Annotated in this window: 83 protein-coding genes, 1 tRNA gene and 2 riboswitches; of the genes, 51 read left to right on the plus strand and 33 right to left on the minus strand. The window is 61.1% G+C overall.

The features are described from left to right. A partial coding sequence (locus B5G42_RS08095; protein ID WP_140399826.1) for an AbrB/MazE/SpoVT family DNA-binding domain-containing protein occupies window positions 1-113 on the minus strand: 113 nt, incomplete at its 3' end. A 152-nt stretch (window positions 114-265) separates the two neighbouring features. After that, window positions 266-1,702 (minus strand): 4Fe-4S dicluster domain-containing protein, encoded by a 1,437-nt coding sequence (locus tag B5G42_RS08100; protein ID WP_087268870.1) that lies wholly within the window; start codon window positions 1,700-1,702, stop codon window positions 266-268. Between the two features lie 204 nt (window positions 1,703-1,906). Between B5G42_RS08100 and selA the strand changes: the two genes are divergently transcribed. The 4 genes from selA to B5G42_RS08120 all read left to right on the plus strand — a co-directional run bounded on the left by selA (window position 1,907) and on the right by B5G42_RS08120 (window position 5,198). Beyond that, window positions 1,907-3,256 carry an L-seryl-tRNA(Sec) selenium transferase gene (selA, locus tag B5G42_RS08105; protein ID WP_242959466.1) on the plus strand — a complete coding sequence of 450 codons (1,350 nt, stop codon included), beginning with the start codon at window positions 1,907-1,909 and terminating at the stop codon, window positions 3,254-3,256. Beyond that, window positions 3,253-4,788 (plus strand): selenocysteine-specific translation elongation factor, encoded by a 1,536-nt coding sequence (gene selB, locus B5G42_RS08110; protein WP_087268873.1) that lies wholly within the window; start codon window positions 3,253-3,255, stop codon window positions 4,786-4,788. Before selA ends, selB begins: the two co-directional genes overlap by 4 nt. 13 nt (window positions 4,789-4,801) lie before the next feature. Continuing rightward, window positions 4,802-4,897, plus strand: a tRNA-Sec gene (locus B5G42_RS08115). A 25-nt stretch (window positions 4,898-4,922) separates the two neighbouring features. Then, window positions 4,923-5,198, plus strand: coding sequence for a GNAT family N-acetyltransferase (locus tag B5G42_RS08120; protein ID WP_087268876.1), 276 nt, complete (start codon window positions 4,923-4,925; stop codon window positions 5,196-5,198). An 82-nt stretch (window positions 5,199-5,280) separates the two neighbouring features. On the opposite strand, the gene B5G42_RS08125 is transcribed toward B5G42_RS08120, so the two are convergent. The 6 genes from B5G42_RS08125 to B5G42_RS18660 form a co-directional block, all read right to left on the minus strand. Continuing rightward, entirely contained in the window at window positions 5,281-5,580 is a 300-nt protein-coding gene (locus B5G42_RS08125; protein ID WP_087189376.1) for an AtuA-related protein, read from the minus strand. Window positions 5,581-5,607: 27 nt separating this feature from the next. After that, on the minus strand, window positions 5,608-6,954 hold the full coding sequence (locus B5G42_RS08130; protein WP_087268879.1) for an acyclic terpene utilization AtuA family protein: 1,347 nt from the start codon (window positions 6,952-6,954) through the stop codon (window positions 5,608-5,610). 46 nt (window positions 6,955-7,000) lie between these two features. Next, on the minus strand, window positions 7,001-8,395 hold the full coding sequence (locus B5G42_RS08135) for a CitMHS family transporter (RefSeq protein WP_087189378.1): 1,395 nt from the start codon (window positions 8,393-8,395) through the stop codon (window positions 7,001-7,003). Window positions 8,396-8,668: 273 nt separating this feature from the next. Beyond that, entirely contained in the window at window positions 8,669-10,012 is a 1,344-nt protein-coding gene (locus B5G42_RS08140; protein WP_087268882.1) for a sigma-54 interaction domain-containing protein, read from the minus strand. A 113-nt stretch (window positions 10,013-10,125) separates the two neighbouring features. Further along, window positions 10,126-14,046, minus strand: coding sequence for an S-layer homology domain-containing protein (locus B5G42_RS08145; protein WP_162611065.1), 3,921 nt, complete (start codon window positions 14,044-14,046; stop codon window positions 10,126-10,128). Between the two features lie 295 nt (window positions 14,047-14,341). After that, window positions 14,342-14,695: an S-layer homology domain-containing protein gene (locus tag B5G42_RS18660; RefSeq protein ID WP_087268888.1), complete on the minus strand. Its 354-nt coding sequence runs from the start codon at window positions 14,693-14,695 to the stop codon at window positions 14,342-14,344. Between the two features lie 89 nt (window positions 14,696-14,784). On the opposite strand from B5G42_RS18660, the gene B5G42_RS08155 reads away from it, so the two are divergent. The 14 genes from B5G42_RS08155 (at window position 14,785) to B5G42_RS08220 (ending at window position 30,230) form a co-directional block, all read left to right on the plus strand. Further along, window positions 14,785-15,570, plus strand: a complete 786-nt coding sequence (locus B5G42_RS08155; RefSeq protein WP_087268890.1) for an ABC transporter permease — start codon at window positions 14,785-14,787, stop codon at window positions 15,568-15,570. Continuing rightward, a complete protein-coding gene (locus B5G42_RS08160; RefSeq protein WP_087189381.1) occupies window positions 15,546-16,337 on the plus strand; it encodes an ABC transporter ATP-binding protein in 792 nt (263 codons plus the stop codon). The genes B5G42_RS08155 and B5G42_RS08160 overlap by 25 nt, the downstream gene beginning before the upstream one ends. A 72-nt stretch (window positions 16,338-16,409) precedes the next feature. Then, window positions 16,410-17,459: an ABC transporter substrate-binding protein gene (locus B5G42_RS08165; RefSeq protein WP_087269055.1), complete on the plus strand. Its 1,050-nt coding sequence runs from the start codon at window positions 16,410-16,412 to the stop codon at window positions 17,457-17,459. 126 nt (window positions 17,460-17,585) lie between these two features. Then, the gene (locus B5G42_RS08170) at window positions 17,586-19,133 is read left to right on the plus strand and encodes a sensor histidine kinase (protein ID WP_087268893.1); all 1,548 of its coding nucleotides are present in this window, start codon (window positions 17,586-17,588) and stop codon (window positions 19,131-19,133) included. Further along, on the plus strand, window positions 19,102-19,767 hold the full coding sequence (locus B5G42_RS08175; protein WP_087268896.1) for a response regulator transcription factor: 666 nt from the start codon (window positions 19,102-19,104) through the stop codon (window positions 19,765-19,767). Before B5G42_RS08170 ends, B5G42_RS08175 begins: the two co-directional genes overlap by 32 nt. 34 nt (window positions 19,768-19,801) lie before the next feature. Further along, window positions 19,802-20,617 (plus strand): glucosamine-6-phosphate isomerase, encoded by an 816-nt coding sequence (locus B5G42_RS08180; protein WP_206406172.1) that lies wholly within the window; start codon window positions 19,802-19,804, stop codon window positions 20,615-20,617. An 8-nt stretch (window positions 20,618-20,625) separates the two neighbouring features. After that, a complete protein-coding gene (nagA, locus tag B5G42_RS08185) occupies window positions 20,626-21,768 on the plus strand; it encodes an N-acetylglucosamine-6-phosphate deacetylase (protein WP_087268902.1) in 1,143 nt (380 codons plus the stop codon). 13 nt (window positions 21,769-21,781) lie between these two features. Beyond that, complete coding sequence (locus tag B5G42_RS08190) at window positions 21,782-22,930, plus strand: class II fructose-bisphosphate aldolase (RefSeq protein ID WP_087268905.1); 1,149 nt, start codon at window positions 21,782-21,784, stop codon at window positions 22,928-22,930. Window positions 22,931-22,989: 59 nt separating this feature from the next. After that, the gene (locus B5G42_RS08195) at window positions 22,990-23,826 is read left to right on the plus strand and encodes a triose-phosphate isomerase (protein WP_087268911.1); all 837 of its coding nucleotides are present in this window, start codon (window positions 22,990-22,992) and stop codon (window positions 23,824-23,826) included. Window positions 23,827-23,837: 11 nt separating this feature from the next. Next, window positions 23,838-25,298, plus strand: coding sequence for a lactate racemase domain-containing protein (locus B5G42_RS08200; RefSeq protein ID WP_087268914.1), 1,461 nt, complete (start codon window positions 23,838-23,840; stop codon window positions 25,296-25,298). A 13-nt stretch (window positions 25,299-25,311) separates the two neighbouring features. After that, window positions 25,312-26,475, plus strand: coding sequence for a 6-phosphofructokinase (locus B5G42_RS08205; protein WP_242961171.1), 1,164 nt, complete (start codon window positions 25,312-25,314; stop codon window positions 26,473-26,475). A 6-nt stretch (window positions 26,476-26,481) separates the two neighbouring features. After that, window positions 26,482-27,261 carry a sulfite exporter TauE/SafE family protein gene (locus tag B5G42_RS08210; RefSeq protein ID WP_087268916.1) on the plus strand — a complete coding sequence of 260 codons (780 nt, stop codon included), beginning with the start codon at window positions 26,482-26,484 and terminating at the stop codon, window positions 27,259-27,261. Between the two features lie 212 nt (window positions 27,262-27,473). Beyond that, complete coding sequence (locus B5G42_RS08215) at window positions 27,474-29,858, plus strand: S-layer homology domain-containing protein (protein WP_162611066.1); 2,385 nt, start codon at window positions 27,474-27,476, stop codon at window positions 29,856-29,858. Between the two features lie 51 nt (window positions 29,859-29,909). Continuing rightward, window positions 29,910-30,230, plus strand: coding sequence for a hypothetical protein (locus B5G42_RS08220; protein WP_087268921.1), 321 nt, complete (start codon window positions 29,910-29,912; stop codon window positions 30,228-30,230). A 45-nt stretch (window positions 30,231-30,275) separates the two neighbouring features. Here B5G42_RS08220 and B5G42_RS08225 read toward each other — a convergent pair whose 3' ends face one another. Genes B5G42_RS08225 through B5G42_RS08235 form a run of 3 tightly spaced genes read right to left on the minus strand, consistent with a single transcriptional unit; the run spans window position 30,276 to window position 32,341 of the window. Beyond that, window positions 30,276-30,695, minus strand: a complete 420-nt coding sequence (locus B5G42_RS08225) for a PaaI family thioesterase (protein WP_087268924.1) — start codon at window positions 30,693-30,695, stop codon at window positions 30,276-30,278. Further along, complete coding sequence (locus B5G42_RS08230) at window positions 30,679-31,602, minus strand: SufB/SufD family protein (RefSeq protein WP_087268927.1); 924 nt, start codon at window positions 31,600-31,602, stop codon at window positions 30,679-30,681. Before B5G42_RS08230 ends, B5G42_RS08225 begins: the two co-directional genes overlap by 17 nt. 1 nt (window position 31,603) lies before the next feature. Beyond that, the gene (locus tag B5G42_RS08235) at window positions 31,604-32,341 is read right to left on the minus strand and encodes an ABC transporter ATP-binding protein (protein ID WP_087268930.1); all 738 of its coding nucleotides are present in this window, start codon (window positions 32,339-32,341) and stop codon (window positions 31,604-31,606) included. Window positions 32,342-32,485: 144 nt separating this feature from the next. On the opposite strand from B5G42_RS08235, the gene B5G42_RS08240 reads away from it, so the two are divergent. Then, a complete protein-coding gene (locus tag B5G42_RS08240; RefSeq protein ID WP_087268932.1) occupies window positions 32,486-33,079 on the plus strand; it encodes a rubrerythrin in 594 nt (197 codons plus the stop codon). A 3-nt stretch (window positions 33,080-33,082) separates the two neighbouring features. On the opposite strand, the gene B5G42_RS08245 is transcribed toward B5G42_RS08240, so the two are convergent. Beyond that, complete coding sequence (locus B5G42_RS08245; protein WP_242961172.1) at window positions 33,083-33,901, minus strand: putative RNA methyltransferase; 819 nt, start codon at window positions 33,899-33,901, stop codon at window positions 33,083-33,085. 102 nt (window positions 33,902-34,003) lie between these two features. Then, window positions 34,004-34,450 carry a hypothetical protein gene (locus B5G42_RS08250; RefSeq protein ID WP_087268939.1) on the minus strand — a complete coding sequence of 149 codons (447 nt, stop codon included), beginning with the start codon at window positions 34,448-34,450 and terminating at the stop codon, window positions 34,004-34,006. Window positions 34,451-34,623: 173 nt separating this feature from the next. Between B5G42_RS08250 and B5G42_RS08255 the strand changes: the two genes are divergently transcribed. Beyond that, window positions 34,624-35,004 (plus strand): helix-turn-helix domain-containing protein, encoded by a 381-nt coding sequence (locus tag B5G42_RS08255; RefSeq protein ID WP_242961173.1) that lies wholly within the window; start codon window positions 34,624-34,626, stop codon window positions 35,002-35,004. A 48-nt stretch (window positions 35,005-35,052) separates the two neighbouring features. Here the strand turns inward: B5G42_RS08255 and B5G42_RS08260 are convergent, their stop codons facing one another. Continuing rightward, window positions 35,053-37,218 carry a bifunctional metallophosphatase/5'-nucleotidase gene (locus B5G42_RS08260; protein ID WP_087268942.1) on the minus strand — a complete coding sequence of 722 codons (2,166 nt, stop codon included), beginning with the start codon at window positions 37,216-37,218 and terminating at the stop codon, window positions 35,053-35,055. Window positions 37,219-37,451: 233 nt separating this feature from the next. Here B5G42_RS08260 and B5G42_RS08265 point away from each other — a divergent pair, with 233 nt between their 5' ends. Beyond that, entirely contained in the window at window positions 37,452-39,050 is a 1,599-nt protein-coding gene (locus B5G42_RS08265) for an ABC-F family ATP-binding cassette domain-containing protein (protein ID WP_087268945.1), read from the plus strand. Window positions 39,051-39,088: 38 nt separating this feature from the next. Here the strand turns inward: B5G42_RS08265 and B5G42_RS08270 are convergent, their stop codons facing one another. Continuing rightward, entirely contained in the window at window positions 39,089-40,426 is a 1,338-nt protein-coding gene (locus B5G42_RS08270) for an MATE family efflux transporter (protein ID WP_087269061.1), read from the minus strand. 178 nt (window positions 40,427-40,604) lie between these two features. On the opposite strand from B5G42_RS08270, the gene B5G42_RS08275 reads away from it, so the two are divergent. The 3 genes from B5G42_RS08275 to B5G42_RS08285 all read left to right on the plus strand — a co-directional run bounded on the left by B5G42_RS08275 (window position 40,605) and on the right by B5G42_RS08285 (window position 43,981). Next, a complete protein-coding gene (locus tag B5G42_RS08275; protein ID WP_087268948.1) occupies window positions 40,605-41,423 on the plus strand; it encodes a hypothetical protein in 819 nt (272 codons plus the stop codon). Then, complete coding sequence (metG, locus tag B5G42_RS08280) at window positions 41,416-43,458, plus strand: methionine--tRNA ligase (protein WP_087268951.1); 2,043 nt, start codon at window positions 41,416-41,418, stop codon at window positions 43,456-43,458. Before B5G42_RS08275 ends, metG begins: the two co-directional genes overlap by 8 nt. 166 nt (window positions 43,459-43,624) lie before the next feature. Next, window positions 43,625-43,981 (plus strand): hypothetical protein, encoded by a 357-nt coding sequence (locus B5G42_RS08285; protein WP_087268954.1) that lies wholly within the window; start codon window positions 43,625-43,627, stop codon window positions 43,979-43,981. Between the two features lie 63 nt (window positions 43,982-44,044). On the opposite strand, the gene B5G42_RS08290 is transcribed toward B5G42_RS08285, so the two are convergent. Beyond that, on the minus strand, window positions 44,045-45,412 hold the full coding sequence (locus tag B5G42_RS08290) for a citrate/2-methylcitrate synthase (protein WP_087268957.1): 1,368 nt from the start codon (window positions 45,410-45,412) through the stop codon (window positions 44,045-44,047). Window positions 45,413-45,551: 139 nt separating this feature from the next. Here B5G42_RS08290 and spoIID point away from each other — a divergent pair, with 139 nt between their 5' ends. Then, the gene (gene spoIID, locus B5G42_RS08295) at window positions 45,552-46,559 is read left to right on the plus strand and encodes a stage II sporulation protein D (protein ID WP_087268961.1); all 1,008 of its coding nucleotides are present in this window, start codon (window positions 45,552-45,554) and stop codon (window positions 46,557-46,559) included. A 21-nt stretch (window positions 46,560-46,580) separates the two neighbouring features. Here the strand turns inward: spoIID and B5G42_RS08300 are convergent, their stop codons facing one another. After that, on the minus strand, window positions 46,581-48,752 hold the full coding sequence (locus B5G42_RS08300; protein WP_087268964.1) for a M56 family metallopeptidase: 2,172 nt from the start codon (window positions 48,750-48,752) through the stop codon (window positions 46,581-46,583). Then, the gene (locus B5G42_RS08305) at window positions 48,749-49,123 is read right to left on the minus strand and encodes a BlaI/MecI/CopY family transcriptional regulator (protein ID WP_087268967.1); all 375 of its coding nucleotides are present in this window, start codon (window positions 49,121-49,123) and stop codon (window positions 48,749-48,751) included. Before B5G42_RS08305 ends, B5G42_RS08300 begins: the two co-directional genes overlap by 4 nt. A gap of 229 nt (window positions 49,124-49,352) precedes the next feature. Here B5G42_RS08305 and B5G42_RS08310 point away from each other — a divergent pair, with 229 nt between their 5' ends. Both B5G42_RS08310 and B5G42_RS18125 read left to right on the plus strand, forming a co-directional pair. Next, complete coding sequence (locus tag B5G42_RS08310) at window positions 49,353-50,747, plus strand: NAD(P)/FAD-dependent oxidoreductase (protein WP_087268971.1); 1,395 nt, start codon at window positions 49,353-49,355, stop codon at window positions 50,745-50,747. A gap of 20 nt (window positions 50,748-50,767) precedes the next feature. Next, entirely contained in the window at window positions 50,768-50,941 is a 174-nt protein-coding gene (locus B5G42_RS18125; protein WP_158094696.1) for a hypothetical protein, read from the plus strand. Window positions 50,942-50,993: 52 nt separating this feature from the next. Here the strand turns inward: B5G42_RS18125 and B5G42_RS08315 are convergent, their stop codons facing one another. Continuing rightward, window positions 50,994-51,674, minus strand: a complete 681-nt coding sequence (locus B5G42_RS08315; RefSeq protein WP_087189004.1) for a YczE/YyaS/YitT family protein — start codon at window positions 51,672-51,674, stop codon at window positions 50,994-50,996. A gap of 182 nt (window positions 51,675-51,856) precedes the next feature. Continuing rightward, window positions 51,857-53,218: a hemolysin family protein gene (locus B5G42_RS08320; RefSeq protein ID WP_242961174.1), complete on the minus strand. Its 1,362-nt coding sequence runs from the start codon at window positions 53,216-53,218 to the stop codon at window positions 51,857-51,859. A 193-nt stretch (window positions 53,219-53,411) separates the two neighbouring features. Here B5G42_RS08320 and B5G42_RS08325 point away from each other — a divergent pair, with 193 nt between their 5' ends. The 7 genes from B5G42_RS08325 to pyk all read left to right on the plus strand — a co-directional run bounded on the left by B5G42_RS08325 (window position 53,412) and on the right by pyk (window position 61,711). Next, a complete protein-coding gene (locus B5G42_RS08325) occupies window positions 53,412-54,710 on the plus strand; it encodes a chloride channel protein (RefSeq protein WP_087268978.1) in 1,299 nt (432 codons plus the stop codon). Window positions 54,711-54,740: 30 nt separating this feature from the next. Further along, entirely contained in the window at window positions 54,741-55,109 is a 369-nt protein-coding gene (locus tag B5G42_RS08330) for a VOC family protein (RefSeq protein ID WP_087268981.1), read from the plus strand. Window positions 55,110-55,113: 4 nt separating this feature from the next. Further along, the gene (locus tag B5G42_RS08335; protein WP_087268984.1) at window positions 55,114-56,178 is read left to right on the plus strand and encodes an acyltransferase; all 1,065 of its coding nucleotides are present in this window, start codon (window positions 55,114-55,116) and stop codon (window positions 56,176-56,178) included. Window positions 56,179-56,191: 13 nt separating this feature from the next. Then, a complete protein-coding gene (locus tag B5G42_RS08340) occupies window positions 56,192-57,598 on the plus strand; it encodes an MBOAT family O-acyltransferase (RefSeq protein WP_087268987.1) in 1,407 nt (468 codons plus the stop codon). Window positions 57,599-57,612: 14 nt separating this feature from the next. Then, window positions 57,613-58,821 (plus strand): DHHW family protein, encoded by a 1,209-nt coding sequence (locus B5G42_RS08345; protein ID WP_087268990.1) that lies wholly within the window; start codon window positions 57,613-57,615, stop codon window positions 58,819-58,821. A gap of 5 nt (window positions 58,822-58,826) precedes the next feature. Then, window positions 58,827-60,044: an MFS transporter gene (locus B5G42_RS08350; RefSeq protein WP_242961175.1), complete on the plus strand. Its 1,218-nt coding sequence runs from the start codon at window positions 58,827-58,829 to the stop codon at window positions 60,042-60,044. Between the two features lie 233 nt (window positions 60,045-60,277). Then, a complete protein-coding gene (gene pyk, locus B5G42_RS08355) occupies window positions 60,278-61,711 on the plus strand; it encodes a pyruvate kinase (protein ID WP_087268994.1) in 1,434 nt (477 codons plus the stop codon). Window positions 61,712-61,785: 74 nt separating this feature from the next. On the opposite strand, the gene B5G42_RS08360 is transcribed toward pyk, so the two are convergent. After that, entirely contained in the window at window positions 61,786-63,252 is a 1,467-nt protein-coding gene (locus B5G42_RS08360) for a M15 family metallopeptidase (protein ID WP_242961176.1), read from the minus strand. A gap of 345 nt (window positions 63,253-63,597) precedes the next feature. On the opposite strand from B5G42_RS08360, the gene B5G42_RS08365 reads away from it, so the two are divergent. The 4 genes from B5G42_RS08365 (at window position 63,598) to hydF (ending at window position 67,635) form a co-directional block, all read left to right on the plus strand. Further along, entirely contained in the window at window positions 63,598-63,855 is a 258-nt protein-coding gene (locus B5G42_RS08365) for a TM1266 family iron-only hydrogenase system putative regulator (protein ID WP_087268997.1), read from the plus strand. Further along, window positions 63,848-64,885, plus strand: coding sequence for a [FeFe] hydrogenase H-cluster radical SAM maturase HydE (gene hydE / locus B5G42_RS08370; protein WP_087269000.1), 1,038 nt, complete (start codon window positions 63,848-63,850; stop codon window positions 64,883-64,885). The genes B5G42_RS08365 and hydE overlap by 8 nt, the downstream gene beginning before the upstream one ends. Before the next feature lie 61 nt (window positions 64,886-64,946). Beyond that, window positions 64,947-66,365, plus strand: coding sequence for a [FeFe] hydrogenase H-cluster radical SAM maturase HydG (gene hydG / locus B5G42_RS08375; RefSeq protein ID WP_087269004.1), 1,419 nt, complete (start codon window positions 64,947-64,949; stop codon window positions 66,363-66,365). Window positions 66,366-66,441: 76 nt separating this feature from the next. Continuing rightward, window positions 66,442-67,635, plus strand: a complete 1,194-nt coding sequence (gene hydF, locus B5G42_RS08380; protein WP_087269007.1) for a [FeFe] hydrogenase H-cluster maturation GTPase HydF — start codon at window positions 66,442-66,444, stop codon at window positions 67,633-67,635. A 40-nt stretch (window positions 67,636-67,675) separates the two neighbouring features. On the opposite strand, the gene B5G42_RS08385 is transcribed toward hydF, so the two are convergent. The 7 genes from B5G42_RS08385 to B5G42_RS08415 form a co-directional block, all read right to left on the minus strand. Then, complete coding sequence (locus B5G42_RS08385) at window positions 67,676-70,060, minus strand: homocysteine S-methyltransferase family protein (RefSeq protein ID WP_087269010.1); 2,385 nt, start codon at window positions 70,058-70,060, stop codon at window positions 67,676-67,678. A 4-nt stretch (window positions 70,061-70,064) separates the two neighbouring features. Beyond that, window positions 70,065-70,700, minus strand: a complete 636-nt coding sequence (locus tag B5G42_RS08390; protein WP_087269013.1) for a hypothetical protein — start codon at window positions 70,698-70,700, stop codon at window positions 70,065-70,067. Next, window positions 70,697-71,557, minus strand: coding sequence for a methylenetetrahydrofolate reductase [NAD(P)H] (gene metF, locus B5G42_RS08395; protein WP_087269016.1), 861 nt, complete (start codon window positions 71,555-71,557; stop codon window positions 70,697-70,699). The genes B5G42_RS08390 and metF overlap by 4 nt, the downstream gene beginning before the upstream one ends. Before the next feature lie 117 nt (window positions 71,558-71,674). Beyond that, window positions 71,675-71,980, minus strand: a complete 306-nt coding sequence (locus B5G42_RS08400) for a cysteine-rich small domain-containing protein (RefSeq protein WP_087269020.1) — start codon at window positions 71,978-71,980, stop codon at window positions 71,675-71,677. Between the two features lie 69 nt (window positions 71,981-72,049). After that, complete coding sequence (locus tag B5G42_RS08405; protein WP_242961177.1) at window positions 72,050-74,335, minus strand: xanthine dehydrogenase family protein molybdopterin-binding subunit; 2,286 nt, start codon at window positions 74,333-74,335, stop codon at window positions 72,050-72,052. Window positions 74,336-74,340: 5 nt separating this feature from the next. Then, window positions 74,341-74,814 (minus strand): (2Fe-2S)-binding protein, encoded by a 474-nt coding sequence (locus B5G42_RS08410; protein ID WP_087269024.1) that lies wholly within the window; start codon window positions 74,812-74,814, stop codon window positions 74,341-74,343. 18 nt (window positions 74,815-74,832) lie between these two features. Continuing rightward, window positions 74,833-75,693 (minus strand): FAD binding domain-containing protein, encoded by an 861-nt coding sequence (locus B5G42_RS08415; RefSeq protein WP_087269027.1) that lies wholly within the window; start codon window positions 75,691-75,693, stop codon window positions 74,833-74,835. A gap of 270 nt (window positions 75,694-75,963) precedes the next feature. Between B5G42_RS08415 and B5G42_RS08420 the strand changes: the two genes are divergently transcribed. Further along, window positions 75,964-76,365: a winged helix-turn-helix domain-containing protein gene (locus tag B5G42_RS08420; protein WP_087269030.1), complete on the plus strand. Its 402-nt coding sequence runs from the start codon at window positions 75,964-75,966 to the stop codon at window positions 76,363-76,365. Between the two features lie 67 nt (window positions 76,366-76,432). Here B5G42_RS08420 and B5G42_RS08425 read toward each other — a convergent pair whose 3' ends face one another. The 4 genes from B5G42_RS08425 to B5G42_RS08440 all read right to left on the minus strand — a co-directional run bounded on the left by B5G42_RS08425 (window position 76,433) and on the right by B5G42_RS08440 (window position 81,433). Continuing rightward, window positions 76,433-77,098, minus strand: a complete 666-nt coding sequence (locus B5G42_RS08425; protein WP_087269070.1) for a UDP-N-acetylglucosamine pyrophosphorylase — start codon at window positions 77,096-77,098, stop codon at window positions 76,433-76,435. A 167-nt stretch (window positions 77,099-77,265) separates the two neighbouring features. Beyond that, window positions 77,266-78,726, minus strand: coding sequence for a lactate racemase domain-containing protein (locus tag B5G42_RS08430; RefSeq protein WP_087269033.1), 1,461 nt, complete (start codon window positions 78,724-78,726; stop codon window positions 77,266-77,268). Between the two features lie 34 nt (window positions 78,727-78,760). Next, on the minus strand, window positions 78,761-80,605 hold the full coding sequence (locus tag B5G42_RS08435; RefSeq protein WP_242961178.1) for a dihydroxy-acid dehydratase domain-containing protein: 1,845 nt from the start codon (window positions 80,603-80,605) through the stop codon (window positions 78,761-78,763). Between the two features lie 18 nt (window positions 80,606-80,623). Next, the gene (locus tag B5G42_RS08440) at window positions 80,624-81,433 is read right to left on the minus strand and encodes an IclR family transcriptional regulator (protein WP_087189354.1); all 810 of its coding nucleotides are present in this window, start codon (window positions 81,431-81,433) and stop codon (window positions 80,624-80,626) included. Window positions 81,434-81,850: 417 nt separating this feature from the next. On the opposite strand from B5G42_RS08440, the gene B5G42_RS08445 reads away from it, so the two are divergent. From B5G42_RS08445 to B5G42_RS08465, 5 genes are all read left to right on the plus strand, one after another. Continuing rightward, the gene (locus tag B5G42_RS08445) at window positions 81,851-82,429 is read left to right on the plus strand and encodes a polysaccharide deacetylase family protein (RefSeq protein WP_140399827.1); all 579 of its coding nucleotides are present in this window, start codon (window positions 81,851-81,853) and stop codon (window positions 82,427-82,429) included. Window positions 82,430-82,630: 201 nt separating this feature from the next. Continuing rightward, a complete protein-coding gene (locus B5G42_RS08450) occupies window positions 82,631-83,893 on the plus strand; it encodes a RecQ family ATP-dependent DNA helicase (RefSeq protein WP_087269036.1) in 1,263 nt (420 codons plus the stop codon). A gap of 1 nt (window position 83,894) precedes the next feature. Further along, the gene (locus tag B5G42_RS08455; RefSeq protein WP_087269037.1) at window positions 83,895-85,046 is read left to right on the plus strand and encodes a hypothetical protein; all 1,152 of its coding nucleotides are present in this window, start codon (window positions 83,895-83,897) and stop codon (window positions 85,044-85,046) included. A gap of 100 nt (window positions 85,047-85,146) precedes the next feature. Beyond that, complete coding sequence (locus B5G42_RS08460) at window positions 85,147-85,398, plus strand: MerR family transcriptional regulator (RefSeq protein ID WP_087269040.1); 252 nt, start codon at window positions 85,147-85,149, stop codon at window positions 85,396-85,398. Then, complete coding sequence (locus tag B5G42_RS08465) at window positions 85,395-85,559, plus strand: helix-turn-helix domain-containing protein (RefSeq protein ID WP_087188942.1); 165 nt, start codon at window positions 85,395-85,397, stop codon at window positions 85,557-85,559. Before B5G42_RS08460 ends, B5G42_RS08465 begins: the two co-directional genes overlap by 4 nt. Window positions 85,560-85,573: 14 nt before the next feature. Here B5G42_RS08465 and B5G42_RS08470 read toward each other — a convergent pair whose 3' ends face one another. Then, complete coding sequence (locus B5G42_RS08470; protein WP_087269043.1) at window positions 85,574-85,873, minus strand: helix-turn-helix domain-containing protein; 300 nt, start codon at window positions 85,871-85,873, stop codon at window positions 85,574-85,576. 129 nt (window positions 85,874-86,002) lie between these two features. Between B5G42_RS08470 and B5G42_RS08475 the strand changes: the two genes are divergently transcribed. The 7 genes from B5G42_RS08475 to B5G42_RS08500 form a co-directional block, all read left to right on the plus strand. Then, window positions 86,003-86,911, plus strand: coding sequence for a zinc-ribbon domain-containing protein (locus B5G42_RS08475; RefSeq protein WP_087269046.1), 909 nt, complete (start codon window positions 86,003-86,005; stop codon window positions 86,909-86,911). Window positions 86,912-86,955: 44 nt separating this feature from the next. Further along, complete coding sequence (locus B5G42_RS18130; RefSeq protein ID WP_162611067.1) at window positions 86,956-87,093, plus strand: hypothetical protein; 138 nt, start codon at window positions 86,956-86,958, stop codon at window positions 87,091-87,093. Window positions 87,094-87,158: 65 nt separating this feature from the next. Continuing rightward, a riboswitch (cobalamin riboswitch) is annotated at window positions 87,159-87,391 on the plus strand. A gap of 149 nt (window positions 87,392-87,540) precedes the next feature. Next, window positions 87,541-87,677, plus strand: a riboswitch (cobalamin riboswitch). A 194-nt stretch (window positions 87,678-87,871) separates the two neighbouring features. Continuing rightward, window positions 87,872-88,756, plus strand: a complete 885-nt coding sequence (locus tag B5G42_RS18860; protein ID WP_275532439.1) for an ATP-binding cassette domain-containing protein — start codon at window positions 87,872-87,874, stop codon at window positions 88,754-88,756. Next, window positions 88,753-90,237, plus strand: coding sequence for an ECF transporter S component (locus B5G42_RS18865; protein WP_343286695.1), 1,485 nt, complete (start codon window positions 88,753-88,755; stop codon window positions 90,235-90,237). The genes B5G42_RS18860 and B5G42_RS18865 overlap by 4 nt, the downstream gene beginning before the upstream one ends. 101 nt (window positions 90,238-90,338) lie before the next feature. Next, window positions 90,339-90,671: a DUF3846 domain-containing protein gene (locus B5G42_RS08490; RefSeq protein WP_204706181.1), complete on the plus strand. Its 333-nt coding sequence runs from the start codon at window positions 90,339-90,341 to the stop codon at window positions 90,669-90,671. Then, entirely contained in the window at window positions 90,668-90,925 is a 258-nt protein-coding gene (locus B5G42_RS08495; protein WP_087189371.1) for a hypothetical protein, read from the plus strand. Before B5G42_RS08490 ends, B5G42_RS08495 begins: the two co-directional genes overlap by 4 nt. Before the next feature lie 72 nt (window positions 90,926-90,997). Further along, on the plus strand, window positions 90,998-92,088 hold a 1,091-nt coding region (locus B5G42_RS08500), incomplete at its 3' end, for an amidoligase family protein (protein ID WP_087269048.1).

The following is a 92,088-nucleotide window of genomic DNA, read 5'->3' on the forward strand; positions in this document are numbered from 1 at the left end:
GTGTAGATCTCCAGGGGGTCGCCCTCCCGGATCCGCATGGTGCGGCGGATCTCCTTGGGGATCACGATGCGCCCCAGATCGTCGATCCGGCGCACGATACCAGTCGCTTTCATGTCGATTCTCCTCCTGCGGTTGTGGTTACGCCTCTTAGTATCCGCAGGTTTCTTTTGCCTATGCAGGCCGGAGGATGGTTTCATTTGGAATCCATAGAAAAAACCGTCAGACAGGTTTTCCTGTCTGACGGTTTGATGAGACTGAAAGAGGATCAATCCTGAGATTCTGGCTGCTTTTCCGCCTCGGCCACGGCGCCCTCGATGGTGCGGCCCTCGGCCTGCTTGGCGTGACGGTCCACATCGCCCTGGTTCTTGGGGGAGCGGATGAGCTGCGCGGGGCCCTGGACACAGCCGCCCTCGCAGGCCATGCCCTCGATGAAGTTGAAATCGCCGATGCCCTTGGCGGCCTTCAGGAAGGCCAGCCTGCAGGCCTCAAAGCCGCTGCAGGGCAGGGGCTTGGCCTGGAAGGAGCTGTTCCGCTCCTTCAGGGCCTGGGCCACGGCGGCGGCCACGCCGCCGCTGTGGGCAAAGGAGCGGCCAAATCCGCTGGCCTGATCCAGTTCGGTATACTCCAGCTTGGACACGTCGATGTTTTGGGATTCAAACATGGCGTACAGCTCTTCAAAGGTGAGGGCGATGTCCACCGCACCCATGGTCTTGCCCAGTTTGATCTCCATCTTCTTGGCCACGCAGGGTCCGATGAAGATGACCTTGGAGGAGGGGTCCTTCCGCTTGATGTACCGGGCGGCCATAATCATGGGAGAGGGGGTCTCGGAGATCAGATGGGCCTGGTCGGGGAAGTTCTTCTCCACGTAGTCCACAAAGGCGGGGCAGCAGGAGGAGGCCAGCATCCCCTTCTCCTCCAGTTCACCGGCCTCGGTCTTGGCGGTCATATCGGCGCCCAGGGCCACCTCCACCACGTCGTGGAAGCCCAGCATCTTCAGGCCGGTGACCACCTGGCCCAGGTCGGCGGGGGCAAACTGGCCGGCGATGGAGGGCGCCACGGCGGCATAGACATGGAAGCCCCACTTTTCCGCGCCCTGAAGGGTCTGGATGGCATCCACGATAAAGGACTTGTCCATGATGGCGCCGAAGGGGCACTGGTAGATGCAGGCGCCGCAGGAGGTACACTTGGCGGGATCAATGAAGGCCTTCTTGTCCTCTCCCATGGAGATGGCTCCCGCCTTGCAGCCCCGCTCACAGGGACGGGTCTTCTTTTCGATGGCGCCGTAGGGGCAGGCGGTGATACACTTGCCGCAGGTAATGCACTTCTTGTGATCGATCTGGGCCTTGTGGTCCACCACAGTGATGGCGTCCTTGGGGCAGGTGTGGACGCATCGGGTGGCGATACAGCCCCGGCAGGAGGGGCCCACGGTGATCTCGGTGACGGGGCACTCGTCACAGGCGATGTCCAGCACCTCCACCAGGTTGGGGTTGGTCTTGTCGCCGCCCATGGCCAGCTTCACCCGCTGAGAGATGATGGCTCGCTCCTTATAAATACAACAGCGCATCTTGGCCTCGGGACCGGGGATGATCTCCTCGGGAATATCCAGAATACCGGTCTGGAGATCGTCGTTCCAGGCCAGCCGGGCCACGGAACGCAGCACCTCATGCTTAAGTTCCTGTACGCTGGTTTCAAATACGCGCATTGGTCAACACTCCTTCCAATCATCATTCCTCTTCCAATTTCACTAACAGCATGATAACCGCAGGGTAAGTAACCTGTCAATTAGAATGTTCCCTTGTCTTACACATATTTTTGCCCCTGTTTCTGAAAACCAAAAAGTTTATATGCCTGAACGGGGAAAACTGTGGTATACTGCAAACAAATGTCATGGTAGGGAGGTGACGTTGTGGGCAAATCAGACCTGTCAGTATTGCCCCGGATGGACGCATTGCTGGCCAGTCCGGCCCTGGTGGACAGCGGCCTGCCCCGCTCCGCCCAGAAGGCGGGGGCCAACCGGGTGCTGGACCAGCTGCGCCAGGCCATCCGGGCGGGGGAAACCCAGGTGCCCGAACTGCACATCCTGGCCCAGCGGGCCCGGCAGGCGGCAGAAGAACTGGCCCGGCCCGGCCTGCGCCGGGTGGTCAACGCCACCGGCGTTGCCCTCCACACCAATCTGGGCCGGGCCCCGCTCAGCCGAAGGGCGGCGGAGGCGGTGGCCCAGGCGGCGGAGGGCTACTCCAACCTAGAGTACGACCTGACCGCAGGCAAGCGGGGCAGCCGCACCGGCCGGGTAGAGGAGCTGCTAAAGGAGCTCACCGGGGCGGAGGAGGCCTTTGCGGTGAACAATAACGCCGCGGCGGTGCTGCTCGTGCTGTCCGCCCTGACCCCCGGCATGGGAGTGGCCATCTCCCGGGGAGAGCTGGTGGAGATCGGCGGCTCCTTCCGGGTGCCCGACGTGATGGCCCGCAGCGGCGCCAAGCTGGTGGAGGTGGGTGCCACCAACAAGACCCGTCTGTCCGACTACCAGCGGGTGTTGGAGAGCGGGGAGGCCCAGGCCCTGCTGAAGGTCCACCCCAGCAACTTCAAGGTGGTGGGCTTCACCCAGAGCGTGGAGGTGGAGGAGCTGGCCGCCCTGGCGGCCCGCTACCAGGTCCCCCTGCTGTGCGATTTGGGCAGCGGAGCGTTGGGCCCCGGCCCCTGGCCTCAGGACTACCCTACGGTGGAGAAGTGGGCGGCGGCTGCCGACGTGGTGTGCTTCTCCGGGGACAAGCTGTTGGGCGGACCCCAGGCGGGTATCCTGGTGGGCAAGGAGGAGGCCGTCAGACGGCTGAAAACCGACCCGCTGGCCCGTGCCCTGCGGCTGGACAAGCTGTCCCTGGCGGCTCTGGAGGCCACTCTATTGGACTGGCGGGACGGGGTGTCCGTCCCTACCCGGGCCATGCTGGAGACCCGGCCCCGGGACTTGCGGCAAAAGGCTGAGAGATTGGCCGCTCTGCTTACGCCCTTCTGCCCCTGTGAGGCGGTGGAGACCGCCGGGGAGGCGGGGGGCGGCACCCTGCCTGGGGAGAAACTGCCCTCCTGGGCGGCAGCGCTGGACCCGGCGGAGGAACTGGAGGTCTTCCTCCGGGGGTGGTCCACCCCCATTCTGGGCCGGATCCATAAAGGGAAACTGCTGCTGGACGTGCGTACCCTGCTGCCGGGGGAGGAGGACATCATCCGGGATGCCCTGGGGGCGTGGAAAGGAGAACGGCCATGATCCTGGGCACCGCGGGCCATGTGGACCACGGCAAGACCGCCCTGGTGAAGGCCCTCACCGGGGTGGATACTGACCGGCTGGCGGAGGAGCGCCGCCGGGGCCTCACCATCGAGCTGGGCTTTGCCCCCCTGATCCTGCCGGGTGGGCGGATGGTGAGTATTGTGGATGTGCCCGGCCATGAGAAATTTGTGCCCACCATGCTCTCCGGCTGTGCCGGTATGGACCTGGTGGTGCTGGCGATAGCCGCCGACCAGGGGCCCATGCCCCAGACCCGGGAGCATTTGGCCATCCTGTCCCTGCTGGGCCTGAAAGGGGGCGTGATCGCCCTCACCCGGGCCGATCTGGGCATCAAACCGGGGGTGGAGGAGCAGGTGCGCGCCCTGGTGAAGGGCACCTTTCTGGAGGACGCCCTCATCATCCCCACCTCGGTGGTGACAGGGGAGGGGCTGGATGAACTGAAGAGAGCCCTGGCTGAGCTGGTCCAAAAGACGCCGGAGCGGTCGAACCGAGGAGACTATCGCCTCCATGTGGACCGGGTGTTTTCGGTGGCGGGCAGCGGCACGGTGGTCACCGGCACCCTCACCGGCGGTTCCCTTCGCCGGGGGGACAGGGTGCGCCTGTGGCCGGGGGATAAAATTGCCCGGGTGCGGGGTCTCCAGAGCCACGGTACCGACCAGGAGGAGCTGGCCCCCGGCAGCCGGGCGGCGGTGAATCTGGCGGGGGTGGACCGTGGGGAGGTGTCCCGTGGGGACACCCTGGCCCCGGCGGAGGGGCTTACTCTCACCCAGCGGCTGGATATGGCCCTGAAGGTGCTGCCTCAGGCCCCCTATGCCGTCAAAAACAATTCCACCCTCCATCTCCACCACGGCGGGCGGGCGCTGATGTGCCGGTGTATCCTGCTGGGCCGGGACAGGCTGGAGCCGGGAGAGGAGGGCTTTGCCCAGCTGCGGCTGGACCAGCCTCTGGCGGCGCTGCGGGGGGATCGGTTTGTAGTTCGCTTCTTCTCTCCGGTAGTCACCGTAGGGGGTGGGGTAATTCTGGACCTGGAGCCCCCCGCCAAAGGGCGGATGGACCCGGCCCGGCTGACCCGGCTGGCCGCCCTGGCGGCGGGGAAGGAGCCGCCCCGCCCTACAGCCCCGGCCAAAGAAGCGCCGCCGCCCCCAGCGCCGGAAACCGGCCCGGAGCTGGAGGAGAAACTATGTGAGATCTACCGGGCTGCTGGACTGGAGCCCCCCGCCAACGAGGAGATAGAGCGGGCTTTCCCTGGTGGGGCCGCAGCCTGCCGCCGGGCAGGCAGAGCCCTGGCCGACCGGGGGGTGCTGACCCCACTGTCCCCCAAGGTGCGGGCCTGGGGGGAGAGCTGCCTGGAGGCTCAGAGCAGAATGAAGGCCCAGTTTGGCACAGAAATGTTCACTCTGGCCCAGGCCAGGGACCAGTTGGGAGTTTCCCGCAAGTACGCCCTGCTGCTGCTGGAATACTGGGACCGGGTACGGATCACCCAAAAAATCGGGGAGGGGCGGAGATTTCTGTGACTCCCCGCCATATGGGGGCGGAAGGGTATCTGGTGAGCCCCGCGGTCTTCAAAACCGTTGGGGACGGCGTTCCCGTCCTGGTGTGTTCGATTCGCACCCGCCCTCGCCATTTTTAAAATAAAGGAGGAAGCCCCATGGAATTTCAGAGTAAGCCCGGCCGGCTGTGGGCCGAGAATGAGGAGGGAAAGCTGATTGCCGAGATCACCTTCCCGGAGGACCGGCCCGGCGTGGCCAACATTGACCACACCTTTGTGGATGGCTCCCTTCGGGGCCAGGGGGTGGCGGGCCAGTTGGTGCAGGGGGCCGTGGACCAGATCCGTGGCCGGGATATGAAGGCGGTGGCTACCTGCTCCTATGCCGTCAAGTGGTTTGAGAGCCACCCGGACCAGCGGGACCTGCTGGCGGAATAACGAAGCAAGAAAGCGCTGGGCGCGGCCAAACGGCCGCGCCCAGCGCTTTTTATGAGGGAAAATAGGGAGAAACAGGGAGAGATCAGATCTCCATGTCCAGCAGGTAGGAGGACAGGCCCTTGCCGTGCATATCCACGGACAGGGAGCGGGTGACGCCGCCGCCCAGAGCGGCGTACATCACGAAGTTGAGGGCGTGGATGTTGGGCAGCTCATAGCGAACCACCTCGCCCTTGACCATGCCCTTGAAGTGCTCCTTCACCTTCTCGGGGGTGACCTTCTCCTTGAGCAGGTCGTAGTCCTTGGGGTCGTAGGCGATGAGGGAGATGTTGGAGATGTTGCCCTTGTCGCCGGTACGGGAGTGTGCAATATCCCAGAGTTTCATAGCAAATGCTTCCTTTCTGTCCCAGTATCAGACGGTGAAGATCTCGGCCTCGGGCTTGACGTCGTAGCGGCTCACCAGAATGGAGGCCACGGACACGATGTCCCGGGTGCGCTTGACGGCGCCGCAGCCGCCGGCGGGGCCGTTGGTGTACAGGGCCTCCACCTCGTTGCCGATGAGATCGGCTTCGGCCTTGGTCTTGGCCCGTCCGGCCACCCGCACCCGCACCTCGCTGGGCTCCTGGTTGTACTGGTAGTCGGGGTTCCAGTACAGGCTGTTGCAGCCGATGAGGTCGAACTTCAGCTCCTCAAACACGTTGGGGGCCACCAGCTCCAGCCGCTCCTTCAGGATCTCCAGGGCCAGCTTGCCCCGGGCCACGCAGCCGGGACCGCCATAGCTGATCTCGCCGTCGCCGATGAAGCAGTCCTTGTAGCCGATGGAGCACTTGAAGGTCTCGGTCTTGGGCTTGCCGGTGATGCCGGTGACCGCCACCTTGTCCTTCTCCACCTGGGTGAAGGTGATGTTCTTGCAGTTTGCCACCACGTCGGGGGTCAGATAGTTTTCGGGATCGTGGATCTCATAGCAGATCTGCTCGGAGCAGGTCTCCACGGTGACCATACCGCCGGCCTCAGGCACCTTGGTGACGAAGAAGGAGCCGTCCTCGGACACCTCAATGATGGGGAAGCCCAGGTGGCCCAGGCCGGGAACGTCCTTCTTGCCGGGCTCGGCGAAGTAGCCGCCGGTGACCTGGCCGCCGCACTCCAGCAGGTGGCCCATAATGGTGCCCTTGCCCAGCTTGTCCCAGTCCTCCAGGGACCAGCCGAACTCATGGATCATGGGGGCCATGAAGATGGCGGGGTCGGCCACCCGGCCGGTGATCACCACATCGGCCCCCCTGTCCAGGGCCTTCAGGATGCCCTCCACACCCATGTAGGCGTTGGCGGAGACGATCTCGCCGGGGAGCTCCTTCAGGGGCTTGTGGTTTTCCCACACCTCGGTATCCATGTACTTGTCGATGACGGGCAGCAGGTCGTCGCCGGTGACGCAGGCGATCTTCATGCCGGTGAGGCCGTGCTTGCGGGCGATCTCCACGCACTTCTGAGCGGCGGCCTGGGGGTTGGCCGCGCCCATATTGGTGATGAGCTTGACCTTGTGCTTCCAGCACAGGGGGAGGGCCTTCTCCATGCGGTGCTCCAGCAGGCCGTTGTAGCCCTTGGTGGGGTCCTTCAGCTTGGCCTGCTGGCCGATGGCGATGGTGCGCTCGGCCAGACATTCATAGCTGATATAGTCCAGATTGCCCTTCTCGATCAGCTCCAGAGAGGGCTCCAGCCGGTCGCCGGCATAGCCGGCGCCGCTGCCAATGCGGATGGTTTTCATAGAATGACTTCCTTTCTACGCAAACAGATGAATGGATGAGGAAAGATTACAGGGCGATGGCGCCGGTGATGAAGGCCACAGCCACCATCACCAGGGAGACCAGCCAGGCCAGGGGAATGGTCTTCTTCTGATGCTCGCCCAGATCTACGCCGGACAGACCCACCAGCAGGAAGGTGGAGGCGGTGAGGGGAGAGATGGGGAAGCCCACGGTCATCTGGCCCAGAATGGCAGCGCGGCCCACATCGGCGCCCACAATGCCGAAGCCCTGAGCGGTGGTGGCCAGTACGGGCAGCACGCCATAGTAGAAGGAGTCGGGGTCAAAGAGCAGGGAAGCGGGCATGGCGATGATGCCGATGATGAGGGGGAAGAACTGACCCATGGAGTCGGGGATGATGGCCACCAGGGCGGTAGACATCTCGGAGATCATGCCGGTGCCCTGCATGATGCCGGTAAAGCAGCCGGCGGCAAAGAGCACGGAGCACATCATGAGGGCTTCCTTGGCGTGGGCGTCCACACGGGCCTTGGAGTCCTTCACGCGGGGGTAGTTGATGACGGTGGCCAGCACGTAGAACACCATGAACACCACAGCGGGAGCAAAGCCGGAGAACAGCAGGGAGATGATGGCAGCGATGATGAGGACGATGTTCACCCAGAACAGGTGGGGCCGCAGCAGGGCCTTCTGCTCGTCGGTGAGCTCCTGCTCGGTATGACCCACAGCCTGGAGAGCCACGGCGCCGATGCGCTTCTTTTCGCGGCTGCCCAGGAAGGCGGCGATGAGCAGCACACACACCATACCGGCCAGCACGGCGGGGAGAACAGGCATGAAGAACTCAGTGACGGTAGCCTCGGTGCCCTCCATGGTGGCCAGGGCGGTGTGAGCCCGGATGGTGGGGCCGCCCCAGGGCAGGATGTTCATGGTGCCGGCGGACAGGGCCACGATGGTGGCCAGGGTGGTGCGGCGCATACCCAGCGCGTCATACAGGGGGAGCAGGGCGGGCACGCAGATCAGGAAGGTGACGGCGCCGGAGCCGTCCAGGTGCACGATGGCGGCCAGCACAGCGGTGCCGATGCCGATCTTGATGGGATCGGTGCCCACCAGGTTCAGGATGCCCTTGATGATGGGACGGAAGGTGCCGGCATCGGTGAGAATGCCGAAGAACAGGATGGAGAAGATGAACATAACGCCGGTGGCGGCCACCGAGCCGATGCCCTTGGAGCCGGTGATCATACCGCCCAGGGACTTGAAGTTGGCCACAAAGTCAACGACGCCCTGTGTGCCCTCCGGGGCGCCCTCGGGAACCACGGCCATAAAGAAACAGGCGATGATGCCGGTGACCACAGGAACCACAATCAGGGCCACCAGGGGGGATGCCTTCTTGGTCATGATGAGCACCAGCATGATCACAACCGTCAGGAATCCCAGGATTGCTAAAGGTGACATGAACGATACCTCCTCTTGATTTCGACGGCCCTCTCTCCGACCGCCGTTGCCTCTGGATAAAGCAAGACATGTGCCAAATGCGGAATAAAGGCGAAAAAAGGGGGAAGCCCTTGCGGCACAGTGCCTTTCTTGCTTTGCTGCGCCAGAGGAAGGGAGATGGGAATTCTAATATTCTGGAAATCAGGAGGGGATGGCGGAGAGAGAAGGGACGCTCAGAGGAGACCGCTCAACGCATTCTAATATTCTGGAACAACATTCCAGTATTTTAGAATTCTACTTGCCGAGCTTATTGTAGAGGCTGGCCAGGGAGATGCCCAGCTGGGCGGCAGTGCGCTTTTTTCCCTCCAGAGAGGTGCCGTTTTTCTCCAGCAGGTTGAGAATGACCCGCTTTTCAAAGGCGCGGGTCCGCTGGGCCAGGGTGAGACCCACGTCCTCCTGCTGGTGGACCAGGTCGCTGGGAAGGGCCTCCTGATTGATCACCCCGGAGGGGGTGAGGTAGGCGGAGAACTCCAGCACATTGCGCAGCTCCCGCACGTTGCCCGGCCAGCTGTGGGCCTGGAGGCAGGCTACCGCGTCCTCGGTAAGCCGGAAGGGGCGGCGCAGCTTGTGGGAGAAATCCTCCAGAATGGCCTGGGCCAGGGCGGGGATGTCCCCCGGCCGCTCCCGCAGAGGGGGAATATGGAGGGGGAAGGTGCTCAGCCGGTAGTACAGGTCCTTGCGGAACTTGCCGGCGGCCACATAGGCGGGCAGGTCGGCGTTGCAGGCGGCGATGACCCGCACGTCCACCGCCACCTCTTTCAGGCCGCCCACGGGGCGGATGGTGTGCTCCTGAAGGACCCGCAGCAGCTTGGCCTGGAGCCCCACGTCCATCTCGGAGATCTCGTCCAGAAAGAGGGTGCCGCCGGAGGCCGCCTCGAAGAGGCCCATCTTGCCCCCCCGCTTGGCCCCGGTAAAGGCCCCCTCGGTGTAGCCGAAGAGTTCCGACTCCAGCATATTGGCGTTGAAGTTGGAGCAGTTGATGGCTACAAAGACCCCGTCCCGGCGGGAGCTGGCGTTGTGGATGGCCTGGGCGTACAGCTCCTTGCCGGTGCCGCTCTCGCTCTCCAGCAGCACGGTGGCGTCGGTGACGGCAATGCGCTGGGCCAGATCCTTCACCCGGGCTACCGCCGGGGTCACCGCCACGATGTCGTCAAAGGTGTACCGGGCGCCGTTGGCCTTGCTGATGCTGTGGAGCACCTGGCGGCTGCGGGCCTCCACCGCCTCCAGCTCCTCTCTGGTCTGGTAGGCGTCCTCCAGAAAGGTGACTACGCTGAGCCCCCCCACCAGGGTGTCCCCCTCATAGATGGGGTAGAGGTTGACGAAGTAGAAGTCCTTGATCTCCTGACGGGTGATGTGGAGGATGGGCTTGCCCGCCTCCAGCACATCGGGCAGCCGGGCGCCCGGGCGCAGATCCCGCAGACGGCGGCCTTCAATGGGACCTACGTCCCCGCCCGCGTCTTTTTTCAGAAATTCCTGGTAAGCCTTGTTGCCGAAGACGATGCAGCCCTTGGTATCGATGATGGTGATGCCCTCCCGCATGGCGTCGAAGGCGGCTCGGGCGGCGGCGTTGAGTTCCATAGCTGTACCTCCCAGGTTTTGTTACTGTAAATTATACCCGGTTTGTCAATCGGGGGGAAGAAAAAGAGGGGACGCTCCAAGTTGGAGCGCCCCCCGGAAGGGAAAGGACGTAATCAGGAGAGATCGGCGGCGGAGAAATTCATCAGGATCTGCGCCACCTCGGCACGGGTAGCGGAACCCTGGGGATTGAGGGCGTTGCCGCCCACGCCGTTGATGATGCCCTTCATGGTGCACCAGCACATCGCTTCGTAGGCCCAGTCGGACACCTGATCGGCATCGGTATAGTCCAGAGGGAAGGCCCAGGCGCCCTGGGACCCGCCGCCGGTGTACTGCACATAGCGGTACAGGATGGTGGCAAGCTGCTCACGGGTCATGGTGTCGTCGGGAGCAAAGGCACTGTCGCTGTAGCCGGTGACAATGCCGTTTTCGCTGGCCCAGGCCACGGCGTCGGTGTACCAGCTGTCGGCGGTCACATCGGAGAAGGACGGGGCGGCCTCAGGCTCCGGGGAACCGGCCAGCCGCCACAGGATGGTGACCACCATGGCCCGGTTGGAGGTCATGAGGGGGGAGAAGGCGGTCCCGGCGGTGCCGTCCATCAGGCCGTTGTCATAGACGTACGCCACCGCGTCGTAGAACCAGTCGTCGGCCTTCACGTCGGTGAAGGGCAGGCCGGTCTCCACGGGGGTGTCGTCCTGGGTGAAGGAGGCCTCCACGGTGACGGCGGAGGAAGGCATGGCGAAGGTGTACTTGCCGTTGCCCTTGTCGGTGAGCTTGATCTCGTTGCCGTTCTTGCCGATAACGGTGAGGGTATCCAGCTTGTAGCCCTCGTCAGGCTTCACGGTCAGGGTAACGGTAAAGCCCTTGGAAGCGCGGGTACGGCTGGAAGTCACAGTGCCGTTGTCAGCCTTGTCCACGGTGATGGCGTAGGAGGTGGAGACAACGATGCTTCCGGCATCTTCCAGCGCCAGCTTGGCGGCGTACAGGTCCTTGGCGGCCTGATCGATGACCGCCTGAGCGGCCAGGGCGGTTTCCTCGGTGTCAAAGCTCTGGCTGCCCGCGTTGGCCACGGTCTGGGCGGCGGTCAGGGCGTTCTGCAGGATGGCCCAGCTATAGGAGGTGTAGTCCTCCTCCTTAAGTCCGGACAGGTCGGCAATCAGAGCCTCCAGACCGGTGACGGAGGTGGCGTAGGTGTAACCCGCCTCGGTGATGACCTGGCGGTAGAACTGGAAGGGGACAGCCTCGGTGCTGACATAGTGCTGTGTGGTGCTGTTTTCATGAGCCAGGTAGAGGGCCTGATCGTTTACCACACGGCTGACGGTGTAGGAACCAGCGGAACCGTCTACTGGGGTGATGGTCATGGGCTGTTTTTCGGCGGTGACAGGAACTCTGCTGCCCGGGCTGGTGGCAGCGTTCAGGTTGAGGTAGTTGCTGTCGTCGCAGCTCTGGATGGTATAACCAGTTTCAGCATTGCCGGTGACCGTCCAGGTCTGGACCTGTACAGTGTATTTCGGTACGTCCAGCTTCAGCAGGCCGTTGGAGGCGGAACCGGTCACATGATCGCTGTTGGCGTTGCCGCTGGCGTGGTACAGGATTCGGCTGCTGCCGGTGTGGAAGATGGCGTACACCGCGCCGGAGTCAATGCCGTCGGTGTCCAGCTCATAGGTGGTGGCAGTCTCGTGATAGATCTCCTCCACCTGGTCGGTATACCGGTCGGGCAGGACCACCTCGTCCTCCCCCTGAACCGCCACGTCGGCGGAGGCGGTGCTGGTGTAGCCGGCGGAGGTGACCGAGACAGTGATGGTGGCGGTACCGGAAGCCACGGCGGTGACTACGCCGCCGTCCACAGTAACCACGTCGGGGTTGCTGGAGGTCCAGCTCACCTCCCCGTCAGCGGGGGTATAGGTGGCGGTAAGGGTGGCGGTTTCGCCCACCTTCAGATCCACCACGGTCTGCTCCAGGGAGATGGAGGGCAGATCGTCCACGCTGCCAACCAGGTGCCAGCCGTCGCCCAGCAGGTCGGTGACGGTGAGGGTGGTATAGCCGATGGTGTTGGTATCGGGGGCGTACTCGTAGAGTAGGCCAAAGACGTCCAGCTCAGACAGTTGGGTCACGCAGGAGTAGGCGTAGGTGCCGTTGCCGGTATAGCGGGTCTCGTCGTCGTTAAGCCACTGGACGGTGTTGCTCTCGTCCACATAGCCGATGCGCACCACGCCCTGGGAGCGCTGGACCACCGGGTAGGAGGCCAGGATCAGATGATTGTAGAGGGTGTTGTCCGGCCCCACCAGGATGCCGTCCAGGTTGATGAAGGAGACCATGCAGCCGTTGCCCGGGTTCTGGCTGTATAGATCCATGTCCTTCTGGCAGGTGCCCCAGGTGACGCCGCCGTCGGTGGAGTCGGCATAGCTGATGTAGTTGACGGTGTTGCGGGAGTACATCCGCAGGGTGCCGTCGGGCAGCAGAACCACCTGGGACTCGCTGGTCTTGCCCACGCCGTTCAGGTCGCCGTTGTGCTGGCCACGGGTCCAGGTCTTACCGCCGTCGTCGGAGTAGATGACGCTGGCAAGCTCGTTGCCGGTGGCGTTGTCGTACAGGGGGAACACCAGCCGCTCTTTGCCCTCATACTGGAAGGACAGACCGCGGCCGGGGCACACGCCGGTAAAGGCCTCATTTTCAGCCAGCTTGATGTCCAGGAACTGGGGATCACCCCACTCCAGGCCGGTTTCGGTAACGGTGGCGGAGCGGTGCATGATGTAGAACACAGGATAGGCCTTCCACTCCGAGTTGCGGTAGAACAGGTTGCTCTGCACCGCGCTGGAACTCTGGAGCTGGAGGCACAGGTCGGGGGTGATGACGCCGTCCTCTTCCACATATACGTTCAGCCAGGCATCCACCCAGACGCCGCTCTGGCTGTTGTCCTCAGCCTCGCAGATGGGATAGAGGGTGATGGTCTCGCCATTGACAGACCGCTTCACGCCGGCCTCAGCGTTGTTGATGTCGGCATAATAAGTGTAATCGGCCACAGCAGTGGAGGCATCCCCGCCGGCGGTACCGTAGGTCACCAACAGGCGGCCCTTATCGTCAAAGCCGGAGCTGTTCCAGCCCATCTTGTTGCCGCCCATCAGGCCCACATAGGAGGGGCAGGCGTCCACCACCATATGGACGGTGCCGTCCTCAGCCTGGAGGATGGAAGGGTCAATGAAGGAGGCGCTGGCCTGGCCGGTAGCGTTGTCAGCCATGTCGTCATAGTAGTTGACCACTTCCCAGTCCCAGGTCTGGCCGCCATCCTTGGAGACGCTGACGATGGTGTCCAGATTCTGAGGGGAGTCGCCGGAGGTGCGCCAGCGGATGTCAGAGGCCGCCACAATCCAGCCGTTATCCAGGGTAATGAGGGCGGGGATGCGGAAGTGCTGGCTGTCGGTGTCCTCCTTCACAAAGGGCTGGCCACTGCTGGTACCGGAGTCGGCACCGGGGGCCATGTCGGGCTCCACCTCGGTCTGCTTGAAGAAGCGCAGACCGTAGCCGGTGCTGCTGGTCAGGAAGGCGCCGTTATTGGAGGCGTCAAAGAAGAGGTGGTTTTCGCCAGAGGACATGGTGTACAGCCCGGTCTCCCCGTTAAAGTTGATGGTCAAAACCACCGCCTCAGTGGAGGTGGCGAAGTTGGAAGTGCTGGCCTGGGATAGATCCAGATAGTAGCCGCTGTCTACGCTCTGGACGGTGTAACCGCCCTCCACGGCGGTGATGGTCCACAGCTGGCGGGAGGCGTCAAAGCCGCCGTTGAGAGCCAGCTCATCGCCAGAGACCGAAGCGGTGACCTTGTCGGTCTTACCGGTGCCGGTGTGGTAGAGGATGCGGTTGCTGTTGCTGGTGTCAGCCTCATTGGTGTAAATAGCGTACACCGCGCCCGAGTCCACTCCGTCGGTGTCTTGGACATAGGCGGTGGCAGTGGGCAGGGCAGCCAGAGCCGCCGGCATGAGCCCTGCCAGCAGGCAGAGACTCACAAACAGCGACAACAGGCGTTTCCAGGTGTGTTTCATTTTGATCCTTCCTTTCATTTCATCTTGTCAAATGGCATGGAGCGGCAGTTGACGCCCGACAGACGTCAAAGGTTGGAAATATTATACCATGGAGGAAAATATTTTTCATTGCACGGAAATGTAAAAAAATTTTTTTAAATATTGGCTAAAATGTATAGGGAGTTTTTGGAGAGGTGGAAAAAATACAGCTATTTTGATGAATAAGGGAAGTTGAAACAGAAGCATACAGCGGAAAAAACCCACGCCCCCGACTCGGCAGATGCCGAGTCGGGGGCGTGGGTTCAAATGAGACGGATCACTGGGCCAGGGTCTGGCAGAAGCGGGCCAGAATCACAGCGGCCTGGGCCCGGGTGGCGGAACCGGCGGGAGAGAGGGTGGTCCCGCTGGTACCGGTGATAAGGCCGGAGCCCACCGCCCACTCCATGGCGCCGTCGGTGGAGGAGATGGTGCCCAGGGTGAGAGCGCCGCCGTCGGGGAAGCTGAGCCACAGAGTCTGGCTGGTCAGGCGCTTGCTGTCAGCGCTATTGGGATCGTCGGCGCGGCAGAAGCTGGCCCGGATCTCCAGGGGGAGGAGCAGACTGGACGCGCCCTGTATGGTGCGGGAAAATAAGGGGAGGGATGATGAAATTTCATACTTTTCTTTTTCCAAAAAGATTTTATACTAGAGTTATCCTAACCGCGGGGCTGCTTGTGCCAACCTTGCGTACGTCGGATCAATCGTAAGAAGGAGCGAAGAGAATGGAACAGAAGAAAAAGTCCCTTGCCAGCCGGATTCCATCAAAGGTCTGGCTGCTCATCTCTTTTGCGGTGGCCATGCTGGTTTGGTACATCATGTCCATCATTCCCCAGACGTCCCGCGCTTTCCCCAACGTGGTGGTGACCATTCAGGGTCTCATGACCATGGTGGAGCGCGGCGTGTTCTGGCAGGACCTGAGCAGCAGCTTGATCTCCGTGGCAATGGGTTACGCCATTGGCTTTGTCATCGCCCTGCCCGTGGCCATCCTGATGGCCTGGTATGTGCCGGTGCGCAACATCCTGGAGCCCTGGATCCAGTTTATCCGTAACATCCCCCCTCTGGCCTATGTGCCTCTGATCGTGATCTGTGCCGGCGTGGGCCGGCTGCCTCAGGTGATCGTGATCACCATCGCCTGCTTCCTCATCATGTGTGTGACCATCTATCAGGGCGTGATCAACGTGGATGAGACCCTCATCAAGGCCGCCCGGGTTCTGGGCGCCACCGACAAGGACATCTTCGTTCGGGTCATTACCCCCGCCACCCTGCCCTTCATCCTCACCGCTGTCCGGCTGGGTGCTTCCGTCGCTCTGACCACCCTGATCGCAGCCGAATCCACCGGCGCTATGGCCGGCCTGGGTATGCGTATCCGGTCTCTGAACAACAGCTTTGACGCGGCCCCCATGCTGGCCTACGTCATCATCATCGGCATCATCGGTATTACTCTTGAAAAAATTATCAAATTCTTGGAAAGGAAGCTGACGGGATGGCAGGAGAAGAGAGAAATCTGATCGTCAAGATCGATAACGTCCGCAAGGTATACAATACCCGCAACGGCGAGATGGTAGCCCTGAACGGGGTGGACCTGGACATCTATGAGAACGAATTTATCTGCGTGGTAGGCCCCTCCGGCTGCGGTAAGTCTACCCTGCTCAACATCATCGCCGGCCTCCACGAGGCCACTTCCGGCGCTGTCTACTGCAAAGGCAAGAAGGTCACCGGCACCGGCACCGAGCGCGGCGTGGTCTTCCAGCAGTACGCCCTGTTCCCCTGGCTCACCGTGAAGAAGAACGTCATGTTCGCTCTGGAGATGAAGGGCATCAAGGGCAAAGAGGCCGAGGATCTGGCCATGAAGTACCTGGAGAAGGTGGATCTGACCAAGTTTGCCGACCACTATCCCAAGGAGCTGTCCGGCGGCATGAAGCAGCGCGTGGCCATCGCCCGCGCCTACGCCGCTGACCCCGAGGTGCTGCTGATGGACGAGCCCTTCGGCGCCCTGGACGCCCAGACCCGTACCCAGCTGCAGACCGAGCTGCTGGAGACCTGGGAGAAGGACCGCAAGACCTGCTTCTTCATCACCCACGATGTAGAGGAGGCCATCATCCTGGCCCAGAAGGTCATCATCATGTCCGCCCGTCCCGGCCGCATCAAGTCCATCATCGACATCGACATCCCCTATCCCCGTACTCAGGAGACCAAGATGACTCCTCGCTTCCTGGAGCTGAAGAACGAGATCTGGAGCCAGGTGTACCAGGAGTATCTGGAGGTCCGCAAGTAATCAGGTTGGAACGGCACTGGCCGTTGCAATAGAGGAAAAGAACCCCAAACTATTAAATAGGAGGAAATGAACGTGAAGAAGTTTCTTGCCATGCTCCTGGCCGTGGCCATGCTGGGCGGCGCTCTGGCTGCCTGCGGCGGCGGCGAAACCACCAGCACCCCCTCCGGCAACACCGGCACTCCCGCCGGAAACTCCGAGACCCCCACTGTTGAGACTGTTGATATCAATGTGGGCTATATGCCCAACTACGGCGGCCTGTGGAGCCTGATGACCGCCAAGGAGAAGGGCTTCTTTGAGGAAGAGGGCCTGAACGTCACCATGACCCAGTTCGAGGACGGCCCCACCATCATCGCCGCCATGGAGAACGGCTCCGTGAACTTCGGCTACATCGGCCAGGGCGCTCATAAGCTGTGCGTCCAGGGCAACGCCACCATCATCGCTCTGTCCCACATCTCCAACGGCGATGCCCTCATCGGCGGCCCTGGCATCAGCACTGTTGAGGACCTGAAGGGTAAGGTCGTGGCCTACTCCTCCGGCACCTCCAGCGAGGATATCCTGCGCAACGCTCTGGCTGCTCACAACATGACCATGGATGACATCCAGGCCATGGACATGGACGCTCCCTCCATCGTGACTGCTATGATGTCCGGCGGCGTGGACGCCTGCGCCACCTGGTCCCCCAACAGCCTGACCATCCTGGAGGGCATGGAGGGCACCACCAAGCTGGCTGACAACATGACCTTCTCCGACACCACCGTGTCCCTGGCCAGCTGGATCGCCACCCCCAAGTACCTGGAAGAGAACCGCGACGTGACCGTTCGCTTTGTCCGCGCTCTGATGAAGGCTATGGATTACGCTGCTGACGGCAACTACGAAGAGGTTGCTCAGTGGTGTGCCACTCAGGCCGCTCTGGACTATGACACCATGTACAATCAGCGCGGCGACGCCGACTGGCTCACCGGCAAGGAAGTGGTGGACGGCGTGGCCGACGGCACCGTCAAGGGCTACTACGAGCTGCAGCAGAAGAACCTGCTGGACGGCGGCTCCATCACCGAAGAGGATGTGTGCCCCGTCGAAGATTACGTGGACTTCGATCTGATGACCGAGGCCGGCAACTACTAATATGACCCCAGGAGGGGCGGCGGCGGAATACCGCCGCCGCCCCTTTCCCGCGTAAACAGATTCTTTACAAAGCCGGAGTGAGCGGATACAATAGCACCGGAAACCACAACTGGAGGAGGACAAGCTATGCTTCTGTTGTTGGCCGTGGGGCTGCTCATCGGCTCCATTCTGGTGCTGTGCGTCAAAAAGAATCTGGAGTCCCTGCTGCTGGTAGGACTGTGCCTGAGCCTTACGGTCTATTTCGTGGGGCTGATGGTCTTTATCGCCAAGAAGGGCGGCCTGTCCCAGGAGGTCATGAACTTCCTGTTTTTCAACCAGAAGATTCGCATCTGGGTGCAGTACCGCTTTATTACCCTGGGACAGCTGGGCTACATTGTGGCCCTGGGCCGCTATCTGTTCCCGCTGTTCCTGCTGGAGATGGCCTTCCAGTATTCCATGCTTTCCGCCCTGCGGAAGGCGCCGCTGGTCCGGAAACTGGTGCTGGTGCTGCCTGCCGTTTCCCTGGTGCTCTATTACCCCAGTGTGTACCGGAGCCTGGTGATCAGGTTCCCGGTGTTCAAGGATATCCTGGTCCAGTTCTCTTATATCTGGGTCATGTGCTATGTGGCGCTGGCGGTAGGCCTGCTGGTTGTGGAATATTGCTCCACCACCATGCATTTTTCCCGGCGGAAGTTTCTGCCCATCGTCATCTCTCTGGTGGCGCTGGCCACTCTGTATGTGATATACTGCGGTCAGGACCCGGGGCAGATCTACCGGTTCTACAGCTACGACTATACCTGGATCAAGGGTGTGGGCTATCTGCAATTCGCCCTCAGCATAGGCGGTTATATGGTCCTGGTGGCGGTTAACCTGGTGTGCGGTATCCTGGGTCTGGGCAGTATGTTGCGTTACACTCAGACAAGCTTTGCGTCCGACCGGGACGAGGTGGTGCTGGAGCGTAAGTTCGATGTGGCCCGCACCGGCGCCTCGGTCTTTGTCCACAGCATCAAGAACCAGTTGCTGGCCAACCGGGTGCTCTACAAGCGCATCCGTGCTGAACTGCAGAAGGAGGAGCCCGACCTGGACAAGGTGCGGGGCTACGCCGACAGCCTGTGCGACAACAACGAGCTGCTCATCGGCCGCTCGGAGGAACTCTACCGCACGGTCAAGGCCAAATCAGTACGCCTGGTGCCGGTGTCCTTAGGCCGCCTGGAGGAGATCACCCTGGACCGGTTCCGCAAGAAATATCCCGATGGCCGGGTCAGGGCGCTGATGGACCGGGAGGTCCAGGTGCTGGCCGATGAGAACTACCTCAGTGAGGCCCTGTACAACCTGCTCACCAACGCCTGGGAGGCCACCATCGGATATGAGGAGACCAGGCCGGTGGAGCTGGTGAGCCACCAGGAGCGGCTGTATACGGTTCTGGAGGTCAAGGACCACGGTCCCGGTATTAAGACGGGAGAATTCAAACACATCTTTGAGCCCTTCTATTCCAGCAAGAACAGCAATTTCAACTGGGGCATGGGTCTGTACCATGTCCGTACCATCGTGCGCAGCCACCTGGGTTCCCTGCGGGTGGAGAACCGGCCGGAGGGAGGAGCTTCCTTCTTCATTCTGCTGCCCCGCTATGGTACCGTCCAGCCGAGGCAGGGAGGAAAAAAGCATGATACGCATTTTGGTCGCAGAGGACTTTGAGCTGATCCGGGAGGATCTGTGCGATGTCCTCAACCAACAGGAAGATATGACCGTGGTGGGCAGCGCCGCCAGCGGAAAGGAGATCGAGGCCCTGGCCCTGGAGACCGACTTCGATCTCGTTCTTATGGATATTGAGATGGAGACCACTACCGCCGGCATCCAGGCCACCGAGCACATCCTGGAGAAAAAGCCGGAGGCCAAGGTCCTCTTCCTCACCGCCCACGAGACCGACAACATGATCCTCACCTCCATGGGCGCGGGGGCGGTGGATTACATCGTCAAGGGCTGCGAGGACGCCGAGCTGCTCCAGCACATCCGCAGCGCCTATGCCGGCCAGGCCATGCTGGACGGCAAGATCCAGAACCTGCTGCTCAAGGAGTATTCCCGCCTGCGTACCTCGGAGCGGTCCCTGCTCTTTTTCATCAGCACAGTCTCCCAGCTCACCGCCGCCGAGCGGGATCTGGTTCGGCTGCTGCTGGAGGACAAGAAGATCAAGGAGATCGCCGCGGAGCGGTGCGTGGAGGTCGTCACCGTCAAGACTCAGATCAAGAGCCTGCTGCGGAAGTTCGGCTGCACCCGGACCAAGGAGATCGTGGATACCATCCGGGAATTGAACGTAACCCATCTGTTTTAAGCATTGACATACCGTCATAGAAAGGAAGATCCACATGGACTATTATCACATTTCCGCCCAGGACCTGGGCAAGAATGCCAAGATTCCCGTCGTTAAGCTGGGGGACTCCGGCGAGGTGTTCTATGAGATCGCCATGGAGATGATCAACACCATCAAGGCTCACAACGAGAAGGGCGAAAAGACCGTCTTTATCTGCCCCGTGGGTCCTGTGGGCCAGTATCCCATCTTTGTTCGCCTGGTGAACCGGGACCGGATCAGCCTGAAGAACTGCTGGTTCATCAACATGGACGAGTATCTCAATGACGACGACACCTACATCGACAAGGAGAGCCCCCTGTCCTTCCGTGGCTTCATGGAGCGCACCGTGTACACCAAGATCGACGAGGAGCTGCTCATGCCCCCCGAGCAGCGGGTGTTCCCCAACCCCGCCGACCCCGGCTATGTGGATCGCCTGATCGAGGAGCTGGGCGGCGTGGATATCGCCTTCGGCGGCATCGGCATCAACGGCCATCTGGCCTTCAACGAGTCCCGTGAGGACATGACCGCCGAGGAGTTTGCCGCTCAGGGCACCCGGGCCCTGTCCCTGAATCCCGAGACCCGCACCGCCAACGCCATCGGCGATCGCTGCGGCGCCATCGATGCCATGCCCCACCGTGCCGTCACCATCGGCATCAAGCAGATCCTGGGCGCCCGCAAGGTCCGTCTGGGCGTGTTCCGCGAGTGGCACCGCTCCGTGGTCCGTCAGGCCGCTTACGGCGAGGTGACCGCTCACTTCCCCGCCAGCCTGCTGCAGAACCACCCCGACGCCATCATCTTCACCAATGCCCTGGCCGCCGGCCAGCCCTTCTGAGGTATCTTATGAAACGAACCCTCTTTACCAATGGCAAGGTCTATGTAGACGGCCAGTTCCAGGACACCGACCTGCTGGTGCAGGACGGCCGGGTAGCCGGTTTCTCCGGCAAGGCCGATGAGGTGGTGGACCTGGGCGGCAAGCTGCTGGTCCCCGGTTTCCTGGACCTGCACACCCACGGCGGCGACGGCGTGGACGTGAATGCCGCCACCGCCCAGGACCTGGCTAAGATCGGTAAGTTCTTCGCCAAGAACGGCACCACCGGTTGGCTGTGCTCCATCCTCACCGATACCCCGGAGCAGACCCTGTGGTGCATCGACCAGGCCAAGGCCGCCATGAAGACCCCTATCACCGGGGCCCAGCTCATGGGCATCCACCTGGAAGGTCCCTTCCTGTCGGTGGAGTACAAGGGCGCCATGCCTGAGCGCCTGCTGCAGAAGGGCAACGCGGATCTCTTCCGCAAGTACCAGCAGGCCGCTGACGGCGCGGTGCGCTACATCACCGTCTCTCCCGAGGTGGAGGGCGTGGTGGATATGATCGCTGAGATCGCCGGCCACACCACCGTGGCCATCGGCCACTCGGGGGCCGACTACGAGACCTCCTGTGCCGCCATTGACGCGGGAGCCGCCTGCTGCACCCACACCTTCAACGCCATGGGCCTGTTCCACCAGCACCGTCCCGGCATTATGGGCGCGGTCCTGGAGCGCCCCGTGTGCTGCGAGGCCATCTGCGACGGCCGCCACCTGCATCCCGGCTCTGTCCGGATGCTCTTGGCCTGCAAGGGCTGGGACAAGGTGGTAGCGGTCACCGACTCCATTCAGGCCGCCGGTCTGCCCGACGGACACTATAAGCTGGGCGTCAACGACGTGGTGGTGGAGGATGGCGACGCCAAGCTGGCCTCTAACGGCGTCCGGGCCGGTTCTACCCTGACTACCGGTCAGGCCCTGAAGAACCTGGTGAAGTTCACCGGGGAGAGCGTGGAAAAGGTGCTCCCCCTGCTGACTGCAAATCCTGCCCGCCTCATCGGTATGGACCACCGGAAGGGCTCCATCGCCCCCGGCAAGGACGCCGATCTGGTGGTTCTGGACCAAGATCTGAATGTAACTGCAACCTATGTGGCCGGCGTCAACGTATACGCCGGAGAGAATTAAGGAGGAACTTATTATGCCTTTGGTACCCCTGAGACCTTTGATGGAAGCCGCTGAGCAGCACAACTACGCCCAGGGCGCTTTTAACGTGAATGCCGTGGCCCAGGCCAAGGCCGTCATCGAGATGCACGAGACCTTCCGCTCCCCCGCCATCCTGCAGGGCGCCGACCTGGCCAACGCCTTCATGGGCGGCCGGGTGGACTTTGCCAACGGCACCCTGGAGGACAAGAAGAAGGGCGCCCGCAACATCGCCAACGCCGTGAAGAAGTACGGCGAGAACTCCCCCATCCCCGTGGTGCTCCACCTGGACCACGGCAAGGACTTCGACTCCTGCGTGGCCGCCATCGAGGGCGGTTATACCTCCGTCATGATCGACGGCTCCTCTCTGCCCCTGGAGCAGAACATCGAGCTGACCCGCGAGGTGGTCAAGTATGCCCACGCCCGCGGCGTGTCCGTTGAGGGCGAGCTGGGTGTGCTGGGCGGCCAGGAGGACCACGTGTTCGCCGCCACCTCCACCTACACCAACCCCCTGGACGCTGTGGAGTTCATCCAGAAGACCGGCGTGGACGCCCTGGCCATCTCCTACGGCACCCAGCACGGCGCCAACAAGGGCAAGGACGCCAAGCTCCGCAAGGAGATCCCCATCGCCATTAAGGAGTGCATCAACCGTCTGGGCATCTTCTGCGCCCTGGTGTCCCACGGCTCCTCCACCGTGCCCCAGTACATCGTCAAGGAGATCAACGACCTGGGCGGCGATATCCAGAACGCCTACGGCATCCAGGTTGAGCGGCTGATGGAGGCCATTCCCTGCGGCATCCGCAAGATCAACGTGGATACCGACATCCGTCTGGCCGTGACCCGCAACATGAAGGAACTCTTCGCTCAGAAACCCGAACTGCAGAAGAGCCCCTCCATCGGCGGCGTGTACGCCCTGCTGGAAGAGAAGAAGTCCGCCTTTGATCCCCGCGTGTTCTTCCCCCCCATCATGGACACCGTGCTCACCGGCAATGTGCCCGACGAGGACGTGGCCCTGCTGATGAGCCGCGTGGAGGCGGGCGTGAAGGAGGCTGTGGGCTCCCTGATCGTCAACTTCGGCTCCTATGGCCGCGCTCCCCTGGTGGAGCAGAAGTCCCTGGAGGACATGATCGCCTTCTATAAGAAATAAGAACGGCAAGGGCGGGCGGGGGCCGGTCTCCCGCCCCGCCGGAGAGAAGGAGCAACTACATGAAGCATCTGTATCTGAATCTGAAGCGGTTCGACGTGCCGGTGGAGTTCGGCGGCGTCAACCGCATCGCCCCTGTGGCTGACTGGGGCAAGTATATCGTGGAGCACACCCAGGAGGGCCTGAAGCACTACGATCCCACCGAGGTGGAGTTCGTCCAGTACTTCCCCGAGGCCCACATCCTGGGCGCTGTGGCTGCCCAGTGTGAGAACAGCCCCGTGCAGGTGGGCTCCCAGAGCGTCTACCGCATGAACACCGCTGTGGGCGGCAACTTCGGCGCCTTCACCACCAACCGTCCCGCTTCCATCGTGAAGGCCATGGGGTGTACCTCTACCATCGTCGGCCACTGCGAGGAGCGCAATGACAAGATGGGCGTGCTGGCCGAGGCCGGCGTCACCGACACCGCCGCCGTCAACCGCCTGCTCAACCAGGAGATCAAGCTGGCCATCGAGCAGGGCCTGACCGTGCTCTACTGCATCGGCGAGAAGAGCGAGGAGCAGGAGCGGTGGCAGCAGGTGCTGGGCGATCAGCTGAAGATCGGCCTGGACGGCGTGGACACCTCCAAGGTGGTCATCGCCTACGAGCCTATCTGGTCCATCGGCCCCGGCAAGACCCCCGCTGGCAAGGAGTATATCACCAAGATCGCCAAGTTTGTCAAGGAGCAGACCGGCGGTCTGGACGTGGTGTACGGCGGCGGCCTGAAGGTGGACAACGCCGAGATGCTGGCCTCCATCGACGAGATTGACGGCGGCCTCATCGCCCTGACCCGGTTCCAGGGTGAGATCGGCTTCTACCCCGACGAGTATCTGGAGATCATCAAGACCTATCTTGGGAAATAAGGAGAGCACACATGAAGCTTGATTTTGAATACGGCCACGGCCTGATGAGCGCTGAACTGCCCGACAACACCGATGTGTTTATCCCCGGTACCACCGTGCCCGATCCTCCGTGCCTGCCCCAGGACTGGGACAGCCTGTACAACGCCACCCTGGAGTCCATCCGCAACCCCATGGGTATGCCTTCTCTGAAGGAGCTGGCCGGCCCCGGCAAGACCGTGGTCTTTGTTATCCCTGACATCGTGAAGGGCGGCAACCAGCCCACCTCCCACCGGAAGGTGTCCATCCGGGCCTGCCTGGACGAGCTGTACGCCGCCGGCGTGGAGAAGAAGGACATTCTGTTCATGTTCTCCAACGGCCTGCATCCCCGTGCCACTGTGTCCGAGATGAAGCAGATCCTGGGCGAGGAGCTGTTCAACGAGTTCTACTGGACCAACCAGATCACCAGCCACGACTCCGAGGACTACGAGCACATGGTGGACCTGGGCGCCACCAAGCGGGGCGATCCCGTGCTGATGAACAAGTATGTCTTTGAGTGCGACATTCCCATCCTCATCGGCCATACCCAGGGCAACCCCTACGGCGGCTACTCCGGCGGCTACAAGCACTGCGCCACCGGCATCACCCACTGGCGCTCCATCGCCAGCCACCACGTGCCCAAGGTCATGCACCGGGACGACTTCACCCCCGTGTCCGGCCACTCCCTGATGCGCACCAAGTTCGACGAGATCGGTATGCACATGGAGGAGAAGATGGGCCATCCCTTCTTCTGCTGCGACGCCGTGCTGGACACCTACTCCCGCCAGATCGCCATCTACTCCGGCTACGCCAAGGTGATGCAGCCCGAGTCCTGGAAGCTGGCCAACAAGCGCACCTACGTGCCCTTCGCTGAGAAGAAGTACGACGTGATGGTGTTTGGTATGCCCCAGAACTTCCACTACGGCAACGGCATGGGCACCAACCCCATCCAGATGATGCAGGCTCTGTCCGCCCAGGTCATCCGCCACAAGCGCGTCATGAAGGACAACTGCGTCATCATCTGCTCCTCCATCTGCAACGGCTACTTCCACGACGAGCGGTGGCCCTACCTGCGGGAGCTGTATGAGATGTTCCAGCACGACTATATGAACATCCTGCCCGATATGGACCGGTACGGCGAGTACTTCGCCACCAATCAGGAGTATATCCGCAAGTACCGCTTCTGCAATGCCTTCCATCCCTTCCACGGCTTCTCCATGATGAGCTGCGGCCACATTGCCGAGATGAACACCAGCGCCATCTACATCGTGGGCGCTCAGGAGCCCGGCATTGCCCGCGGCATGGGCCTCAAGACCCGGGCCACCTTTGAGGAGGCCCTGGAGGACGCCAAGAAAAAGTTTGTGGGCCCCAACCCCAACATCCTGGCTCTGCCCCAGACCTTCAAGCTGAGCGCCGTCCATCTGTGCATGAAGGACGACGATCTGAGCAACGTGTAAGGAGGGCATTGTCATGCTGAAAGGAAATATGCTCATCGCCCACGGCGGCGGCCCCACCCCGGTGATCAACAGCTCCCTGCTGGGGGCTGTCCGGGAGGCCAAGCTCCACGGCGAGATCGAGACCATCTACGGCGCCCGCTTCGGCGCTGAGGGCATCCTGGCCGGGGACCTGATCGACCTGGGCAAGTTTGCCGACGAGGATCTGGCCCTGCTGGCCAAGACCCCCGCTTCCGCTCTGGGCTCCTGCCGCCGCAAGCTCACCGACGCCGACTATCCTGCCGTGCTGGAGTGCTTCAAGAAGTTTAACATCCGCTACTTCTTCTACAACGGCGGCAACGACTCCATGGACACCTGCAACAAGATCTATAACCTGTCTGTGGAGACCGGTTATGAGCTGCGGGTCATCGGTATCCCCAAGACCATCGACAACGATCTGGATGTCACCGACCACTGCCCCGGCTTCGGCTCCGCGGCCAAGTACGCCGCAGTCTCCGCTCTGGAGCTGGCTCAGGACGTGTCCGCCCTGCCCATCCATGTGGTGGTGATGGAGATGATGGGCCGCAACGCCGGCTGGATCACCGCCGCTTCCGCCCTGTACGCCGACCTGATGCCCTGCGAGCATCTGGTGTACCTGCCCGAGGTGGCCTTCGACAAGGAGAAATTCCTTGCCGCTGTCAAGGAGAAGTGGGCCAAGGGCCGCGGCCTGCTGGTGACCATCTCCGAGGGTATCCACTATGCCGACGGCTCCCCCGTGGCCGACTCCGGCGTGGTGGACGGCTTCGGCCACAAGGTGCCCGGCGGCGCCGCCCAGGCGCTCAGCGACATGATCATGCAGGAGACCGGCCTGAAGTCCCGGTCCGAGAAGCCCGGCCTGCTGGGCCGTGTGAGCGTGAGCCTCATGTCCGAGATCGACCAGAAGGAGGCCGAGGAGGCCGGCGCCTGCGCCGTCCGCTCCGCCGTGGAGGGCAAGACCGGCTTCATGGTGGGCTTTGAGACCACCCGGAACCCCTACTCCTCCAAGACCTGCCTGATCCCCCTGGAGAAGGTGGCCAACGCCGAGAAGAAGTTCCCCCTGGAATGGATCGGCGAGGACGGCGCCAGCATCAAGCCCGAATTCAAGGCCTATTGCGAGCCCCTGCTGGGCGCTTACGACAGCCGGTTTATCTCCCTGCGGTAAGCCGCCATGCAGATCCTCTTTAACTTCCTGGTCTGTATCCTGGCAACTACCATTGGAGGCATCAGCGGGGTAGGAGGCGGCGTCATCATCAAGCCGGTGCTGGACGCTGTGTCCGGCCTGCCGGTGGCTACCATCAGCTTTCTGTCCGGCTGCACCGTGCTGGCCATGACCATCACCTCCATGCTGCGCAGCATCGGCGGCGAGGTGAAGGTGGAGCCCCGCCGGGGTACCCTGCTGGCCATCGGCGCCGCCGTAGGCGGCATTGTGGGCAAGCAGCTCTTCGACATCGTGAAGGACGCCGGCGGCTCCGCCGTCTCGGTGGCCCAGCAGGTGCTGATGATTCTCCTTACCCTGGGCGTGCTGGCCTACACCCTGAACCGGCCCCGCATCCGCACCCTGGATGTGAAGAACGGGGCGGCCTGCGTCCTCATCGGCCTGGCCCTGGGCGTGCTGTCCTCCTTTTTGGGCATCGGCGGCGGCCCCATCAACCTGGCGGTGCTCTACTACTTCTTCTCCATGGACTCCAAGACCGCCGCCCTCAACTCCCTGTACGTCATCCTGTTCTCTCAGGGCGCCAGCTTCCTCAACACCGTGATCGGTCAGAGCGTGCCCGTCTTTGAGTGGCCCGTCCTCATCGCCATGGTGGTGGGCGGCGTGGTGGGCGGCACCGTGGGCCGCAGCTTCAGCCGCCGTATGGACAACAAGGCCGTGGACAAGCTGTTCTTCTGGCTGCTGCTGGTCATCACCGGCATCAGCGTATACAACCTGATCCGCTGCTTTGTGTGACTTCACGTTCTTCTCCTCTTTTCCTCAGGACCCGTTCCGGCAGTGATGCCGGGATGGGTCCCCTTTTTATGCCTGTATGGGTGGAAACATTTGGCCTGCCCCAATTCCTTGACACTGGAGCATGACATGGTATAATACCAAACCAGTATGGAATTTTTGCAGAGCAAATGCGCCATATTTTATCAATAACTGCAACTTGGAGGAATTTACCCATGCAAGCAAAGAAACCGCTGGCCCTGCTGCTGTCCCTGTCCATGGGGCTGTCCATGGGCACCCCCGCCCTGGCTGCCGCCAGAGAGACCAGCCTGCCCGACGTGGGCCAGAGCTGGGCGGCCGACTCCATTCACCGCTGGCTGGAGGCCGGCCTGGTGGAGGGAGACGACCAGGGCCTGTTCCGGCCCGCCGCCAACCTGACCCGGGGCGAGCTGGCCACCATTTTTGTGCGGCTGCTGGGCCTGAGTGAGAAGGCGCCCAACCGCTACGCCGATCTGAAGGGGGACGAGTGGTACGCCGACGCCATTCTGAAGTGCACCGCCGCCGGCATTCTGGAGGGTGACGGGACCAACTGCAACGCCACCCAGACCATCACCCGGCAGGAGACCATGGTGATGTTTGCCCGGGCCATGGGTATCCGTGAGGAGAAGGAACCCGACCTGGGCCAGTTTGTGGACGGCACCGACGCCGCCGGCTGGGCCGCCGGGTATCTGGCCCCTCTGGCCCAGCTGGGCATTCTGTCCGGCGTGGAGGACGGTTCCCACCTGGCGCCCATGGCCAACATTGACCGCGCGTCCACCATGGCGCTGCTGGACAAGGCCGTCAGCGATTACATCACCGGCTCCGCCCAGGTGGAGGCGGAGGACGAGGGCCGCTTTGTGGTGATCAACACCGGTTCCGCTGCCCGCAGCGGCGCCCAGGTTGAGGTGTCCGGCCAGGCCGCCGGTCTGGTGGTGGCTCCCGGCAGCGCCGGGGCCAAGATCACCGCCCAGGACCTGACCGCCGCCACCGTGAAGGTGGACGCTCCGGTGGAGCTGACCCTCTCCGGCAGCACTTCCGCCGACTACCTGAGCGTCAACGCCGAGGCCCAGCTGGCGGTGGAGAAGGATGCCTCCGTGGAGGAACTGTCCCTCAACGCCGCCGCCCAGGTGGACAACCAGGGCACCATCGGCAAGGCCGCCGTCAACGCCGACGGCGTGGTGCTGGACGGCAAGCTGCCCGGCAGCCTGGAGGTGACCGACGGCGTGGATCAGCCCACCGACAGCGAAGGCAACCAGGTGGGCGGCGACAATAACAACGGCGGCAGCAATGGCGGCGGCTCCGGCTCCGGCGGCTCCGGTGGTTCCGGCGGTGGCAACGGCGGCGGTTCCGGCGGCTCTGACGGTGACGGCGATGGTGACGGCGACGGCGGCCAGGTGCCTCCTGTCCAGGCCGGTCCTGCCGTGACTCAGGTGTCCGAGGAGGAGGGTAAGGTCACCATTCAGTTTGACCAGGCCCTGTACACCATGGAGGAGGACGTGCTGACCAAGATCGGCAGCTCCTCCACTCCCGAGGGTGACGTGGTGAACAACGAGGCCCTCCAGGCCGCGGGCTACGCCATCTCCGGCGACGTCCAGATCACCAACCTGTATGTGGACAACGAGACCGGGTTTGTCTGGACCTTCGACTTCAACAGCGCCAAGCTGGGCGACGGTATGCGCTACAACAAGGCCATCTACGACGCCGAGGGCAACAGCGCCGGCTACCTCACCGCCCGCCGCCATGTGGCCCTGAAGGACGACGAGGGCCGCACCCCCTACTACGTCTGGACCGTGGCCTTTGAGCAGGAGGCCGAGGCCGACATCACCGCCCCCGTGCTGGAGAAGGAGAGCGTCACCCTGCTGGGCGACGACGACACCCTGACCCTCACCGTACCCGTATCCGACCAGGGCGAGCTGGCCTATCTGGAGATCGACCACAGCCTGGAGGCCAGCTTCCCCGAGTTCACCGTGGAGGCCAAGAGCTATGACTTCCTGGACGAGGAGAGCGGCCTGGGCTACACCAGCGTGTACACCGACACCCAGGGCGAGCAGAAGTGGGAGATCACGCTGAATCCCGTGGCCACCGCCCTGCTGCGTCAGGCCGCCGACGGCAGCCCCATGACCTTTTACTTCTCCGTGAAGGACAAGGCGGGCAACCAGTTTGGTTCCATGTACTTTGTGGACGAGGAGATGACCGTCTCCGACGTGTCTGTGCCTCTGGACACCACCGCCCCCACCGTGGTGAGCTTTGCCATTGACGATCAGGTGGTGGAGGACGGCGATACCGTCAACTTTGACGAGGGCCAGGAGTTCACCAGCCTCACCGTCACCCTCAGCGAGGCGGTGGTTGCCGGGGATCAGACCCAGCACATCACCATTGACGGCCATGAGTTCGGCACCTTCGTCATTGACGAGGCCGATCCCACCAAGCTCCACATCACCGTTACCAACCACAACGGCAACAAGTATGTGGAGGGTACCTTCCAGTTCGATCTGGCCGCCGGCGCTCTGAAGGACGCCTCCGGCAACGAGAACGAGGAGCTGTCCTACACCATCCACTTTACCCAGAATCCCGGCGTGTAAGCGTCACAAAGCCCCCCTTTTACCGATAAACTGGTGAGAGGGGGGCTTTTTATGCAAAGTAAGGCGTTACAGGAACAGATCAAAACGGCTGACAAATCTCTGCTTTTTCTCAGTACCCTGCTGGGGTCCATCTGTCTGTCCTGGCTGGCCCTGGACAAACGGCGGCGGGGGCTGTGCTGCAACGGAAAGGCTCCCGATGTGACGGGGCTGCGGCAGGTCAGCTCTGTGTTGGTGGTGCTGGCACTGGGGTACTTCTTCTGCCTGGGTGTGAAGGGCAGGGAAGAGCAGGGAGGCCAGGTCAACTTCTGGGCCTCCCTGCTGGTGCTGCTGGCCGCCCTGCTGCGACTGGGGGAGCTGCTGAAGGATGGGTAAAGAAAAGCGGTGGTGCTGCCACAGGCAGCACCACCGCTTGGCGCGTTAAAAGGGGGCGTCCTCCACCCGGGTTTCCTTGGCGAAAAAGGTGTAGGTGCCGGTAGCCACTGTCTGGCCCTGGTCGTTGGTCAGAACGGCGTCGTAGACCAGAATGGTCTTGCCCAGCTTTTTGGGGGTGGCCAGGCAGTGGATCTGGCTGCCGGTACCGGGGGCCAGGTACTGCATGGTGCAGTCCAGGGTGACGCACACCTTGCCGCAGGTAAAGGCGGCACAGCCCGCCACCGTGTCCGCCAGGGCCACCAGGGCGCCGCCGTGGACGATGCCCATGGGGTTCAGGCTCTCGGGGCGGACCTCCAGAGTGCCCTCCGCCTCCCGGCCCTCGATGCGGGTGACGGTAATATGGTTGTAGGGAGCGAAGTGGCCCTCGCCGTTGACCACCCGCTGAATATCACTGAAGGAAGCCATCCAGAATCTTCTCCTCCGCTTCCTGCTCGGTCAGACCCAGGGTCATCAATTTCAGGATCTGGTCTCCGGCGATGCGCCCGATAGCGGCCTCGTGGATGAGCTGAGCGTCCACATGGTTGGCCACAATGGCGGGGATGGAGGAGATCTTGGCGTTGCCCATAATGATGGAGTCGCACTGAACATGGCCGAAGCACTTGGTATTGCCGGTCATTTTGGGGTAGAACACCTGGACCGAGTTGTCCTGGGCCACGGACCGGGAGATGACCCGTCCGGTGGCGTCCTCGCCGTCCAGAATGATTTCCATGTCGCTCTCGGCGGTCTGCTGACCGTGGGTGAGCAGCTTCTCGGTGATGACGGCCTCGGCGCCCTTGCCCACCACAATGCGGGTCTCCCGCTTGGTGGAGTCCACGCCCCGGATCTGGGTGGACTCCATGTTGATGGAGGCCCCCTCGTCCAGATAGACGATGGTCTGGGGATTCATAATCCGCTGGCCGGTGCCCTCGCCGTCGCCGTAGTGGCGCTCCACATAGCGGACCTTGGAGTTTTTGCCGATGTGGAAGGTGTGGACGCCGTCGTGCTGGCTGGTCTCGCAGCCGGTGTTGTGGATGCCGCAGCCGGCCACGATGTCCACGTCGCAGTCGTCGCCGATGAAGAAGTCGTTGTACACCATTTCACTCAGGCCGGTCTGGCTGATGATAACGGGGATGTGGACCGACTCGTGCTGGGTGCCGCTCTTGACGGTGATGTTGATGCCTGACTTGCCCGGCTCCTCCTTGGTGGTGATCTCAATATTGGCGGTGTTGTTCCGGGAATCCAGCTGTCCGTTGCGCCGGATGTTGTAGGCCCCCTGGGGGGTCTTCTCCAGGTCCGCGATCTCCTTGAGGAGCTTCCATTCCGCTTGATCCATCTTACTTCGCTCCTTCCGACAGATAACTGCAAGAGGTCCTGGTGTTGGCCAGGATCTGGGGGAAGATCTCATCCTTGGGGCCCTGCTTCTGCACCTTGCCATCGGCGATCATGACGATCTCATCGGCCAGGTCGATGATGCGCTCCTGGTGGGAGATGACGATAAGGGTGGCCTCCCGCTTCTGGTGGATGAGCTTGAAGGTCTCGGTGAGCTTGGCAAAGGACCACAGGTCGATGCCGGCCTCCGGCTCGTCAAAGATCATCAGGCCGGTCTTGCGGGCCAGGATGGTGGCGATCTCAATGCGCTTGACCTCGCCGCCGGACAGGGAGGCGTCCACCTCACGGTCGATATAGTCCCCGGCGCACAGGCCCACTTTGGTCAGGTACTGGCAGCCCTCTTCCCGGGTCAGCTTCTCGCTGCCGGCGGCCAGGGCCAGCAGGTCCTTCACCTTCAGACCCTTGAAGCGGGGGGGCTGCTGAAAGCCGTAGCTGATGCCCAGACGGGCACGGCCGGTGATGTCCAGATCGGTGATATCGGTGCCGTTCCAGCGGATGGAGCCGCCGGTGGGCTTGACCAGGCCCATGATGGCCTTGGCAAGGGTGGTCTTGCCGCCGCCGTTGGGGCCGGTGATGACCACAAACTGGTGGTCCTTGACAGAGAGGGAGACGTCGTTGAGGATGCCCAGCTCCTGGCCTTCCTCTCCCTCCACCTGATAGCTGAGATGGCTGATCTCCAGCATAATCGGTCTCTCCTTTGTAAATGGTTCATTCCATGAGCAATTATTTTATCACGAAAGGCAGGAAAATACAACCCTGAGCGGGGCAAATCTTGCCAGGACGGCATAGGATGGTGGGAATCTACACAGAATGGGGAGGCAATGCGTATGGAACAGGAGTTGCTGCCCGGCTGCGACCGGGAGGTTTTCGAGCGGGTATGGAAGCGGGTCATGCCCAACGAGCGGGGGGACTGCCCCTTTGAGGTGGTGGAGGCGGCGGCCCAACGGCCTCTGCCGGCGGTGGTGGTACACGACACGCCGGCGGCGGAAGAGGAGGAGACGGTCACCTGCCTTGGACCCGCCTCGGCAGTCCACGGACCTCAGCTGCAACAGTACATAGACCAGGAGCTGGCCGCCCACCGGTGCTGCCAGGCGCTGGCCCGGCGGGTGCCGGGGGCCGGGGGTAGGATGCTCTCCAACCTGGCCGCCGAAAAGCGGCGGCGGGCCAAGCGGCTGAGCACCGCCTATTTCCTCATCTCCGGGGTGCGCTACTGGCCCGCCGGCCGGGGGAGCGCTCCCGCTCTCCAGCCGGTGCAGGCCGCCCTGCGGGAGCAGTTTCAGGCCCAGCAGCGGGGGGCGGCCTGCTACCGGGCAGCCGCCGCCGGTACCGCCGATCCCTGCCTGGAGGCCCTCTTCCATGAGTCGGCTGACGAGGCGGAGGCCCATGCCTGGATCATCCGCAGCGTGCTGGAGCAGATGTAACGCTCAGTCCCGGCGGAATACATGGATGCGGAAGGCGGCCTGTACCTTCAGTCCGTCCAGCGCCGCCAGCCGGGCGGCTCCCTCCTTGGGGGTCTTCCAGTAGTAGGGGGTCATCTGGAACAGGTGGGGCAGGTCCTCGCCTGCCACCTCCATGGTGGTATCCACCGGAACCACGCTGACATAGGAGAAGCCCTCGTAGGGGATGTCCTGCTCCTGGTTGGGGTAGGGCTTGTCATAGAGCACCTGCTTGAGCTCCCACAGGTGGTTGGCGGCGGGCACTACATAGAGAAATATCCCGCCGGGTCGGAGCACCCGGCGAAACTCCTCCAGGGCCAGGGGGGAGAAGCAGTTGAGGAGCAGATCCACGCTCTGGTCGGCCACCGGCAGGTGGTAGGCCGAGGCCACGGCGAATTCCCCTTGGGGTACGCGCTTGGCGGCCAGCCGCACCGAGGGCTTGGACAGGTCGATGCCCGCCAGGGCCACCGGCCTGCCCGCCCCGGTGAGGGCGGCGTGGATGCCGGCGGTGTAGTAGCCCTCTCCGCAGCCTGAGTCCAGCACCGATACCTGCCCGCCGGTGTGCTCCAGCGCCAGGGCGCACAGGGCATCCCGGAGGGGGGCGTAGTAGTCCCTGGACAGGAACTGATTGCGGGCGGTCACCATACCCTTGTCGTCCCCGGGGGACTTGGAGTGCTTCTGGTTGGCGGGGAGCAGGTGGACATAGCCCTCTTTGGCAATGTCAAAGCAGTGACCGTTGGGGCAGGTATAGGAGCGCTCCTCCCGGTTCAGGGAAGAGGCGCAGTGGGGACAGCGAAACAGGCTCAAAGGGGCCATCTCCTTCCAAAGTATCTGAGGGTATCATACCAGTTCGGAGAATATAACACAAGGGCCGCGCCTATGGCGCGGCCCTTGTGTTGTCCAGGTGCATTATTTGATTTTTTCAAAAACGGTATAGCTGCCGCCATCATAATTGAATGTAATGGTGTCATCATCAACCATTCCAGTCCAAGGGCTACCGGGAAAGGAGATGGTGATTTCGTTGCCTTTCATTTCCCATGTGCCGGAACCGCTCTCAGTTCCCAACGAGTAAATGCGATTTGCGGTGGCGAGATCTTGTGCGGACATTTGTTTTTCAGCTTCAGGGCTTATTGTCCTGGTAAACGTAAGCGTTGCGCTTCCGTCAGATTTTATTTCCAGTGCATTAGAAATTTCAAAAAAGCCGTTTTGTTCGGCATCATCCATACTATATTCCCCGCTGGAATCACCCATCTTCGTAGCCTCATAGGTGCCCACAGGGTCAACTGTTCCTGAGCAGGCGGCCAGTGCGGCCATCATAGCAACGGCCAGAGCCAGTGACAGAATTGCTTTTCTCATAAAAATCTTCCTCTCTTGTCTTTTCAGTTGATAAAGCGGCCAGGGTGTAGGTTAAAACGAGATGTCCACTATTAGTATAACATGAGTATGCGCATATGTCTACTAATAGGGCAATATAAGTACACCAAAACAGGACGATTTTTTTATACACTGTGCCAAAGAGGTGATTTGGTGTGAATGCCGTCAGCGAAAGGATCAAGGAACTGCGAAAGGCCAGAAGGATGACGCAGAATGAGTTTGCAGAACGGATCAATGTGACAAAATCAACGGTTTCGGCATATGAAAATGGGAGCAGGCTGCCTTCTTACGACGTGCTGATCAGAATCGCCCGATTATTTAAAGTAAGTACGGATCATCTGCTTGGATACAGCGAAAAAACGGAAATCGATGTTACGGGTCTGACCAGAAAACAGATCAATGTGATCCAGGATATGATTGCAACTTATCAACGCCATAACCGTTTTTATCAAGCTATACAGGAGGATAACTGCATCAAGGACAGGCTGATTGCCGCAGGATTGCTCCATGAAGATGATGGAGAGTGGATGAAATAGACATGAAAAGGGCCGCGCCAATGGCGCGGCCCTTTGCTGCGGCGGGATTTACTTGGTGGTGATGTTGAGGGTGCCGTCGGTGACGGTGCAGGTGATGCCCAGGGCCTCCAGAGCGGAGGAGGCCACATAGTAGTTGCCGTTGGAGAGGACCGCGCTCATGCTCTGAGCGGCGCCGTCCACCTTTACGGTCAGGGTCTCGGCGGTAAGACCGGCGGGAGCCTGGGTGGGCATAGTCAGAGCGGGATCGGCATAGGTGGCGCCGGTGGTGATCTCCACGCCGGCGTTCCACAGCACATTGAACTGCTTGCCGGTGCCATTGAGAGCGGCGGCCAGGTCACGCAGGCGGTAGTAGGTGTTGCCGGCGGCGTCGGTGGCGGTGGACACCACCTTGGGAGTACCGTCCACCAGCACGGCGGCGTTGGCCTTGGCCTGGGCCACCAGGGCGTCATAGTCGGCCAGGTTGTAGCTCTCGGCGTAGGGGGTGGGCAGCAGGCCGTCGTTGATGTAGCCGATGAGCTCGGCACGGCGGGCATCGTCCTCATTCAGGTCCACGCCCACGATCTTCCAGTTGTTGTCCACCTCGGGGGCCACGGGGGAGTGCTCGGCGAAGTAGGCCACGATCATGTCCCGGATGGAGTTGGAGGACTCCCATTCCTTGGTGCCGGAGATCAGGTTCTGGCCCTTCAGGGCGGAGGAGTAGCGGTAGTTGTTCACCGCCAGGGTGAGGGTCTGGTCGTCCTGGAGAGGCTCGCCCTTGAACATCACGTTCTTGATGCGCTCGCCCTTGGGCTGAGACAGGTCGATCTCATACTCCACACCGGCGAACATATCGTAGAGGTAGTCGGGGTACTCGGGGTCAAAGGAGATATTGATGTCCCCTTCCTTCCACTGGTTGTAGCACTCGGCGGACCACTCCATGTAGGCCTTGAGCTCCGCGCCGGTGACCTTCACCCGGTAGAGGGTGTTGTCGAACTTGTAGATGTCGAAGATATTGCCGTAGTTGATGTCACCGGCGGGCAGGTCGCTGGTGTTCTTGAACAGGGCGGCGGCGGACACGTCGGCGCCGGAGTTCTCCAGCTGGATCTTGTTGATCAGATCCATAACCGCGGTATCCTCCAGCTTGCCCTGGGGCAGGCCGGCGATCTCATTCTCCGGCTGGAACTTGGCGGTGGTGGAGCCCAGCGGGGGGAGAGGCTCGCCGCTCTCGTCGGTGCCGCCGGCAATGAAGTCGATGGTCTTCTGGTGAGCCTCGGCTACCAGAGGAATGGAGCGGATCTCCTGGCTGGGAGTCACGTCGGTCATGTCCACGATCTCCACGGAGGAGGCGGTGACGTTGTTGTCGGCATCCAGAGTCAGGTCAAAGCGGGCGATGTCCCGGCCGCCGTTGCGCACGCCGCCGATGACCACGTCGCCCTGCTTCTCATTGACCACCACATGGTTGTGGGCCACCTGGAGCACGTCGATCTCCGGGTTGTCGTCCAGGATCTTCTGGGCGGAGTCGGAGCCGCCTTCTTCGTCAAACTCAGCGTACATACCCATGTGGGCGGATACCACGATCACGTCGGCCTGGTCGCCGATCTCGTCGATGGCCTTGCCCACGGCCACGTTGGCGGCCTCATAGGTGGCATCCTCGATGCCCTCCTTGCCGCCGTCCCAGATGGGCACGTCGGGGGTAACCACGCCGATGATGGCCACCTTCACGCCGTCCTTCTCCACGATGGTCCAGCCGGCGCCGGTGACGCTCTTGCCGTCGGTGCCGGTGACGTTGGCAGCCAGCACGGGGAAGTCGGCCTGACCCAGGATGGTCTGCATAGTGGGGATGCCCCAGTTGAACTCGTGGTTGCCCAGGGTCATGGCGTCATAGCCCATATAGTTCATGGCGGTGATGACCGGGTGGGGCTCTTCGGGGGTCTTGTTGTAGATATCGTCGGTCATGATGGTGCCCTGGATATCGTCGCCCGCGTCGATGAGGATGGTGTTGGGATTCTCGGCCCGGACCTGCTGGATGTAGGTGTACAGCCGGGCCATGCCGTTGTTGGTGCTCTCGGTGTTGTCCTCATAGGAATAGCCCCAGATATTGCCGTGCATATCCGAGGTACCCAGAATGGTAATGTGCTTCTCGCTGCCGGAGGCAAAGGCCGCGGGCATCAGGGATACCAGCAGCGCCCCGGTGGCCAGCAGAGAGAGCAGCCGGCGGGAACGGTGTTTCTTCATGTGTGATCCTTCCTTCCAACCCAAATTTTACCGAGCGGTTTACTCGGTTTTCGCCACCATAGTAGCACGGTGGGACAGGGAAGTCACCTCTTTTTTCAGCTTTTTTACAGAACATTTTCAGTAAGCAGGTTTTCTGCCTGTTTATGGTTTGTTTTTTTCTTTTTCTATGGTATACTGTACACTTGCGAAGATTTTCCCGGCCTGACGCCGGGCTGAACAAAAAGGAGTACGACATGATCACTGTTTCCGACCTGACCCTGGCATACAGCGGCCAGCCCCTGTTTTCCCATGTGGACCTGCAGTTCACCAAGGGCAACTGCTACGGCATCATCGGCGCCAACGGCGCCGGCAAGTCCACCTTCCTGAAGATCCTCTCCGGCGATCTGGAGCCCACCTCCGGCGAGGTGTCCATCCTGCCCAAGACCCGTATGTCCGTTCTCAAGCAGGATCAGAACGCCTACAATGCCTACACCGTCATGGATACCGTCATCATGGGCAACAAGCGCCTGTATGACATCGGCAAGGAGAAGGACGCCCTCTACGAGAAGGAGGAAATGACCGAGGCCGACGGCATCCGGGCCTGTGAGCTGGAGGAGGAGTTTGCCGAGCTGGGCGGCTGGGAAGCCGAGAGCGACGCCTCCCGCATCCTCCAGGGCTTGGGCGTGGGCACCGAGTTCCACCAGACCTCCATGGAGACCCTGGACGCCCGTCTGAAGGTGAAGGTGCTGCTGGCTCAGGCCCTGTTCGGCAATCCCGACATCCTGCTGCTGGACGAGCCCACCAACAACCTGGACATCAACGCTGTCAACTGGCTGGAGGACTTCCTGCTGGACTTTGAGGGCACCGTCATCGTGGTCAGCCACGACCGCCATTTCCTCAACACCATCTGTACCCACATTGTGGACATCGACTACAACAAGATCAAGCTCTATGTGGGCAACTACGATTTCTGGTACGACGCCTCCCAGCTGATGCAGAACCTGATGAAGAACCAGAACAAGAAGAACGAGGAGAAGGCCCAGGAGCTGAAGGAGTTCATCTCCCGGTTCTCCGCTAACAAGTCCAAGTCCAAGCAGGCCACCGCCCGCCGGAAGCTGCTGGAAAAGATCACCCTGGAGGAGATCCCCGCCTCCTCCCGCCGCTACCCCTGGGTGGCCTTCTCCCCCGACCGGGAGGTGGGCAAGGACATCCTCTTCGTCACCGACGTGTCCAAGACCATCGACGGGGTGAAGGTGCTGGACAAGGTATCCTTCATCGTGGGCCACGGCGACAAGATCGCCTTCGTGGGCGACAACGAGAACGCCCAGACCGCCCTCTTCAAGATCCTCACCGGCGAGATGGAGCCCGATGAGGGCACCGTCAAGTGGGGCCAGACCGCTACCTTCTCCTACTTTCCCAAGGACAACACCGAATTCTTCAAGGACTGCGACGACAACCTGGTGGAGTGGCTGCGTCAGTGGTCCTCCGACCCCCACGAGGCCTACCTCCGGGGCTTCCTGGGCCGGATGCTCTTCTCCGGCGACGAGGTGTATAAGCCCGTCAAGGTCCTCTCCGGCGGTGAAAAGGTGCGCTGTATGCTCTCCCGCATGATGCTGTCCGGCGCCAACGTGCTGCTGCTGGACCAGCCCACCAACCACCTGGATCTGGAGTCCATCGCCGCTCTGAACAACGGCCTGGAGGCCGTCAAGTGCAACGTGCTGGTGGCTTCCCACGACCATCAGCTCATCCAGACCGTGTGTAACCGGGTGTTCGATTTCACCGCCGACGGTCAGCTCATCGACCGCAAGATGACCTACGACGAGTACCTGGAGAGCCAGAAGGCGGACGCATAACAAGCAAAACAGCGGGACGGCTTGCCGTCCCGCTGTTTTTATGGATTTCCGCCCCCTATAGGGCGGCGGAGATAGAAGAGCAGCCCCGCCAGATCGGCCAGTCCCCACCCGATGGGCACCGCCCACCAGATGCCCTTCAAACCGATGGCCGGGATGGGAGCCAGCAGGTAGGCCAGAGCCACCCGGGTGCCCAGGGAGATCACCGTCAGCACCACCGACACCCCGGGCCGACCCAGCCCCCGGAAGAGGCCGTAGAGCAGGAAGAGGATGCCGATGCCGCAGTAGCATAGCCCCTCGATACGCAGATACTCCACCCCGATGGCGATGATCTCAGTCTCCCCCGGCTCCACGAAGAGGGCCATCAGGGGGGCGGCGAAGAGACACACCAGCAGGGAGCTGACCACGCAGAAGAGAATGGACACTACCACGGCGGAGCGGATGCCCCGGCGGATGCGCTCCGGCTGGGAGGCTCCGGTGTTCTGGGCCACGAAGGTGGAGAAGGCGTTGCCGAAGTCCTGGACGGGCAGATAGGCGAAGGCGTCGATCTTGACGGCGGCGGCAAAGGCGGCCATCACGTTGACCCCGAAGGAGTTGACCAGCCCCTGCACCATCAGGATGCCGAAGTTCATCACCGACTGCTGCACGCAGGTGAGCAGGGAGTAGCGGATGATGCGGCCCAGCTCTCCCCGCCGGAAGGTGCAGTGCTCCCGCCCCAGGCGGAGGAGCGCCACCCGCCTCCAGCAGTAGAGCGCAATCCCGGCGGCGGACACCCCCTGAGCCAGCACCGTGGCCCCGGCGGCTCCCGCCACCCCCCAGCCCAGACCCAGTACGAACCACAGGTCCAGAGCAATGTTGAGCAGGGTGGACAGGGCCAGAAAGACCAAGGGGGCGGTGGAGTTACCCACCGACCGCAGCAGGCAGGCGAAGTAATTGTATAAGAAGGTGAAGCAGATCCCCAGCAGCACCACCCGCAGATAGGCGTGGGTGTCGGCCCAGGCCTCCGCCGGGATACGCAGCAGGGTCATCACCGGCTCCAGCAGCAGAAGCACCCCCACATTGAGGATCACCGCCACGGCGCCGATGAAGAGGAAGGAGAGGAAGAGGCAGCGCTTCAGCTCCTCCTCCCGCCGGGCCCCGTGGAGCATGGACCACAGAGCCCCGCTGCCCATACACAGCCCCAGCAGCACCGAGGTGAGGAAGGTCATCAGAGTAAAGGAGAAGCCCACCGAGGCCAGGGCGGAGGGCCCAAGGGCCCGGCCCACGATAAGGGTATCGGCAATGTTGTAGCACTGCTGCAGCAGGTTGCCCGCGATCATGGGCGCGGCAAAGTACAGCATGGGCCGGGTAATGCCGCCCCGGGTCAGATCAATCTGCATGGTCATTCCACATCCCTTTCCAGGGCATGATAGCAGGCCCGGGGAAAAAATACAAGAGTGGCCTTGCCTTTTGAGCCAGGAAACGATAAGATAAGATGTGCAAAAAAACCGTGCGTTTTTAACCATTTCGTGCTATACTACATATTCGAACTTACTTCATCCGGAAAGGATGCTGACCATGCGAAAAGAGATCCTTTTGCCCGCCATTGCGGTGGTGGGCGGCGGGGCCGGCTTCGCCCTGCGGCGCTGGGAGCTGGCTACCGCTTTTGAGGCGGACACCGGCCTGCCCATTGCCGGCGCTCCCGCCACCATGGCCCTCATCGCCCTGTCGGTGGTGGTGGCCGCCGTGCTGCTGATCCTCAGCTTTATGGGGAAGTATCCCCGATTCAGCGGCTATGACCAGGCTTTTTCTGCCAAGGACAATACCCTGTATGCCATGGCGGGGATACTCTCCGGCTTCCTGCTCATCGGGGCGGGCGGTCTGATGGCCTATGACTTTGCCACCGGGGCCAATCCCATCTACACCCGCCTCATCGTGGCGGTGCTGGCGGTGGCCTCCGGCCTGTGCGTCATGTCCACGGTGCGGGACAATTTTAAAGGGGAGAACAAGGGCAAGTACAGCGTGCCCCTGCTCATCCCGGCCTTTGCCTTCTGTGTGTGGCTCATCGCCGCCTACCAGGTGCGGGCGGGGGACCCGGTGCAGCTGGACTATGTGTACGAGCTCTTCGCCATCATCGCCGGCCTGCTGGGGCTCTACTTTATCGCCGGTTTCTCCTTTGACAAGGGTAAGTGCGTCCCCGCGGTATTCTTCTGCCTGATGGGTGTGTATTTCTCCCTGGTCACCCTGGCCGATGAGCACGACTGGGCCACCCTGGTGCTCTATGGCTTTACCATTCTCTATCTGCTGACTTCCAGCGCTTTGCTGCTGTACAATGCCGCCCGGCCTCTGCCAGAGGTGCCGGTCGAGAACGATACGGAGGGATCCTCTGATGTCTGAGAAAAAGAAATTTTATATCACCACCCCCATTTACTACCCCTCGGACAAGCTCCACATCGGCCATGCTTACTGCACTGTGGCCACCGATGCCATGGCCCGGTATAAGCGGCTGTGCGGCTATGATGTGATGTTCCTCACCGGCACCGACGAGCACGGCCAGAAGATCGAGGACAAGGCCAAGGCCGCCGGCGTCTCCCCCAAGGAGTATGTGGACAACATCGTGGAGGGCCCCCAGGGCGTCAAGGACCTGTGGAAGCTGATGAACATCTCCAACGACCGGTTCATCCGCACCACCGACGACTACCATGTGGCCGCCATCCAGAAGATCTTTAAGAAGATGTATGAGAAGGGCGACATCTACAAGGGCAAGTATGTGGGCAAGTACTGCAAGCCCTGCGAGTCCTTCTGGACCGAGAGCCAGCTGGTGGACGGCAAGTGCCCCGACTGCGGCCGTGAGGTCCAGGACGCCGAGGAGGAGGCCTACTTCTTCCGGCTGAGCAAGTACGCCGGCCGGGTCCAGGACCTGCTGGAGAACACCGACTTCCTGGAGCCCCGCAGCCGGGTCAACGAGATGGTGAACAACTTCATCAAGCCCGGCCTGGAGGACCTGTGCGTCTCCCGTACCTCCTTCCAGTGGGGCATTCCCGTGGACTTCGACCCCGGCCATGTGGTGTATGTGTGGATCGACGCCCTCTTCAACTACACCACCGCCCTGGGCTTCATGAACGACAAGTACCACGACTTTGAGAAGTACTGGCCTGCCGACGTCCACTTCATCGGCAAGGAGATCGTCCGCTTCCACTCCATCATCTGGCCCGCCATGCTCATGAGCATGGAGATGCCCCTGCCCAAGAAGGTGTTCGGCCACGGCTGGCTGCTGCTGGACGGCGGCAAGATGAGCAAGTCCAAGGGCAACGTGGTGGACCCCTATCTGCTGGCCCAGCGCTACGGCGTGGATTCCCTGCGCTACTTCCTGCTGCGGGAGTTCCCCTTCGGCACCGACGGCAACTTCTCCAATGAGGCCCTCATCGGCCGCATCAACACCGACCTGGCCAACGACCTGGGCAATCTGGTGAGCCGTACCACCGCCATGGTGGGCAAGTACTTCGGCGCGCACCTGCCTGCCGGCTGCGGTGCCACCGGAGACGAGGCGGATCTGGCCAATCTGGTGGCTCAGTCCATGGGCAATGTGGGCCTGTCCATGCAGTTCCCTGAGGACGATCCCCAGAAGTTCGACGTGGAGCTCATCGCCATGGCCGCCCAGCTGCGCAACACCTATGAGGACAAGATGGAGCAGTATGCCTTCCAGGACGCCCTGATGGAGGTATTCAAGCTCATCGGCCGGGCCAACAAGTATATCGACGAGAACAAGCCCTGGGCTCTGGCCAAGGACGAGACCCAGCAGGACCGTCTGGCCCATGTGCTGTACAATCTGCTGGAGTGCGTGCGCATTTCCGCCGTGCTCCTCACCCCCTTCATGCCCGAGACCTGCGAGAAGATCTTTGCCCAGATCGGCGCCGACGACAGCCGGCGCACCTGGGAGTCCGCCGGTGTGTGGGGCGCGCTGTCCGACCAGGCTCCCGTGAGCAAGGGTGAGAACCTCTTCCCCCGCATCGACGCTGCCAAGGAGCTGGAGGAGCTGGCCGCTCTGGAGGAGGCCGCCAAGGCGGAAGCCGCTGCCAAGGCTGAGCCCGAGTATATTACCATCGACGACTTCGCCAAGGTGAAGTTCGTCACCGCCAAGGTGCTTTCCTGCGAGGCGGTGAAGAAGAGCAAGAAGCTGCTCCGCTTCACCCTGGACTGCGGCGAGGGACAGCCCCGTCAGATTCTCTCCGGCATCCATGAGTATTACGAGCCCGAGGATCTGATCGGCAAGACCGTGGTGGCCTGCGTCAACCTGGCCCCCCGGAAGATGATGGGCCTGGAGTCCAACGGTATGCTCATCTCCGCCGTGAAGGAGGGAGCCGAGGGCCACGAGGAGCTCCACCTGCTCATGCTGGACGACAAGGTGCCCGCCGGCTGCACCCTGGGTTAATTGAAAGAAAAAAAGGAGACGCTGCACAGCAGCGTCTCCTTTTTTATAAACACTATGCAGCCAGCTCATTGTGCCGGTGGGAAGAATTCTTTATACTTTAAGAAACGGTTCAGGTTTTACAGGTCTGTCCAAGCCTGTGCCATTTCGAGAGGAAAGAAGGATCGCTATGAAAAAGGTTGTTTCCCTTGCGCTGGCCCTGGTCATGATGCTGGGCCTGTGTGCCTGCGGCGGCGGTTCCGCCGCGCCGGAAGAGGAGGACCACTCCGACGCCATCCGTCTGGCGGTACAGTCCGAGGCGGCTGTGGAGTGTATGTTCAGCTATGCCAACGTGAAGAACGTTATGGCCTCTGTGACCAATACCGATGACAACGGCGACGGCACCTATGACATCAACGGCTATATTACTGTGATCGACGACTACGGCGACCGCTACAAGGCAAAATTCGATGCCACCGTTTCTGTGGACGAGGACGGCGACGCCGACTGCGACAGCTTCAGCATGGAGACCCCCACCCGGGAGTGATACTTCCAATCCCTTCAAAACAAAGACGTGCTGCTATGCAGCACGTCTTTGTTTTTTGTTCTGTTATCGCTGGTCCAGGGGCACGAAGGGCCGCATGGGAGCCACCGCCTTGTAGGCGGGACGGATGATGCGGTTGCCCGGCTGGTAGACCTCCTCGATGCGGTGGGCGCACCAGCCCACGATACGGGCCACGGCGAACAGGGGGGTGTACAGCTCCTGAGGAATGCCCATCATCTTGTACACCATGCCGGAGAACAGGTCCACGTTGGCGCACACCACCTTGTCCTCCCCCTTGACGGAGAGGAGCACCTCGGGGGTGAGCCGCTCCACCGTCTCGTACAGCTCGAACTCGTCCAGCATCCCCTTGGTCTCAGCCAGCTTCTTGGCGAACTTCTTGAGGATGACGGCACGGGGGTCGGAGATGGTGTAGATGGCGTGGCCCATGCCGTAGATGAGGCCCGACTTGTCACCGGCCTCCTTCCGCAGCAGCTTGCCCAGGAAGGCGCGCACCTCGTCCTCGTCCTTCCAGTCCTTTACCGCGTCCTCGATGTAGCCGAACATCTCCATGACCTTCTTGTTGGCGCCGCCGTGGCGGGGACCCTTCAGGGAGCCTACAGCAGCGGCGATGGAGGAGTAGAAGTCGGTGCCGGAGGAGGAGAGCACCCGGCAGGCGAAGGCGGAGTTGTTGCCGCCGCCGTGCTCGGCGTGGAGCACCAGGCACAGGTCCAGCAGCCGGGCCTCCTGCTCGGTGAACTGGTTGTCGTGGCGGACGGAGTAGAGAAAGTTCTCCGCCACGCTGAGTCCGGCCTGAGGCCGGTGGAGGTAGAGGGACTCGTCGTCATAGTAGTGGCGCTTCACGGCAAAGGCGTGGGCCACAATGACGGGCACCCGGGCGATGAGCTGGATGGCCTGCCGCAGCTGATTGGACAGGGACATATCGTCGGGGTTGTCGTCATAGGAGTACAGGGCCAGCACCGAGCGGGCCAGCTTGTTCATCACGTCGGGACTGGGGGCCTTGATGATCATGTCCTCGGTGAACATATGGGGCAGGGTGTGGTTGTCGGTGAGCATCTGCTGGAAGGCGGTGAGCTGCTCCCGGGTGGGCAGGGTGCCGAACAGCAGCAGATAGGCGGTCTCCTCAAAGCCGAACCGGTTCTCCCGCACGAAGCCGTCCACCAGCTCCTCCACATCGATGCCCCGGTAGATCAGCTTGCCGGGGGCGGGAAAGCGCTCGCCGTCCTGGAGGTAATAGCCCAGCACGTTGCCGATCTGGGTGACGCCCGCCATGACGCCGGTGCCGTCGGCGTTGCGGAGGCCCCGCTTGACCCGATAGCGCTCGTAATCTGCCGGGTCGATCTGGTTATGTTTGCGATATTCCTGACATAGACTCTCTATGAAGTCCATGGATGTTCCCTTCTCGGCGTTTTGCATTTCCAGCCTCTCCTTTGCCCAAATTCTTTTACACGGTATTGTACAACCATTTTGCGGCACAGTCAATATGGAAAGTAAACGAAGTAAAAATTGAAATGGAATGAATCATAACTTGCAAAAAGAGGGGATGGTGTTTCCGATGAGACAGGTGGCGGCGGTTGCCCTGGCCCTGCTGCTGGCCCTATTTCTGCTGCCGCTGCTGCTGGTGCCCCAGGGGGAGGGAGCCCTGCCGGTGGAGAGCGGCAGCCTGCCCATCGACCGCACGGTGGTCACGCCGGAGCCGGCCCTGGACAGCGCCCAGCAGGTAAAGGTAAAGCGGTCTGACGGCACGGTGGAGACTATGGCCCTGGACGACTACCTGTGGGGGGTGGTGGCCGCCGAGATGCCTGCCGCCTTTGAAAGCGAGGCCCTGAAGGCCCAGGCGGTGGCCGCCCGTACTTATACCTATTCCAAAATGGAGCGGGACACCGCCGGTCACCCGGAGGCCGACCTGTGTACCGACGTGAACTGTTGCCAGGCCTACCGCACCCGGGAGGATGCCGCCGCCAGCTGGGGAACCAACGCCCAGATGTACACCGACAAGATCGCCGCCGCCGTGGCGGACACCGACGGGGTGGCGGTACTCTATGAGGGCAGCCCCATTCAGGCCGTCTTTTTCTCCTCCGCCGACGGGCGGACGGTGGACGCGGTGGAGGTGTGGGGCAATTCGGTGCCCTATCTCACCGGAGTGGACAGCCCCGAGGGGGAAGAGGTGCCCAACTACCACTCCAACGTCACCCTGACGGCGGAGGAATTTAAAACCAAGCTGTTGGCCAAGTATCCCGGGGCGGACCTGTCGGGGGACCCGTCCGGCTGGTTTTCCCATACCGTGTCTAACTCCGCCGGGGGCGTGAGCAGCGTGGACGTGGGGGGCGTCACCGTCAGCGGACAGGAGCTGCGTACCCTCTTCTCCCTGCGCTCCACCAGCTTTACCGTGTCCGCCGGGGCGGAGGGAGTGACCTTTTCGGTCACCGGCTACGGCCACGGAGTGGGCATGAGCCAGTACGGGGCCAACGCCCTGGCCCAGGAGGGCAAGAGCTATGAGGAGATTTTAAAGTGGTACTACACCGGCGTGGAGGTGGAACAGTATACGCCTGGACAACCCTGAAAGGGTTGTCCAGGCGTATTTCTATGCCGTCAGTTGTTGGATGTTGGTCTCGTTCAGCTCATACCATACTGCGTCCGCTTTTTGGTCCTGGGCCGAACAGGCGGCCTCATACTCGGTCTGGGAGACGGGCCGGCCATCCACTTCAAAGGCTTTGGGCTCCCAAGCCTCCATCTCACAGCGGATGTGCTTTTCCAGGGTAAGGCCGTCTTCCCCGAAGCGGGCGGAAGCAATGCCGTCCTCCGTGCCGGCGGTATAAGAGTAAGTAAACGTACCGTCGGTTTTCAGATACCAGAAGGTGCGCCAGTGGCTGGGATAGCCCATGATCTCGTTCCCCTCCTGACGTAAAACCACATAGCCCCCCATGTCATTGGCCACGTCGGTGACCTGGAGGACCACCTCCCGGCTTCCGTCGCCGTCCAGGTCCAGAACGGCAAACTCCGTTACAGAGGCATAGGAGCTGTAGGGACTGAAGGCAAGTGGGATGTCAGGGAGAAGGGTGGGAACTTCCTGGCCGGAGCCGTCCACACAGAGGAAGGGAGCCTGTCCCAGCAGGACATCCTGATAGGGACTTTTCCCGCTGTCTGCAAAGCAGACATAGGGAAGGGAGACGCCGGACTCCATCCAGCCCTCCCCAATGGACCAGGCCGCTTCGCCGTTCTCCGGCTCGGACACCTGGTCCAGGGTCACCAAAAAGCCTTCCGTCGACGGATCAAATCGGTATTGGTGCCACTCCGTCCGCCCCGCGCCGCTGGAGCCGCAGTGGCAGAGGATGTTGTCCTCACGCACCACATACAGGCTCCGCTCCCAGCCCTCCACCGCCAGGACGGGCTGGCCGTCCGCCAGGGTGTAGATGGCAAAGACATAGCCCTGGTCCAGATTCCAGATGTCGCCGCCCACCCAGCCCAGCAGCAGCTCCTCCGAGCCGTCTCCGTCCAAGTCCCGGCGGACATAGCCGGTCCGGTCCAGCAGGCTGTCTGTGTCATCCGTCTGCAGCCAGTAGGGACTGGTGAGAATGAGGGGCAGCTCCGGCCAGGCCTCCGGGTCGGCCTGATAACGGTCCGCCGCATCTTCGCGGCCCAGTGACAGGGCCGCCGCATACCGGGCCAGCAGGGAGGCGTAGGGGTCGGTTTCGGCGGCGGGCTCCGGGTCGGCGGCAGGCTCCGGGTTGGCGGCGGGCTGCTCACTCAGATCCACCCTCCCGCAGGCGCAGCAGGCGACTGCCAGCCCCAGCACCAGAGCGAGACAGATTGCGGCCCTGCCCGGCCTGCGATAGCCCTTGATCCCCAGCAGCCGGGCTTTCAGCCGCTTCCCCTCCTGACAGAGGGGGGCGGCCATCCAGGGGGCCGTCCTCTTGGGCCCGGCGGCCAGCAGCAACAGCAGATCCCCATAGGCCATCCGCTGCTCCGGCTCCAGGGCGCGAACCACCGCCTCGTCGCAGGACAGCTCGCAGTCCAGCGCAATGCGCCGCCCCATCCAGTGGACCAGGGGGTTGAACCAGTGGAGGCTGGTTACCAGCACCACCAGCCACTTGTAGCAGATGTCCCACCGCCGGGCATGGGTGAGCTCATGGCGGAGGGCGGCGGCCAGAGCCTGAGGAGGAAGGGACGGCCCGCCCTGGGGCAGGACAATCACCGGCCGAAAGACCCCCAGCAGCATGGGGGCGTCCACCTGGCCGCTTTGGGCCAGCCTCACCCGGCTGCCGTGGCCCAGCCCCTCAAACAGAGCCAGGGCCTCCGCCGTTGGCGGGGCGAGAGAGGCGCGGACCCGGCGGGAAAAGCGGGCATAGGCGGCGATATGCCAGAGGAAGAAGCCTGCCCCAACCGCCAGCCACAGGAAAACCAGCACGCCGGGGAGGGAAATGGCCGGGGCGGAGGGCTGGGCCGTCTCCGGTTGATCCACCGTGACCGGCTCCGACGGCGGAGTAATGGGGGCAGTCTGCGTATTTGTTTGGTCCTGCCGTTCGGGAAGAATGGTTTCCTGCCGGACCATCTCCTGGGTAGGCTGAGGGGGCTGGGGCAGAGTGATGCCGTAGCCGAAGGGGATCAAAAAGCGGAGGAGCACCGCCAGCCAGAGATAATAGGAGACGGCCCTGGGCACTCGGTTTCCCATCACTGGGCGCAGGAGCAGCAGGAGCATACACAGCAGGGAGCCGGACAGGGTGAGGGAGAGCAGGGTAAGCAGTACCTCTTTCATGTGGATTCCTCCTGATGGAACAGGGCGGACAGCTCGGCGATCTCTGCTTGGCTTAGCTGACCGTCGGACAGTAGGGAGGCCACCAACTTTTTGGCGCTGCCGTTGAACACCTGGTCCACCAGGTGGCGGGCGGACCAGCGGCCATATTGAGCCTGGGTGATGACCGCCCGGTACATTCCCCGGCGTTCCAGCTGAACGGCCCCCTTTTCGCACAGACGGCGCAGCAGGGTCTTGACGGTGGAGTCCTCCCAGCCGCACCGGGTGGACAGAATGCGGCGCAGCTCTGACAGCGGCGCCGGCTGGGGCAGGCTCCACAGGGCCTTCATAACCTCCAGCTCGGCATCCTGGATCTTCTCAGCACCAATACACATAGCGGCCTCCTTGAAAGTTTACTGTTGTAGCCTAAATAAAGATTACAATAGTAAACTTTGTTTGTCAAGGGGTTTCCGCAGCGCGGGGAAAAATTTGATGGGCTGCCTAAAAATTTTTCAGCCTGGATGGGTCAACGGCGTTGTCAAAAATAAGACCTTTTGGTATAATATCAAATTGGAAAGGTGGGTTACACCCCTTCCAAATATGACGTAAAGTGAGAGATCGCACATGAACACACGGTATGACGTTGCCATTCTGGGCTGCGGCGAAGCCGGTATTTTCGCCGGGTACGAGCTGATGCACCGCAACCCCGGCCTCAAGGTGGTGGCCCTGGATCAGGGGGCCGATATCTATACCCGCAGCTGCCCCATTGTGGCGGGCAAGGTGAAGGAGTGCGTCCACTGCAAGGTGTGCGGCACCATGTGCGGTTTTGGCGGCGCCGGCGCCTTTTCCGACGGCAAATATAACTTCACCACCGCGTTCGGCGGCTGGCTCACCGACTTCATGCCCAAGGAAGAGGTCATGAGCCTCATCGACTATGTGGACTCCATCAACATGAAGCACGGAGCCACCGACAAAGTGTTCTCCACCGATACCCCGGCGGCCCGTGCCCTGGAGAAGCGGGCCCTGGAGCACGACCTTCATCTGCTCCAGGCCCGGTGTAAGCACCTGGGTACCGAGAACAACCTGAAGATCCTGCAGAGCATCTATGAGGAGTGCCGCAAGGGTGTGGAGTTCCATTTCAACACCGCTGTCACCAAGATCATGGATCTGAAGGGGGAGGGCTACCGCCTCATCACCGAGAAGGGCGACGAGATCGACTGTACCTGGCTCATCGCCGGTCCCGGCCGCTCCGGTGCCGAGTGGTTCTCCAACCAGTGCAAGGACCTGGGCATCCAGCTCATCAACAACCAAGTGGACATCGGCGTGCGGGTGGAGCTGCCCGCCAAGGTGTTTGAGCACATCACCGACGTGGTGTACGAGTCCAAGCTGGTCTACCGCACCAAACAGTACGGCGATCAGGTGCGTACCTTCTGCATGAATCCCTACGGCCATGTGGTGGCCGAGAGCGTGGAGGGCATCAACACCGTCAACGGCCATTCCTATTCCGACCCCGCCCTCCAGAGCGAGAACACCAACTTCGCCCTGCTGGTGTCCAACCGGTTCACCCAGCCCTTCAACGAGCCCTATCGTTACGGCAAGCACATTGCCTCCCTGTCCAATATGTTGGCCGGCGGCGTGCTGGTCCAGCGCTTCGGCGATCTGGTCAGCGGCATCCGCACCAACGAGCACCGGATGAGCAAGTCCTTCGTCCGGCCCACCCTCACCGCTGCTGTCCCTGGCGACCTGTCCTTGGCTCTGCCCAAGCGTCAGCTGGACGATATCATCGAGATGATCTATCAGCTGGATAAGATTGCCCCCGGTACTGCAAACTATGACACCCTGCTCTATGGCGCTGAGGTGAAGTTCTACTCCGCCCGGCTGGCCCTGTCCGGCGAGCTGGAGACTTCTCTGCCCGGCTTCTTCGCCGTGGGCGATGGCGCGGGCGTTACCCGGGGTCTGGCTCAGGCAGGCGCCTCCGGCGTAAAGGCAGCCCAGGTGATTCTGAACCGGCTGAAATAAGCCCGCCCGGAGCCTACACAATGCGAAGCATTGCCGCCGGCGGAATTCATTTCCGCCGTGCGAATGAAATCATTAGGGCTCCCGCGGGGCCTTGGCCCCGTGGGAACGACGGCGCGGGCGTTACCCGCGGCCTGGCCCAGGCAGGCGCCTCCGGCGTGAAGGCAGCCCAGGTGATTCTGGAGCGGCTGAAATAAGCGCAACAAAAAACAGCTGCAAGCCAACGGCTTGCAGCTGTTTTTTGATTTGTTATGCAGCGGAGACACCGGTGTCGGGCAGTTGGGTCTCCTCCGGCTTCTTTACCAGGAAGGCCAGCCGCTTACAGAAGAACCGGGAGATGTAGCCCACCGTCAGGGCGCACACTACGGTGCCCTCCCGCAGGCCGTACACAGCCCCCAAATCCAGCAGGGACAGCAGGGTGGCGGCGGCCACCATGGTCAGGTCGAAGCCGGTCTTGGTCTTGCCAAAGTCCCAGTGGAATTCCTGGCTGCACACCCGGACGAAACCCTCGCAGGGGAGGATGAGTACGTTGGGGATGACCTCCAGGGCCACACCCAGTCCCAGACAGGCGCAGCCCATCAGCAGTATCACCCAGTGGCTGGCGTAGGACTGGGGCACCAGACCGCCCAGCAGCCCCATCCACAGGTCGATGCAGCAGGAGAAGAGGAAAGTAAAGGGAACCTGGAGCAGCTGGATGGGCCGGAACTTTTTACGAAGAATGAGGATCTGGCCGCCCAGCATGACGCAGTTCACCACAAAGGTGAAGGTACCCAGGGAGATGCCGGGGAACACATAGGTGAGTACATAGGCCAGGCTGGATACCGCGGAGGTGCCCATTCCGGCCAGGGTGATTAGGGAAATGCCGAGGGCCGAGCACAGGACCCCGGCCAGAAAGATCAAATAGCGCCGGAGCAGACCGGAATGAGACATCGCATACGCCTCCAAAAAATCATTTTTTAGTACTAAAAATAGTTTAGCACGATGAAAAGGAGGGTTCAAGAGACATCTTTACCAAATAAAAAAGGAAATTTTTTGTGGAATTAACAAGAGGATGGCGCAAAACAGCAACAATAATTCAGGCGTGCCGCCCAAATCAGCGGCACGCCTGAATTTCAGGATTCTTTTTTGTGGCCGGTGTGTTCCTCTTCCTCCTCCGGCGGGGGAGAGAGTTTGGTGACGGTGGCCCACTCCACCCGGCGCTCGGACAGCTCCTCCACCCGGATGTGCAGGCCGTAAATGTCCACCTCGGGGTGACTGCCGTCCTCGGGGATGACGGACAGCTGGGCGTACACCAGCCCGCCCAGAGTCTCCGATTCCTCCTCTTCCGGCATTTCCATGCCCAGGGCCTCGAAGAGCTCCTCCAGCTCGGCGGAACCGGCCACCCGCCAGCGGTCCTCCCCCAGGGGAATGATCTCCAGGTCCTCCTGGGGATCGAATTCGTCGTAGATGTTGCCCACGATCTCCTCCAGCAGGTCCTCCATGGTGACCAGGCCGGCGGTGCCGCCGTACTCGTCCACCACAATGGACAGGTGGACCTTTTTGCTCTGCATATCCCGGAACAGCAGGTCGGTGCGCACCGACTGGGGCACGAAATAGGGGCGGCGGAGCAGCTCCCGCAGAGGCTTGGGCTGGGGCTTGCGGGCGTTGATGAGCCACTCCCGGGTGGAGAGGATACCGATGATGTCGTCGGCGTCCTCCTCGTAGACGGGGAAGCGGGACAGGCCGGATTCCTCAATGGCCTTTTCGATCTTCTCCGGGGTATCCTCCGCCCGCAGCATGACCATGTCGGTGCGGTGGACCATCACGTCGGCGGCGGTCATATTGTTAAACTCGAAAATATTTTCGATCATTTCCTTCTCTTCGGTCTCAATAGCACCCTTCTCCTCACTCAGGTCGATAAGTATACGCAGCCCCTCCTCGGATACCTCCTTATCCTCATCATTGGGATTGATGCGGAAGAGCCACAGGACGGCGTTGGTGGAGATGGTAAGCAGCCAGATCAGCGGGCGCATGACGGTGGCCAGCAGACTGACCACACCGCAGGAAAAACGGGCCACCGCTTCGCTCTTTTTCATGGCCACCCGCTTGGGTACCAGTTCGCCAAAGACCAGAGTAAAGAAGGAGAGGATCACAGTGACCACGATCACAGACAGGGTACGAACCGTGGCCACCACAGGCCCGGTCAGCGCGAACGTGGATACCGCCCACTGGGTAAGGGGTCCGGCCAGATTGTCGGCGGCAAAGGCAGACCCCAGGAAACCGGCCAGGGTGATGCCGATCTGGATGGTGGAGAGAAACCGGGTGGGCATCTCTACGATCCGGAGCAGCTTGGCTGCCTTGCGGTCGCCGCCTTCGGCCTGCTTGCGGATAAGTGCCTCGTTTAATGAGATTACTGCGATCTCAGTGGCAGCAAAGTAGGCGTTGATGGCAATGAGTATGACCTGAAGAAGTAGTTGAGGCCATATGGATGACAAAATAAATTCCTCCTTAAATATATTGATCATGGAACCAGTATAACACACCGCTGAAAAAAATCCATAAGATTGCGGAAAAAAGTTGGTATCCATGTTATAATAATCACGCGTGTCGTACCTGGGGATAGGATAGTTCCTCAGCCCCAGAAAGAGCAAGGCCCCCTGTGCCGGGGACCGATGGAGTGTGAAAGAGATGGAGACAAAGAAGGTACCGGCCTGGCTGGAGCATCCGGCCGCCTTTGTAAAATGGCTGATCTTCGCGGGGATCAGCGGCCTGCTGTGCGGCGGGGTGGCCACCGCCTTTTACTATGCCTTTTCCTCGGTCACAGACCTGCGCCATGCCAATCCCTGGCTGATCTGGCTGCTGCCGGTGGGCGGTCTGGCGATTGTGCTGCTCTACCGGGTGTGCGGCATGGAGGGGGACCGGGGCACCAACTTCGTACTGGCGGCGGTGCGGGAAAACCAGCCCCTCCGGCTGCGTACCGCCCCCCTGGTCTTTGTGTCCACCGTTATCACCCATTTGGTGGGTGGTTCCTCCGGCCGGGAGGGAGCCATCCTCCAGATTGGCGGATCTATCTCCTCCAAAGTAGGCCGGTGGATGCGTCTGGATGACAAGGACAGCCGTATCATCACCATGTGCGGAATGTCGGCGGCTTTTTCCGCCCTCTTCGGCACCCCTCTGACTGCCGCCATGTTTTCTATGGAGGTCACCAGCGTGGGGGTGCTCTATTATGCCGCCATCGTGCCCTGTATTCTCTCCTCCATCATCGGCCTGTGGGTGGCCCAGCATTTCGGTGTGCCTCCCACCGCCTTTACCCTGGAGGGCATCCCCAACCTGAGCGCTGTCACCCTGCTGCAGGTCATCGGTATGGGCATCCTCTTTGCCCTGCTGTCCATTTTCTTCTGCCGGCTGATGCACGCCGCCCCCAGAATCTATGACAAGTTCCTGCCCAACCATCTGGTGCGGGCGGCGGTGGGCGGCACTCTGGTCATCGCCCTGACCTATGTGATCTGGATCTGGGACCCTGGTACTTACGACTACAACGGAGCGGGAGAGGCTATCATCCATGCCGCCATCGGGGGAAACGCCCGGCCGGAGGCGTTCTTCTTCAAGATGCTCTTTACCACCATCACTCTGGGGGCAGGCTTTAAGGGCGGTGAGATTGTGCCGGTATTCTTTACCGGTGCCACCTTCGGCTGCACCGTGGCCCCCTTCCTGGGTCTCCACCCCTCCTTCGGGGCGGGTCTGGGGATGGTGTGCGTGTTCTGCGGCGTCACCAACTGCCCCATCACCTCCCTGCTGCTCTCTCTGGAGCTCTTCGCCGGGGACAGCCTGGGGATGTTTACCGGCCAGAGCCTGTGCCTCTTCGCCGTGTGTCTGGCGGTGTCCTATATGCTGTCCGGCTATTATGGGCTGTACAGCGAGCAAAAAATCGTATATAGTAAACTGCGGCCCGAATTCATCGACAAAAAGGCCAACCAGGACCACTGAGTTTCTGGACCCATACAAAGGAGAAAACATATGCTGCGATTTGATCATTTTAATTTCAATGTTCTGGACCTGAACCGGTCCCTGGACTTTTACCGTGAGGCTCTGGAGCTGGCGCCGGTGACGGAAAAGGATGCCGAGGACGGCTCCTTCAAGCTGGTCTACCTGGGGGACGGGGAGACCGGCTTCCGGCTGGAGCTGACCTGGCTGAGGGACCGGACTGAGCCCTACGACCTGGGGGAGCAGGAGTTCCACCTGGCCTTTGTCACCGACCGCTTTGACGAGCTGCTGGAGCGGCACAAGGCCATGGGCTGCGTGTGCTTTGAAAACCCGGCCATGGGCATCTATTTCATTGAAGATCCCGACGGATACTGGATCGAGATCGTTCCCGGAAAGGAATAAGGACATGCGCAAGACCGTAACGGGAGGCCGCCTGGCCTATGCCGATCTGCTGCGGGCTGTGGCCATGCTGGCGGTCATCGTGGTCCACCTGGCAGGCTCCCAGCTGGGCAACGTGCCGGTGGGCTCAGCGGAATTTCATGTGCTCAACGCCTACGATGGGCTGACCCACTGGTGTGTGCCCGTCTTTATTATGCTGTCAGGGATGTTCCTGCTGGACCCCAAGCACAGCCTCTCCTCCTCCAAGCTGTTTTTCGGCCACATCCTGCGGATGCTGGTGGCCCTGGTGGTGTGGGGGACGGCTTACGCCCTGGTGACCCAGGTGTCGGCGGCAGGACTGAGCTGGGCCAGTATCAAGGCGGCCCTGTGGCAGGTGCTCCAGGGTAAGACCCACTTCCACCTGTGGTTTTTGTATATGATCGTGGGCCTGTACCTCATCACTCCCATTCTCCGGGCCTTTGTGCGGGGGGCCGGCCGGGCGGACTTCCACTGGTTCTTCCTGCTGTGCTTTGTGTTTGCCAACCTGCTGCCCACCCTGCTGCGGCTGCGGCCCAGTCAGACGGTGAGTTTGTGGGTGAACAGCCTGGATCTCCACCTGGTGCTGGGCTATGTGGGTTACTATGTGCTGGGTTACTATCTGAAAACCTACACCATCAGCCGGGCGGCGGAGTATCTCATCTACATCCTGGGCATCCTGGGTGCGGCAGTCACCGTGGGAGGGACTGCCTGGCTGTCCCAGCAGCGGGGCGTCTTTGCCCAGACCCTCTACAACTATGACAGCCCCAATATCGCGCTGATGAGCGTGGCTGTCTTTGTATTCTTCCGCTATGTACTGGGCGTCAGCGAGGAGCGCTCCCGCCGCCAGCGGATGAGTTCGGTGGCGCAGGTGTCCTTTGGGGTGTACCTGATCCATGTCTTTTTCCTCATCCTGCTGGACCGGCTGAACATCACCGTTCTCGCCATTCCGCCGGTGCTGGCGGTGCCCGCCCTGACGGCGGCGGTATTCCTGTGTTCCTTCGCCGTGGCCTGGCTCATCTCCAAGATCCCCCTGGTGGGGCGCTACCTGACTTAAAGGAGGCAACTGAGTGCTCTTTTCCAGTTCCGTATTTCTCTTCCTCTTCCTGCCCCTGGTGCTCATCATCTACTATGTGCCCCTGCGGAAGTTCCGGCAGGGGCAGAACGTGTTTCTGCTGCTGGCCTCCCTGGGCTTCTATGCCTGGGGCGAGCCCTGGTTTGTGCTGGTGATGATAGGGTCCATTGTGATTAACTACTTTTTCGGCCTGTGGGTAGATTACAACAAGCGGCGGGACAGATCCTACAGGGCCCCCATTTTGCTGGCCCTGCTGATCAATTTGGGTGTTCTGTTTGTATTTAAATACCTGATGTTTACTCTGGGTATTCTAAATGGCCTGGGTGCCAGCTTTGTGATCCCGGTAATCGAACTGCCCATCGGCATTTCCTTCTTTACCTTCCAGGCCCTCAGTTATGTGCTGGACGTCCATCGGGACCGAGGAAAGGTGCAGCGTTCCCCTCTGAAGGTGGGACTGTACATCTCTTTCTTTCCCCAGCTTATTGCCGGCCCCATCGTCAAATATGAGACGGTGGCCGACCAGATCGACAACCGGAAGGAGAGCTGGGAGGACTTCTCCGCCGGCTGCGCCCGGTTTGTTGTAGGCCTGGGCAAGAAGGTACTGCTGTCCAATCAGCTGGCCATCATCGCCGACCGGGCCTACGGTATGGCGGGAGACGGACTGACCACCTCCTTTGCCTGGCTGGGAGCGGTGGCTTACATCCTCCAGCTGTACAACGACTTCTCCGGCTATTCCGACATGGCCATCGGTCTGGGCAGGATGTTTGGATTTCACTTCCTGGAGAACTTCAATTATCCCTTTGCCGCCAACTCTCTGGCCGACCTGTGGCGGCGGTGGCACATCTCCCTGGCCACCTGGTTTCGGGACTATGTATATATCCCTCTTGGGGGCAGCCGAGTGGACAGCAAGGCCAAACTGATCCGCAACATCTTTATGGTGTGGCTGTGTACCGGCATCTGGCACGGAGCCAACTGGACCTATCTGGCCTGGGGCATGATCAACTTTGCCATGCTCATGCTGGAGAAATACGGCGGCCTGGGCCGGGGCTGGCCCAAGTTCTTCCGGTGGCTCTATCCCCTGATGACCTTCCTGCTCACCTGTGTGTTCTTCCGTTCGGACAGCATCGGCGCGGCCCTGCAGTATTTCCAGGCCATGTTCGGCTTCGGCGCCGGGCTGGGAGACGGGCTGACTGTGCTCTATCTCACCGAATGCTGGCTGCCTCTGCTGGCCGCGGTGGTCTTTGCGGCTCCGGTGGCCCCCAAGCTGCGGGACTGGGCCAGCAAGCGCAACTGTGTGCTGCTGGATCTTGGCTACGCCCTGCTCATTGCCGGGGTGTTCCTGGTGTCGGCCAGCTTTATCATCAAGGGCACCTATAATCCCTTTATCTACTTCAACTTCTGACAAGGAGCGGCTCAATGAAACGACGCAATACCATAACCGCCTGCCTGTTCCTGCTGCTGATGGCGGGAGGCTTCGTGCTGCTGCTCACCTCCTTTTTGGGGCGGGAGGGCAGCTTTGAGGCCCTGCTCAAGACCTTTGCCAAGGACAAGGATGTGACTACCTTCCTGGCCCAGGCGGAGACCGCCGTCAATCAGGATCTGGACCGGGACCATCTGTTCATCCAGCTCTACGGCGGCATCCAGCGTATCACCGGCCGCAGGATGGTGGAGGATGCGGTGGATGAAAACACCGTGGTCAAGCTGTCCACCGGGGCGCTGAACTTCGTCAAGCCGGACAGCACCGCCCAGCCTGCGGAAAGCGTGGAGGCCAACGCCGCTGCTACGGCCGATCTGGCCCAGGCGCTGGAGGAGCAGGGTATTCCCTATCTCTTCGTGATGGCGCCCCAGAAGATCCAGCGGGGGCAGGACTTGCTGCCTGTAGGCATGGCGGAGAACGGAAACTCCACTGCCGATGCCTTCCTGGAGGAACTGGATCAGTCGGGGACCAGCTATTTCGATCTGCGGCCCTTCTTTGAGAGCAACGGAATCTACTCCGGCTGGTTCTTCAATACCGACCACCACTGGAAGCCGGAGGCCGCCTTCTTTGCCTGGCAGAACCTGGCCCAGCTGCTGGACCACAACTATGGGTTCGTCACCCCATCCTATCTTACCGACCCCGCCAACTGGTCCACCGCGGTGCTGGAGGACTTTTTCCTGGGCAGCCAGGGCAAACGGGTGGGGTCCCTCTACGCCGGGGTGGACGATTTCACCATCTATACCCCCAAATTTGAGACCAATCTTACCTATGCCAGCACCGACGGCGGCTTTGAGCGCACCGGCCCCTTCAACCAGTCGGTGTGCTTCCCCGAGCGGGTGGAGCAGATGGACTGGTTCAACGGCAACCCCTACACCTACTACTCCGGCGGCGACTACGGTATGGCCACCATGACCAACCACAACAACCCCAACGGGCCCAGGATCGTGCTGCTGCGGGAGTCCTTCTCCTGCGCGCTGGCCCCCTTCCTGGCCCTGTCCTGTTCGGAGCTGACCACCATCGACCTGCGCTACTACCAGGGGGATCTGATGGAGACCCTTGAGGCGCTGGAGCCCGATCTGGTGATGACCATGTATGCCGCCAGCTCTACCGGCCTGGAGAATATGTTTGCTTTTGAAGGAACGGAGTGAACCAAGTGGAACTGAGTGAGCGCAGGCCCTCCCTGCGGCGGCTGGACTATCACTATATTGCCATGCAGGCGGGCTTCTGGGCTATGTTTGCTGCCATTGTGGCCTACCAGACCGCTCTGCTGCTGGAGCGGGGCTTCTCCAACAGCGAGGCGGGATTGATGACGGCGGTGCGCTGTCTGGCGGGCATCGTGTTTCAGCCCCTGCTGGGAGGCTTTGCCGACCGGCATCCCCGCATTCCCCTGAAGTATATCGTGGGCCTGTCCCTGCTCATCTCGGTGGCGGCGGGAGCCTGGTACTGGCTGTCCCCCGGCATGGGCCTGTGGGAGACCACGCTGGTGTGGGTGGTCATCGGCGGCCTGGAGGTGTCCTCCTATCCCCTAATGGACGCCATGGCGGTGCAGTTTATCAATGAAGGTATGCCCATCCGCTACAGCCTGGGCCGTGGCATCGGGTCCCTGGCCTACGCGGTGGTGTGCGTGGTGCTGGGCTTTCAGGCGGGCCGGATGGGCATGGAGAGCACCCTGCTCACCCATCTGGCCCTGGTGGTGCTGGAGATCCTGCTGGTGGTCACCTACCCGGCTTACCGGGGCAAGGGTGGACCGGCCGGGGAGGAGGGCCCCAAGCCCCAGTCCGCTCTGTCCCTGCTGCGGAGCAATCCCTGCTTTACCCTGATGCTGGTGGGGGTGTTCCTGGGCCTTACCGGCATCATGCCTCTGTCCAACTTCCTGGTGAACATCGTCAACAGCCGGGGAGGCACCGACTCCGACCTGGGTATTGCCCTCTTCCTGATGGGAGCCTCCGAACTGCCCACCGCCTTCTTCTTCCAGAAGCTGCTGCGGCGGCTGGGCAGCGGAAAGCTGCTGATGCTGAGTATGATCTTCGGCACTCTGAAAGGTGTGCTGCTGCTGTGTACCTTTAACTGCCTGGGTGTACTGGCGGTTCAGCCCATTCAGGTGCTGGGCTACGGCCTGTTTACCCCGGCCTCGGTGTACTTCGTCAACGAGTCGGTGCCCGCCGCCGACCGGGTGCGGGGGCAGACCGTGATGATGGTGGCCTCCAACGGCCTGGGCGGCATGATGGGCGGTGTGCTGGCCGGCTGGACTCTGGATCTGGGGGGCGTCAATCTGATGCTGGCGGCCTGCATTGCCTCGGGCTGCCTGGGTGTGCTCTTCTGTCTGGCGGCCCTGCGGCTGTCTCGCGGAAAGAGAAACCAGTTAGTATAGCTTTAGGTGCCGCTAAAATGGTAAGCAAACACAAAATAGTGGAAAAAAAGGCTGTTCCTGAGTGAAGGGACAGTCTTTTTTTATGCTTAGCGCGTATCAACTGTAAATATTTCTGATAAAAACCTCCGAAAGTTGGTTAAAATGAAAATTACCTCTATGCAAAACGGAAAGATTGGTGTATGATAGTCCCGGATTTTTTTAGAGTCATATTTGCATACCTATGGAGGTAGGAAATGAGAAAGACAAAAATCATCTGCACCCTGGGTCCCGCTGTGGACAATGAGGAGACCATCCGTCAGCTGATTCTGGCTGGTATGGACGCCGCCCGCTTCAACTTCTCTCACGGCAGCCACGCCGAGCAGCTGGCCCGGCTGACCATGTTGAAGTCCGTCCGGGACACCCTGGGCCGCCCTGTGGCCACCATTCTGGATACCAAGGGCCCTGAGATCCGTATCAAGTCCTTTGTGAACGGCCCCGTGACCCTGGAGAAGGGTCAGGAGTTTGTCCTGAGCACCGATGAGGTGGAGGGCAGCGAGAAGCAGGTGTCCGTGACTTATCTGAATCTGCATGAAGAAGTGGGCCCCGGCTGCCGCATCCTGGTGGATGACGGTCTGATCGAGCTGCTGGTGGAGAAGGTGGAAGGCCACAACATCCACTGCACCGTGGAGAACGGCGGCCCCCTGTCCAATAACAAGTCCATCAACATCCCCGATGTGAGCATCATGCTCCCCTCCCTCACCGAGAAGGACAAGGATGACCTGAAGTTTGCTGCCGAGAACGACTTCGACTTTATTGCCGCTTCCTTCGTTCGGAAGGCCAGCGACGTGGAGGATATCCGCGCCGAGCTGAACAAGCATGAGGGCGGCGAGAACATCCGCATCATTGCCAAGATTGAGAACCGGGAAGGCGTGGACAACCTGGAGTCCATCCTCGAGGCCGCTGACGGCGTCATGGTGGCCCGCGGCGACCTGGGCGTGGAGATCCCCGCCCATGAGGTGCCCATCCTCCAGAAGAAGATGATCAAGGCCACCATCCGGCAGGGCAAGCCCGTTATCACCGCCACCCAGATGCTGGACTCCATGATCCGCAATCCCCGTCCCACCCGTGCCGAGGTGTCCGACGTGGCCAACGCCGTGTTTGACGGCACTTCCTGCGTGATGCTGTCCGGCGAGACCGCCTCCGGCAAGTACCCCGTGGAGGCTCTTCAGACCATGGTGGACGTGGTCACCTCCGCCGAGAACTCCATCCGCTACTGGAACCGTTTCCGTGAGCGCAACCTGCTGCCTGAGATCGGCGGCATCAACGACGCCATCACCCACTCCTGCTGCCTGACCGCTATGGACCTGAACGCCACCGCTATCCTGGCGGCCACCAAGTCCGGCTACACCGCCAAGGTGATCTCCCGTTTCCGTCCCGCCTGCCCCATCGTGGCTCTGTGCCAGAACGAGTCTACCCGCCGTCAGCTGGCCATCTCCTGGGGCGTGAAGCCCCTGCTGTCCGGCGAGGTGGATTCCACCGACCGGATGTTCTCCATGGCCGTGGACGTGGCCCGCAAGGAGGGCATCGTGAAGCCCGGCGAGACCGTGGTCATCACCGCCGGCGTGCCTCTGGGCAAGTCCGGTACCACCAACCTCATCAAGGCTGAAGTGGTGGCTGAGCCTGTGTAACAGGCTTCTGAGCCCGCTTGACCGAAATAAAAAAGGACCCGCTGCAACAGCAGCGGGTCCTTTTTTATTTCAGCTTAGCCGCCCATGTAGGAGAAGTGCATATAGTCGTGGTAGCCGGTGGCGTCGTCGCTGTCGGCGGCCCAGGCGTCGCCGCCCCAGCTCCAGCCGTGGGCCTCGAAGATACGGACCACCGAGCTGTCCGGAGCGATGGAGTAGGGGTTGGTCCCCGGCTCCCAGCAGCTGCCCACCAGCACCTGACCGTCCCGGATCTGGTAGTTCTCATTGGCGTTCAGGTCAATGGCGGTGCCGCAGTTGTGCTCGCCGGTGGTACCCTCCACATAGCGGAAGCTGCTGGTGCCGTTGATGGGGAACTGCTCCGGGTCATTGTAGATCTCGGTAAAGATGGCCTTTACATCGTCGGCAATGGCGGCGTGGACCTGGAGGGTGGTGGTAGAGGCCTTTTTCACCCCGTTGGACAGCGTCCAGATGGGTACCGTAATGGTGGTCATAGCGGCCTGGGCCTCCGCCTGGCTGTCAAAGCGGCGCTTTTCCGTAGAGCCGAAGAGCAGGTTGTGCTTGGCTTCGTTCTCGCCCTGCATGGACAGCCAGAAGGGCTGGGTCCAGTAGTCGTCCGCGCTGGCCAGTCCCTGGTCCACCTTGTCCCAGAAGTCGGCTTCCTCCCGCTCGGCCTGGGTCATGGGCCGGTACTGGGCACAGTAGCTGGCGCAGGCGGAGGTCACAGTGCCGCCCCCCTGAAATCCATCAAAGACATAGTATTGGGGGGCGTCCTCCAGCAGGCCGTATAGGTAGGCCCCGACCTCGGTTACATACTCCTGGCGGAACAGCTCCTGACCGCTCTCGCTGTCCACTCCGTACAGCGTGATGGTGACGGTCTCGCCGGTCCGGGCCCGGTCCACCACATTTAGGGTGCGCATCAGTAGCACCGTGCCGTCGCACCGCTGGATGGGATCGGTTCGGCCAAAGGAGCCGTCGGGCTTGCCGGAGGATACCTGAGTGTCAGCCAGAGCGGATACCGCCGCCTGATGGACCTCATCCATCTGGTCAAAGTCGGTGAAGAGGGCCTCATTTTCCGGATGGGCGTATTTCTCCTGGATCTCTTCCGGCATGGCGCGGTAGAGCAACATCGCCGCGTCCTCCCGGGTAATGCTCTCCCCCAGTTGCTCGGGGCTGACAGACAGGGCATCCTCCTCCCGCAGGATGCCGGCGGATGCTGCCGCCAAATAGCCCGCCTCATCCCAGGCCGCTCCCTGGTCCAGGGCGCTCTGGTAGTCGTCGGGGGCGAAGGTCCGGGTGACCAGAGCCAGGAACTGGCCCCAGCTCATGGTGAGGGCAGGGGCCAGCTGGTTGTTTCCCACCCCCTGAAGGATGCCCAGCTCCACCGCCCGGGTCATCTCCTCGTAGGCCCAGTGGTCCTGACCCAGATCGGCGTACTCCGCCGCCTGGGTGGGCAGGACGGACAGGGACATGACCCCGGCCAGAGCCAGGGCGCTTACTTTCACACACCAGTTGCGTACCATCATAATCAGACTTCCTTTCTCTCTTTTGATCCATAGAACGGATGGTGGCTTTCTCTTGTTAGTGATGCCGGGGAAAGGGACGGTTTTATCTTCAGCAAAATTTTTTGAAAAATGTCGATGTCGGTCGAGGACTTAGCAAACCATATCCTACCGTATTTTGGTGCAAAATACAATGGTGCCAAAAAGGACTTTACAAAAACTAAAATGTGCAGTATAATTTAACAACCGACACTGACGCGAAAGGGGTAACAGCCTGACGGGAAAGGGTCGCCGGACAGAACGAACGTATGCTGTGGCGCACCCTTTTTGGGTGCGCCATTTGTCATTTTTTGCAAGGAGGAAATTGCTATGGAAGAGACCCGCGTGGCCCTGCTGGGCGTGGTGGTGGAGAACCCAGACTCCGTGGAGGAGCTCAACGCCCTGCTCCACGAATACAAGGACTATATCATCGGCCGGATGGGCATCCCCTACCGGGAACGGAAGGTGAACATCATCTCCATCGTGCTGGACGCCCCCGCCGATGCCATCAGCGCCCTGTCCGGCAAGGCCGGTATGCTGCCCGGAGTGAGCTGCAAGGCGGTGTACTCCAGGCTGCCCAATGAGTGAGCTGCTGGACAAGCTGTGCCGTCAGCGGCGGCTGGACCGGGACGAGTGGCGAACCCTGCTGGCCGGTCGGCACAGCCTGGATCAGCAGGACCTCTTTGCCCGGGGACTGGAGGAGCGCCGCCGGTGGTACGGAGACCAGATCTACGTCCGGGGGTTAATTGAGTGTAGTAATATCTGCAAAAATAACTGTCTGTATTGTGGTATCCGGCGGGATAACCGCCATGCAACCCGTTACCGGCTGGACCGGGACACCATTCTGGCCTGCTGCGAAAAGGGCTACGGCTGGGGCTTTCGCACCTTCGTGCTCCAGGGAGGCGAGGACCCGGGGCTCACCCCGGACTGGGTGGCGGAGACGGTGGCGGCCATCAAGGAACGCTTTCCGGACTGCGCCGTGACCCTCTCCCTGGGGGAGTTCGAGCGGGAAGTGTACCAGCTGTGGTTTGACGCCGGAGCCGACCGCTACCTCCTCCGCCACGAGACCGCCGACCCCGTCCACTATGGAAAACTCCACCCGCCGGAGCTGACCCTGGAGCACCGGCTGAACTGCCTGCGTACCCTGAAGGACATCGGCTACCAGGTGGGGGCCGGGTTCATGGTGGGCTCTCCGGGCCAAACGGCGGACACTCTGGCGGAAGATTTCTGCTTCCTCCAGGACTTCCAGCCCCACATGGTGGGCCTGGGGCCCTTCATCCCTCAAAAGGACACCCCCTTTGCCGGGGAGAAGGCGGGCACCCTGGAGGACACCCTGATTTTGCTCTCTCTGGTGCGGCTCACCTTACCCAAGGTGCTGCTGCCCGCCACTACCGCCCTAGGCACCATCCATCCCCAGGGCCGGGAGCTGGGCATTCTGGCAGGGGCCAACGTGGTGATGCCCAATCTGTCGCCCCCTGCCGCCCGGGACAAGTACACCCTTTATGACAACAAGCTCTGCACGGGCGACGAGGCCGCCGAGCACCTGGCGGGCCTGAAACAGCGCCTGGCCGCCATCGGCTGCACCGTGGCCGTCCACCGTGGAGACTTTCCTGATTAGAAAGAGAAAAAACTGACGGGGAAGGGTTTTGCCCTGACCCAAAAGAAAGGAAGTAATCCCAATGTACGATCCCAAATCCAGAAAAGCAGAGGACTTCATCAATCACCAGGAGATCCTGGATTCCCTGGCCTACGCCGACGCCCACAAGAACGACGTGGCCGTCATTGACGCCATCCTGGAGAAGGCAAAGCTCCGCAAGGGCCTGACCCACCGGGAGGCCTCGGTGCTGCTGGCCTGTGAGCTGGAGGACAAGAACCAGGAGATCTATGAGCTGGCCCGCCAGATCAAGAAGGACTTCTATGGCGACCGCATCGTCATGTTCGCCCCCCTGTACCTGTCCAACTACTGCGTCAACGGCTGCCTCTACTGCCCCTACCACGCCAAGAATAAGCACATCCCCCGCAAGAAGCTGACCCAGGAGGAGATCAAGGCCGAGGTTATCGCTCTCCAGGACATGGGCCACAAGCGGCTGGCGCTGGAGGCGGGCGAGGACCCGGTGAACAATCCTCTGGAGTACATTCTGGAGTCCATCAAGACCATCTACTCCATCAAGCACAAGAACGGCGCCATCCGCCGGGTGAACGTGAACATCGCCGCCACCACGGTGGAGGACTACCGCAAGCTGAAGGAGGCCGGGATCGGCACCTATATCCTGTTCCAGGAGACCTACCACAAGGAGAGCTATGAGAAGCTCCACCCCACCGGACCCAAGAGCAACTACGCCTATCACACCGAGGCCCACGACCGGGCCATGGAGGGCGGCATCGACGACGTGGGCCTGGGTGTGCTCTTCGGCCTGGAGCTCTACCGCTACGAGTTTGCCGGTCTGCTGATGCACGCCGAGCATCTGGAGGCAGTGTTCGGGGTAGGCCCCCACACCATCAGCGTACCCCGTGTGTGCCCCGCCGACGACATCGACCCCGGCGCCTTTGACAACGGCATCTCCGACGAGATCTTTGAGAAGATCGTGGCCTGCATCCGGGTGGCAGTACCCTACACCGGCATGATCATCTCCACCCGTGAGTCCCAGAAGGTGCGCCAGCGGGTGCTGGAGCTGGGCATCTCCCAGATCTCCGGCGGGTCCCGCACCAGCGTGGGCGGCTATGTGGAGCAGGAGCCGGAGGAGGAGTCCTCCGCCCAGTTCGACGTGTCCGACACCCGTACCCTGGACGAGGTGGTGCGCTGGCTGATGGAGCTGGGCTATGTGCCCTCCTTCTGTACCGCCTGCTACCGGGAGGGCCGCACCGGCGACCGGTTTATGTCTCTGTGCAAGGCGGGCCAGATCCAGAACTGCTGCCTGCCCAACGCCCTCATGACCTTGAAGGAGTACCTGATGGACTATGCCGCTCCCGAGACCAAAGCTGTGGGTGAAAAGGTCATCGCCCAGCAGCAGGCCTACATCACCAACCCCAAGGTGAAGGAGATCGTGGCTGAACGGCTGGTGAAGATCGCCCAGGGCGAGCGGGATTTCCGGTTCTGATTCTATGACTTGAATGTTCGCAACGGGGCGGCCTCCGGGCCGCCCTGTCTGCTATCCGAATAAGGAGGTCTTTCCTATGAGCCTGAATGCCACCCCCGCAGGCGAGCGGGTCCACATCGCCTTTTTCGGCCGGCGCAACGCCGGTAAGTCCAGCCTGGTCAATGCCTTCACCGGCCAGGATCTGGCCATCGTGTCCGACGTGAAGGGCACCACCACCGACCCGGTGTACAAGGCCATGGAGCTGCTCCCCCTGGGCCCGGTGCAGATCATCGACACCCCCGGCATCGACGACGAGGGCGCCCTGGGTGAACTGCGGGTGAAAAAAACCCGGCAGGTCCTCAATAAAACCGACCTGGCCATTCTGGTGGCCGACGCCACCCAGCCTCTGGGCAAGGCAGAGGAGGAACTGATTTCTCTTATCAAGGATAAGGGCATCCCCTATCTGCTGGTCTGGAACAAGGCCGACCTGCTGGACAGCGTGCCCGAGGAGGGGGAGAATACCCTGTGGGTCAGCGCCCTCACCGGGCTCCACATTCACGAATTGAAGGAGAAGGCCGCCCGGCTGGCAGGGCAGGAGGGCCCCAAGCGCCCCCTGATTGCCGATCTCTTGCAGCCCGGCGACACGGTGGTGCTGGTGGTGCCCATCGACAAGGCGGCCCCCAAGGGCCGGTTGATCCTGCCCCAGCAGCAGACCATCCGGGACGTGCTGGAGGCGGGAGCTGCCGCCCTGGTGTGCCGGGACACCGAGCTGGCCCTCACCCTGGCGGGGCTGCCCAAGCCGCCCCGGCTGGTGGTCACCGACAGCCAGGTGTTCGGCAAGGTGGCCCAGATCGTGCCCCGTGACGTGCCCCTCACCTCCTTCTCCATCCTCATGGCCCGATACAAGGGGGATCTGGCCCTCACGGTGGAGGGGGCCAGGGCGGTACGGGAGCTGAAGACCGGGGACAGGGTGCTCATCGCCGAGGGCTGCACCCACCACCGCCAGTGCGAGGACATCGGCACCGTGAAGCTGCCCCGCTGGATTCACGAGGCCACCGGTGTGGAGCCGGACTACACCTTCTGCTCCGGCCGGGAGTACCCGGAGGACCTGACCCCCTACAAGCTGGTGATCCACTGCGGGGGCTGCACCCTGGGGGAGCGGGAGATGAAGTACCGCCAGCGCACCGCCGCCGACCAGGCCATCCCCATTACCAACTACGGGATTTTGATCGCCTCCCTCAACGGCATTTTGGAGCGCACCCTGGAGCCCTTCCCGGAATTTCAAGTATGAAAAAAGGACCGCTGCACCGCAGCGGTCCTTTTTCTATGGATTAGTCCTGATAGATCTCCTTGGCGTACCGGACGGTGGCCATGGCGTCCTTGGCGTAGCAGTCCGCCCCGATCTGGTCGGCGTAGGCGGGGGTCAGCACCGCGCCGCCCACCACGATCTTCACCTGGGGGCAGGTTTCCCGCAGCTGGCGGATGGTCTCCTCCATGCTCACCACGGTGGTGGTCATCAGGGCGCTGAGGCCCACCAGTTTTACGCCGGGCTGACCGGCGGCCTCCACAATGCGCTCCGGGGCCACGTCCCGGCCCAGATCGATGACGGTGAAGCTGTAGTTTTCCAGCAGCACCTTGACAATGTTCTTGCCGATGTCGTGGATGTCCCCCTTGACGGTGGCCAGCACCACGGCCCCCTGGCTGGGCCGGTCCTCGCCGGACATGGCGTTCTGCACCACTTCAAAAGCGGCCTTGGCGGCCTCGGCGCTCATGAGCAGCTGGGGCAGGAAGAGGGTGCCCTTCTCAAAGCCCTGACCCACCTGGTCCAGGGCGGGGATGAGCACGCTGTCCACGATGTCCAGGGGGGGCTTGCCGCCGTCCAGGGCGGCCTGAGCGGCCTGGGCCGCTCCCTCCTTGCTGCCCCGCAGGACGCAGTCGGTGAGGGAGGGACCATCCCCGGCGGCCACCGGGGCGGCAGGAGTTTCCTGCCCGCCGTAGGCGGCGATGTAGCGGCCGCACTGGGGGTCCAGACCCATCAGGGCCTGATAGCCCCGCCAGGCCCCCATCATGGCGGCGTTGTTGGGGTTGAGAATGGCGCAGTCCAGCCCCTGCTGGAGGGCCATGGTAAAGAAAGCGGTGTTCACCAGCTCCCGCTTGGGGAGGCCAAAGGACACGTTGGACACGCCCAGGATGGTGGATACCCACAGCTCCTTCTTGATGCGGCCCACCGCCTCCAGGGTGACTTTGGCGGCCTCCGGTTCAGAGGAGATGGTGAGGGTCAGGGGATCGATGACAATCTCCTTTCTGGGAATGCCGTACTGGGCGGCGGTGTCGCAGATCTTTTTGGCAATGGCCAGCCGGCCCTCCGCCGTGGGAGGGATACCGTTCTCGTCCAGGGCCAGGCCCACCACCACGCCGCCGTACTTCTTCACCAGGGGGAAGAGGGCGGCCATGCTCTCGGCCTTGCCGGACACCGAGTTGAGCATGGGCTTGCCGTTGTAGCGGCGCATGGCCCGCTCCATGGCCTCCGGGTCGGAGGTGTCCAGCTGGAGGGGGAGGGGGAGGACCGCCTGGAGGGACTCCATCACCTCCACCAGCAGGGCGGGCTCGTCGATCTCGGGCAGGCCCACATTCACGTCCAGCACCTGGGCCCCCGCCTCCTCCTGGGCAAAGGCCTCGTTGAGGAGGTACTCAATGTTGTGGTCCCGCAGGGCCTGCTGGAACTTCTTCTTGCCGGTGGGATTGATGCGCTCGCCGATGACCACGGGGGCGGGGCCGATCTCCACCGCCTGGGCGTAAGAGGACACCAGAGTGCGGCCGCGGTCTACGGCAGGGGTGAAGGGCTTGTCCCGGCATACCTCCACGGCTGCCCTGATGTGGTCGGGGGTGGTGCCGCAGCAGCCGCCCAGGATCTGGACCCCCAGGTCGGCAATGGTACCCATGTGGACGGCAAACTCCGCCGGGCCCACATCGAAGACGGTGCAGCCGTCGCAGGCGTGGGGCAGACCGGCGTTGGGGTTGACGATCAGGGGCACCGAGGCATATTCCACCAGCTGCTTGACGATGGGCAGCATCTGAGCGGGGCCCAGGCCGCAGTTGACGCCCAGGGCGTCTACCCCCAGGCCCTCCAGCAGGGCCACGGTGGAGGCGGGGGTGCCGCCGGTGAGCAGCTTGCCGTTCTCACCGTACACGGTGGTCACCACCACCGGCAGGTCGCAGTTCTCCTTGGCGGCCAGCACGGCGGCCTTGGCCTCGTAGGAGTCGCTCATGGTCTCAATGAGCACCAGGTCGGCTCCGGCGGCGGCCCCTGCCCGTACCACCTGGGCGTACAGGGCCACCGCGTCCTCAAAGTCCAGGTCGCCCATGGGCTTGAGCAGCTTGCCGGTGGGCCCCATGTCCAGGGCCACGAACACGTCGGGCCGGGGGTCGGCATCTCTGGCCTCGCAGGCCAGCCGCACACCGGCGGTCACCAGCTCCTCCAGGTCGAACTGACCGCCGGCGGGGAACTTCAGGGCGTTGGCCCCGAAGGTGTTGGTGCACAGGATGTTGCTCCCTGCCGCCAGGTAGGCCCGGTGGAGGTTGGAAATGCGGTCCGGGTGGAGCAGGTTCCAGGTCTCGGGCAGCTCGCCGCCCTTCAGGCCCTGGGCCTGGAGCAGGGTGCCGGTGCCGCCGTCAAAAAACAGGCGCTGGCTGTGCAGCGCGTTCAAAAAGGTCATGGGATCATCTCCTAAAGGCGCAGTTGGTTTTGGAACAGGTGGCGCAGCCCCCGGCGTGGCATTTGCCCGGGGTGTCGGCTATACCAATCACCGCCGTCACCGACTTCACGGGGGCCAGCAGGCAGGTGTCGGTGGCGGTAAGGCCGATCTTCCGGGGGCCGTCCAGCCGCCGCAGCAGCTCGGGTTGGGCGGTGAGGGGGAAGTCCCCGTAGCCGGGGCTGAACCGGGGCCGCAGATATTTGCCGGGATAGCGCTGGGCAAGCTGGTCGCAGGCGTGGTCGCACACCGCCTCGATGAGGGCGGCTGCCGCCGCCTGGTCCATGGCGGCCCGGGCCACCTGGCCCGCCGCCGAGCGGGCGATAAGCCGGTCTACCCCCACCCCCAGGGTGGCCCCGAAGAGGAGGGCGGCGGTGCAGCCCTCCAGATGGGAGCGCAGCTTTTCGCTATCAATGGACCAGTCCCCCAGCTCCACCCCGCCGGGGCGGAGGGTGAGGGGGACCTCCACAGCCGTCCACCGGGGGTCGGCGGCCCCCTCCACCGCCTGGATGCGCTCGTCCAGCAGGGCGGCGGTGGTCTCGTCGGGCTGTGCGCCCCGGTAGCCCAGATAGCGCAGGGCCTCGGACCGGGGGGTGTGGATCATTTCAGAACCTCCGACAGGCTGGACTGGATGGAGGCGGCGATCTCCGGCTTGTTCATGGAGTAGATGTGGATGTGCTCCACGCCGTTGGCGATGAGGTCGATGATCTGCTCGGCGGCGTAGGCCACACCGGCCTGGCGCATGGCGGCGGGGTTGTCCCCGAACCGGTCCACAATGGCCTTGAACCGCTCGGGCAGGTAGGTGCCGGACAACTTGCAGATGCGGGCGATCTGCTTGCCGTTGGTCACCGGCATGATGCCCGCCACCACCGGCACGGTGATCCCCTTCTCCCGGATACGGTAGAGGAAGTTGTAGAGGATGTTGTTGTCAAAGAACATCTGGGTGGTGAGGAACTGGCAGCCCGCCTCCACCTTGGCCTTCAGGTGGTCGATGTCGGCATTCTTGGTGGGGGACTCGGGGTGTCCCTCGGGGTAGCAGGCGCCGCCGATGCAGAAGTCGCCGTGGGCCTTGATGTCGCGCACCAGCTGGGCGGCGTACTGGTAGTCGTGGGCGGGAGCGCCTCCCTCGGGGATGTCGCCCCGGAGGGCCAGCACGTTCTGGATGCCCTTCTCCTTCAGATGCTCCAGCACCTGGGCCACGTGGTCACGGGTGGAGGAGGCGCAGGTCAGGTGGGCCAGCACATCCACGCCGTACTGCTGCTGGATGCCGGCGGCAATACCCACGGTGTAGTCGCTGGTGCCGCCGCCGGCGCCGTAGGTCACGCTCATAAAGTCAGGCCGCAGGGCGGCGATGTCCTGGGTGGCCTTGGCTACCGAGTCATAGGTGTCGCTGGTCTTGGGGGGGAAAACCTCAAAGGACAGGGTGGGGCGGTCCTGGTTCAAAATGTCAATAATCTTCATGGAAGCAGCTCCTTCGCTTGGGGAATTAGGAAACATTATATCACAGACGGGGGAAAAATCCTATCGCTTACCAAAAAGAAAGGGCCGGCTGTTTGACAGCTGGCCCTCTTGTGCGTGTTACTTCTGTTCGGCCTCCCGCTCCCGGTCGGCCATGGCTTTGGCAATCTCCTGGAATTTGGCGGCGATGTAGCCGTAGTTCTCCCGCTTGTGGGGGAGGGTACAGTTGCTGCAATCCTTGATGCCGCTGTCCAGGTACTTGAAGTTGCCGCCGCAGTCCCGGCCCAGCATATACAGCGGGCAGTAGCAGAACAGGCAGTTGAAATCCTGGCCCTCGGGGACCTTGTGGCAGGGGTAGTACTCGCACTCCTTGTTGGTGTAGAAGGAGAAGTGCTTGCCCTCCCAATAGGGTTTGTTCTCTTCCATGACCGCGCCCCTTTCCGTGTCATTCTGTTCTTCCATGATACACGGAGAGGACGGGGTATGTCAAGAAACTTAGGCCTTGCCCGCCGCCTTCAGGCCCGCCAGCACACGGCCGGGGGTCAGGGGGAACTCGTGGAAGCGCACACCGGTGGCGTCGGCCACCGCGTTGCCGATGGCGGCCAGGGTGGGGTTGACGCCGCACTCGCCGATGCCGATGATGCCGAACACACCGGAGGGGTCCGGATTCTCCACCAGGATGGACTCGATCTCCGGCCTGTCGTCGGCGGTGGGCAGCATATAGGAGTGGAAGCCCTTGTTGTAGAAGCCCTTACCCTCCACATAGGTCATCTCCTCCCGGACGGCATAGCCCACGCCCTGGAGCACGCCGCCTTCGATCTGGCCGCGGCACAGAGGCGGGTTGACCGCCTTGCCCACGTCGTGGGCGGCGGCTACCTTGATGACCTTCACCATGCCGGTCTCCATGTCCACCTCCACCTCGGCGGCCTGGGCGTAGAAGGGGAGACAGTTGGGGGGCACCTGGCAGGAGGAGGCCAGGAACTGCTTGCCCTCCAGATGGGCCTGGGAGGCCATGTCGGCCAGGGTGGCCACCTGCTTGCCGTCGCAGGTGATGATGCCGTCGGTCATATCCAGGTTTTCCGGATCGATGCCCAGCTTGGGCCCCACCCAGTCGAAAATGTCCTTCCGCAGCTTTTTGCCGGCGTCGGCCATGACATAGCTGACGGTGTACAGGGTGCGGGTGGCGTGGGAGCCGATGTCGAAGGGGGCGGCGTCGGTGTCGCCGAACTTCATGACGGCGTCCTTGTAGGGTACCCCGATGAGGTCGGCGGCCACCTGGAGGCAGGCGGTGGTGGAGCCGGGGCCGATCTCCGGGATGGAGGAGTTGACGAAGAGGGTGCCGTCCCGCTCGATGCGGAGAATGACGGTGTTGTAGTCCACGCAGAAGGGGGCGGCGTTGCTGACGTGGGTACCGGCGGAGATGCCCACGCCCCGGCGGATGCGGCCGGTCTGCTCACCGGCCTTGCCGTGCTTGTCATACCAGCCGATGGCGGCGGCTGCCTTGTCCAGGCACTCGTTGGTGCCGCAGGAGCCCGGCGGGAAGGGGAACCAGTTCTTGGTGTTCTCCCGGGTGGAGTTCTTCTTGCGCAGTTCGATGGGGTCCATGCCCAGCTTTTCCGCCATCAGCTCAATGGCGGGCTCCACTACGGCATTGCCCTGGGGGGTGCCGAAACCGCGCATGGCGCCGGCGGTCATTTGGTTGGTGTACACCGGCCAGCCGGTGTAGCGGAAGTTGGGGATGGCGTAGGCACCGGCGGTACCGCAGGCGCCGCACACGCCCACCAGGTCGGTGCCGAAGGTGGCGTAGGCGCCGGTGTTCAGCCAGGCCTGGGTGTCGATGGCCACAAAGGTGCCGTCAGCCTTGGCTCCCAGCTTGCACTTGAGGTAGCCGCCGTGGCGGGAGTCGGAGCAGGTGAAGTCCTCCTCACGGGTGTAGATCAGCTTGACGGGGCGGAAGCACTGCATGGACAGGGCCGCCGCCAGAATCTCCGCCTTGCCGGACAGGCCGATGCGCACGCCGAAGCCGCCGCCCACATAGGGGGCGTTCTTCACGGTGACCTTGCTCACCGGAATATCCAGGGCCTCGGCTAAAATCATCTTGGTGGGGTAGAGGGACTGGGTGGTGCAGATGACTTCCAGACGCCCGTCGGGGCTGTAGGTGGCCACCGCGCCGTGGGGCTCCATCTGGGCCTGCTTCACCCGGGGCAGGGTCACGTCGTACTCCACCACCGCGTCGCACTGGTCAAAGGCGGAGGTGGGATCGCCGCCGAATTCCAGCACAATGGGCCCGCCGCAGATGTTATGAAAATCGGGGTTGGCAAACTTGGGCTGGACCTCGGGGGACTCGGGCTTGACGGCCTCCAGGGGGTCGTAGACGGCGGGCAGCTCCTGCCACTCCACCTTGATGAGCTTCACCGCCTGCTCGGCAATGGCCTCGGTGTCGGCGGCCACGGCGGCCACCTCGTCGCCGATGTACTTGGGCTCATCGGTGAAGATGGTCTGATCCAGCACCGGCTTGTGGGGCAGGGGGGTGATGAACATGGGGGCCGCCCCATTCCACACCTTGTTGGAGGTGTTCTTGAAGGTGCACACCGCCCGCACGCCGGGCAGGGCCTCGGCCGCGGAGGTGTCAATGCTCAGCACCTTGGCGTGGGCGTAGGGGCTGCGCAGCACCTTGCCGTATACCATCCGGGGCAGGGTCACGTCGAAGGTGAACAGGCCCCGGCCAGTAACCTTGTCAAAGCCGTCGTTACGGGGAATGCTCTGTCCTACATATTTCATGCTCCTCACTCCCCCTTCTGGATGCGCTGGGCGGCGGCCTCCACCGCCCGCTCGATGTTGACGTATCCGGTGCAGCGGCAGATGTTGCCGCCCAGGGCCTCCCGGATCTCCTCCTTTTTAGGCTCCGGGTTCTCATCCAGCAGGGCCTTGGCCGACATGATCATGCCGGGGGTGCAGAAGCCGCACTGGACGGCCCCCTGGTTGATAAACTCCTCCTGCAGGGGGTGGAGCTTGCCGTTTTTGGCCACACCCTCGATGGTCTGGATGACGGCTCCCTCCGCCCGCATGACGGGGATGATGCAGGAGGTCACCGATTTGCCGTCCATGATAATGGTGCAGGCGCCGCACTCCCCCTTGCCGCAGCCGATCTTGGTGCCGGTGAGGTAGAGATTGTCCCGCAGGAACTGGGCCAGGGAGATGGAGGGGTCCACCTCCGCCGTAATGGCCTCGCCGTTGATGGTGGTATGTAAAACAGCCATGTCAATTCCGCCTTTCTCTCAATGTGCCAGCTGATCCCGGCAGGCCTCCAGGGCCCGGCGGATGATCACCGGCAGGGTGTCCAGCCGGTACTCCCGGCTGCCCCGCAGGGGGTTGCTTCTGGGGTTGGCGTTTTCCAGAGCCAGCTGTCCGGCCTGGGCCATATTCTCATCGGTGAGGGGCTTGCCCGCCAGGAAGGCCTCGGCGGCCTGGGCCCGCACGGGACCTACCCCAACGGGGGCCATGGTGATCCGGGCCCAGGTGACAACGCCGTCCTCCACATGGACCATGGCGGCGCAGTTGAGCATGGGCAGAGACAGGGATTTCCGCAGCTCCAGCCGCACGAAGGAGGCGGCCTCCCCCGGCTGGGGCAGAGGAATGGAGATCTTGGTCACCAACTCCCGGCTGTGGTCGATGGTGCTGCGGGCAAAGCCGGCGTACATCTCACCCATGGACAGCTGCCGCTCCCCCTGGGCGGACAGGACGGTGAAGGTGGGGTCCAGAGGGGCCAGGGACATGGCCCCGTCGCCTGCGGGCTGGGCGCTGACTACGTTGCCCACCAGGGTGGCCGAGTTGCGGATCTGGAGGGACCCTACCGTGCCGCAGCCCTGGGCCAGGGAGGGGAAGTATTGGTGGACCAGCGGCGAGCGGGCGATGGTGGTCAGGGTGACGGCGGCGCCGATGACCAGCTTGCCGTCCTCCACGGTGATGCCGCACAGCTCGGGCACCCGGGTCACATCCACCCACACCTGGGGCTGTACCTTCCCGGCCTTGAAATCCACCATCAGGTCGGTGCCGCCGGCCAGGACCACGGCTCCGCCATCGGCCTGAGCCAGCGTGTCCAGCACTTGCTGGACGGACGATGCGTTCACATATTCCATGGTATACTCCTCTCCTTTGAAACAGAATTATGAGGATTAAAACTAAACTATAATTATATTTAAACCTTTTGGTACAGGAAAGTCAAATGAATGGTTCGGAGACGAACAAAGATTGGAAAAATCCGAAAGAGTGCCGACAAAGGGAGGATGAGAAAAGTGAAACAGACAAAACGAATATAAAAAGTGCTAAGTTTTCCAGGATTACCTGGTGGTAATGGAGTAAATCGATAAAGAAAATTTACGTTGTGTTTTTGAAAACACAACGATATAATGGCCATAGAAGCAAAACCGCCCGGCATAGCAGCCGGACGGCAGAGAAGGGAGCGGGCCATGCGGGGGGAAGGAAAATTCTATCTGACGGATGAGACGGGGCGGCGGATCTTCGGGCCGGGACCGGCGGAGCTGCTGGAGCAGGTGGAGCGGACCGGCTCCCTGCGGGCGGCCGCCCAGAAAATGGGACTGTCCTACTCCAAAGCCCTGAAGATCCTCCATACGGCGGAGCGTGGGCTGGCTATGCCTCTGGTAAGTACTGAGGCGGGGGGCCTGGGGGGCGGCGGCAGCACCATCACGCCTCAGGCCCAGGCCCTGTTGGCCTGGTTCCGGCAGGCCCGGCAGGCGGTGGAGGAGACCGCCCGGGCTCAGCTGGACCGCCTGCCCCGGGACGGCCAATAGGATACAAAGAAACAGCGCCCCGTTGGAGAGTTTCTCTCCAACGGGGCGCTGTTTACAGGTAAAAGGGTTACTGCTCCTCCCGCAGGACGATGTGATCCTTGTCCTTATAAATGCTGTGGGCGGGAATGACGCCCCGGACGCAGGAGGTGGGGTATACGCTGCTGTGGCGGCCCAGAATGGTGCCGGGGTTGAGGACCGAGTTGCAGCCCACTTCCACAAAGTCGCCCAGGATGGCGCCCATCTTCTTCCGGCCGGTGGGGATGGGGGTCTCCCCCTTCACCACCACCAGGGTCTTGTCGGACTTGACGTTGGAGGTGATGGAGCCGGCGCCCATGTGGCTCTTGTAGCCCAGGATGGAGTCGCCCACATAGTTGTAGTGGGGGGTCTGGACGTTGTCGAAGAGAATGACGTTTTTCAGTTCCACCGAGTTGCCCACCACGCAGTGGGCTCCCACCAGAGCGGAGCCCCGGATAAAGGCGCAGTGACGCACCTCGGTCTCAGGGCCGATGATGCAGGGGGCGCCCAGGTAGGCGGTGGGGGCCACCACGGCGGTTTTGTGGACCCAGACGTGCTCCTGGGACTGGCTGTACTCCTCGGCGGGGAGCTGGCTGCCCAGGGAGAGGATCAGGTTCTTGATGCCGTCCAGGGCCTCCCAGGGGTACTGAAACTGCCGGAGATAATCCCCGGCCAGGGTGTGGGACAGATCGAGCAGATCGGAAATGGTGATGTTCATAGGATACAGGACCTCCTGTTTCATTGAAATCTCAAACTTTCGCCGCAGGGACCTCCTGGGGCAAAGCCATATCCGGGCTGTATTATAGCACAAAGACTGCGCCTTGTCACCAAAACGGCCGTGCTGTGAATCATTCTTCACAGCACGGCCGTTTATACAGCGCAGAATTACACGTTGCTCAGATCGTCGTCCTTCATGCACAGATGGACGGCGCCCAGCTTGAAGGTCTGGGGCAGAGCCAGGATGTTGGGGTTCTCGCCCACGAACTTCTTCTTGGCGTCCTCCAGAGCCTCCACGAAGGTGGCCCGGGTCTTGAGGCCCATGCCCCGGGCAATGCCGGGCTCCTGAGCGCCCACGATGTAAATGGCGGAGGTATTCATCTCGGCGATGTGGCCGCAGCTCATCATGGAGAAGCCGTGGAAGGGGTGGAAGGCGTTGCAGAAGCGGTACTTGCGGATATACTCCTGGTTGGTGGCAAAGTACTCGCCGTACCGGTCCATGTCGGGCAGGATGTTCATGTAGTCGTGCTGGAACATCTCATACAGCTCCCGCAGGTAGGGCCAGCGCTCGTCGTGGAAGTAGCCGTTGCAGATGGAGGAGCAGATGATGACGCAGTTGTCCTTCATGACACGCTTGTGGCGGATAACCTGAGCGGAGAGAGCCTGCATCATCTGGATGGGGTTGGTGCCCATGCCGTTGCCGTAGTGGAAGTTCTGGGGCATACCAAACACCATCACGTCGTACTTCTTCTCGGCGAAGGGGACGTAGGTGCGCTTGTTGGCGATCTTCCAGGACTCAGGCTGCATCACCTTGGCGTAGCCGGAGTAGATGGCGATCTGGCGGGAGTAGGTGTCCAGCACGGCGTCGCAGCAGAAGAAGGGGTGGCCCATCTTCTCCTCCATATGCATACCGATCTCGTCGAACTTGGTACGCATCAGGGAGTGGCCGGACACGGGGGTGAAGTCGTCCCGGTGCATGACCTTGGGCACGTGGTGGCTGGCGATGGAGCGCCAGTGGGTGATGCCGGTGGCGCAGTGCTTGTAGCCGCCGGAGTAGCCGCCGTAGGGGTTGCCCTGGGTGTGGCCGATGAGGATGGGAATGTCGCAGTCAAAGACATACTTGTTCATCAGCACGGGGTCGCCCCGCTTGGTGGTGCCCAGGTCCACCATGTGCTCATAGTCCTCGGAGTCATGGCTGGTGATCTGGTTGGTCCAGTAGAACTCGTTGAACAGCTCATCGCCCAGGATCTGCTTCATCTCGGACACGGTGGCACGGGGATGCAGGCCGTTGGAGAACATGAAGAGGATGTCCTTCTTCTCCACGCCGGCGGCGTACAGCTCATCCAGGCAGGCCCGGATGGACACCTTCCGGTGGGAAGTGGGCTGGCAGCCGCCCTTCACGATGTCGGGGATGACGAAAACCACGGTCTTGCCGGGAGCGGCCAGCTCCTTCAGGGGGGGCATACCCATGGGGTTGCGGATGGACTCCAGGGTGGCGTTGTACAGGCTGTCCCAGTCCTGGGGCAGGCACTCAGGGTCGGGCACGGTGGTGCCGGGGATAAATACGTCGGTGTTGTCGGGCAGCTCAGCGCTCATCAGGCCGTGGCCGTATTCAAAATCAAGCTTCATAGATGATCTCCTTACTGATGCAGATGGGTTTGGGTTAGTTCAGACCGTGGAAGAGCAGCGGGGCCTGGGTCCGCAGCCGCTCCAGCTCCTGGGGCTCGGTAACAGGCATATGTTCCGCCAGGAAGGCAAAGAGACTGTCCCGCTCCTCCGGGCTGTCGGCCAGGCCCAGCTTCTCCAGACAGGCGGGCAGTGCAAACCGCCGCAGGAATCGGTCCAGCCCCTCCTGCTCTGCCTGGGGGGCGCCGTTGACGGCCAGCTGGTAGACCAGGCTGGCCCCCACCAGCTCTCCGTGGAGGAACCGGGAGCGGATCTCCGGGCGGCAGGTGCAGAAGTAGCTGTACAGAGAGTGGCTGATGGCGGCCTGCTTGCCGCCGCAGGCCATGGCGGAGATGAGTCCGGTGAGCTGGAGGGCGGCACAGATGCAGGGACCCCGGGTGGCGCCGGAGAAGCGCCCGTCGGTGACCAGGGCCACCGACTCGGCAAAGCCCATGCCCACCAGCGCGGCGGTGGCGGTGAGCATCTCCCGCATACCCGGGCCGCCCTGGGGGCCCTCGTTGCGGATGACAATGACCTCGCCGTGCTGGATGCCGCCGCCGTAGATGGCCTTGACGGCATCCTCCTCACACTCGAAGCAGTGGGCCGGGCCACTGTGCTTGCGCATCTGGGGCGCCACGGCGGACTGCTTGATCACAGCGCCGTCGGGGGCCAGGTTGCCCTTGAGTACGGTGATGGAACCGTGGTCGCTGTAGGCCTGCTCCACCGGGTGGATGACCTCCGGGTTGTACTCCACCACATCCGCCACGTTCTGGCGGTGGGTGCGTCCGTTGACCGTCATCTGGTCCAGATCGATAAGCCCGTCCAGCTCCCGCATCACCGCGCCCACGCCGCCGGCCTGATCCAGGTCCAGCATGGTGTGGGTGCCGGAGGGCTTGATCTTGGCCAGATAGGGGGTGTCGGCGGACAGGCGGCCCATGTCCTCCAATGTCATGGACAGGCCTGCCTCATGGGCGATGGCGGGCATATGCAGGGTCATGTTGGTGGAGCCGCCCACGCTCAGACCCACCCGCACGGCCAGCTCCAGCATCTTCTGGGTTACGATGTCCCGGGGGCGGATATTCTTTTCTACCAGACGCACCACGGCCTTGCCGCTGAGTTTGGCCACCCGGTTTTTCTTGCCGCTGACGGCGTGGGCGCAGGCGCTGCCCGGAAGGGTGAGGCCCAGGGCCTCCGCTACCACCGACATGGTGTTGGCCGTGCCCATCATGGCACAGGAGCCGGGGGTGGGGGACATGAGCCCCTCCATGTACTCATATTCCTGGCGGGAGAGCTCTCCACGGGTGAGCTTACCGGCCATTTCCTTGAGCTCGTAGGTAGCGTAGGTGCGGCCCTTGTAGACGGCGGGCATCATGGGGCCGCCGGTGACGATGACCGTGGGCAGGTTGACCCGCAGGGCCGCCATCAGCATGGCGGGCACGATCTTGTCACAGCCGCCGATGAGCACCAAACCGTCCAGCTGGTGGCCGGCGGCGTACACGTCGATGGAGTCGGCGATGATCTCCCGGCTGGGCAGTACGCTGCACATACCCACGTGGCCCTGGGAGAAGCCGTCGCAGATGGAGATGGTATTGACCTCGAAGGGGATGCCCCCCGCCTCCAGAACGCCGTCCCGCACCAGCTTGCCCAGCCGGTCCAGATGGACGTGGCCGGGGTGCATCTCGTTATAGGTGTTGATGACGCCGATGAAGGGCTTGGACAGGTCCTCGTTGTCCAGCCCCATGCCCCGCAGATGGGCCTGGGGGCCTGCCATACTCAGACCGTTTACCACCTTGGAACTGGGATACTTGGGATCTTTATAAATGAGATCCAGTGTCTCTTCCATGGAAGCTGCCTCCTTGTATCAGGATGATTTGGAAAGCTGGATGGGATAGCTGCATCCCAGCTTTTCGGTGATTCGGGCCGCGCACTGGAGCAGCTCCCTGCCGTAGGAGAGGGCCTTTTCCAGTGAAAAGCGGTAGTCGGGCGCGGCAATGCTGATGGCGGCCGGCGCCTGGTTGTCCACATCGAAAATAGGAGCGGCGATGCAGACCACGTCGGTGTGGTGTTCGTGGTTGTCCACGGCGTAACCCTGAATCCGGATGACCTCCAGCTCCCGCAGGAGACTCTCTGGATCGGCCAGGGTCTTGGAGGTGTACCGGGTCAGTTCGGTGTGCTCCAGATAGTTTTTCAGCCAACTCTCCGACTTCCAGGCCAGCAGGGCCTTGCCGCCGCTGGTGCAGTGAAGAGGAATGCGCTTGCCAACGGCGGAGTGGAGGCCCACCGAGTTCTTGGCGCCCAGTTTGGCCAGATAGACCGCCTCCCGGTCCTCTTCTCCAATCAGGTGGATGGTCTCCAGACTCAGGTTGTTCAGATAGGTCATCTCCGCCTTGGCCGCCTCATAGAGGAAGTTGGTCTTTTGCAGCTGAAGGGCCAGCAGACGGGCCTCGAAGCCCACACGGTAACATTTCCGGGCGTCATCCTTTATTACAAAGCCGCAGTGCTGCATCTCCTGGAGGATGCGGTGGGTGGAGCTGGGCGGAATACCGGTCATGGCGGACAGCTTGGCCAGGGGAACCTCTTCCTCGCTTTCAGCCAGAGCAACCAGCAGCTGCAGCGCCTTCATGGAGCTGTACATCCGCATCATTTCGTGCAGTTCCTTGCCCCAATGCATACAGAAACCTCCTTCGCATGGGATTCTATATATGGAAAATTGTATTTATATCTGGTTTTCTAATTGCATGGCACACTCTCCCGAAATTGATTTCAAGTGAGAAAAGATACCAGATTATTCTAGAAAATGGATATATAAAAGAGGATTTTAAATATAGAAATGAGACCAAATAAAAAGGGAGGATTTCCTCCCAGGCGCATTCTAAATACAGAAAGACAGTTCCAAATTGCACAAAAAGATCGGGTATATTTTGTCGCGGTGTATAAGTGAACTTTCACAAAAGAACGTGATGATAGAGTAAGGGGAATTAGGTAGTATTTACAATGCGCTGCAAAAGAGGCCGGGGGGCTGTCTGCCGATTCTGAACCGGAAGATCTTGTCATAGTCTGTACCAATCAAATGGTAGGAGGTACGGGAATGAAGATCATTCTGCTGCGGCGAAAGCTGCTGGCGGTGCTGGCCTGTGTGTTGGCGGCCGCCGCCATGTTCTACATCGTCAATTATCCGGAGGTGGTAAGCGCGGCGGCTACCAAACGGCAGCTGCCCATCTACTGCGTCCAGCGGGATCAGAAGATGGTGGCTATCTCCTTCGACGCGGCCTGGGGAAATGAGGACACCCAGCAGCTCATTGATATTCTGGGCCAGTACCAGATCAAGGCCACCTTTTTTGTGGTGGGGGACTGGGTGGACAAATACCCCGAGTCGGTGAAGGCGCTCCATGATGCTGGTCATGAGATCATGAACCACTCCAACACCCACGCCCACTACAACAGTCTGTCCACGGAGGAAATCATTGCCGACGTGTCGGCCTGCAACGACAAGATCGAAGCCATCACCGGCGTACGGCCTACCCTGATCCGCTGTCCCTACGGGGAGTATGACGACCATGTGATTGCCGCCATCCGCTCCATGGGTATGGAGCCCATCCAGTGGGATGTAGATGGTTCCCAAACCGCTTCAAGCTATTGTACCCCAATGGATAGCGTCCGGTTTTGATGCCTATTAAGTATCCCCCTGATGACACAGATATGGCTCAAAATGTATGTTATCTGACGCTGTGTGCGGTTTACCCAATATCCCATCCAACGAGTGGGTCCGCCGAACAGGTCACCAAAAGCCATTATAAATTGAAACACTCCTAACATGAGTATAGGGCTGTACAAACAGCTTAAATCATCATGTTAGGAGTAATTTTATATGAAGATCCACTATGACGTAAGAGAAGCCATGGACGCGCTTCAGTTAAAGATGTTACGCAAACATCAGATTCATCCCATCAGCAGCATCCTGAAGGGACGGGATACCCTGGTTATCGCACCTACCGGTTCAGGCAAGTCAGCCATCTTCCAGGTACCTGCTCTGGTCATGCACCGGAAGCACCATACCTGGACGATGGTCATCGAGCCTACCCTGTCTCTGATGGAGGATCAGGTGCAGGCGCTCAATGCCAAGGGGATCCGCGCCAATCAGATCTCAGGCAATCATCCCATGGAGTATAATGCGACAAAAATGACCATGGACGGCCCTGTATATCTACAAGACCTCAGCGCTCCCTTTCTCTACATCACCCCGGAACGCCTGCAATCTAAACCGTTTCAAAAAGCCATCAAGGACAATCCACCCGGCCTGGTGGTGGTGGATGAGGCCCACTGTGTGCTGGACTGGGGCCACACCTTCCGCCCCAGCTATCTGGAGATCGGGAAGTGGCTGTCCACCCTGAAAAAGCGCCCGGTGGTTGCTGCCTTTACGGCTACAGCGCCGGAAACCTACCGTTCAGAGATCTGTGCGTTTCTGGGTATAGATGAGCCTGAGGTTTACGTCAACTCCCTGGAACGCTCCAATCTAATTCTGATCCGGGAGGACTGCTCCGCTATGACCATCCAGCGCCGCTTGTCACGACTCAAGTATCATCTCAAGAAGTACGGAAAAGAGGGCCGCCTAGTTATCTATTGTGCCACCCGAAAGTATGTGGATCTGGTTTCCAATTATCTCTCAAATCAGTTTCCCGGTGAGGTGGTCAAGTGCCATGCCTATATGGACCCGGATAAGCGGCAGCGAAATGAGTTGAAGTTTATCCACGGCAAGAAACGGATCATGGTAGCTTCCACTGCTTTCGGTATGGGTGTGGATGTGCCCGATATCCGCCTGGTAGTCCACTTCAATTTGCCCCTCAGCGTGACCGACTACTATCAGCAGATTGGGCGAGCGGGCCGGGATGGTAAGAAGTCCCGCTGTGTATTGCTCTATGCCGGTGAGGATCGGGATCTGAACGAAACTATCCTCTATAAAGAGGACTATGATGAATCTCTGCAAAAGCTGTTGCTGGACCGGCTGGACGAGATGATTGGGATCGTCACCGGTAAGGCCTGCATCATGCAGCAGGTGCTGGCTGCACTGGGTGAGAAGAAGCCCAACACCTGCCGTCACTGTACCAACTGCCAGCGGAACAGGAGGGGCTGACATGAAGCTGAAACAAGTCCGTCTGGGTATTCATACCATCGAACTGTATGCCCGAAAGCTCAAGTACCACCAGATCCAAAAGACCATCGATCACCTGGTGGACCAGGGATCCATCCAACAAATCTATTCCGATTCCTACTCCATTGACCGGCATTTGAAGAGCACCTATCTGGTGGCTCGGGGCGTCCGTATGCGCCTGCACCAAAGCCATAATAAATCCAACGGTATTTCCTTTGCGGTCAATCCATCCACCCTGCTGGCAGGATCCTATCAGCCGCTGGCGCTGTACCAGCCCACCAAGGAAAATGTGGTTGAGATGCAGTCACACCTTGCCGATATGTTCGAGGAAATTCATCTGAGCGATCATGAAATGCCTATCCTGGCCCCTGATGAGCTCAGTCTCAGCCGTATGGACCTGACCGTAGATTTATGGTTCAGCAAGGATACGGATCTCTCTTCGTTAATCCGCATATTTCGCAAATCCATGCTGCCGCGGCACTATAAGCGCCGTGAATTAGAGGGAAAACAGGACTATTTCTTTGAACTTGCTACCAAAGAGATCTCCTTTAAGGTTTACGACAAAGTCTATGAACTTACACAGAATGACCGCTGTCCCAAGAAGTACAGGAAGGAGAGAATCCTCCGGCTGGAAGTCAGCATGAGACGGGAGGCCTTTCTGGAGAAGTTGGGCTTAAAGCGGAAGGATGATCTGCTTGCCATGCTTAAGATGGGATATGACAACGTCTGCACCGTCATCAGCGAATTTCTGGACAAGCTGTTTCCTGCTTGCGGTATGCACTTGCCCTATCCGGAGGCAGAACGAAAGATCCAACAAAGTAAGCTGGATTCGGCGATCAAAGAACAGATGCTGTTTCTGCTGAAAAAGACGAGCCGCGGCGCCGGACTGGACACCGCAGCTCAGAAGTGGAAAGAAACCTATAGTGTTGTTGATATCCGAAAGTTTCATGCTCTGATGAAACAGTTTGATAAGCTCCAGGTCAATCCTGTGACCCTGACCAGCAGAGAACAGCAGGGAATCCCCTGCCTGCGGGCTGTCATAGAACAGGAGTTGGCACATGATCGTTTCCAGATAAAATCCCCGCAGATTTTATCTGGAAACGATCAGAAAAGGTCCGGAAATCGTTTGAAATAAGATGAGATCACCAACATTCATATAAGAAACGGTGATTTACGTTCAGACACCTGACACAGACTAGGCCGTTTTCAAATCACTTTAACAGGAGGTATCTCACATGAAGTATATTCCCTATCGTGACATGAAGGAGTTCTACACCATCCCGGAGTTGTGCCGTCTCTTCGAGATGGACAAGGCGGAGCTGAGACAATACGCCGACAAGTATGCCATCGGCCCGGTGGAGGACCCGTTCGGCAACTGGGGATTCCTCAAGGCTGACGTGCGGAAACTGCATAATGCCATCTACAAAGAGCAGCGGGGCTACCAGCCTAAAAGCAATAGCAGCTTCCAACAGGATCCCTGGGCATGAGCGAGATCCTAACTGTAAAGGAGGCGGCAGCATTGCTCAAAACCAGCCGCCAGCAGATCCGCAGGATGATCCAGAATGGAGAACTCCCGGCCGTCAAGGTCGGCCGGGAGTGGAGGATCAGCAGAAATGCCCTGCTGGATTATCTGGGGTTCCCGTACTGACGGGAACCCCCATTTTATTTAACCATCGTTTCTAAGAAACCAATCAGCGCCAGTTTTTGTTCCTCTGTGAGTTTGGTGATCTGGCGCAGCAGCCGGTCCTGCTCTCTATTCTGGTCGGACCGAATATCAAAGAAGTCCCGCAGAGAGATGTGCAGGGTGTCACAGATCAACTGAAGGTTTTCCACCGAGATCCCCTTCTCCCCCAATTCCACCGAGCGCAGGAAACTCTGGGATAACCCGCACAGATTGGCTAGGCGGTTGGTGGTCCAGCCGGCGGTTTCTCGCAATTCAGCAATGCGTCGTCCTATCTCCATATCGATGCTCCCATCTGTTTTACTATAACTTTAGCAAAATCTTTTGGGATTATTTACATCTATAGTTATATATGATATTCTTTTAAATATATACTGCATCTCATTTGAGATATCTATAGGAGGGAAGTTATGGAGCGCTTTTGCACAACGTGCGGGGCACCGCTGGGTCCCACTGATCAATTCTGTACATCCTGCGGCGCACCTGTGAATCCAGAGCCGGCCGGCAAAACCCGCTCGCAGGAGAAGGGATTTTTTTACCGGTTGTGGCATAACTACTATTTTGAAGTTGCAGCAGTAAAGATCAACCAGTTTACCAACTATGTCTATGCCGTTCTGGGCGGAATCCTGATCATTCTGGGGTTCTTTTGGGGCCATGGCTGGACTGTTATGGGGACAATTCTGGGCCTGATTGGCATGATCAATCTAGGCTATAACCGCAAACTCCGCCAGAGGCGGAAATATATGCCCTGTCCCACCTGCAATCATCGTATGGAACGCGGGCAGGCTTTCTGCCCCATCTGCGGCACGCATATCGAGAATCCGGGACAGCCCTATACCGTTCAGGATGCCGGCAACGAAGAGGCTGGCTGCAATGCCGGTACCATGAACCGGAAAAAGATCGGTATGCTGGCAGAGATCGCGCTTTTGATCGGGTTTGTGATCTTTCTGGCCAACGGTGGGGCAGGCATTCTTCGTTATGGATGGGATGCGGCGGTTGGCGGTCCGATCTATCAGATTCAAAATGTCACGCTGGACGAATATGGTCCTCAGACCATGAAAGAATTGATGGACGACAACTTGCGCAGCCCCACCTGGACCTCAGAATCCATTGATGAGGACGCCTCCAACGTCTATGTGGAAGGCTATATGCCCATTATGGGAGAGGATGTTCGGTTTCGCTTCTATTATGAGGACCAGAATGATGGAACCTTTGAATATTCCTTAAATCGAATCGACCTGCTGGATAGTCAGCAGACATCAAGTGACGTGTTTGATGTTATGTTATTCCTGGAGCTCATGTATGAAAATGCCGGTTGAGAAAAGAGTTTGCAATAAACTGTTATCCTGCGCCAAGTAAATCTGTGACAGGCAGTCAGGCAGAACTGGTGACCTGTCTGGAGCACTGGTCCCGGGAGAAAGGACGAACAGTCATCGGCGTACTCCACGACATCAGCCTCTCCCTGCCAGTGTGGTACGGATGTAGCCGGGTATATGCTTGACGCTCTCAAACGTTGGGAACAAGTCTCTTGACGTTTTAGAGTCTTAGTGATACGATACGATCAGAATTGAATCGGAATCTTTGTGGTTTCTGTTGCCTCCTGCTTAAGCTGCACGGTGCGGAAACTGGACAAGGGAACCGGGTGTGAATCCCGGACGGTAACCGCCGCTGTAAGCGCTGAGTCTGTATCCGTTGGCGAAAGCCAGTCATTGGGGAAACCTGAGAAGGCAGGATATGGACGCAGGAGAACTCCTCCGCAGGCGTAAGTCAGAAGACCTACAAGGAAAAGAGATCTGCTGCCCATATGGGTAGCAGGTGTCGTTTGGCTACACAGAAAAACGGCTGTGGCAATCATAAGGTTGCCGCAGCCGTTTTGTAATTTTCAGGAATATTACACCCTACAGTACGCTCCAAGAATGGTCATTGACAGCACTGCAGAAATCGGTTACAATGCAGACTGTGAGCAGGTCATATGCTTGACATATGCCAACTGACAAGCCGGTGAGAATCCGGCGCAGTCTTACCTCTACTGTATTTGGCCCCGGCCATAAGCCAGGATTGTCAGCCTGCTCCATGGTAATTGATCAAGGTGGTATCCATTGCCGATTTTTGCAGCCATATCCATGTCTGGAGATGGCTTGGGTTTCGTGCATTTATCATGTTCGAAGCCTCTGTTTGCAGGGATCGGCAATGGATATCTGCGCTTTACCGGCAGACACCATTGTCTGCCGGTTTTTTGTTTTTCAGGCTGCCGGAAGATCCTGGAGTTTGAAGGGGGGGTGAAGACCATCAGCAAACGAAGACAGGCTCGCCCGGCCAGACTTACGCCACGAGAGGCAGCGCAGTATGAGACGCCGGTGATCCGCCAGCGGGTGGCGGAGATGGCTGCCTTTTTCGGCATCGAGAACTGGTTCTATAAAAATGTAACGGAGCTGTCCGGCGGACAGAAGCAGCTGCTCAATCTGGCCTCCGTTATGGCTATGCAGCCCTCGGTTCTGATTCTGGACGAACCAACCTCCCAGCTGGACCCCATTGCGGCATCGGACTTTCTGGCCACCCTTGGACGCATCAACCGGGAGCTGGGTACGACCATCCTTCTGACGGAGCATCGTTTGGAAGATGCGTTTCCGCTGGCCACCCGGGTGGCCGTCATGGAGGAGGGGAAGCTGCTGTGCAGCGGTACGCCTGCCGAAGTGGGCACAGCCCTGCGGGCCAGCGGGCACACCATGTTCCTGGCCATGCCTACTGCGATGCGGGTGTGGGCAGCGGTGGAACAGGAAGGGATATGCCCGGTTACAGTCCGGGAGGGACGGGACTGGCTGACGGCCTACAGCGTGGAGCATCCGCCCTGTCCGCTGCCGCCAGAGCCATCTCGGGTCTACCCGGACGGCGCTGTACTAGAGGCGTCGGAGTTGTGGTTCAAGTATGAGAAAGACAGCCCCGACGTTGTGCGGGAACTGAACCTCACCCTAAAAAGGGGCGAGTTCTATGCGCTTATGGGTGGAAACGGCGCCGGGAAATCCACATCGCTGAAGCTGCTGGCTGGACTTTTGAAACCCTACCGGGGAACGGTAACCCATCAGGGGACGATTGGCGTTTTGCCTCAGAATCCCCAGACCCTCTTCGTGAAAAAACAGTTCAGGAAGATCTGGCGGAGATCCTGAACGGCAGCAAAGAGGAAAAGGCAAAGCGCATTGCCCGTGTGGTGGCCCTGTGCCGGCTGGAGGGGCTGCTGGAGCATCATCCCTATGACCTGTCCGGCGGAGAGCAGCAGCGGGCGGCATTGGCCAAAGTCCTGTTGCTGGATCCTGATATTCTTCTGATGGACGAACCAACCAAGGGGTTGGACGCAGAGTTCAAACAGGTTTTTGCGGAAATTTTGCAGGTGCTTTTGCGGCGGGGCGTTACAATCCTGATGGTCAGCCATGATATTGGATTCTGCGCCCGCTATGCTCACCGCTGTGCACTGTTTTTTGATGGAGGTACCGTGTCGGAAGGGACGCCCCGTGCCTTTTTTTCGGGGAACAGCTTTTATACGACCTCTGCCAACCGTATGGCACGGGATCAGGAGCCTGAGGCCATTACACCGGAGGATGTGATCGTTCTGTGCGGCGGGAAACTGCCGCCTGTACCGGAGTTGTCGGATGACATCTCGCCCCTGCCGGAGCCAACAGAAGTAAGCGCGGCAGGAAAGCCCAAAAAACTGCCGTGGTGGCGGAAACTTCTGGCGGCAATGTCTGGTGCTGTATCGCTGCTTTTATTTCTTTCCTTTCTTGGTGTAGGGAATTTGACTGCGCTGGTCAATGCAGAGGGATTGACGGCTCTGGCTGGTGACCAGTTGGCGCTGTACTCCATATTTTGTGTCTCCCTATTGGTGTTTGCCGCAGCTATCACCCGCCGCAGTCACCGGCCGGACTATTTACGGCAGACACCAAAGGAACAGCGCAAGCTGACAAAACGCACACTGGTGGCAACGATCCTGATTGTGCTGCTTATCCCTGTAACGCTTTTTGTGGGCATTACTTATCTGGGCGGTAAGAAGTATTACTTCATTTCTCTGCTAATTTTATTGGAGACGATGCTGCCCTTTTTCCTGATCTTTGAAGGCCGGAAACCGCAGGCCCGGGAGCTGGTCATCATCGCGGTGCTGTCTGCCATTGCTGTGGCAGGACGGGCGTTCTTTTTCATGCTGCCCCAATTCAAACCGGTGATGGCGGTGACCATCATTGCAGGCGTGGCCTTTGGAGGAGAAACCGGTTTCCTGGTGGGCGCCATGACCATGTTGGCCTCCAATATGATGTTCGGGCAGGGACCGCTGACCCCGTGGCAAATGTTCGCAATGGGCATCATCGGCTTTCTGGCGGGCATTCTGTTCCGCAAGGGACTGCTGATGCGTACGCGGGGATCTCTGTGTGTCTTTGGCGCCCTCTGCGCCATCCTGATTTACGGCGGCATTATGAACGCGGCCTCCGCTCTGACAGCCAACCGGGAACTGACGGGCGGCATTCTGCTGAGCTACTATGTTACCGGTATGCCCTTTGATTGTATCCATGCTGTGGCCACTTGGCTGTTTCTCTGGTTTGCGGCAGAACCGATGCTGGAGAAGCTGGACCGCATTAAGGTCAAATATGGCCTGGTGGAGTAAATACATATTCCGGAATCGGCAGCCACACAGCTATATACTATAACCATGAAGCCCAGGGAGCATATGCTTCCTGGGCTATCCTTTTATCTGGAGGTATGGTTATGAACGTATTGCTGGTCCCACCCCTGGAGCCGCCCCGGGCGGCAGAACTGGACAACACCCTGGAAGCCATGCAGCAGGCGGTAGGAGGCCCCATTCAGGCCGTGTATCCCTTCGAGGAACCGGTGGCTCTCATCTGCCACGAGGAGGGCAAACTGGTGGGACTGCCCCTCAACCGCTGCCTGCGGCTGGAAAACGGGGAGATTTACGACATTATCGCAGGTACCTTCTTCCTGTGCGCCGCCCCGCCGGACAGCGAGGACTTTGAGAGCCTGTCGCCGGAGCAGCTGGAGCGGTACCGCCGCCGCTTCGCCCGGCCGGAGATTTACCTATGATGGAGCGGCTTATGGAGGACGGCTTCCGCTACGGGGAGCCGGTGTACACCCAATGCTCAGAGGAGATGATAGCCTTGTCAGAGGAACTGCGTAAACAGCTGGACCGGGAGGCGGCCGATCTGCTGGACAGGTTGGAGGATGTCTTTGTGAAGCGGGAGACGGCTTCCGTGGAGGGGGCCTTTCGGGAGGGAGTCCGGGTGGCCATTCTGCTGGCTCTGGACCTTTTCCCACCTTCCGGACCGCCCGAACCTTGAACTGTATACTATAAGCTACGATGGCCTCGGGGAAAGCCCCGGGGCTTTTTTGCGTTTTAAGGAGGAATTACCATGAAAGAACTGCATACCTGCGAACTCTGCGGCGCTTCTCTGCCAACCGAGCAGCTGTACCATTTCGATGGCCAGGCGCTGTGCGCTCAATGCCTGGACAACCACACCCTGTTCTGCAGCTATTGCGGCGAGCGGATCTGGGAGAGTGACAACGCAGGCACCACTGACACGCCCCTGTGCCAGGACTGTTTCGACGACCACTATGTCCGCTGCTGCCGTTGCGGTGCTTTGGTGAGAGAGACCGGGGCCTATTACGAAGAGTCGGACGAATTTGACGAGCGGCCCTACTGCCTGGACTGCTTCCATACCCTGTCCCGGGACAAGCCCATCCACGATTATTACTACAAGCCGGAGCCCATCTTCCAGGGAGAGGGGCCCCGGTTTTTCGGTGTGGAACTGGAGCTGGATCAGGGCGGCGAGGATCCGGACAGCGCCCGGGCGCTACTGGATATCGCTAACGCCGGGTATCCTCTGATGTACATCAAACACGACGGTTCCCTGGACGATGGTCTGGAGCTGGTGACCCACCCTCTGTCCCTGGACTGGCAGCTCCACGCTATGCCCTGGGAGGAACTGTGCCGGAAGGCCCTCTCCCTGGGCTACCGCAGCCACCGGGCCAGCACCTGCGGCCTCCATATTCATGTAAGCCGGGCCGCTTTTGGGCCTACCCAGCAGGAGCAGGACCAGGCCATTGCCCGGGTACTCTACTTCTTCGAGAAGCACTGGGAGGAGCTGCTGAAGTTCAGCCGCCGTACCCAGCGGCAGCTGGAGCGATGGGCCGCCCGATACGGCTACAAGGAGCACCCCATGGACATTCTGGACTTTGCCAAGAAGGGCTACCACGGGGGACGGTACACCTGCGTCAACCTGCAAAACCCGGACACGGTGGAGTTCCGGATATTCCGGGGCACCCTGAAAACCAACACCATTCTGGCTACCTTGGAATTGATCGACCGCATCTGTGATGCAGCAGTGCATCTGTCTGATGAAGAGCTGAAAGGCATGGCCTGGACTACCTTTGTATCCGGCTGTCAGCAGCCGGAGCTGGTGCAGTACCTGAAAGAACGGCGGCTCTATGTGAACGAGCCTGT

The organism is Flavonifractor sp. An91 (assembly GCF_002159225.1).
In the GTDB taxonomy this organism is placed as follows: Bacteria; Bacillota; Clostridia; order Oscillospirales; family Oscillospiraceae; genus Flavonifractor; species Flavonifractor avicola.

Coding starts and splice junctions, on each gene's coding strand:
- B5G42_RS08100 (WP_087268870.1), bottom strand. CDS start 1,702: ATGCGCGTATTTGAAACCAGCGTACAGGAACTTAAGCATGAGGTGCTG.
- selB (WP_087268873.1), top strand. CDS start 3,253: ATGATCCTGGGCACCGCGGGCCATGTGGACCACGGCAAGACCGCCCTG.
- B5G42_RS08120 (WP_087268876.1), top strand. CDS start 4,923: ATGGAATTTCAGAGTAAGCCCGGCCGGCTGTGGGCCGAGAATGAGGAG.
- B5G42_RS08125 (WP_087189376.1), bottom strand. CDS start 5,580: ATGAAACTCTGGGATATTGCACACTCCCGTACCGGCGACAAGGGCAAC.
- B5G42_RS08130 (WP_087268879.1), bottom strand. CDS start 6,954: ATGAAAACCATCCGCATTGGCAGCGGCGCCGGCTATGCCGGCGACCGG.
- B5G42_RS08135 (WP_087189378.1), bottom strand. CDS start 8,395: ATGTCACCTTTAGCAATCCTGGGATTCCTGACGGTTGTGATCATGCTG.
- B5G42_RS08140 (WP_087268882.1), bottom strand. CDS start 10,012: ATGGAACTCAACGCCGCCGCCCGAGCCGCCTTCGACGCCATGCGGGAG.
- B5G42_RS08145 (WP_162611065.1), bottom strand. CDS start 14,046: ATGAAACACACCTGGAAACGCCTGTTGTCGCTGTTTGTGAGTCTCTGC.
- B5G42_RS08155 (WP_087268890.1), top strand. CDS start 14,785: ATGGAACAGAAGAAAAAGTCCCTTGCCAGCCGGATTCCATCAAAGGTC.
- B5G42_RS08160 (WP_087189381.1), top strand. CDS start 15,546: ATGGCAGGAGAAGAGAGAAATCTGATCGTCAAGATCGATAACGTCCGC.
- B5G42_RS08170 (WP_087268893.1), top strand. CDS start 17,586: ATGCTTCTGTTGTTGGCCGTGGGGCTGCTCATCGGCTCCATTCTGGTG.
- B5G42_RS08175 (WP_087268896.1), top strand. CDS start 19,102: ATGATACGCATTTTGGTCGCAGAGGACTTTGAGCTGATCCGGGAGGAT.
- B5G42_RS08180 (WP_206406172.1), top strand. CDS start 19,802: ATGGACTATTATCACATTTCCGCCCAGGACCTGGGCAAGAATGCCAAG.
- nagA (WP_087268902.1), top strand. CDS start 20,626: ATGAAACGAACCCTCTTTACCAATGGCAAGGTCTATGTAGACGGCCAG.
- B5G42_RS08190 (WP_087268905.1), top strand. CDS start 21,782: ATGCCTTTGGTACCCCTGAGACCTTTGATGGAAGCCGCTGAGCAGCAC.
- B5G42_RS08195 (WP_087268911.1), top strand. CDS start 22,990: ATGAAGCATCTGTATCTGAATCTGAAGCGGTTCGACGTGCCGGTGGAG.
- B5G42_RS08200 (WP_087268914.1), top strand. CDS start 23,838: ATGAAGCTTGATTTTGAATACGGCCACGGCCTGATGAGCGCTGAACTG.
- B5G42_RS08205 (WP_242961171.1), top strand. CDS start 25,312: ATGCTGAAAGGAAATATGCTCATCGCCCACGGCGGCGGCCCCACCCCG.
- B5G42_RS08210 (WP_087268916.1), top strand. CDS start 26,482: ATGCAGATCCTCTTTAACTTCCTGGTCTGTATCCTGGCAACTACCATT.
- B5G42_RS08215 (WP_162611066.1), top strand. CDS start 27,474: ATGCAAGCAAAGAAACCGCTGGCCCTGCTGCTGTCCCTGTCCATGGGG.
- B5G42_RS08220 (WP_087268921.1), top strand. CDS start 29,910: ATGCAAAGTAAGGCGTTACAGGAACAGATCAAAACGGCTGACAAATCT.
- B5G42_RS08225 (WP_087268924.1), bottom strand. CDS start 30,695: ATGGCTTCCTTCAGTGATATTCAGCGGGTGGTCAACGGCGAGGGCCAC.
- B5G42_RS08230 (WP_087268927.1), bottom strand. CDS start 31,602: ATGGATCAAGCGGAATGGAAGCTCCTCAAGGAGATCGCGGACCTGGAG.
- B5G42_RS08235 (WP_087268930.1), bottom strand. CDS start 32,341: ATGCTGGAGATCAGCCATCTCAGCTATCAGGTGGAGGGAGAGGAAGGC.
- B5G42_RS08240 (WP_087268932.1), top strand. CDS start 32,486: ATGGAACAGGAGTTGCTGCCCGGCTGCGACCGGGAGGTTTTCGAGCGG.
- B5G42_RS08250 (WP_087268939.1), bottom strand. CDS start 34,450: ATGAGAAAAGCAATTCTGTCACTGGCTCTGGCCGTTGCTATGATGGCC.
- B5G42_RS08260 (WP_087268942.1), bottom strand. CDS start 37,218: ATGAAGAAACACCGTTCCCGCCGGCTGCTCTCTCTGCTGGCCACCGGG.
- B5G42_RS08265 (WP_087268945.1), top strand. CDS start 37,452: ATGATCACTGTTTCCGACCTGACCCTGGCATACAGCGGCCAGCCCCTG.
- B5G42_RS08270 (WP_087269061.1), bottom strand. CDS start 40,426: ATGCAGATTGATCTGACCCGGGGCGGCATTACCCGGCCCATGCTGTAC.
- B5G42_RS08275 (WP_087268948.1), top strand. CDS start 40,605: ATGCGAAAAGAGATCCTTTTGCCCGCCATTGCGGTGGTGGGCGGCGGG.
- metG (WP_087268951.1), top strand. CDS start 41,416: ATGTCTGAGAAAAAGAAATTTTATATCACCACCCCCATTTACTACCCC.
- B5G42_RS08285 (WP_087268954.1), top strand. CDS start 43,625: ATGAAAAAGGTTGTTTCCCTTGCGCTGGCCCTGGTCATGATGCTGGGC.
- B5G42_RS08290 (WP_087268957.1), bottom strand. CDS start 45,412: ATGCAAAACGCCGAGAAGGGAACATCCATGGACTTCATAGAGAGTCTA.
- spoIID (WP_087268961.1), top strand. CDS start 45,552: ATGAGACAGGTGGCGGCGGTTGCCCTGGCCCTGCTGCTGGCCCTATTT.
- B5G42_RS08300 (WP_087268964.1), bottom strand. CDS start 48,752: ATGAAAGAGGTACTGCTTACCCTGCTCTCCCTCACCCTGTCCGGCTCC.
- B5G42_RS08305 (WP_087268967.1), bottom strand. CDS start 49,123: ATGTGTATTGGTGCTGAGAAGATCCAGGATGCCGAGCTGGAGGTTATG.
- B5G42_RS08310 (WP_087268971.1), top strand. CDS start 49,353: ATGAACACACGGTATGACGTTGCCATTCTGGGCTGCGGCGAAGCCGGT.
- B5G42_RS18125 (WP_158094696.1), top strand. CDS start 50,768: ATGCGAAGCATTGCCGCCGGCGGAATTCATTTCCGCCGTGCGAATGAA.
- B5G42_RS08315 (WP_087189004.1), bottom strand. CDS start 51,674: ATGTCTCATTCCGGTCTGCTCCGGCGCTATTTGATCTTTCTGGCCGGG.
- B5G42_RS08325 (WP_087268978.1), top strand. CDS start 53,412: ATGGAGACAAAGAAGGTACCGGCCTGGCTGGAGCATCCGGCCGCCTTT.
- B5G42_RS08330 (WP_087268981.1), top strand. CDS start 54,741: ATGCTGCGATTTGATCATTTTAATTTCAATGTTCTGGACCTGAACCGG.
- B5G42_RS08335 (WP_087268984.1), top strand. CDS start 55,114: ATGCGCAAGACCGTAACGGGAGGCCGCCTGGCCTATGCCGATCTGCTG.
- B5G42_RS08345 (WP_087268990.1), top strand. CDS start 57,613: ATGAAACGACGCAATACCATAACCGCCTGCCTGTTCCTGCTGCTGATG.
- pyk (WP_087268994.1), top strand. CDS start 60,278: ATGAGAAAGACAAAAATCATCTGCACCCTGGGTCCCGCTGTGGACAAT.
- B5G42_RS08360 (WP_242961176.1), bottom strand. CDS start 63,252: ATGATGGTACGCAACTGGTGTGTGAAAGTAAGCGCCCTGGCTCTGGCC.
- B5G42_RS08365 (WP_087268997.1), top strand. CDS start 63,598: ATGGAAGAGACCCGCGTGGCCCTGCTGGGCGTGGTGGTGGAGAACCCA.
- hydE (WP_087269000.1), top strand. CDS start 63,848: ATGAGTGAGCTGCTGGACAAGCTGTGCCGTCAGCGGCGGCTGGACCGG.
- hydG (WP_087269004.1), top strand. CDS start 64,947: ATGTACGATCCCAAATCCAGAAAAGCAGAGGACTTCATCAATCACCAG.
- hydF (WP_087269007.1), top strand. CDS start 66,442: ATGAGCCTGAATGCCACCCCCGCAGGCGAGCGGGTCCACATCGCCTTT.
- B5G42_RS08385 (WP_087269010.1), bottom strand. CDS start 70,060: ATGACCTTTTTGAACGCGCTGCACAGCCAGCGCCTGTTTTTTGACGGC.
- B5G42_RS08390 (WP_087269013.1), bottom strand. CDS start 70,700: ATGATCCACACCCCCCGGTCCGAGGCCCTGCGCTATCTGGGCTACCGG.
- metF (WP_087269016.1), bottom strand. CDS start 71,557: ATGAAGATTATTGACATTTTGAACCAGGACCGCCCCACCCTGTCCTTT.
- B5G42_RS08400 (WP_087269020.1), bottom strand. CDS start 71,980: ATGGAAGAGAACAAACCCTATTGGGAGGGCAAGCACTTCTCCTTCTAC.
- B5G42_RS08405 (WP_242961177.1), bottom strand. CDS start 74,335: ATGAAATATGTAGGACAGAGCATTCCCCGTAACGACGGCTTTGACAAG.
- B5G42_RS08410 (WP_087269024.1), bottom strand. CDS start 74,814: ATGGCTGTTTTACATACCACCATCAACGGCGAGGCCATTACGGCGGAG.
- B5G42_RS08415 (WP_087269027.1), bottom strand. CDS start 75,693: ATGGAATATGTGAACGCATCGTCCGTCCAGCAAGTGCTGGACACGCTG.
- B5G42_RS08420 (WP_087269030.1), top strand. CDS start 75,964: ATGGCCATAGAAGCAAAACCGCCCGGCATAGCAGCCGGACGGCAGAGA.
- B5G42_RS08425 (WP_087269070.1), bottom strand. CDS start 77,098: ATGAACATCACCATTTCCGATCTGCTCGATCTGTCCCACACCCTGGCC.
- B5G42_RS08430 (WP_087269033.1), bottom strand. CDS start 78,726: ATGAAGCTTGATTTTGAATACGGCCACGGCCTGATGAGCGCTGAGCTG.
- B5G42_RS08435 (WP_242961178.1), bottom strand. CDS start 80,605: ATGGAAGAGACACTGGATCTCATTTATAAAGATCCCAAGTATCCCAGT.
- B5G42_RS08440 (WP_087189354.1), bottom strand. CDS start 81,433: ATGCATTGGGGCAAGGAACTGCACGAAATGATGCGGATGTACAGCTCC.
- B5G42_RS08445 (WP_140399827.1), top strand. CDS start 81,851: ATGAAGATCATTCTGCTGCGGCGAAAGCTGCTGGCGGTGCTGGCCTGT.
- B5G42_RS08450 (WP_087269036.1), top strand. CDS start 82,631: ATGAAGATCCACTATGACGTAAGAGAAGCCATGGACGCGCTTCAGTTA.
- B5G42_RS08455 (WP_087269037.1), top strand. CDS start 83,895: ATGAAGCTGAAACAAGTCCGTCTGGGTATTCATACCATCGAACTGTAT.
- B5G42_RS08460 (WP_087269040.1), top strand. CDS start 85,147: ATGAAGTATATTCCCTATCGTGACATGAAGGAGTTCTACACCATCCCG.
- B5G42_RS08465 (WP_087188942.1), top strand. CDS start 85,395: ATGAGCGAGATCCTAACTGTAAAGGAGGCGGCAGCATTGCTCAAAACC.
- B5G42_RS08470 (WP_087269043.1), bottom strand. CDS start 85,873: ATGGAGATAGGACGACGCATTGCTGAATTGCGAGAAACCGCCGGCTGG.
- B5G42_RS08475 (WP_087269046.1), top strand. CDS start 86,003: ATGGAGCGCTTTTGCACAACGTGCGGGGCACCGCTGGGTCCCACTGAT.
- B5G42_RS08490 (WP_204706181.1), top strand. CDS start 90,339: ATGAACGTATTGCTGGTCCCACCCCTGGAGCCGCCCCGGGCGGCAGAA.
- B5G42_RS08495 (WP_087189371.1), top strand. CDS start 90,668: ATGATGGAGCGGCTTATGGAGGACGGCTTCCGCTACGGGGAGCCGGTG.